Here is a 115,343-nt window from a genome sequence, read left to right as displayed (position 1 = left end):
GGTTTGTCGTGGGAAATGGTCAATATGTTGTGACAAATCATCATGTTGTACCTGAAGTGTTAGATGATAACTTATTACAATCTGTGGTGGTATTCGTTGGCTCAGGGGATCATGCCAGCGTTCGTAAAGCAACATTATTAGATTCGTCAAAAAGATACGATTTAGCTATTTTAAAAATTGAAGGTAAACCTTTGCCTGCAATGCAATTAGCCAGTGAATCTTTAGTTCCAGAAGGTAGTTATGTTGCTTTCACTGGTTTTCCAATTGGCGCAGTTCTGGGATTGTATCCGGTTACGCATCGAGGGATTATTGCTAGCGTTTCACCCACTATCACACCGGTTGATAATGCAGGCAATATTAATATTGCCATGTTAAAGCGGTTACGTGATCCTTATTTAGTTTATCAATTAGATGCTACGGCTTATCCAGGTAATAGTGGTAGTGCGTTATATGAAATTGAAACAGGTAAAGTGATTGGCGTGATCAATAAAGTATTTGTTCAGCAGAGCAAAGAAGGGGTTATTAGCAACCCAAGTGGTATCACTTATGCTATTCCAGTCAACCATGTCATTGAGTTATTAGAGAAAAATAATATCAACTATGAGTAATATTAATTATTAGCAGTAATGGCTGGTATTATGATGATTATACTAGAAATGAAAATATAGATTTAAGCTGAAGTTAATCAGCTTAAATCCACTTATCATTATTTTAAATAATGACTTTAGACGTTGTAAAAGTCTTTATACCAATCTACAAAGTGACTGACACCGTCGGGTACTGAAACAGAAGGTTTATAATTAGCTATTTGATATAAATCTTCAACGTCGGCATACGTTTGATATACATCGCCGGCTTGCATCGGCATAAAATTCTTTTGTGCCTTCATGCCTAAAGACGTTTCAAGTGATTCAACAAAATCGAGCAATTTTACCGGGTTTCCATTGCCGATATTAAACACTTTATAAGGTGCTGAGCTCATCGATGCTGATCCTGTTTCGACACTCCAATCGGCATTTTTTTCTGGAACAATGGCTTGTATTCTTAAAATTCCTTCCACAATATCGTCAATATAAGTAAAGTCTCTTTGCATATCGCCATGATTGTAAATATCGATAGGGTTTCCTTCAACGATAGCCTTGGTAAACTTAAACAGCGCCATATCTGGACGGCCCCAAGGACCATAAACCGTAAAAAATCTCAATCCAGTAGTAGGAATATCGTATAAATGAGAGTATGTATGCGACATTAACTCATTGGATTTTTTCGTTGCGGCATATAATGAAATAGGGTGGTCGATACTGTCTGAGGTTGAAAATGGGGTTTTATTGTTTAAACCATAAACAGAACTTGAAGAGGCATACACCAGATGTTCAACATTGTTATGACGACAACCTTCCAAGATCGTTAAATGACCAATCAAATTTGAATCTGCATAAGCCATTGGGTTATCGATTGAATAGCGAACGCCTGCTTGCGCGGCCAAGTGTATTACTCGATCAAATTTTTCTTGAGCAAATAACGTTGCAATGCCTTCGCGATCTGCAAGGTCTAATTGGATAAAACGGAACGAATCAAAAGGAGCGAGCTCTTTTAAGCGTGCATGCTTAAGAGAGACATCATAATAATCGTTGAGATTATCGATACCGACAACTTGGTGGCCTTGAGCACATAATTTTTGCGTGACATGAAATCCAATAAAACCGGCTGCTCCAGTGACTAAGTATTTCATTTTATGCGTTGACCTTTTTGACACTATCGCCACGTCCTATTGCGTAATAAGCAAAGCCGCGTTCATTTAATAACTGTGGATCATATAAGTTACGGCCATCAACAATCACTTTAGTGGTTAAAGCGTTGCCAATAAGATCAAAATCTGGAGCTCTAAATTGACTCCATTCGGTACAGACCACTAAGGCATCAGCGCCTTTTAAGGCGGACTCTTTGGTGCCCATTAAGGCTAAATTGTCGTTATCATTAAAGATTCGCTGACATTCTTCCATCGCTTCTGGGTCATATGCTTGTACAATTGCTCCAGCTTGCCATAAGGCTTTCATTAATACGATTGAAGAAGCTTCGCGCATATCATCGGTTTGTGGTTTAAATGATAAGCCCCAAATTGCGATAGTTTTTCCGGCAAGGTCGCCCTTAAAATGATTACTCAGGTGAGTAAATAGTTTTTGTTTTTGTGCATAGTTTACTGATTCTACTGCTTCTAAAAGTGCCGGTTTGTAATTAATTTCATTAGCTGTGCGCACGAGTGCCTGGACGTCTTTAGGGAAACAAGAACCACCATAGCCACAACCAGGATAAATAAATTGATAACCAATGCGAGAATCAGAACCAATGCCGTGGCGAACTGCTTCGATATCAGCGCCAAGTAATTCTGCAAGGTTAGACATTTCGTTCATGAACGAAATTTTTGTCGCCAGCATACAATTTGCAGCATATTTGGTTAATTCAGCCGATCTGACATCCATAAATATCATACGATCATGATTGCGATTAAAGGGCGCATAGAGTTCACGCATCGCGACACGAGATTTTTCATTTTCTGTACCAACGACAATACGGTCAGGTTTCATACAATCGCTAACTGCAGCGCCTTCTTTTAAGAATTCAGGATTTGAAACCACATCGTAAGGGATACTCTGTTTTCTTTTCGCTAAAACTTCCGCTATTTTCGCGGCTACTTTATCTGCAGTGCCAACCGGAACGGTTGATTTATCAATGACAATTTTTTCATCTGTCATATAAGTGGCGATGGTTTCGGCAACGGCTAAAACATATTTTAGATCCGCAGAGCCATCTTCGTCAGGCGGAGTACCTACAGCAATAAATTGAATAGTACCGTGTGAGACACCTTTTGCAGCGTCAGTGGTAAAGTTTAATAAGCCATTCTGATAAGTTTCTTCAACCAGTGGTGTTAATCCTGGCTCATAAATTGGAATGATGCCTTTTTTTAGGTTGTCAATTTTCTGCTCATCAATATCCACACACATCACATCATGACCAACTGAGGCTAAAACAGCGGCTTGTACAAGACCGACATAACCTATTCCGAATACGGTAACTTTCATAATTTCCCTAAAAAATTGCTTCTATATGCATTATATTAATTTTAATTGACTTTGCTCTCAATAACAAAGCATTGAAAGGTTTATTGCTTTCCAATAACGCTATAAATAATTTGGTTATTCGGAGATTAATTGCTTATTATCAGCAGAAAATTGAGGCAATAATTTTGATATACCTACTAGTTGAATATCATGTTCGGCAAGTTGGGGAATTAAATATTGTAATGCCGTCATAGTTTCCGGGTGTGGATGCGCAATGGCAACCACTCGTTTGTATTTTTTTGCTTGATTAATTAACTGTGCAAATTGACCACTGATATATGCTTGGCTAAGTTCATTATCAAGAAACAAGTGTCGACTTAAATTTGGTACACCAAAATGACGGGCTAACTTCCTTGCCTTGCTATTCTCAGTTGTCACACTATCAATAAAAATCAACCCATTGTCTTTTAGGAATCTCATTGTCCAAGCCATCGGAGAATATAACTTGGTTAATTTGCTACCCATATGATTATTGATGCCTATCGCAAAAGGAATTTCAGCGAATGAGTCAGCCAAACTACTTCTAATTGATGCTTCATCCATTTCAACCGTTAGTGCTCCCGGTCCTAGGGTTTTACCGTTTTCAGCTTCCATCGGAATATGCAAGATCACATCTTTATGCTTCGCATTGGCTAACTCGGCTAATTTTTTGCCAAATGGAGTATGAGGCAAAATCGCATAAGTGACGGCGCCGGGCAAATTTAAACTAGCATTATCTGTTTTACGATAGCCAATATCGTCAATTATTATGGCAACTTTTGCTTGTTGAGCAAAAGCGACATTCGTGAACAATAATAAAAGTAGGGGGAATATATAACGCACAATTAATATGACAATAGTTTTCTTGTGTTCAGAGTAACAGGTAAGTTTTTTCAAATCGAGCTTTAGCGTTATAAAGCAGTGTAAAAAGATCCGACAGTGGGTGTTTAGCGACAATTTTCAATTAGCGACACCAGAGTTTAGGGTTAACCGCTTGGCCGTTGTGTCGGATTTCAAAATATAGCGCTGATTGTGATTGGCCACCACTTTGTCCCACAAGAGCAATAGGCTCACCCGTTTCAACACGTTCTCCTACTGATTTTAATAAGGCTTGGTTATGACCATATAAACTCATATAGCCTTCGCCATGATCAATGACGGTGACTAAACCATAACCTTTTAACCAATCGGCAAATAACACCGTACCGTTATGAATGGTTTTCACTTGTCTGCCTAATGGCGCAGCCAATAACACACCTTTCCATTTAAGATAATCTTGCTTTCTTGAGCCAAAGCTTCGATTGATTTTACCTTTTACCGGCCAAGATAATTTGCGCTTTAATTTACTTAAGCCGTTTAAATCAATTTCTTGTTTACTTAACTCCGCCATTCTTGCTAAAGCTGATACTAAATCGGCTTCTTCTTGTTCGAGTTTCGCCAGTTTTTGTTTTGAGGTTAATAATGCTTTATTAAGTTGTGCAACGGTTGCTTTGCGTTGCTTTTTGTTTTTCTCTAAAGCAAGCTTTTGTTGATTCTGTGTGCTTTCTAGTGATTGCAGCTGTGCAGCTTGTTGCTGTTGCTGGTTAGTAATTTCAATTAATTGAGCAATGGTTTGCTTGTATTGATCAATTTCATTGATGCGGGCTTTATTTAAATACTGGTAATAAGTCAGATTTCGTTGAACACTGCCCGGATCTTGTTGGTTCAACAACAACTTTAAATAATCATGATGACCAGTTGAGTATGCTGTACGTAATTGTTTTGCCAGTACCGCTTCTTGTTGTTTTTTTGCTTGAATTATTTGGCTCTTTTCTTTAACTAATTCGTTTAACCGTTTTTTTGTTTGTTTGAGTGAAGCATGAGTTTTATTAAGTGCTTTGACGATTTTTGCAATGGCGAGATCATCATTTTTTAGTTGTGTTAAGAGTTTTTGCTTTTTGCTACCCACTTGTTTAATGGTTGTTTTTTGTTTGCTGATGGCGCTTTTAACGTCAGAGAGTTTCTCATTTGTGCTTTGTTGGGCGTAAGCTTTTTGGTTGCTGCTTTCTATGAATAACAGGCATAAAAACAGCACGAGACCGCATGTGACACGTGCTGAAAATTTATAACGGTTATGTAGCATATTCATTTTTATCGAAAGACTTTTATTAAAATTAAGTGAATTCGATATTATTATGAATCAAGCTCCATCAAATTAGTACCAGTCATTTCTTCGGGTTGTTCCATCGCCATTAAATTTAAAATGGTTGGTGAAATATCACTCAGTGCTCCCGTTGATGCTGGCGTGGCTTTTCTGCCTACATAAATTAAAGGTACAGGTTCACAAGTATGCGCCGTGTGTGCTTGGCCAGACGAGTTATCTACCATTTGCTCAGCATTACCATGATCGGCAGTAATTAAACATTCACTCCCGGTTTTTTCAAGCACTTTTAATACCCGACCAATACTGCTATCTACTGCTTCACAGGCTTTTACCGCAGCGTCAAATTTACCGGTATGACCAACCATATCACCATTAGGATAATTACAAACGATAAAATCGTGCTCACCACTTTCTATGGCTTCAACGAGTTTATCTGTCAGTAAAGTCGAATTCATTTCTGGCTGTAAATCATATGTCGCCACTTGTGGAGAAGGAATCAAAATGCGTTCTTCTCCTTTGAAAGTGTCTTCTTTACCACCACTGAAAAAGAAAGTGACATGCGCATATTTTTCAGTTTCAGAAATTCGTAATTGAGTTTTGTTGTGTTTTTCTAACCACTCGCCTAAAACATTATTTAATGGTGCCGGCGGAAAGGCGCAACTCGTGTTAATGTCCGCCGCGTATTGTGTCAACATAACAAAGTCAGCAAGTTTTGGCGTTTTTTGACGAGAAAATCCGTCAAAATCAGTATCAACAAATGAGCGAGTAAACTGACGAGCACGGTCTGCTCTGAAATTCATAAAAATTACGCTGTCGCCGTCGTTAATGCCAATGACTTCCCCTTGTGGATTGGTAATAGCACTCGCTTTAACAAATTCGTCATTTTCATCACGTTGATAAGCAGCTTCTAAAGCTTCAACGGCGTTTGAGAATTGATATTCGCCTTTACCTTGAGTCATTAAATTATAAGAAGTTTCTACGCGATCCCAACGTTGATCTCTATCCATGGCAAAATATCGGCCAATAATAGAAGCAATTTGACCACTGCCTATTTCAGCAAATTTATCTTGGGCTTTTTCTAAGGAGGCTTTGGCACTTCTTGGTGGCGTATCTCGACCATCTAAAAAGGCGTGTAAATATATTTTCTCTGCACCACGTTCTTTAGCTAAGTCGATCATGGCAAGTATATGATCTTCATGACTATGCACTCCACCTGGCGACATTAAGCCGCATATATGCACCGCATTATTATTGGCTACGGCTTTATCGACCGCCTGACAAAGCGCTGGAGTTTGTTGAAATTCATTATCGTCAATGGCTTTTGTGATTCGGGTAAAGTCTTGATAAACAATGCGTCCCGCACCTAAATTCACATGGCCGACTTCAGAGTTACCCATTTGACCGTCAGGCAAACCAACTGCCATGCCTGATGTTTGAATAAGCATGTTAGGGTAATTAGCCATTAAGTTATCAATAACAGGGGTTTTGGCATGAAAAATAGCATTAGACTGTTCATTTTCACGATAGCCCCAGCCATCTAGAATGATAAGTACGGTAGATTTTTTGTTCGACATACTGTTCCCGAAGTTCAAATAAATGAAAATTAGATAATAGATTCCGTTTATTATATCAATGTGAAATGGGAATTTCTCTAACTGCTCTAGACAAAATTGTTCTATTGCATATCGAGAGTTAAACAATAATTAACTGTAAATTGATAAAAATGTCGTTTTTACGCTATAAAAAATGCCAGTAATCTGTATACTGTCGAGAAATTTTTTGTAGATAAATATTAGATCATTTATGGAACAATTCAGTTCATTTTTAGCAAGTCACCCGATGTTAAGTGCTGCTTGGGTGGGTATCTTTATAGCGATTATCGTGACAACTATTCGTATTAAAATGTCACCTATCAAACAATTAAGTCCGCAGGAGGTCACTTTTACTATGAATCGTGACAACGGCATTGTTTTAGATATTCGTGCTGAGAAAGATTTTAAAAACAGTCATATCATCGATTCGAAACATATTAGTGCTGAAAAACTAAAGAATAATGATTTTTCGGCCCTTGAAAAATATAAAGATAAACCCATTATTGTTGTATGCGCAGCTGGGATTACTGCAAGTAAAGCGGCCGATCAACTTTTAAAAGCAGGCTTTACTAAAGCGAGTTTGCTTAAAGGTGGTTTGAACGCATGGACGGGTGCAGGTTTACCGGTTGTTAAAAAGTAAATAACGTAAGGTCTCTTAATTTTAAGGTTTATCATGGCAGTTGAAATTTATACTAAAGTAACTTGTGGTTTTTGTATGAGAGCAAAAATGCTTCTCGATCATAAACAAGTGAACTACACAGAAATAAAAATTGATAATGATGCGCAATTAAGAGAACAAATGATCCAACGCAGTCAAGGCGCATTTACCGTTCCACAAATTTTTATTCACGATCACCATGTGGGTGGTTGTGATGAATTATATGCGTTACACGCTCAAAACAAATTAGATACTTTATTGCAAGGTGAAGTATAAACAACTTAAGCAAAGTAAAAATAACAAGTTTTTTACTTTTTTATTAATTTTTAAACATGCAGATTGCATGAAGCATAGGAAGTACACTCATGGCTGACGAAATCCAAACAAACGAAGGCGCAACAGAGCAAAAACAAGAAGCACCACAATTTGCTATTCAACGTGTTTACACGAAAGATATTTCTTTTGAAACACCAAATTCTCCTGCTATTTTTCAAAAAGAATGGAAGCCTGAATTACAATTAGATTTAGATACGCGTTCTGCAAAGTTATCAGATGACACTTATGAAGTGATTTTAGCGTTAACAGTAACGGCGACAGTTGAAGGACAAACCGCTTTTTTAGCGGAAGTTCAACAAGCGGGTATTTTCACTATTGGTAATTTACCAGAAGCACAATTAGCTCATACTATTGGAGCATTCTGCCCAACTACTTTATTCCCGTATGCACGAGAGTCAGTGGCAAATTTAGTGAATCGTGGTTCTTTCCCACAAATTAATTTAGCACCTGTAAATTTTGACGCTTTATTTGCTTCCTACGTACAAAAAGCGAAAGAGCAAGCTGCTCAAGCACCAGCAAGTGCAGAAACGCACTAATAAGTGCGAGCAATATTTAGCCGTGAAAAGTTCAGCTAAAATTAGTGTAATAGGGGCTGGTTCGTACGGAACAGCCCTAGCTATATGCTTTGCGCGCAATGGTCATGAAACTTTATTGTGGGGGAGAGATCCTCAACATATTAGTAATATGGCTGCTTCACGCAGTAATGAAAAATATTTACCCGGTAGTAAATTTCCTGAATCATTATCTTTATCAAATGATTTAGCAGCGACCATTCAAGCAAGCGACAATGTTTTAGTAGTGGTGCCGAGCCATGTCTTTGGTGACATGCTAAAGCAAATCAAACCTTATCTACGTGCGAGTGCAAAAATTGCTTGGGCAACAAAAGGTTTAGATCCGCAAACAGGTAATTTATTGCAAGACGTTGCGCGAAAAATTCTTGGTGATGAAATTTCACTAGCTGTGCTTTCCGGTCCTACGTTTGCAAAGGAGATGGCCACAGGTTTGCCGACCGCAATTTCCTTATCATCTACCGATGATGCTTTTGTTGCTGAATTATCCGATTTACTGCATTGCGAAAAAACATTTCGCGTATATTCCAATAACGACTTTATTGGCGTGCAATTAGGCGGCGCAGTTAAAAATGTTATAGCTATTGGCGCAGGCATGGCTGATGGCATAGGTTTTGGTGCGAATGCTCGAACCGCCTTGATCACTCGCGGTTTAGTGGAAATGACTCGTTTAGGCGAGGCACTTAATGCGCAACCCACCACTTTTATGGGGATGGCAGGTTTAGGTGACTTAGTATTGACCTGTACCGACAATCAATCTCGTAATCGTCGTTTTGGCTTAGCATTAGGTCAAGGAACCAGTGTTGAACAAGCGATGGAAGATATTGGTCAAGTAGTTGAAGGTTATCGCAATACCAAAGAAGTGTATATGCTTGCTGAGCGCATGAATGTTGAGATGCCAATCGTCGAACAAGTTTACCAAGTATTGTACTGTGGAAAAAATGCAAAATTAGCCGCTTCAGATTTACTTTCGCGAGAACGCACTTACGAATAATATTGCCTCGTAAAATAGTTTATAACCAATTCCAGCTTTTCTCGTTATTGTTTGCTCTTTGCTTATCAAACGGAATTTTCAAAACCCAGTTGTCGCCATGCTTCATAAATAATCACAGACGTGGCGTTTGATAAATTCATACTGCGGCTATCTTTTATCATCGGGATACGAATTTTATCTTGATCAGGAATTTGTTGTCTCACATCTTCAGGAAGTCCTGCCGTTTCAGAGCCGAACAGTAAATAATCACCTGAAGTGAATTTTACATCACCATAATAGTTGGTGGCTTTCGTTGTTATTGCAAGAATACGTTTCGGTTGTTCACTTTCTACAAAGGCGGCAAAATTTTTATGACGTTTGGTTGCAGCAAACTCATGGTAGTCTAAACCCGCTCGACGTAATTTTTTATCATCAAAATCAAAACCTAATGGTTCTATTAAATGAAGCCTAAAACCCGTATTTGCACATAAGCGTATGATATTTCCCGTGTTGGGTGGGATTTGAGGCTGAAATAGCACCACATCTAACATAAGTCTTCTCTATAATGAATTTGCTGTTTAATTATACCCTGAGCTTAGGTTGTGGTAAAAGTCTTGCTATCATTTAAATTAAGATTTAATAAATAAGTATTGTATGACTGCATCGAAACAAAATTATGACTTTTTAGTACGATTGGCGGCGATAAGTGCAACGGTCACCGCACTGATCTTAGTGGTCATAAAGCTTTATGCGTGGTTCGTGACAGATGCCAGTGCTATGTTAGCGTCAGCTACTGATTCAATGTTAGATTTATTTGCTTCCGTGATGAATGTCATTATTTTACGTTTTGCATTAGCTCCGGCCGATCAAGAACATAAGTTTGGTCATGGCAAGGCTGAAAGTTTGGCGGGATTAGTGCAAGCGGCTTTTGTTCTTGGCTCTGCGTCATTACTCATGATAAATGGTGTTGAACGTGTGATTACTCCAAAAGCAATCGTACAAACACAAGTGGGGGTCTGGGTAAGTGTTATCGCCATTGTGTTCACTTTAGTGCTAGTTTTCATCCAAAAATATGTCATTGCTAAAACACAATCTTTAGCGATTAGTGCAGACTCTTTGCACTACCAATCCGATCTGATTTTGAACCTAGGCGTGCTAGCTGCTTTACTGTTGAGTCAAGATTATTGGCCAAGGGCAGATGGGATCTTTACTTTGTTAGTGGGGCTTTACTTATTATATGGTGCTGCAAAAATAATGTGGCTCAGTGTTCAGCACTTAATGGATCATGAATTATCATTCGAGGAAATAAATAAAATTAACGCGATTGTTGCTGCACATCCTAATGCTTTAGGTTTACATGATTTACGAACGCGCCAAGCGGGGCATCAGCGTTTTATTCAATTTCATTTAGAGTTGGATGATACTTTAACTCTGTTAGCAGCTCATAGTATCGGTGAGACAATAGAGCGAGACATTGAACAAGCATTAGCGCCTTGTGAAGTGTTTATCCATCATGATCCAAGTTCAGTGGTAACGAGTCACCCTAAAGGCTGATCGATTTGTTATTCAGTGTTTTCAAAAAGCCAATTTTCAATGAAAGCAAGCGCTTGATTACGGTATTTATCGCTTTCAAACAACAGCTCATGTTTAGCGCCTTCAATGACATATGGCTGTGACTGCTGGCACAAGCTAGGTGTGTACTGATTGAGTTGTTGGCAGAATTTATTTTGGGCACTGTTATCTACAATGGTGTCATTACCTGCTTGCATTATCGTGATGGGAGTGGAAATTTTATCGAGATCAGCAAATATTTTCTGTTGAACTAGCACTGCTTGTTTTAACCAATTAAAAGTGACTCCGCCAAGCTGGAGTTCTGGCTGTGCTTGATATAAGTCGATAAATGTTTGATAACGTATTTGAGAATGCATTAAGTGATTGCTGGCGAAATCTTTTGCTTGGTAATCACCTTGGCCAAGAAAATACCAAGCTTGATCTGAGATTAAAGTATTAAGAATATTACCTGTAGTTATCAAACTTTTCGCTACCCATTCAGGTAGACCTCCTTTATTAATAGCAATCATGGGTGAAGATAATAATACGGCTTTTACCGATTGTGCATATTTCTGTATCAAACGAGTCGCAATAGCACCTCCCATCGAATGGGCAAGTAATAGCGGTGGTTTGTTCGTGGCACAGTGCGGGTTAACCACGGTTTCAATAAAGGTGTGTAAATCGTCTGTATAGTCATCAAATTTATTGACATAACCTTTATGCGGGTTATGTAGTAAACGCTCCGATAGCCCTTGTCCTCTGTGGTCAATGACAAAGATACTCATATTAAGCCTAGCTAAATCAAAAACTAATTCTTGATATTTTAAGTAACTTTCTGAACGACCGGGTGAAATGATTAAACAGTTGATAGGCTGATCAGCAATAAAACTCGCGTAATTAATGCGTTTATTATCAATTCCTTGAAATGAAGAAAAGTGACCCGTGCGCCAAAAATCAGCAATATCAGTTGTTAGTAATTTAGATAACTTATCTTCTTGGGTGAAAGCGAAAGCGTTTGTCATAAATATACTATTGAAACCTATTATTATTAAAGCAAATAGCAGCCACGGTTTAGTTGTCATGCTCTACACATTTTTAGCCTTATTTATCGGTAATTCTAGGGTAATAGTTAAGCCGCCGCTAGCGTTATTTGCTGCAGAAATTGTACCTTGATGAATTGCTACTGCTTGTTTGGCAATAGCGAGTCCTAAGCCGGTACCGCCAGTTTCTCTATCTCGTGCGGTTGAGACTCGATAAAAGGCATTGAACAGTAAGGGGAGTTGTTCTTCTGGAACACCTGTGGCTGTGTCAGCAATGGTAATCAATAAACGGCCTGCTGAAATGGTTGCTTGTACTTCAATATCACTCTGCTCTTCGCTGTGCTTAATCGCATTAATTAAAATATTATTTAACGCACTGAGTAATTGTGTCTCATCAAGTAACATCTGACAGGTGATCTTCGTTTTATTGACAATACGAATGTTTTTATCATTCGCTAAATATTGTGCGTCTTCAATGGCTGTCTTTAGAATTGAAGTGACCTCTAACAAGACAAAATCAGCTTCTTGGAAAGTATTTTCCATACGAGATAATGACAATACATTACTGATCATTTGGTCAAGTTGGCCTATTTCACGTTCACATCGACTGATATGTTTATCGACAGGTTTCCCTTGCTCTGCTGAACTTTCAATTAACCCTATTGCTATTTGCAAACGTGTCATGGGTGATCGTAATTCATGAGAGACATCAGCTAATAGTCGCTGATGTGCGTGAATATTCGTGGTTAATTTTTCAGCCATTTGATTAAAACTTTTTGCCATTTCACCTAATTCATCATTGCGACTTTCCCCATCTATCACCCTTGCTTGATAGTTGCCTTTACCTATTTCAGTGGCAGCATGCTTTATGGCGATAATTGGTCGGGTTAATGTCTTAGCTAATAACCAACAAAAACTTAAGCTGATCAAGAGGGGAATGATGATACGTACCCAGAAAGGTAACTGCATAAACAAGGAACCAAAATGAGGATGTTTGGAGTTTACAACAAGAAATAATTGATAGTCTTGCTGATTAATTTGAATGTGCTCAGGGCCTATTAAACGTGCAAAAGGAAATTGAACGGTCGTTAGGTTGCTATAGCTATTTTTGCTTAGAAAAGATGCTATGGTTTGTGAGTCTCGTTTATGATTATGAAAAACTTCTTGCGTGTTAGTATCTTTGATCAAAATAGACATGCCAGGTGGAAATGGCGCCCGCTGAATGATTGCTAATGGGCTTTTAGGTAATTTTTTATTGATGCGTTTTGCGTACTTTTTTAGTTTATAAATATCTTCTTGAACCGTCGGAATAATTATACTTTGATGTTCTAGTTGGGAAGAAACTAATCGTGTAATGAAAATGGATGCTAGTGTGATCAACCAAAAAGATAAAAATAATTTTACCCCAATGGAAGCAAGTGCTTTTTTCATTTTAACTAACATGTCTTTACCCTTCGCCAGTTAAAAAGATATAGCCGGAACCACGCACTGTTTTAAGTTTATCATTTGGGCTAAAAGGTAATAATTTTCGGCGAATGTTACTGACATGCATATCAATACTTCTGTCGAAAGGGCTAAGTTTCCTTTTTAAGATTTGTTCTGAAATCTCAGCTTTACTAATGATCGTGCTAGCAGATTTCATTAATAAATCTAAAATTTGGTACTCAGTACCGGTTAATTCTACTAAGTGTCCGTGACAATGCACTTCTCGAGTTGCATGATTTAATGAAACAGAATTCACTTCTTGCAAAGATGATGGTTGTTGTTGATTTCTAGTGATGTTAATTCGTCTTAATATTGCTTTTATTCTCGCAAGCAACTCGCGATGTTGAAAAGGTTTAGCTAAATAATCGTCGGCACCTAATTCCAAGCCAAGAACTTTATCAGCTTCATCTCCTTTGGCCGTTAACATTAATATCGGGGTGGTATGTTTGCCCCCTAATGCTTTTAATACTTCAAAACCTGTTAATTTAGGCATCATAACGTCAAGTAAAATTAAGGAATACTCATCACTTCTTGCTTGTTCAAGCCCACTTAAGCCGTCATGACAACAAAATAATTGATAACCCGCTAAGGCTAAGTATTCAGATAAAAGACTGGTTAATTCTTTATCGTCATCGATAATCAATATTTTTACGGGTGTTGTCATGAGTGTGTCACGCCTTATGTTTAGTACTGCCACTTATATATCATAACTGACAAAAATTTACTTCTGAGAAACTTTACAAAACCTTTACACTGCTTTGCGTTTCTTTTCGTTGGATTTTGTATTCTAACCATGAAGTTAATTTTTAAAAATCAATAAGGATTTATTATGAATATCAAACCAATGTTATTAATCGGCACCATTTTAGTAAGCAGTTTAGCAATCCTTCCTGTACAAGAGGTTATTGCTAAAGAAGGTCAAACGGCGCAAACAGAGCATATGAAAAAGGGGAAAAAACACCCGATGATGCGTCAATTTAAAAAAATGGCGAAACATTTAGCGTTAACAGATGAGCAAAAAACTCAAGTAAAAGCGATTTTTGAACAAACTAAACTGAAAGCAAAAGAACAGAAAGAAACGATGAAAGGCTTTAAAGAGCAAGTTAAATCTTTAATGTCTGCTCCGACATTTGATGAAAAAGCGTTTACTGAACTACATAGCCAGTATCAAACAAGCTTTACTGAAATGGCACTACAAAAAGCAAAAAGCAAACACGCAATTATGCAAGTATTAACGACAGAACAGCGTGAAAAGTTTATGAAGTTTAATAGAAAACATAGAAGATAATTGCTTATTCGTTATGAATGGGGCTTGAGTCAGTTTCGGTGTTACGGCAGTGTTTGTGTCGTTAATAACCAAAGGCTACACGCCCCTTTATTTCGCTAAGCTAAATGAGAAAATTTTTGTCATCTTACTTTCTACCGGTCGGCCATTAACTTGAGCAGGTAGAAAGCGCCATTTTGCCATGGCATTTCTAATTGCACTTCTGAAATAACTTACGCGATTTTTTTGTTCGAAAGTAATATCTTGAACAATTCCATCAGTATCAATAACAAAACTAACTGTTACATCCATCTCAATACCTCTTCGCGTAGCAGTAGAAGGGTATTTTGGGTCGGGAGATCTTAAAATTTCAGCACTCTTTCTTTTTGGTCTGCTTGTTGCTGTTTTTGTTTTTTCTACCGTAGTAATAGTATATAGCGGTCGAGGTTGTTCTTGGTTTGGGCGCGCTTGTGACGTCGTAGTTTGTGTATGTTCTAGTCGTGGTTCATCATTTAATGCCGCTACTTGATTAGAGTACGGGTTTTTCATTTTTGATTGGGTATTGTTTGAATCCGTGCGTTCAAAAGCTAACTCAGACATAGATTTTTCTTGATGATTCGCTAATAACGCTTCTGTTTGTGATTCACTATTATTTTGCTGACTCATCGCTGCGTTTGATGTCGCTGTGGTAATATCGTTTTTTGTTTTGTTATTTGCAAGATAAGAGTTTTCTTGAACGGTATGATCATTTGCTAATTCGCGTTCATCCGCAGCTTTATTCAAAGATGGTGATTTTTTTGCTGTTATATTAGTAAATTTCATCGTCGGCACCGTTATTTTAGTGACTCGACTGTTAACCTTTGGGGCGCTAATAGAACTCTCGTTTTCTAGTGCTAGGGCGTTTTTTTGCTCTTGCTGCAACAACATTTGGGCAACCGAAGTTGCAGATAAATTTGCCGCGTTTGTCGGTTGCTGCTTAATGATATCACTGGCTGTTTTAAAGAATGAAATACGGCCCGATGTAAAATCAATGATTGTGTTATTTAAATAAGGTTTTATGGCGACAATTAACACCGAGAAGATAATTAATACCGAGGCTAAAAATTTACCTGAATCATCATTGGACGAACAGTGATGTTGGTTAACTAACCGAACAACTCGTTGCTTTAAGTCGCCACCGGAAGCTGCCATTGCCATTGTAGGGATTGCATGATGACGATGATTTCGACATAAATTAGCGGTGTCTGCTAATGTATGAGCGTATGCAATGGGGTTACCTGCTAGATTAACCGCAATATCGTCACTGCAGTATTCTCTTTCATTCCGCATTTGCTTTGAAATCCAAGCGATCGCTGGATGAAAAAACAATAAAGTTTCAATAATGGTTTGGAAAAAATTGACTAAGTAATCATGGCGGCGAATATGTGCGAGCTCATGCAGAATAAGCATATCTAATTGAGTGGGGGTTAATCCAGTTAACATCGCTGCAGGAATTAATATTACTGGTTTTAACCAACCAATCGCCATAGGAATATCGGTTTTCAGAGAAATTAATAATTGCGGTGATTTACGTAAATTAACTTTTTTAACTAAAGCTTCAAAGCGGCGCTGTAAAGCAGCTTCTGCTCGCATGGTTCCTTGCTTAGGTAATTGATTTACATTGTATAATTCAATGATTAATTTAGTGGCTAAAAAAGTCACTATACTAATCCATACCATTGATACGTAAGGTAGTGCTTCGAACACCTCTTGATACCAATTAATTGCCTCATCATTTGTTAAAATTGCTGTTTCTAACATGAAAGCATTTTGATCTGGTTGCACTATCAATTGTGCGTAACTTGGTTGATATATTGCAATATAAGTGATGATTGGAACAATTAAACAAGCAATCATCGCGATTGCCGAAAAAGTATACCGTGTTTTCGATTGTTGATGTGGTGTGATGATCAACAGAAACTTTAATGCCAGCGCAATCAGACATCCCTGCCATAAAAAATGGATCAGGGTTAATGCTAAATTATATAATAAGGGGCTACTTATTACGCTTTCCATTATGTTCCTTGAGAATTGTGTCTAAGGTTCGATGACTTTATTGGTCTTGTTCTTCTAACTCGTTAAGTAACTGACGAATATCTGCAATTTCTTCTTTACTGGTCGAGTTATTTAATGCTCGCATGACAAGTTTTGAGGTTGAACCACCGAATGCTTTGCTGACTAAATCTTTCAGTAATGAGGATTGAGTAAATGTTTCACTATTTGCTGCAGCATAAACATGGGCTCGGTTACTTTCATCACGAATAACTAATGCTTTTTCATGCATTATTTGTAAAATTTTAAGTACAGTTGTATAACCGGTTTTTTGAGTCTCACTGACGGTTTCATGTACTTGTCGAACTGTTGCAGGTCCTAACTTCCAAAGAATATTAAGTAAAGTAAGTTCTGCTTCAGTTGGCTTGATATCACTATTATCTCGAGCCATTAAAATTCCTTAATGCATGTTCTGATAAATTGCTTTATTACAATTATATTACGAACTTAATCGTATCTCGTGTTGATAAAATGAGCAACTATAAATATTAATTTATTTTATTATTCATTTAATTCAATGAATATCAGATGGTTACAGTGTTTTTCGACGAGCAATGTTTAACTATCGTTACAATTATTTATGTAATCTCTCACTTTTTTTGGAAAATTAGTAAAAATTGCATCAACGTTTATTTGTCGACAAAAATTTATGTCTTCTTCCCTGTCTACGGTATATACCCAAACTTTTAATCCCAGTTGCTGTGCGTTTGTCACAAGTGCTTGTTCTAGGCACTCTATCGCTGGATTAATCGCTAAACACTTTAACTTTTGCGCGAAACTAGCATATTCGATCGGGTTATGAGCAATTAATGCGGCAGTGTCGATATCGGGTAATATTAACTTACTTTGTTTGATGATGTGATGATTAAAGGATGATAATACAAATTGTTGTGATGAAAACCCCAAGTGTTTAATCGCATAATTAATCTGTGATTTCAAGGCGGATAAGTGTAAATTCACTATTGAAATATCACTACAAGCAGACTTTATTTCAATGTTAACTAAAGTTCGTCCTGCAATGGTTGTTAACGCCTGTGAAAGTGTGATTAGTTTCTGTTCTTGACCTAAAGATAACTGTGTTAATTGCTCGAGCGAATATTGATTAATTTGGCCTTTCGCATTGGTTATTTCGTCCAAATATTGGTCGTGTAGCACAATAAATTGTTGGCTTGGGGAGTGAAAATGCACATCGAGTTCAATGCCATCAGCTTCTTGTAAAATAGCTTGTTCAAAGGCAAGTATTGAATTTTCAGGAAATTCACCACTTGCTCCTCGATGCGCAATTATTTTCATGATGCGTTTTTATCAACCACGATGTCTGCGTAATGCTCGCCTAAACGTGTCACTGTTTCAGGGCCTGCAGTTTCATTGAAGTTGATCATATTTGGCGAAAATGTTGCGACCACTGTTGAGCCTAATTTAAAACGACCCATTTCATCACCTTTGTTTAAGTGAATCGCATCAATGCCTTCTGCAGGATAACTCCATTTAAAGATATCTTTTCCAGCCGGAGGGGTAATAGTGCCAGCCCACGTTGTTTCTATACTGGCAACAATGGTGGCACCAACTAATACCATAGCTAATTGGCCATGTTCCGTATCAAAAATGGTTACCACGCGCTCATTTCGAGCAAATAAATCTGGGACATTGTTTGCCGTTAATGGATTCACTGAAAATAATTCTCCTGGCACATATATCATTTCACGCAATGTGCCACTCATCGGCATGTGGATACGATGATAATCTTTTGGGGCCAGATAAATACAAGAGAATTTCCCCCCTTGAAAAGGTGCGGCGGTAGCTGAGTCTCCACCCAATAAACTGGTTAAACTGTAATTAAACCCTTTAGCTTGAATTAGTTGTCCATCAACAATATCGCCTTGTTGGCTAATAGCTCCATCAACGGGGTAGCATAATGCCAAGTTATTATTGTCAATAGTACGCGCACCGTCATCGAGTTCGCGAGTGAAGAAATCATTAAAGGTTTTAAAGTCTTCGGCATTTTTAAGTTTCGCTTCACTCATATTGATATCATAAGCTTTGATGAAAGCGCGAATGGCTTTGGTGGTTAACCAGCCAGCTTCTGCCGCAGCAAACTTGCCTACTAATCGAGAGAGGCCGTGTTTTGGCATGATATATTGTAATGCTATTTTTAACTTATCTAATGACACTGATGTTTCCTTAAATTGATACTTGTATTTATTGTAGGGTTTAATCGTTGAAGCGGGTGGTTAGCGTGTTTTCATTTAAACTCGCTAAAATTCGTTGAAAACTAGCTAACCGTTTAGGATGAATTTTTTTGTCTTCAACAGCGGCAATTAATGCACAACCGGGATCTGTTTGATGTTTACAATCTCTGAATTTACACAGACCGAGAAAGTCTTCAAATTCGATAAAACCATTACACACTTGTTCTGGGGTTAAATGCCATAAACCAAATTCTCGTATTCCGGGAGAATCAATTAAATCGCCACCTTGTTCAAAATGATAAAGTCGAGCAACGGTCGTTGTATGTTGACCTAATCCCGAATTTTCTGAAACTTCCTGAGTGATTACACCTAATTCAGGCATTAAGCTGTTAGTAAGTGTTGACTTACCAACTCCAGATTGACCAACAAAGACACTGGTATTAGCCTTAAGCTGTTGTTTTAATTCATCGATACCGGCTTGTGTTTTGTTACTGACGTAGATGATTTGATATCCAATAGCGCGATAAATATCTAATTGTTGTTCAATTTCATCTTGGTTTTCATCGTCAAATAAATCTGTTTTATTCAGTACGATGACAGGTTTAATGTCAGTCTCTTCGGCCGCAACTAAATAACGATCAATAATGTCAGCATTAAATGCGGGGAGCACTGATGACACTATTAAAATTTGACTTATGTTTGCTGCGATAGGTTTTACACCATCATAAACATCGGGTCTACTTAAAACAGACTCTCTTTCATGAACCGCTTCAATAACTCCTGAGATGCTGTGCTCGGTTGCCTTTCCTTGTCGCCAAAGTACTTTATCACCACAAATTAGCGAGCCGATACTTCGACGCATATTACAACGAAATATTTCTCCATTGTCTGCTTCAACATCGGCATGTTGACCAAATCGACTGATCACGGTACCGAGTTGCGCTTCTCCTAGCTCGTCATCTTGCCAATCAATTTGCTCAACTTTATTGCGCAGTTTTTTTGCTTGATTAGCTTTAATACGTCTGACTTGGCCTTTGGTTAATTTTTTAGCTTTTGCCACAAGAATTTTTCATTATATGTAAAGTTAACTTATAGTAGTGAACGACAAAGTATTTTTATCGGAATTAATTCTCACGTATTATACTGATAAAATCATCATTCATCTAATTACTTGTCATAAAGTCGATTTATGATCAGTAAAGTGTCATTAAGGGAAACTTATGTCTTCGAATAAGACAAATTTAATTTGGTTAGATTTAGAAATGACAGGCCTAGAACCTGAGCATGATGTTATTTTAGAAATTGCCAGTATAGTGACGGATAGCCAACTCAATATTCTTGCTGAAGGGCCTGTATTTGCGATACATCAATCTGATGACGTGTTAGACAATATGAGTGAATGGTGTATTGATACCCATGGTAAATCTGGGCTAACAAAACGTTGTCGTGAAAGTAACATTGATATAGCAACGGCTAGCGCTGAAACCATTAAATTTATTGAGCAATTTGTTCCTAAAGGTCAATCTCCCATGTGTGGTAACAGTATTGGCCAAGATCGTCGTTTTATTAATAAATATATGCCGGAATTTGAAGATTACTTTCATTACCGCAACTTAGATGTCAGCACAGTAAAAGAGTTAGCTCGTCGTTGGAAACCTGAAGTATTAGATAAAGTGGTAAAAAAGGGCGTTCATTTAGCTTTGGATGATATTCGCGAGTCTATTGATGAATTAAAAGTATATCGAGAGCACTTTTTTTCGCTTTAATTTTTACATTTTTATCGGGTAATTCTTCAAGCTACATATAAAAATAAAAGCACTGAGGTGCTTTTTTTATAAATACCACTTGAAGGTCAGACCAGTTCGATCAACAATTTGATCCATCAATCATTAAGTGAGTAAATTATGTCTAATCGTTTTAGCCGTTTTATTAATAAAGTAAATTATGCGCCAAAGAAGTTAAGACCCTTTTTATTAACGAAGTTTTTTTGCTCCACCGTTAAATTTGCTGGCACCACCGGGATCAAAATTAAATTTGTCTCTCATGAACAAGTAGAAATTAGTTTAGCGAATAAGAAAAAAGTACAAAACCACATTGGTGGTATACATGCGGTTGCGGCTGCATTGTTAGCTGAGTCAGCAACTGGCATTGTTTTTGGCATGAATGTGCCCGACGACAGTGTTCCGTTATTAAAGTCGATGAAAATTGAATATCAACGTCGTATGAAAGGGAGCTTAACCGCAGTTGCCAAAATAACTGAAACGCAACGACAAGCTATTTTACAACAAGAAAAAGGCGATATGCTGATTGCGGTAGAGATCACCGATGAATCGAACGAGCAACCTATTGTTTGTTTAATGGATTGGGCGTGGGTTAAAAAGCGTCGATGATCATGCTTAAGGGATAACTGTCGTATTATCAAATAAATCCCTTTGATTCTTGCCGATAAATCCCTAAACTGTTGATAAATTTTTTATTGTCATGCACGTTTAAATACGTCTTATCAGCAGGTAGTTATAGTAAGTATGGACTCTTCGACTCCTTTTTATCAGCAATTAACCGCGCGCTTTTATGCTATTTTTAGCTTGTTTATATTTTCACTGACGTTAGCTTTATTGTTATTTCACTATCGTGATCAACAAGTTAATTTTTTGCTTCAAGAACAGCTACCTGGAGTTGAAAAAAGTTATCGTTCACAAGAAAAAAATATAAAAATCAACAACCTAATTTCTAACGTACGCCAAAGTGATAATGCAAAAAACTTCCTTAAAAATCATCAACATTATCTTGAGCAATTAAAAGAATTAAAAAAGCTTTCGACGAAAAAATCTCGTTTCATTGAGCAGGTGATTCTCAGTGAAACGGCTGAATTAGAAAATATTAAGCGACTCACAAATAATCATCAGCGCAATCAACTCTTAAAACAAAGTAGTGTAATACAATTACAACTAGTATTAGATGAGTTAAATAGTGAAATCGCTGATAATAAAGCTAAACAAGTCAAACTTTTACAGCAAATCAACCAAGATAACGTTGCCGATAAAGTTACGGTGTCTCGCGCCAAAGCTCATGCAAATTTAACCAACATCGTTAATTTATTACAGCAAACTTCTCTTGCGGTTAAAAATGTTGAAGTTTTATTTAGTCGTCTTGATTTACAGTATTCATTAGTAGATTTTAATTTTTATACGGATGAGTTATTACAAAGTCTAGACTTGTGGCAATCACAATTTCAAGCGATGGAGGAGTCAAAAGAATTATCGACACCTTTATTAACTGTGATGTTTAAATTAAATCAATTGCTCTTTGTTGAACAAAATGCCATTGCTAAGTGGCGAGGGCAGCTGAGGTTATCTCAAGAGTATTTTCAGCGATTAACAGAGCAACAAACTCAATGGCAGCAATTTAGTCCTGAGTTGCATTGGCCATCAACGACGATTAAACCTATACCTAGTTTTATTGATAAAGCATTGAACGATAAAATACGCTTAACGGATCAACAGTGGCAATTCGTTATTTTTACGAGTTTTGCTTTGTTAATTTTCCTGTTCGCAATTTTATTACTTCAGTTAAAAAATCGCATTAAACAGCAGGGTTTAGCGAGTATTGACTATATAAAGAATATTGCTACTGGCAACCAATCCGTTGCAAATGAATTGGTGACTAGAGAAGATAAGCAAATTGCTGAAATAGTGTTGAATACTGTGCATCCCCCTCATAGCGAAGCTGATTACCAAGTATTACTTGCTCAATTACGTTCGTTGGAGCAAGTTATTTTTGAGCATGCGCAATTGGCCTTTTATGTTTTAAATGAAGAAAAGAACGCTCATGCTAACGCGTTAGCTAAACAATTAATTTTCTCCGAACAAAGCAAACACAACAAACAAAACAAACAAGGCAAACAAAGCTGGCAACGAGCTTTTGCTTATTCATCATTGAAAATCCTTATAAAAACCGCGCGAATCGCTGAACGAGATAATGTGGTCGGGCAATGTGATGTTTATACTCGATTTAATCAATTACTCACGATAACAATTGTTCACCATAATGGTACGTGGCAAGGCACGGTAAGCAGTAATGCTCAACAGGCAAAACTTGTTGATGAACTTGAGCGATTGAAACAGCAACTTGCTATACAAGATGAGAAATATCAACACGAATTGCGCATTCATACGGATAAACTTGATAACATGTTGATCCGCACCATGCTACAAAGCCAGAGTGTTTCTATAGGATCGGGAGTTACTTCCCTGCAAGTTTATCGTCAATTAACGAGAATTTTACAATGGAATCGTCAATTACGAATAAACATCGAATTGCAACGAGATGAACAAAGAAAAACTTTAGTAGATGTAGATACTCGAAATGAATTAATGGCAATTTGTCAAAATGTCATGATTGAAGCGAATCAACAACGCAATACAGTGCAATTAGCCGTTGATAATCGGGTATTGTCGCGGGCAAAAGTCAACGTAAGTTTATTTCATCAAACCTTGGAAAGCTTGGCGAATTTATGCTTATTAGAGCAATTTAATGCTACCTTGCTATTGAATGCGGAAATCGCCGATAAAAACTCAGGTCAACAAATTATTCGCTTCACTTTTAATGTCCTTGTTCAAAAACCAAAAGCGACATTGCCTGAATTAATTGCCGCTTTGATTGAATATGAGGGACAAGAAAACACCATCCAAAAAGTACAATATTTACACACGTTGTTAACGGCATCGTATAGTAAAAATTTACAGGCGAATCCCACTGAGAAAGGCTTTCAGTTATCCGTTGATATGCCGATGGCTTTTGTTGAAAATGGCGCGAATAAAGATACTCATATTCGTGAAGTTGAGTTAACAGATACCGCATTGATTGTAGTTGGTGAACGGAATGCGTTTACGAAAAGTATCGAAACTCACGTTAAGACAGCGCAAGGACGAGTTGAAAGTATTGAACAAGTAGAACATTTAGTGAAACAATTAAATGTTAAACACCTTACTTCTAATAAAGTTAGTGCCGTTATTGTTACGGGGCAAGTTTTTAAAAATGAAGGCCATGTCATTACCCAGCATTTATCTACTTTGCCCAAACCTTTAACACCTAAGTTAATTGCGTTGCAGTCACCTTTTACTCATGCTTTACATCATGAAGGTTTATATGAAAAGGCTGACGCCCCTTGTGAAGTCAATGCTTTGATTAAATACTTGGCCGAATTTATTCAATCAAAACGTGTCGATAATTTAATCATCCCGGCTGAAATTTTCAATCAATACCGTTTCTGCTCTACACAGGTTGAAGTTTTGCTTGGTGTTGAATCGGTTGATAAATATCAATTTTTGTCGCGATTACTCCATTGGCTAGGTTTCCAAGTCCGGATTGTATGTCATGCAGATACTATGCTTGAACAATGGCAAACAGGTCGCTATCTGGTGTTGTTAACAGAGTTTAAGCATTCACCCTTTGTGCAAATGAAGGTAGGTAAAAATGTCAGTCGTGGTGTTTTTTCATTAGGCGAATCACCCTTGAAAAAAGCTACTAAAAAAGAGTTGCTTGTAACGAAATCTTGGTCTCAAGCACAGGTTAAAAATGTGTTAGATGTTCAGCAGTTAGTGAAATTATTTTTGCCTTGGTTAAAAGAAAAACAATTAGCGCTTTCAACCGAGCAGAAAACCAAAATAAGTAAAAAAGTTACTGCACACGTGACACGTCATAAAGCAACTAACCTACCGACAGCAAAGGATAAAAAAGTTGCTAATGATGCCGATATATCGCGTATCGATAATTTATTATCAGTAAAAGAAGGTGAAGTGGAGCAGGCGTTTGATTTAAATCTTTATGCTTTGAATCAAGGCTCACCAGAATTGGCTGTTTTTATGCTCGATGTGTATATGGCTGATATCAATGAAGCCATTGCCGAAATTTGCAAGGCAATAGATGATAAAGCATTCGAGAGTGCATTATTACATACTGCGGAAATAGAAAAAGTAACCACCATCCTGGCAGCAAAAAATCTCAATGAAAGCGCGAAAGCACTTACTCTAGCGTTAAATAAAAAAGCACTTCCTGAAGTAAATGCTAAACTGAAACTATTAACTCAACAATATCAAACGTTAACTGAGTTCGTGCAAAACATTTAGTGGTTTTTGATTATGAATACTGGTAAAAAAAATATCACGACAAGTCCTTGTGTTCGCAATTGTTGCTTGAATGAAAAAGATGTGTGTTTGGGGTGTTTTCGCCATATAAATGAAATAATAGGTTGGCAATCGTTTACCGAACAAGAAAAACTCACTATTTTGGTAAGCTGTACAAATAGGAAGATAGATCACGAAAGCCGTATGTCGTGATCATCGTGTAAATAATAAGAAATAATGTGGATTCGTTTTAATGGAAGCAGCGGTAAAAAATTTTTTCAATGATTATAGTAATTTAAACGTACTTGTCATTGATGATAATACCTTAGTGCACGACACAATGAAAAGAGCACTTTATGATATTGGTATTCGAGAAGTGCGATGTGCGCAAAATGCTTATTTTGGTATTAAATTATGCGGTGAAATGAAATTTCATGTCATTGTTTGTTCTTTTAATGTTGAAAGCGATAAAGACGGATTTCATCTATTGGAAGAGCTTAAATTTAAAGGCTATGTGACGAAAAGCACTGTGCTAATTTTTTTGAGTACGGAAACCAATGAATCTTTAGTTAATTCTATTATTGAGCTGCAACCTGATGACTTTTGGGTAAAGCCGCTCCAACCTAAAAAAGTACAAGATCGGCTAAAACAAACGCTAAAAATTAAAAATAAGTTGTTCAACTTATATCACTCTATTGATGCGCGTGAATTTTCTAAAGTGATTTATTATGCTGATCGGCATTTATTAAACAAAGAACTTGTTCCATTACATGCCAATATTCTTCGCATGAAAGGTGAAGCGCTGTTAAATTTACTTGAATTTAAAGAAGCCGAAGTATTTTTTAAAGGTTTATTAGCGACTTATAAACACGCATGGGTTTATATCGGCTATGTTAAATCATTACTTAAACAAGGTCGCATTGAAGAAATTCATGATATGTTAACCACTTTATCTAATAAGCCGGAAACACGTTTTGCAACACATGATATGCTTGCGCAATATCATATTGAACATGAAAAATATGATTTAGCTTATGAAGAAATTAGAAAAGCCGCCACCTTATCGCCCCGGAATATTGAGCGGAATAAAAAATCATGGGATTTAGCTCGATTAAACCATGATCATTATGGTCAATACGAAGCAACAAGAAATATTGCAAAAAATGCGAAAAACTCTATTCATGACTCACCTGAAATCATTTTAAATGTTATTCGTTCAGGCATCGATTTAGCTTGTACAATTACTGATGGCAGTGCGGAAGCTTTATTAAAACAGTCAGAAAATTACATTAAACAATTAGAGCGTGATTATGATGATGCTCATTTGTTTAAAGAGCAAATTACCGTGACCCGAGCAAGAATATTAAATGCGCAAGATGAAGCAGAAAAAGCTAAACGGTTAGTTGAGAATCAGGTTTCTATCCGCCCAACGGCTTTAATTGAAGATAACTTAGATAAAGTAAAAGTCTATCATGAGCTCGGCATGCGTGAAGAAGCAATGCTGTTATTAGAATCGATAAAAAATCAAATTTCAGGTGAGTCGCTTACCAGCCAGGTGGTGAATAAATATGTTGAGCAAGAAACACAAGAGCGAGCTGACATTCATTTTACTCCGAAACAGTTACACGATATGGCTGTGGAACATTATCAGAAAAAACGATATAAACCGGCATTAGAAGCCGTTATTCAAGCGATCCAACTTGCTCCTAGCAGTATTAAATTTTCGATTAGCTTACTTAAAATTCTTACTACCATGAAAGAAGAAGATAATCTTGAGGAGCAATATTTAGAATATGCCGATGCGGCGCTTACTTTATTTGACCAGTCAAGATTAGAAGGAAAAACGGCGGAAGCGGTTGAACAAGTTAAAGAAAAGTGGCTAAGTTTTTTTAGAAACTAATGCTATATATACGCTTTTTAGCAGGGTAATAATTTTATGCGTCTCTTGGTAAGCCTTTTTCTATAGAGCGTATTAATCGCCCTGACAGCCTTTCGTTTTCGGTGACAAAAGGGAGGTTTTTTTGCTGTGCTTGCTGCTTATGCTTTTGTTGTCTTAGCGCCCAGTTAATATGCTCAGCGACCATGACGGTAGCTGATGCTAGTTTGGCTTCTAGCGTACGGATAATTTCTGGGTGAAAATCTGCATTTCCAAGACCTACAGCAATATTTCGTTGCCAACATTCAAACCCTATTCGTCTAATCGCGGAGCCTTGGGTTTTCGCTAAAAAGGTTTCTTCATCCCATGAAAACAGGGCTAATAAATCAGTATTATCTAAATTTTGTCTTGGCTGAAAATCATCTTGAGTTGTAAGTTGAGCAAATTTATTCCAAGGGCAGATTAATTGACAATCATCACACCCATAAACTCTATTACCTATGGCTTTTCGGTATTGCTCTGGGATCGATTCACGTAGCTCAATTGTTAAATAAGAAATGCATTTACGCGCGTCAACAACATAAGGCTCGACAATCGCTTGTGTAGGACAAATTTTAATGCAGGAGACACAACTTCCACATTGGTTTTCGCTTTTTGTCGTTACCGGTAAAGGAATATCTACTAACAACTCGCCGAGAAAAAACCAAGACCCTGCTTGTTCATTAATCAGTAAAGAGTGTTTACCTACCCAACCTAATCCAGCTTTTTCAGCTAATGGGCGCTCAAGAATAGGAGCTGAATCGACAAAGGGACGGAAATTAAATTGTTGGCAATACTGTTCAATTTTTTCACCGAGTTGCTTCAAACGTTTTCTCATTAATTTATGATAATCACGTCCTAAGGCATAACGGCTAATATAGGCTTTGTTTTTATTTTTTAAAATTTGCGCAAATTTTGCGTCACTTGGTAAATAATCCATTCGGGCACTGACGACACGAATGGTATTGGGCACTAGCTCATCAGCTCTGGCACGCATTAAACCATGTTTGGCCATATAATCCATATCACCGTGATAATTCTTGGCTAACCAGGTTGTTAATGCTTTTTCATGGGAGGATAAATCGATATCACTAAAGCCCACTTGAGAAAAACCAAGTTCTTTTCCCCAAAGCTTGATTTTTTGCGTTAATTCTTGATAGTTGATAGTGGCAGCCGTCATCAATAGTGAGTGTAAAATGTTAGTGAAAACCTTGGCAGAAAGTTTACCACAAAGAGCGTATACCGCGACACAAGTACTAGAAAATGAAGCTGAAATATCGTTAAGCCAGCAGATTGCTTTGGTTGCTCTCATGGAAAGAGCGGGGCATGCGTGTTTTCGGTTTATGCATGAAAATTATCCGCATGTTAGTAAGATTTTCGTCCTCTGTGGTAAAGGAAATAATGGTGGTGATGGTTTTGTGATTGCTCGACTGGCCCAAGAGATGGGAATTCATGCGACTGTTTACTTAACTACAGATAAAGACAGTTTAGTGGCGGAGTCAAAAGCTGCGTTTGATCTGTTACTCAACACCAATGCGACTATTATTTTTCAAAGCGAACTTCAATTAACCACTCGGTTTTTACAAGAAAATGATTTTGATTTGGTTGTCGATGCTTTATTTGGGATAGGCTTTAAAGGAAAGTTACCTCCCCACTATATCGACATAATTCATGCCGTAAATGCTTATCAAGCAACCGTGATCAGTGTTGATATTCCATCGGGTGTTGATGCCACTACCGGCTATGTAGCAACAACGGCAATGATTGCCGACGTTACTGTCACTCTTATCGTCTGCAAACAAGGGCTATTCACAGGAATGGCTGCTCAATATGTTGGGCAATTATATTTAGCTGATTTAGAGATTGGACCACAGTTTCAACAAGCAGTAGATTCTTCAGTTGAGATACAAGGACAGAATAATATTCCAGAAAAACCACAACGACATGCCTCGTCTCATAAAGGAGATATTGGCTTGTTATTATCGGTGGGCGGTAATAAAGGAATGCCTGGGGCTATCCGACTATCAAGTGAGTCTGCACTTCGCTCAGGCGCGGCATTAGTTGCTGTTTGTTGTCATCAAGAGAATTATTCTATCGTGCTTAATGGCCGTCCTGAATTAATGTTGGCACCTGATGACAGCGATCAATTAATAAAGAGTCAGTTTTATCAAAAAGCCAAGGTGTTGTTATGTGGCCCTGGATTAGGAAAAAATACTTGGTCCGTCGCATTATTCAATCAAGTGATGGCAAGTAAAAAAAACTGTGTTATTGACGCTGACGCTTTGCATTTATTGGCGAAAAACTTTCAATACAAAGATGATTGGGTATTAACGCCGCACCCTGGAGAAGCTGCGGCGTTATTACAGTGCACTGTAGCCGATATTGAAAAAGATCGATTTAAAGCCGTTAGAAACATTTCGCAACAATATGGTGGTATTTGTATTTTAAAAGGGGCTGGTAGCTTAATTTCTGATGGAAAAACTGTTTGGATAAATACCAGTGGCAACTCTGGAATGGCTACTGGTGGCATGGGAGATGTTTTATCAGGTATAATCTCGGCGTTAATCATGCAATCATTAACTCCTGTAGATGCGGCACGCTTGGCAGTATTTATTCATGGTCGTTCTGCAGATATTATTGCAACTAAACAAGGAAAAATAGGTCTACTTGCAAGTGACTTATTTCCTGAGATTCAACTACTTATCAATTAAGGTACTTTTTCATTTTCATGAATAATAATCTAACCACTCACCGTTGTAGTTTTTCACTCGTTGATGAACAGGCAACCGTGGCTATGGGAAAACAAATCGCAAAAATTGTGAAAAGCGAACTTAATCAAGGGATTGTGGTCTATTTAAATGGTGATTTAGGCGCAGGAAAAACCACGATAACTCGTGGCTTTGTTCAAGGTATGGGGCATGTTGGCCATGTAAAAAGCCCTACTTATACCTTAGTTGAGCCCTACGATTTAGTAAACTGGCAAGTTTATCACTTTGATCTTTATCGACTTGCAGATCCTGAAGAACTAGAGTTTATGGGAATTCGTGATTATTTTAATGAAAATTGTTGTTGTTTCATTGAATGGCCAGAAAAAGGCAATGGTCTATTGGCTAATGCGGATATTACCATTAATATGGCCTATCAAGGTGAGCAAAGATTAGTTGAATTTCAATCGCATAATACGCTAGGTAAAAACCTGCTATTAGCGCTTGAACGTTCAAACATTGATTCGATTGAATAAGAGGTTAAACCAAATGACGCGTGGCGTTATAAGTCGATATTTAAGTACGTTAATTTTTCTTTACTTGGTTTTGGGAAAATCGATTTATGCTGCGCAAGCTAATAATAGTATTGATGGTATTCGTGTATGGCCAGCACCAGAAAACACCCGTTTAGTCTTTGATTTAAAGAAAACACCCGATTACAGTTACTTCAGCTTGTCAAACCCCCAACGCCTTGTGATTGACTTTCAAGCCACTCAAAATTTAGTCAATCTTCAAGCGCTTGCTAAAAATGATAAAAGAATTACCACCATTCGTACTTCTAAAGCCAAAAATAAAACCTCGACACGGTTAGTTTTAGAATTGCGGGATAAATATAACCTCAATGTTTTTCCACTCGCACCAGCAGGGCAATATGGTAATCGTTTAGTGATTGATTTATTTGATCAAGATCGTGTAACTCAAAGTGTTCAAACAGCTAAAAAAAATGATAAACGCGACATTGTTGTTGCCATAGTTGCCGGTCATGGTGGTGAAGACCCTGGCTCTATCGGTGCAAAAGGTACCTATGAAAAACATGTCACGTTGAACATTGCGAAAAAATTAGCGGCCTTAATCGATAAACAAAAAGGCTTAAAATCAGCGATGATCAGAACCGGTGATTATTATGTAAACCATAATCGCAAAACTACCTTAGCAAGAAAGCATAAAGCGGATTTATTAATTTCAATACACGCGGATGCTTTTACCTCATCAAAGCCGCATGGGGCATCGGTTTTAGTTCAGTCGACGAGACGGGCAAACTCTGAATTTACCCGTTGGATAGCAAATCGTCAGAAAGAGTCAGAGCTATTAGGCGGTGCAGGCGATACTATCAAAAAGACAAAAGACAAAAATTTAGCAATTACCTTAGCGGATATGAAAAAAGAATATACCATGGCGAGTAGTTACGAATTTGCCGAACATGTTATCTCGCAATTGAAAAAGGTAACTAAGCTTCATAAGAAAAAGCCAGAAGGTTTGAGTTTGGCGGTTTTAAAATCTTCAGATATTCCATCGGTGTTAATTGAAACGGGTTTTATTTCCAATCCTCGAGAAGAGAAAAACTTAAACTCTTCGGCACATCAACAAAAACTAGCCAACGCTATTTTTAATTCAGTCGATAATTATTTTGCTAACAATGCTCCCGACGGTACTTACTACGCGTCAGTTAGCTATAAAAAACATAAAGTTTCGCGCGGCGAGTCGCTTTCGGTAGTAGCGCATCGTTATAATGTGACGGTAGGTAAATTAAAGGCCGTCAATAATTTAAACTCTAATGTCGTTCGAATTGGACAAACATTGAAAATTCCTCGTGCAGACTAAGGTCTTATTAAGCTTGTTATGACCATTGAAATCCTCCCCGCTCAGCTTGCGAACCAAATTGCCGCAGGTGAAGTTGTTGAACGTCCCGCATCTGTTGTTAAAGAACTGGTTGAAAATAGTTTAGATGCTGGTGCAACTTCGATAAAAATTGATATCGAAAAAGGCGGTGCAAAACGTATTCGAATTAGTGATAACGGTAAAGGCATCGTTAAAGACGAATTAATTTTAGCTCTCAGTCGCCATGCAACGAGTAAAATTAAGAACCTTAATGATTTAGAAGGCATTAATTCATTAGGTTTTCGCGGTGAAGCATTAGCGAGTATTAGTTCAGTTGCACGATTAACGTTAACATCAAAACCACATGAGCAAGACAGTGCCTGGCAAGCGTGTGCACAAGGTCGAGATATGGATGTGGCAATTAATCCTGCCGCACATTCAGACGGCACAACCATAGATGTTTTGGATTTGTTTTTTAATACGCCAGCCCGACGAAAGTTTATGCGTACTGAAAAAACCGAATTTTCTCATATTGAAGAAGTGATTAAACGTATTGCGTTAGCACGGTTTGATGTCGCATTTACTTTAACTCATAACCAGAAAGTCGTTCGACAATATCGGTTAGCGACAACGGCAAGTCAGCAAGCAAAACGAGTAGCACAAGTTTGTGGTCAAGCCTTTATCGATAATGCCTTACAGGTTGATTGCCAGCACGATGGGTTAAGCTTAACCGGCTGGATTGCCAATCCACAATTCAATCGCAAGCAAAATGACTTGTGCTATAGCTATGTCAATGATCGTATGATGAGAGATAAACTGATAAATCATGCGATTCGTCAGTCCTATCATGACATGTTACCAGACAACACTTATCCCGCTTTTGTTTTATTTTTAACGCTTGATGTGCGTGATGTGGATGTTAATGTTCATCCGGCAAAGCACGAGGTGAGGTTTCATCAAGGAAGATATGTACATGATTTTATTTATTCTGTTTGTCATCAAGCTTTAATGAATGCACTGCAGCTCCCTCAATATGAACACGAAGGGACTGATGAGGCGGAAAACTGTCATGGATATCCGTTATCACAAAGTGCTGAGCAGCACGTCCCTCCCGTTGAATATTTGCATAATCAGCATAATGCAGCCGTCAATACTGCTAGTGAGCAAGTACAAGAGTATGTAAAACCATTAGCGTATCAAGGCAATGGCAATCGGCCATCATCTAATCAATACTCGTCTCATATAACATCGCCAGCAGCATATAAAGGGAAAGCGCAAAATCTTGAATTGGCCAGCCAAGCCTATCAGCGGTTAATGCAGCCTTTAGCTGAACAAGAGGCAAAAAACAGCGAACATCAAGATAACTCTGTTTTGCCGAAAATAGCTTTACAGTTTGTCGCACCAAGTTTTGCTCTTTATGTTGCAGAAGGAACACCTCGATTACTTTCGCTAGAAAAGCTAGCGGCGAGAATTAATTTACTGAATATTACTAAACAATGGCCTCAAGGATTAACAAGTCAGCCCTTGTTGTTACCCATTAAGTTGAACTTATCAAAAACGGAAATTGATTTTATTGAAAGTCATAACGACATGTTTAATGCCTTTGGTATGGTAATTCATCGACTTGGACAAAACGCTATTCAAATTAGACAATATCCGGCTATGCTTCGTGAAAAAGATGTCAGTCAAAGTTTTTCGTTGTTTATAAAGCATTTATTTATGGTGGATAAACAGGAATTAGCTTCTGTTGAAGTATGGCAGAATAGTTTTATCCAATTATTGACCTGTGAGTCGTTTGACGAAAATAGCCTACAAGCACTTTACCTTCAGCTTACTCATTTGTGCCCACAAACAATTAATCAAGAATTGGCCTTGAATTCAACAACAATCGACCTTACATCATCAATAGAAAAGTTGAAGTGATTAACTATGTCATCTTTAGAGAGTAACAAAGCGACAGAAATGGCCAAGCAACCACCGGTTATTTGTTTAATGGGCCCAACGGCATCTGGCAAAACAGCTTTAGCGTTTGAGCTTTTTGAACAGCTACCTTGCGACATTATTAGTGTTGATTCTGCGCTTGTTTATCGTGATATGGACATAGGTACGGCTAAGCCAACGACTGAGGAATTAGCAAAGTACCCGCATCGTTTAATTAATATTCGAGATGCGAGCGAAAGTTATTCAGCGGCTGACTTTTGTCAAGATGCGTTGAGAGAAATCGCTGAAATTAGAGCCAAAGGTCGTATTCCATTATTGGTTGGCGGCACTATGATGTACTTTAAAAGCTTAATTGAAGGTATATCGCCACTGCCACAAGCAGATAATGAGATCAGGAAAGGGATTGAGGCAGAAGCAAAGGCAGCGAGTTGGCATGCTGTTCATCAAACTTTAGCCGAGGTTGATCCTGAAGCTGGACAAAGAATTCACCCTAATGATCCGCAAAGAATCACTCGGGCGTTAGAAGTTTATCGAATAACTGGTAACACTTTGTCACAATTAACGGCGATAAAAGGTGAGAAACTCTTGGGTGATGTTTTACAATTCGCTATTGCACCAAAAGAGCGAAGTGTTTTACATGACCGCATTGCTTTACGATATGAACAAATGATTGCTCAAGGTTTTGAGCAAGAGGTCGTTAAACTAATAGCAAGGCAAGATTTACATGAAAATCTGCCTTCAATTCGTTGTGTAGGCTATCGTCAAATGTGGCAACATCTTCATGGTGAGTTTGATCATGATGAAATGATATTTAAAGGGATTTGTGCTACCAGACAATTAGCGAAAAGGCAGCTAACTTGGTTAAGAAATTGGCCAAATTTGCAATGGCTTAATATGGAAAGTAAAGATAATTTACAACAAATTTTGACAGCAGTAAGCAAACTTTAAACATTGATGTATAATTAGATTTATTAGATAGTTAATTGAATACAATTATAAAATAAAGCAGCAATGATTTACTTAATATTCACTAACAATAAAAAAGGGGCCAAATAATGGCAAAGGGGCAATCTTTACAAGACCCATTTTTGAATGCTTTACGTCGTGATCGCATTCCAGTAGCAATATACTTAGTTAATGGCATTAAACTACAAGGACAAGTAGAGTCATTTGATCAATTCGTTATTTTGTTAAAAAATACCGTCAGTCAAATGGTTTATAAACATGCTATTTCTACGGTTGTACCTGCACGTGCAGTGAATACAGCTCCACAACCACCTCAAGCAGGTTTTAACCAATCAATGGACTCTCAAGAGTAATGTTCTTAACTGGTATTGTTAGGATTTGCTCATTTGTTTGATAGGTACCAAGCAGGTGAGCAAGCGATACTTGTTCATTTAGATTTTCCAGATGAAAATGCACGCGAAGATTTACAAGAATTTGAAATGCTTGTAGATTCTGCGGGTATTGAATCTTTATCTGTGATCACAGGTAAACGTAACACACCGCACAGTAAATTCTTTGTCGGAAGTGGAAAAGCACAAGAAATCGCTGATGAAGTTAAGTTACTTGATGCGAATGTGATTTTATTCAATCACAGTTTATCTCCTTCACAAGAAAAAAATATTGAAGCACTTTGTGAGTGTCGTGTCGTTGATCGCACGACATTGATATTAGATATTTTTGCGCAGCGTGCGCGTACACATGAAGGTAAATTACAAGTAGAATTAGCGCAATTACGCCATATTAGTACTCGCCTTATTCGCGGCTGGACGCATCTTGAAAGACAAAAAGGTGGTATAGGTCTTAGAGGACCGGGTGAAACACAACTTGAAACCGATAGACGGTTACTGCGTGAGCGAATGGTGAATATTCGTAAACGTTTAGAAAAAGTTGAAAAGCAACGCCAACAAGGCCGAAGAGCGCGTGAAAGAGCAGAGTTACCGACCATTTCGTTAGTCGGTTATACCAATGCGGGAAAATCAACTTTATTTAATTGTATAACCAAAGCAAAAGTTTATGCGGCTGATCAATTGTTTGCGACGCTTGACCCAACATTAAGACGGATTGAAGTTGAAGACGTAGGACGGGCAATTTTAGCCGATACAGTTGGTTTTATCCGTCATTTGCCCCATGACTTAGTAGCGGCTTTTAAAGCAACATTAACTGAAACTCGAGAAGCAGAATTATTATTACATGTTATTGATATTGCTGATGAACGACGTAGTGAAAATATTGAGCAAGTCCAAGAGGTGTTAAAAGAAATTGATGCGGGTGATGTTCCTCAATTACTGATTTGCAATAAAATTGATAAATTAGAGGATATTGAACCACGTATTGACCGTGATGAAACAGGCTTGCCAATTAGGGTGTGGCTGTCAGCACAACAAGGTATTGGAATTGAGTTGTTATTTGTAGCTCTAGCCGAACGTCTAGGCAAACAAATTGTAAAACATCGCTTAAAGATCCCACCTCAATATGGAAAATTTAGAGGGACATTTTATCAATTAAATTGTATTGCTGATGAGCAGTATGATGAACAAGGCAATTGCCTTTTAAAGGTAAAACTTCCCGCGAGAGAGTGGAATCGTTTAGTAAAAAAAGATGAAGCGGTAATTGAAAGCTTTATCGAAAGTTAACAGACTGATATATTAGGCTCAAAATTATTTTTGACTTATTATGTCAATTTCTACATTTTAGATTAGATAGCGGAGAGCAGCATGGCTTGGAATGAACCGGGGAAAGACGATAAAGATCCCTGGAAAAATAAAGGTGGCAAAAATCAAGGTCCACCAGACTTAGATGATTTATTAAAAGATTTAGGCAACAAAGTTGGCGGAATTTTTGGTGGTAAGTCTTCTGGCGGCGGCTCAGGAAAAAGCTTTTCTTCTGTAGGTATTGGCTTAGCGTTAATTGTTGCTGTGCTCGTTTACGCATTCAGTGGTTTTTACACGATAAAAGAAGCTGAGCAAGGCATAGTGTTACGTTTTGGTCAATATTCAGGCACGGTAGAGCCGGGTTTACGTTGGAAATGGACCTTTATCGATCGCATTATCCCTGTTGATATTCAAACCACACGCGATTTACCTGCAGCAGGTTTTATGCTGACACGAGATGAGAATGTTGTGCGCGTTGAAATGCAGATCCAATATCGTGTTGTTGACCCTCGAAATTATGTTTTTAGTGTGACTAATGCTGATGATAGTTTAAGTCAGTCGCTTGATAGTGCGTTACGTTATGTTGTTGGTCACGCAAAAATGGATGATATTTTAACCAGTGGTCGTGAACAAGTTAGACAAGATGTTTGGGCTGAGCTAAACGATATCATCGAGCCTTATAATCTTGGGTTAATAGTTGTTGATGTTAACTTTAAAGATGCTCGTCCTCCTGAAGAAGTTAAAGACGCATTTGATGATGCAATAGCTGCGCAAGAAGATGAAGTACGCTTTTTACGTGAAGCTGAAGCATATGCCAAAGGTATTGAACCTAGAGCGCGTGGCCGTGTTAAGCGTATGGAGCAAGAAGCTATTGCGTATAGAGAGCAAACTGTTTTAGATGCGCAAGGTGAAGTGGCTAAATTTGAAAAGCTTTTACCTGAGTATCAAGCCGCGCCAGAAGTTACTCGTCAACGCTTGTATTTAGCTACCATGGAAAAAGTGTATAGCAACACGAGTAAAGTGATGGTTGATGTCGATGGCGGTAATAATATGATGTATTTACCACTTGATAAAATTATGCAACAACAGAATCAAACTAATAGAATAATTCCTAATGCTTCACAAAGTGTGAACACATCAGGTAATACAGTTAATTCAGCACCTTCAAGCTCAGGTCGTTCAGACCGTTTTAATAACGGGAGAAATTAAGCAATGAAAAACTTTATGATTGCGATAATCGCTGCTTTATTTGTCTTAGTTGTTTCATCAGTGTTTGTTGTTTTTGAAGGTCAACGCGGCATAGTATTTCAATTCTCGAAAATTAAACGAGATGCAGAAACTGGTAACATGATCGTTTTTGAACCAGGATTACAGTTTAAAATACCGTTTATTGAAAATGTTAAAAAAATTGATGCACGTATTCAAACATTAGATGAAGCGCCAGATCGTTTTGTAACTTCTGAGAAAAAAGATTTAATGGTCGACTCTTTTGTTAAATGGCGCATTGTTGATTTTTCTACCTATTATTTACGTACGTCAGGTTCAATTGAAAATGCACGTGCATTATTGAAGCAAAAAGTGAATAACGGTTTAAGAACGGAATTTGGTACTCGAACGATTAAAGAAATTGTTTCTGGTGATCGTGATGATATCATGGCAAAAGCGCTAGAAAGCGCAGCAAGTAGTCGTGAAGATTTAGGTATTGAAGTGATTGATGTGCGTATTAAAGCGATTAATTTACCAACAGAAGTTAGTGCTTCTATTTATGACCGTATGCGTGCTGAACGAACTGCTGTAGCAAAAGAGCACAGATCGAAAGGTCAAGAACAGTCTGAAATTATTCGTGCAACCATTGATGCGAAAGTAACGGTTATGTTAGCAACAGCACAAAAAGAAGCATTTGAAATTCGTGGTGAAGGCGATGCCTTAGCAGCAAAAGTGTATGCTGACACGTATAAGAAAGATGCTGAGTTCTTTAGCTTTTATCGAAGTCTTGAGGCTTATGAAAAAAGCTTTAGCAGCAAAAATGATATTTTGGTTGTTAAACCAGATAACGACTTCTTTCACTATTTAAAAAATAGTGCCAAAGTAAAAGAATAATCGTGATGATTTAAAAACAGAAAACCATGACATTGTCATGGTTTTTTTATGTCAGTAATTCAAGACTAAGGAGCCATAGATGACTATCGAATTATTAGTCACAGCATTAGCGATAGCATTGATTATAGAAGGATTGATTCCGGCATTATTTCCAAATAAATGGCGCGCCTATGTATTAAAATTAGCTGAAGAAACTCCACAATCGATTCGATCAATAGGGATCACAATCATAGTAATTGGATTGATAATTCTTTGGTTACTACATTAACATTTAATGAATGCGATAATTATAATCTAATGCTGTTTAACTAAGTTATTCTCTTTATTTGATATTTTGAAATCGTATTAAAATCCAACAAGAATAGCTTGGACTCATTATTATAATTTGATAGAATCCCCGCCTAATTTTCTTACCAATATGTGAACATGGGTAAAAACGTCGTAGTTCTTGGCACCCAATGGGGTGACGAAGGCAAAGGTAAAGTAGTCGACTTACTGACTGATACAGCTAAGTACGTAGTACGCTATCAAGGTGGCCATAACGCCGGTCATACACTTGTTATTAACGGTGAAAAAACTGTTTTACATCTAATACCGTCAGGAGTGTTACGTGAGAACGTAAAATGCTTAATTGGTAATGGTGTTGTACTTTGTCCAAAAGCATTAATGACTGAAATGAAAATGTTGGAAGAGCGTGGTGTTCCCGTTCGCGAACGTTTGTTGATCAGTGATGCTTGTCCATTAATTCTTCCTTATCATAATGCGCTTGATGCAGCTCGTGAAGCTGCACGTGGTAGCAAGGCTATCGGTACGACCGGTCGTGGTATTGGTCCCGCTTATGAAGATAAAGTTGCTCGTCGTGGTTTACGTGTTGGCGACTTATTTAATGCAGAAACATTTGCGTCAAAACTAAAAGAAATTATGGAATACCATAACTTTGCTTTAGTGAACTATTACAAAGCAGAGCCAGTTAATTATGAACAAGTGCTTGCTGATGTATTAGCGGTACGCGAAGTGATTATTAGTATGGTTGCTGACATTGCGGAATTGCTTGATCAAGCTCGTATTGCTGGCGAAAAAATTATGTTTGAAGGTGCACAAGGTACGTTACTTGATATCGACCACGGTACTTACCCTTACGTAACTTCTTCAAATACTACTGCCGGTGGTGTTTCGACAGGTTGTGGATTTGGACCTTGTAATATTGATTACGTATTAGGTATCACCAAAGCTTACACCACTCGTGTTGGCTCTGGCCCATTCCCAACAGAATTAGATGACGAAATTGGTAATCATTTAGGCACAGTTGGCCATGAGTTTGGTGCAACTACAGGTCGTGAACGTCGTTGTGGTTGGTTTGATGCGGTTGCTATGCATCGTGCTACTCAAGTCAACAGCGTGACAGGTTTTTGTTTAACTAAACTTGATGTTTTAGATGGTTTAGAAGAATTGAAAATTTGTACTGGATATCAAACTAAATCAGGTGAAATCATTACTGTTCCGCCAACCGCAGCGGAAGGTTATGAAGAAATCACTCCGGTTTATGAATCTATGCCTGGTTGGTCTGAAAAAACCTACGGTGCAACTTCAATTGAGCAATTACCTGCTAATGCTATTGCTTATATTAAACGTATTGAAGAAGTAACGGGTGTGCCGATTGACCTAATTTCAACAGGCCCAGACCGTAACGAAACTATCATTTTGGTTAATCCATTTAGCGAATAGAGTCTTACGCGTTGATTGTTTTTAAAGGCCACTTTTAAAGTGGCTTTTTTTATATCTTTTTATCGAGCGATATAGCCAATTTGTTGAAAGCAGTAGCCTTGTTTACCTGCCGTGAAAATCACTTTATATTCTGACGCTTGTTTGATCATCAAAGTATGAATATCGCTAACGTTAATGAAATAGCGCTAATCCGAGCGGATAAAGCAAAAATCCTCGAAGGAGAAAATGAAGATCTAGTGATATGTCTTGAATGTAATAGTGAATATTTATACAAGTAATGTGTAATTTCTTATATTAGTGGTAGTGTTTATCTAGGCTATAGAGGTATTACCACATAAATTTAGCTTGAGTTCAGGGTAAATAATGCAATATTATGTAAAAGAAAATGAACTAAAAAAACAAAAATCTATAATATATTAATATATAACGCACTGGGACTACCAATAATGACTGATTTACGCCAACAGGCACTTGATTATCACCAATTTCCAACGCCTGGAAAAATAAGTGTAGAACTTACAACTGCTGCCGAAACTAGCCTGGACCTCTCTCTTGCTTATAGCCCTGGAGTCGCAGAGCCTGTAAGAGCAATCGCTGATAACCCAGATGATGTTTATAAATATACAGGTAAAGGCAATACTGTTGCTGTTATTACTAATGGTACCGCGATTTTAGGTTTAGGTAATTTAGGTGGCATGGCATCAAAACCTGTGATGGAAGGTAAAGCATTATTGTTTAAACGTTTTGCCAATATCAATTCATTTGATCTAGAAGTAAAACATAAAACCGTCGAAGAGTTTGTCTCAACTGTGGCAAACATTGCCGATAGTTTTGGCGGTATAAACCTTGAAGATATCAAAGCGCCAGAGTGTTTTGAAATTGAAAAGGCGTTAATCGAGCGTTGTAAAATCCCGGTTTTTCATGATGATCAGCATGGTACAGCCATTGTTACTGCGGCAGGAATGATCAATGCGCTTGAGATTCAAGGGAAAAACATTAAACATGCAAATATTATTTGTATGGGCGCGGGTGCGGCTGCGATTGCTTGTATGGAGCTTCTTATTAAATGCGGCGCGCAACGTGAAAAAATTTACATGTTAGATACTAAAGGTGTTATCCATACCCGTCGTGATGATTTAAATGAATATAAACGATTATTTGCTAACAATACCGACAAACGTACTTTAGAAGATGTTATTGATGGTGCTGATGTGTTTGTTGGTGTTTCTGGCCCTAATGTTTTATCGGCAGAACATGTGAAATTAATGGCACCTAAACCCGTAATCTTTGCTTGTTCAAATCCAGATCCTGAAATCAAACCTGAATTAGCCCATGCCACGCGTGATGATATCATTATGGCAACGGGTCGTTCTGATTATCCTAACCAAGTGAATAATGTACTTTGTTTCCCGTTTATTTTTCGTGGCGCTTTAGATGTGAGAGCAAGGACTATTAACGACGAAATGAAAGTGGCCTGTGTACATGCTATTCGTGAATTAGCAAAAGAAGCTGTACCTCAGGATGTTTTAGATGCCAGTTGTGAAAGTACATTAACCTTTGGTAAGGAATACATTATCCCTAAACCGATGGATTCGCGTTTGTGTGGCCGTGTAGCAAAAGCCGTAGCGCAAGCGGCAGTTGATTCTGGGGTTGCAGCGTTAGAATTACCTGAAGATTATATGAATAGCTAACCGTCCTTAAATGAAAAAGCTCAAATAAATAATGTGTTTGAGCTTTTGTTGTTTTATCACGAGTGCTCGTGAGTAATAAATTAGACTAGCGATTAGTCATCTTCTATCTCAAATTGGCTAAAATCTGTGACACCTTGTTCTTCTAGTGCTTTACGAACACTGGCTGGTAGCTTCTCAACATTGTCTTTTGCTAAGTCGATATCATCAGGTAATGGTTGCCCGGTAAAGGCATGTAAAAACGCTTCGCATAATAATTCACTATTGGTTGCATGACGAAGATTATTTACTTGACGTCTTGTACGTTCATCCGTCAATACTTTGAGAACTCTTAAGGGGATAGAAACGGTAATTTTTTTTACTTGTTCACTTTTTTTACCGTGTTCGGCATATGGGTTGATATATTCGCCATTCCACTTTGCCATGAATTACCTCTGGTTACTTTTATTATGAGTTTTATGCTTAATTTACGCTGAAAACAGATAAACTATTCATCTTATAGTTTTAAATAGATTTTACTGGTTGTTACCGTCGAGTCAATAACGAATGTGTAGAAGTTTAGATGTCTAAAGTTCTTGACCCGCCAATTTAAAAGATTTAGACTTTTGGACGTCCAAAAGTCTATTTGGTTTTATTGCAGCAAATATTTCACTGAGAGTCATATGAACGATAAAAAAATTGCAACGATTGCAGTACGAGCAGGTATTAACTCTGACGAGCATCATGGTGCTGTTATTCCTGCTATTCATTTGTCGAGTACCTATGCCCTGAAAGGTTTTAATGAGAAGCGACAGTTTGATTATTCTCGTACGGGTAATCCGACAAGAGCAACATTTGCGCAAGCGATTGCTGAATTAGAACAAGGCAGTGTTGGCATAGTCACCTGTACAGGCATGGCAAGTGTGCATTTGATTTGTCAGCTTTTATCTACAGATGACACTGTGGTGATCCCTCATGATTGTTATGGCGGTAGTTATCGACTATTTACCCATTTAGCTAAACGTGGACAATTTAATTTAATTGTTGTTGATCAAAATGATGAGCAAGCATTACACGAAGCGTTACTACAAAAACCTAAATTAGTGCTATTAGAAAGTCCTAGTAATCCTTTATTGCGTTTAGTGGATATTGAAAAAATCACCAAAGCTTGTCATCAAGTTGGCGCATTGGTTGCCGTTGATAACACCTTTTTATCACCGGCATTACAGCAACCATTGTTGTTAGGCGCTGATATCGTTTTCCACTCAACCACCAAATATATCAATGGCCATAGTGACGTCGTTGGTGGCGTGTTAGTCACGAAAGATAAAGCGTTAGGAGAAGAGCTTGCATGGTGGGCTAATTGTATTGGCATTACCGGCTCACCTTTCGATAGTTACTTGGCGTTACGTGGTCTTAAAACTTTGCCTATTCGTATGAGGCAGCATCAAGAAAATGCCAACGCAGTAGCTCAATTTTTAAAAGCCCACGAGGCGGTTAAAGCAGTCTATTATCCAGGTTTTTCCGATCATCCAGGTCATGAAATTGCCAAAAGACAACAATATGATTTTGGTGCCATGATGAGCTTTGAAGTGCAGGGTGGCGAAGAAGCAGTGAAAAAACTGTTTGCTAATTTAACCTTATTTACTTTAGCTCAATCACTTGGCGGCGTTGAAAGTTTAATTAGCCACCCATCAACGATGACACATGCCGGGATGGAACTCGCTGCGCAACTTGAAGCAGGTATTACCCAATCATTAGTCCGTATTTCGGTTGGTATCGAAGACAGTGATGACATTATTGAAGATTTAGCAGCAGGTCTTGCCGCTAGTCAATTGTAGAGCAAAAGTGAAAAGAACATGAAACAGTCTAATGCAGCAGAAAAGTTAACGGCCGATCAAAACCAATTGGCAAAACATGCGATTCAAGTGCATAAATTTGGTGGTAGTTCGTTAGCATCAGCTCAATGTATTGTGCGTGTTGTAGATATTATTCGTCAGCATTGTCAATTAAATGATATTGTCGTGGTTTCAGCCAATGGTGGAACAACCGACGCTTTATTTGCGTTATATCATCAAGCTATCTTACAGACTGAAACACTCGAAATTTCGCTGCATGATATCAAGTCAATGCAAGCTCAACTTATCAGCGAACTATTATCGTCAAGTAATGAAAAGCGATTATTAACGCAATTAGACGCAGATTGTGCGCAATTAAAAAAATGGTTAGAAAATTCACCACAGCAACATCAAGCTGATATTTTAGCCTTTGGTGAATTGTGGTCTGCGCGTTTACTGTCCGAAGTATTAAGTGAAAAAGTTTGCCCAAGCTTTATGGTAGATTCCCGCGATTTTCTCGTGATTGATAATGACAAGGCTTGTCAGGTAAATACTCAAGTTAGTAAAACGCAATTATATCAATTAAAACAACGTCATAAATTAGCCGTTATTACGGGTTATATCGCGAAAAATAGTCAAAATGAAACTTGTACTTTAGGCAGAAATGGCAGTGATTATTCTGCTACTATCATGGCATCACTAGTTGGGGCATTAAATGTCACGTTATGGACTGATGTAGATGGTATTTATAGTGCCGATCCTCGGGTGGTTCCATCTGCAAGAAAATTACACCGTTTGCCTAATGGTGTCGCTAAAGAATTAGGTAGATTGGGTAATCCGGTATTACACGCAAAAACCCTACAACCCTTGACAGATCATAGTACACATTTACATGTTGCGAGTAGTTTTGACCCATCCATTAGTGGCACTGAAATTGGTAAATTTGGTCAAATTGCTAAGCAAGAATTGTCTGTCACATTTTTAAATGATTTATTGTTGGCACAATCGGATAGTTTTACAGGAAACTTAGGTGAACAAGCCCAACAAGAGTTTTCAGCGGTTTGTGGTGATGATAAAGCCGGCTTTATTGTTATTCATCAAGAACAACAAAAGGCGGTGAGCCAGTGGCTTGCTAGCCACGACACGGAAGTGAAATTTACACCCGCCAGTATTTTAGCGACTGTCGGTCATAAAGTGATTCATCATGGTGACGTGCAAGCGCGGTTTAAACGTTCATTAAGACACAGTAAAACTTTTGCTAGAGTTAACTCTCCTAATGAACATAGTATCATGGCTGTACTTACGCAAGCTTGTACTACTGAGTTATTAAATAATGTTCATCACGACATGACCAAAGATGCTCGCCATATCGGCCTTGTTGTTGCCGGTTTAGGCAATATAGGAGAACGATTCCTTGAGATGTTGCCGGCACAATTAAGTCGAGTGCCAGCGCTTGAAAATGTGCATTTAGTTGGTTTAGTCTCATCTAAAAAAGCCTTGTTCAATAATGACGGTATTGAGGTTAATCAGGCATTGTCCTTATATCAAAAAGATGCACAACCGATTGATAAATCAGAGCTAATGTCCTGGTTAGCTAATCATCCATATGATGAATTAGTAGTGGTTGATGTTACACCGAGCGAACAATTTAGTTTGTTATATGAAGACTTTTTTAAGCAAGGTATTCATGTCATCGGGGCAAATAAATGGGCCGCTTCTTCTAGTACGGATAATTATAAGTCTCTGCTGGCAAGCGCGGCTAAAAGTAAAAGTTTGTGGTTTGGAAATACGACAGTAGGTGCTGGGTTACCAATAAATTATGCGATTAATGATTTATTAAATAGTGGCGATAATATTACTGAAATATCAGGGATTTTTTCAGGGACGCTCTCTTGGATTTTCGAAACCTATGATGGCACGTTACCGTTTTCTAAGTTAATGCTGGATGCACTTTCACAAGGTATTACGGAACCTGATCCTCGTGAAGATTTATCAGGCCGTGATGTACAAAGAAAGTTACTGATTTTGGCACGAGCCGCGGGTTTTGAACTTTCATTAGCAGATATTAAATGCCAAAACTTAGTACCGGATGCATTGCAAACGTTATCCATTCCGGATTTTCTAGCGGCAGCGGATCAATTAGATTCGTTTTTTTCAGAGCAGCTAAATCAAGCGAAAGAACAACAATGTTGTATTCGCTACATCGCTCGTTTTTCTGTGTCTGAATCAGGCAAGTTAACGGCGAAAGTAGGTTTAGAAGTATTAAGTAACAATGATGCTTTTGCGAACTTAACACCGTGCGATAATATCTTTCAAATTAAAAGTGGCTGGTATCAAGAGAATCCGTTAATTATCCGCGGGCCAGGAGCCGGTAGAGATGTTACGGCAAGCGGCATACACTCGGATCTTGTCAATATCTGTCAGCGATTAAATACCCGTCAAAGCCAAGTGAAACTTAAAGGGATTGATTAATATTAGTTCTCTTAATGTGCTTGGCGATTTGAATGAGACAAATAATTTCTTGTGACTTAGGGTAATTTTAACTAGCATGAATGTTATCTGATCCCAGTTTAGGTAACTGACTGTTATAAACTAAAATTATGCCGAACAACGCTAAAATAGATACTCGTTTTACTACTCAAGTAAAAGTTTTACTCGATAAAATATATGGCCGAAGTATATTAAAAGATTCTCTCCTTGAGCGAGCCATCAGCTTTTTTGAATATCAGCCATATAATGAGAGTAAGCTAGAAAAACTAAAACAGCGCATATATGAGCTTAATACGCAAAAAGATGATGAAAAAGTCAAACTTGAAATAGAGAAGACTGAACGTCAATACCGTGAATTTAAACAAGACCTTAAAGATGAAAATAATGAAAGGCATAAATATCTTTTAACTATTTGTCAGGAAATCATCACGTTAAGCGAGGGAAATAATCAAGCTGAGAGCAATAAAAAGTCTGCTCAACTTTTGGGTACCATTCAGCTGTTAAGTCCTACCGAAGGCAAGAAAGTCGCCAAGGTAAATGAATGTAACAAGCCTTTATATAAGGCTGTTTTATGCTTACGATTGCTTGATAAACTTTGCATAGATAAATCGCCCATTGTTAATGAAGAACAAATTAAATCCTATCTAAGTGATGAAAATATCGCGCAATTTAGTCAATGGCCAGAAACTGATAGTAAAAGTTATCAAGCATTTGTTGATAACGTAAAAATTTCAATTGTAATGGCGGCGCTTTTACAAGATATCGGTCATTTTCATCAAGATGCTCAACATATCGTGAAAGGAGAGGATGGTACACTTGATCCTCATCGAACGTTACTCGTAGAAGATCGAAAAGCCTTGTTGCAAATTAATTATCGTGAAACGATTCGCTTTTTAGTAGAGGGGCTTGGTACACCAACTTATATCGGCAATTCTAAAGCTGATAGAGATAAATTTTACTTCGCTGAACATAAAAAGTTAGTGTTCATCAAGCATTTATTAAAGAGCGCCATTACGCCTAAACAAGGTATTGGAAATATCCTAAAAGTCCCACAAATTTACACTTCGATAATCTTGTCGACTAAATCAAGTTATAACTACAAATTGTTACCAAAGGTCTATCAAGCGCTTAACGCCAATGCTGAAAACGGTATTTGTAGCCAAGATGCTGTTGATGCTTTGCGTACCATTACCGGAGATTATCCCCAAGGCTTCGGCATCACCTATATTCCCATTGGTTTGGAAGGTAAACCGGGTGATCATTATGAATACGCTATCGTTAATAATCTTTATCCGGAAAGCCCCGAAACACCTAGTTGTCGTACAGCAACGAGAAATTTAACTTTTCTTGTCCATGGCCAAGATATAGTTATTACCCTTGATATGAACCTTTATCACACCGAAACCGCGCAAAATTTTGCCAATATTAGTAAAGATAGGTTAAACGAAATATTAGAGTTGCTTGCTTCTAATTATAAAGAGCGACAAAACCTCGATTTATTGCCAAGGTGTTGGCATGCAGGTGAATTTTTCTCGATTAAAAATCATCAGAAATTATGGAATAAGAATACTTAAGTGATGTTGACTTAAAGCGTACTCATGCTTAAAAGTGTATAAATAATGCACTGCCTATTTTATAGACAATTTTTCTTGAAAGGCATATGCTGTAGCTTCTCGTAGATAATTGGATGAATCTATATGGGCTCACAGTTTGAAATTGCGTTATCAGTGATAATTGTTTCGATAGTCATGTTTATTGCGTCACTTCTTTTTAAAGATAAAGAAGGCGACAAACCTGCCCGTATTGCCTTTCGCTCGTTTTATTTTTTTACTGTGATATTTTTTGTCGTAATGTCAGCCAATATCCAATCTTCTACGTTATTACTCGATTTTTTTAGTGACGTCTTTTTTGCCTTGTCCGGATTGTGTTTAACTATCGGTATATTGTGGCGCTGTCAAAGTAAAATCCCCATTTCATTGGTGTGTAGTTTTGCTGTTATTTATGTCATTACTGATAAATTTGTCATTGAGTCAAGTGTTCAAGTGGCTTATTTATATAACGTTATCCTTTCACTTGTCTGTGTTTACGCACTGTTAAATAGAACGCAAGGAAGTAATGTCGGCGATAAAGGAATGGCACTTGTTATCGCGTTGAACACTTTGTTACTCATCGCAAATTTAGCTAGTTTTACTGGCATCATAAACCATGAATTTTCAACCCAATTCATGGTAACACTTTTCATTTTTGCTCCCGCATATTTAGCAGGATTAACCATTTTTTTATTTTCAAGCTATATGTTAGATGCACATAAGGCCTTAGAAATAGAAGCGACAACCGATCCATTAACCGAGCTCTATAATCGACGGTTTTTTCTATCTGAATCAAAGCGTATGTTAAAAGCGGCAGAAAGACACAGAGAACCGTTATGTGTGATGATGTGTGATATCGACTATTTTAAACAGGTTAATGATAATTATGGTCATAAAGTGGGCGATAAAGTGTTAAAAGCATTTGCACATGTCCTGAGTGATTATCTTCGAGGTGGTGATATATTAGCGCGTTATGGTGGGGAAGAGTTTGTCGCTATACTCACTCAAACAGACAAAGTGAAAGCGTTAACCGTTGTTGAGCGGATGCGCGAACAAGTAGAGAAACTATCGTTCGAGACAAATAAAGGCACAATTAATTTAACCGCTAGTTTTGGGATCTGTGAAGTACAAGATTACCATGATATAGAAATGTCGATAAATCATGCTGATAATGCCATGTATGATGCAAAATCGGCGGGGCGAAATGTGGTTAAGCATTATGAAAGTGTGCTGGCTTAACCATCATTTATCATCACTTAAATGGCGACATTAAAAACAATATTGATTGATCATGGCTGCTAGCAGCAAGTTAGTTTTATCTATCTCAGAATAGGCCAAAAATTCATTCGGTTGATGTGCCTGATTTATTGAACCTGGACCTAGGACAATTGTTTGACAACCTAATTGTTGAATATAAGGTGCTTCAGTTGCGTAGTTAACGGCGCAACATTGATGACCACTTATTTCTTCAGCCAGACTGACGAAGTCACTGGGTTGTTTTTGTTCAAAACTCGGCGAGCTTGGATGTAATTCATCAAAAGAAATTCGATTTGGATATTTTTCTGCTAAAGGCGCTAAAGCCCCTGCAAGTAAATTAATTAATTCAGCATCAGTCATGCCTGGTAGGGATCTCATATCTAAATCAAGTTCACAATGACCACAAATTCTATTCGCGTTATCACCACCCTTAATGGCTCCTAAATTAAGAGTTGGCGCCGTAACATCGAAAGCTTGATTATGATAGTTACTGATGAGCTTTTCTTTTAATGAGATAAGTTCTCCAATGACTAAATACATTATTTCAATGGCATTTACCCCTAAACTAGGTTTACTCGAATGTCCAGATTGGCCTTGAATAGTTATGCGATGAGACATATGCCCTTTATGCATGACTACCGGTACTAAATTTGTTGGTTCACCAATAATAGCGACATCTGGTTTCATTAATTGTTGTTGGGCGAAAAAACGAGCTCCTGCCATTGTGGTTTCTTCATCAGCAGTGGCAAGAATATATAATGGTTTTTTTAATTTTGACGCGTTCAGGTTTTTACATGCTTGTAAAATAAAGGCAAAGAAGCCTTTCATATCACATGTACCTAAGCCATAAAATTTGTCATCTTTATCGACAACTTTTAATGGGTCTGACTGCCATCTATTTTCATCAAATGGAACCGTATCGCTGTGTCCTGCTAATAAAAGTCCGCCTTCGCCGCTTCCTAACTTCGCTAATAAATTATATTTATTTCGAGTATCGGGTACTTTTTGAATATCAATCGAAAAACCAATTTGTTCAAACCATGTTGCAAGTATTTGAATAATATCTAAATTTCCTTGGTCCCAACTGGCTTGAGTGGAACTGATGGAAGGGCTTGCAATCAGCTGTTTTAGGGCGTCTGAAAAGTGTGGTAATTGATGCATAAGGGTTCACATTCATAAAAAATAAAATCAGTAGATAGTTATGTTAATTTATTGCATAACTACCCATTAGGTGTTAAATTCTCATTCTAGTGTAGATAACCTAATTTGATAACGCTATGGAAAAATGTTTAATTGATTATTTATTATCGAATAATTTAGAACATAACTATTATATAGACTCATGTTATTAGGTTTAATAAATCACATTTTTTACTTGGTTAATCATTTCACATAGAAAAAATTAACATGAAAAATTATCATTTTAGCTGATTGAATATAGAACAATTAGCTGAATAAAATTGCAAATAGAGGTTATATGAAAGTCGCGGTTATAGGAGCAAGTGGTTATGTAGGTGCTGAGCTAATCGGTTTATTATCTGCACACGATAAAATATCGCTTGAATATTTAGTTGTTTCTGAAAACAGTAGCTCTGCTGATATGACTTTTTCACAATTGCACCCTCGCTATCTTGGGGTGTGTGATTTACCTCTAGTGTGCTTTTCTCAAGCTTGGTTTGATTCAGCGATTCAAAACATCGATGCGGTATTTTTTGCAACGCCGCATGAATTCAGTGCTGATTGGGCTCAAAGCTTTGTTGATGCTGGTATTAAAGTATTTGATTTATCTGGTGGTTTTCGTTTAAAGGATAGTCAAGATTACCCGACTTATTATGGCTTTGAACATAAGCACTTAACCGCATTATCGCAAGCAAAGTACGGTTTAGCTGAGTGGGAAAGCGAAAACATTGCCACTACTCAATTAGTCGCGGTTCCTGGTTGTTACCCTACCGCAAGTTTATTATCACTGAAGCCGTTAACAGCAAATCAATTACACCTTGAAAATTCATTGATCGTGGTAAATGGTATAAGTGGTGTTAGTGGTGCGGGTAGAAAAGCTTCATTAGCTACCAGTTTTTATGAGGTTAGTTTAACGCCGTATAATATTTTACAGCACAGACATCAGCCAGAAATTAGCCAAGAAGCCAAAGCACAAGTGATATTTAATCCACATCTTGCACCTTATAAAAGAGGTTTAATGGCAACGGTAACCTTGCAATTAAAATCATCAGTTACAAAAGAGCAAGTTGATCAAGCATTTGAACAAGCATATAAAAATCACCCGTTAGTGCGTTTAACAGGATCTTGGCCGAAAATTGATAATGTAGCGCATACGCCTTTTGCCGATCTCCATTGGCAAGTAGATGCAGAAAAACAGGTAGCTGTGGTGAGTTGTGCCATTGATAACTTATTAAAAGGCGCAGCTTCTCAAGCCGTACAATGTGCCAATATCTCTCTTGGTTTGCCGAGTGAATACAGTTTACTGATACAACAAAATAAAGGCATAAACTAATGGCACTTTCAAAGAAGTTAAATAACAAGCCGTTAGTGATCAAGATTGGCGGTGCTATCTTAGAGAAGGCATCAGCTTTGCAATCGTTATTGACCGTTATTGCTTCGTTGCAGAATCAAGCCGTAGTCTTAGTACATGGTGGCGGTTGTGTGGTTGATGAAATGTTAAGCCAAGCGGGCTTTACCACTGAAAAAAAGCACGGTTTACGTGTCACTCCACAGGAACAAATGCAAATTATCTCGGGCGCTTTAGCGGGGAGTGTTAATAAGTCAATTGTTGCTGCTGCGTCTAGTTTAAATATGCATGCTGTTGGATTGTCATTATCTGATGGCAATATGGTGTCATGCACGTTAAGCGAAAAAGATTTAGGCATGGTTGGTGAGCCAAGTGCACAATGCAGTAAATTACTGGATAGCTTAATTAATGCGAATTTTTTACCGATTATTTCCTCCATTGGCTCGTTAAAAAGTGGCGAATTGGTCAATGTTAATGCCGATGATGCTGCGGTTGCTATTTGTAAATTACTCAATGCTGAACTGTTATTACTTACCGATGTTAATGGCGTAAAAGATGGCAGTGGGCAATACATACCGTCCTTAAATAATGAACAAGCATCGTCTTTAATTGATCAAGGAGTGATCGCAGGCGGTATGACCGCCAAAGTAAATGCCGCGTTAAATGCGGCTAACCAGTTGCGACGAAGTATCGCGGTGGCCAGTTGGCAATCTCCCGAGCAAATTATTCATTTGCTTAATGGTGAGAATATCGGCACCCGCATTCAACCAAGCAGCTAACTAGCTTCAACCACAATGAAAAAGTTAGTAAGCGTTCATAATTGAAAGATACGTACTCGAAACAGGAAAAGAAAATGACACATCATACTCCAGCATTGGCTAATTTTTTAGCGGATGATCAGTTAACCAAATCAGAAATAATCGCGTTAATAACACTGGCAATTGAAATTAAAAAAAATCCCGCTAACTTTAATCAAGTATTAGCAGGAAAATCAGTAGCAATGATTTTTGAAAAGCCATCATTGAGAACGCATGTCAGTTTCGACATGGGTATTGCAAAACTTGGTGGTCATGCACTTTATTTAGGTCAACAAAACGGTAAGTTAGGTGAACGTGAAAGAGTAAGTGATTACGCGAAAAACCTGTCATGTTACGCTGACGCCATTGTTGCTCGTGTCTTCGAAAATAGTGCTATTGAAGGGTTGGCTCAGCATGCAAGTGTGCCAGTGGTAAATGCGCTATGTGATTTATATCATCCGTGCCAGTCACTTGCAGATTTTGTTACCTTAGCGGAAATTTTTGCTAAAGATAACATAGCAGATTTAGCAAAGGTCAAACTTGCTTATATTGGAGACGGTAATAATGTTTCTAATTCATTAATGTTGATGGCTGCATTAGTGGGCGTTGACTTTACACTTGTTTGTCCTGAAGGTTACGGGCCTTCACAAGCAATGCTTGAAAAAACACAAGCCCTTGCACAAGTAAGTGGCGCAAAATTTACGTTTACCACCGATATTAATCAACTGGGTCAACAAGATGCCATCTATACTGATACTTGGGTATCAATGGGTGATGAAGACCCAAGCAAGAAAGCAACAATATTGAAGGTTTTTGCTCCTTATCAGGTGAATCATGCCTTAATGGAGAAAGCCAACGCGAGTGTGGTAATGCATTGCCAACCCGCACATTTAGAAGAAGAAATTACCACTGCACTTTTTGATGATGAAGAAAAATCTGTCGTGTTCCAAGAAGCGGAAAATAGAATGTGGGCACAGTGTGCTGTATTAACGTCGTTATTTAGTGATTACAGTAATTAAAAGTGAGAGAAAATAACTAACATAAAACCTGAGCATTCAGGTTCTTAAACAAATTTAAAAATTTATAGGTAGATTGAAATGGCTTTAGCAGCAAAGAAAAAAATCAAAAAAGTAGTATTAGCATATTCAGGTGGATTAGATACTTCAGCGATCATTCCATGGTTAAAAGAAAATTATGAAGGTTGTGAAGTTGTCGCTTTTTGTGCTGATGTTGGACAGGGCGAAGAAGAGTTAGTTGGTATTCAGGAAAAAGCGATTGCTTCTGGTGCTTCAGAATGTCATGTGGTTGATTTAAAAGAAGAATATGTAAAAGATTATATTTACCCTATTTTAAAAACGGGTGCGGTTTATGAAGGGCAATATTTATTAGGAACCTCGATGGCGCGTCCGGTAATAGCGAAGGCTCATGTTGAAGTAGCGCTTAAAGTTGGTGCCGACGCTGTATGCCATGGTTGTACTGGTAAAGGTAATGACCAAGTGCGTTTTGAGTCTTGTTTTGCCGCACTTGCTCCACAACTAACTGTTATTGCGCCATGGCGTGAATGGGACATGGTTTCTCGTGAAGATTTATTAGATTATTTAGCAGAATGTGATATTCCCTGCTCTGCGTCATTAACGAAAATTTACAGCCGTGATGCAAACTCTTGGCACATTTCTCACGAAGGCGGTGAATTAGAAGACCCTTGGTGTGAACCTTCAAAAGAAGTGTGGACCATGACCGTTGATCCAATGGATGCACCTGATGAAGCAGAACGTGTTCAACTTAGCTTTGTAGAAGGTGAGTTGGTTGCTGTTGATGGGCAAGATTTTAAAGACACAGGTTCTCCTGCCCATGAAGCCTTGATGTACTTAAATGCCAAGGGGGCTGCTCACGGTGTTGGTCGTATCGATATCGTAGAAAACCGTTTGGTTGGTATGAAGTCCAGAGGTTGTTATGAAACTCCAGGCGGTACCATTTTAATGGCGGCATATAAAGGCTTAGAAACCTTAATTTTAGATAAAGAATCATTAAAATATCGAGAGTCAATTGCACTGGAATTTTCTCATGTGATTTACGATGGTCGCTGGTTTACGCCATTAGCGAAATCTCAATTGGCTGGTGCGGCGTCTTTAGCGGAAAAATTAACCGGTGACGTTGTTGTTAAACTATATAAAGGTATGGCGCAAGTTACCCAACGTCGTTCTCCTAATTCATTGTATTCAGAAGAGTTTGCGACTTTTGGTGCTGACGATGTTTATGACCAAAAACATGCAGAAGGCTTTATCCGCTTATTCAGCTTATCAAGCAGAATTACTGCACTCTCTCAATCAGATAAGAAGTAAAGGATAAGTACCATGGCATTATGGGGCGGAAGATTTAAAGAAAAAGCGAGTTTACAATTTAAAAAGTTTAATGACTCGCTACCCGTTGACTATCGCATGGCGGTACAAGACATTGTCGGTTCAATAGCATGGGCTCAAGCTATTCATGAAGTTGGCGTGATCAATGATGACGAATTAACACGTTTAACGGCAGCATTAGAAGAACTCAAAGCATCGGTTGAAGAAAATCCTAAACAAATTTTAGCATCCGATGCAGAAGACATTCATAGCTGGGTTGAAATTCAATTAATCGAGAAAACGGGTGATCTAGGTAAAAAGCTTCACACCGGGCGTAGTCGTAATGACCAAGTGGCAACGGACTTAAAACTTTGGTGTAAAGAAACGGGTGGCGATTTATTATTTGCCTTAGTTAATTTACAGCAATCTATGATGAACCTTGCTGAACGTGAAAAAGACACTGTTTTACCGGGTTATACACATCTACAACGTGCGCAACCAGTTACTTTTGGGCATTGGTGTTTAGCCTATGTTGAAATGTTTAATCGTGATATTGGTCGATTAAAAGATGCCCTTTATCGGTTAGATGTTTCACCACTTGGTTCAGGTGCGCTTGCGGGAACCGCTTACCCGATTGATCGTAAAGCACTGGCAAACCGTTTAGGGTTTAGAACAGCGACGATGAATAGTTTAGATGCTGTCTCAGATAGGGATCACGTCATTGAATTATTAGCTTCCGCGAGTATTTCAATGATGCATCTATCACGTTTTGCTGAAGATCTAATTTTTTACAACTCAGGCGAAGCTGGCTTTGTGGAAATGAGTGATCTCGTCAGCTCAGGCTCTTCGTTAATGCCGCAAAAGAAAAATCCCGATGCCTGTGAATTAATTCGGGGTAAAGCTGGTCGAGTGTTTGGGTCTTTAACTGGCATGTTAACGACAATGAAAGCACTGGCGCTCGCTTATAATAAAGATATGCAAGAAGACAAAGAAGGTCTTTTTGATGCGATGGATACATGGCAAGAATGCATGGAAATGGCGGTGCTTGTCGCTGATGGCTTAAAAGTGAATCGCTCACGTACGCTTGCCGCTGCACAGCAAGGTTACGCAAACGCTACTGAGCTTGCTGATTACTTAGTCGGTAAAGATATTCCGTTCCGCGAAGCGCATCATATTGTGGGTGAAGTAGTGCTGGCGGCAATTGATAAAGGCGTGCCGTTAGAAGACCTAACGATTACTCAGTTACAAGAATATTCTGAAAAGATTGAACAAGATGTTTATCAACATTTATCAATTGAATCTACGCTTGATAAACGTGAAGCGCTTGGTGGTACTTCTCGTTCTCAAGTTGAAAAAGCATTAGCAACAGGCAATGAAGAAATTCTCAATGAGCAAGTAGTTGGTGCACCAGGAAAACAACAAACTGAAGTGGCATTAAAGCAAGTGAAGCAACGGCTAAATGCACAGAAAGCTGCAGCAATGTCAGTGCGCCGCGCAAGAATGTCTGACGTGGATAACATATATCAACAAGTTAATTTTTGGGCGGACAAAGGTGAAATATTACCTCGTTCTCGTGACAATATTATTCACGATATCCAAAATTTCGTGGTTGCTGAATTAGCTGGCAATGTGGTTGGTTGTGCCTCGCTTTACATTTATCAAACTGGCTTGGCAGAAATACGTTCCGTTGTTGTTGCAGATAATGCGCAAAAACAAGGTCAGGGCGAAGCATTAGTTCAATACTTGCTTGAGTTTGCCCATCAAATAGAATTAGAGCAAATTATCGTGCTGACTTATATTCCTGAATATTTTAGTCAACTTGGTTTTACCACGATTGATAAATCGACATTGGCTGACAATATTATCGAAGACAGTGAACCAAGCCCGCATAAAGACCCTGCTGATGAAGTCGCAATGCAATATATTGTTGGTCAAAGTAAGTAATAAAAGTAGATGTTAAATAATGGATGATATGAATACTGGCGATCAAAATTACGTTAAATGGTTTAGAAACGCTGCTCCCTATATTAATGCACACCGTGGTAAAACTGTGGTGTTGATGTTCGGAGGTGAGGCGGTGTCTCACCCAAATTTTGCCAATATTATTCATGATATTTCATTATTAAGAAGTTTAGGGGTGAAACTTGTGGTGGTGCATGGCGCAAGACCACAAATTGAAAACAGTATTAAGCAACGTGGCATTAAACGTAATATTGAAAATAATGTTCGCGTAACTGACGCCGAAACACTCGTAGCGGTAAAAGATGCCACCGGCTCTTTACGATTACATATCGAAGCGCTGTTAAGTACCGGGTTAGCTAACTCTCCCATGCACGGCTCTCAAATTAGGGTGAGTACAGGCAATTTTGTTATTGCTAAACCTATGGGGGTTCGTGAAGGGATAGATTATAAGTATACTGGCTCAGTTCGAAGAATTGATTCTGATGGCATAAATATGCAGCTAGATTATGGCTCCATTGTGCTCCTTTCTCCAATTGGTTATTCGCCAACTGGCGAAGTGTTTAACTTGGCGTTAGAAGATGTTGCCACGCAAACAGCCATTGCTCTAAAGGCTGACAAATTAATTGCCTTAACAGATGATGAGGGATTAATTGATCAATCTGGCAAACTTATCCGTAGTTGTAGCGTTCGTACGGTTAAAACCTTATTGGATGAAAAAGATTGTCATGTTCGCCAATTATTACTGCGCTCTATTATTCAATGTGGTGAAAATGGTGTTGAACGTTGTCATTGTGTTAGTTATCAAAGTGATACTGCATTATTACAAGAATTATTTACTCGTGATGGTGCCGGAACCTTAATAGCCAAAGATCATAAAGAAGAACTCTCAACAGCCACAATCGATGATGTTGCCGGAATCTTAGAGCTGATTCAGCCTCTTGAAGAAGAAGGGGTGTTAGTGAAACGGTCGAGAGAATTACTGGAAGTCGAAATTGATCGCTTTACTGTGCTCAAAAAAGAAGATGTGATCATTGCTTGTGTTGCACTGTACCCATATGCCGAAGCAAATACTGGAGAAATAGCTTGTGTGGTGATTCATCCTGATTATCGAAAAGGTAACCGAGGTGAAAGATTAATGGCGGCAGTAGAAGAAAATGCCAAGAAACAAGGCTTTGATTCTGTTTTTGTCTTAACTACCGTGAGCGGTCATTGGTTTCTAGAACAAGGCTTCACTGAGCAGCCAATTGAGAAACTTCCAGAAGGTAAAAAGCAAATGTATAACTTTCAGCGAAAGTCGAAAATATATGTTAAAAACCTCAGGTAATTAATACATCAAATTAAAAACCCGAATAACTTTCGTTACTCGGGTTTTTTTTAAACGCTTGCCGTTAAATTTGCGCTGACACAGAGTGAAAGCGCAGGCTAAAATTAAAGCTCAGGCCCTGCTTTTACTAATGCCTTACCGTTGTCGGTATCGGTGAATTTGTCAAAATTATTAACAAAACGAGTAGCTAAATCTTGCGCTTTTGTTTGCCATTCTGCCGCATTTGAATATGTATCACGAGGATCAAGGATCTCGGTATTTACACCCGGTAATGCGGTAGGAACACTTAAATTAAACAGCGGTAATGTGCGGGTTTCTGCACTATCGATAGAACCATCTAATATTGAGTCTATTATCGCACGAGTATCTTTAATAGAGATACGTTTACCTGTGCCATTCCAACCAGTATTGACTAAATAAGCTTCAGCACCAACTGCTTGCATACGCTTACGTAAAACTTCAGCATATTGAGTTGGATGTAAACTTAAAAAAGCAGCACCAAAACAACTTGAAAATGTAGGTGTTGGTTCAGTGATCCCGCGTTCGGTTCCCGCTAACTTTGCGGTAAAACCAGATAAAAAGTAATACTCAGTTTGTGCCGGAGTCAATTTAGAAACGGGTGGTAGAACGCCAAAAGCATCTGCTGTTAAGAAAATGACCTTTTTAGCATGTCCAGCACGTGAAACGGGTTTAACAATATTATCGATATGATGAATTGGGTAAGAAACACGAGTGTTTTCTGTTTTTGAGTTATCATCGAAATCAACTTTACCATTGGCATCAACCGTTACATTTTCTAATAACGCATCACGACGAATGGCGTTATAGATGTCAGGTTCATTTTCTTTACTTAAATTGATGGTTTTAGCATAACAACCACCTTCAAAGTTAAACACACCGTTGTCATCCCAACCGTGCTCATCATCACCAATTAACTCACGTTTAGGATCTGTAGAAAGTGTTGTTTTACCGGTGCCCGATAAACCAAAAAATATAGCAACATCACCTTTTTTACCGACATTGGCACTACAGTGCATTGAAGCAATACCTTTTAAAGGTAATAAGTAGTTCATCATTGAGAACATACCTTTTTTCATTTCACCGCCGTACCAAGTACCACCGATTAATTGAATTTTTTCGGTTAAATTGAAAGCGACAAAATTTTCTGAATTCAAGCCTTGCTCTTGCCATTTGTCATTGGTGGTTTTTGCGCCATTCATTACTACGAAATCGGGTTCGTAATCTTTTAACTCTTCATCCGAAGGTCGAATGAACATGTTTTTTACAAAATGTGCTTGCCAAGCGACTTGAGTAATAAAACGTACTTTCAAACGCGTATCTTCATTGGCGCCACAATACGTATCAACTACAAATAAACGTTGGTCTGAAAGTTGTGTAGTAACTAATGATTTTAAATGATCCCAAGTTTCTTGAGTCATAGGTTTGTTATCATTTTTACCTTGATCTGACCACCATACTGTATCTCGTGAAGTATCGTCACGCACGATATATTTATCTTTAGGAGAACGGCCAGTAAAAATACCAGTATCAACATTCACGGCTCCAAGCTCAGTGACTACGCCTTTTTCATAGCCCTCAAGATCAGATTTAGTTTCTTCTGCAAACAACAAATCATAAGACGGGTTATAAACAACCTCTGTCGCATTATTAATGCCGTATTGAGATAAATCGATAGTTTTTGGCAAAGCAGTCATAACAAATAAGCTCCTAAAGTATGACGATATTGTGAATTTTTAAGTTCAAGGTAATGTTGAGAGCGCAATTTTAGGTGATTTTTAATCAAAACGAAAGAAATATTTCTTTCGATCTGAAAGTTTTCATAATAACTTTCATTTATGGCGAGAATTTTTAGGTGAATAAGCGACACAATTTGGTCACTATTAAAGGAAGGCTAGAAAAAATGGCATGAAAAACATTTCGGTATTTTATTAAAAATGTAGGAATATACACAAAAAAGCGGAATTTTAGTGAAAAATCCCGCTTAAAATCTGAAAAATTCATTCGAAACGAAAGAAGTTTTCAACAAATAAAACTTGACCAAATAGTTAGAAAATTTCTTCAGTCTGAGTTTTATTATCAAAGATATCGTGGCTGTTATCTTTGGTGACATATTCGGTCGGAGCAGTCCCTAATTTAAAATATTCAAAGATACTGGTTCTATCTGTACGTTTGGTTAATTTTCCTGTTTGCTTATCTATTCGCACAGAAACGATGTTTTCTGGTTGCATAAATGGCTCAACTGGAAGGTCTGCTAATGCCGTACGCATAAATGAAATCCAGGCGGGTTGTGCCGACTTCGCGCCAAATTCTTTACCGGTAATTTGGTTTTTATCAAGATTTTTATTATAAGAAGAGCTACCCAAATTTCGAGACGGATCGTCAAAACCTATCCATGACGTGGTGACGATTCTTCGACTATAACCTGAAAACCAAGCATCTTTTGCTTCGTTTGTTGTGCCCGTTTTACCGGCAATATCTCTTCGTTTTAGTGTTCTTCCTCTAAAGCCGGTGCCTTGCCATCCTGGATTTATAGACCAATCAGCTCCCCAAATTGCTTCATTTAAGGCTTGCGTGATCAAAAAAGCATTTTGTGGACTTATGACACGTTCCGCTTTAATTAACGGGTGCTCTTTGGAACTTGATTGCTGTGAAGTAAGCGTGTTAACTATATTCTCTGGAATAGGATCTAAGTCTGCCGTTAATTGTGAATTATTATCAAAATGACTACAGTCATCGCAGGCGATAGCAGGGTTGGCTTGATATACAATATTACCGAAAGAGTCTTCAATTCTTTCAATGATATAAGGCTCGATTAAAAAACCATTATTGGCGAATGTAGCAAAACCTGTTGCAACTTCCATTGGCGTGAGTGATGCAGAACCTAGAGAAAGTGATTCATCACGGGGTAGTTCATCGGGAGCGAAACCAAAAGATGCTAAATGCGGTATAATTTTATTTAAACCGACCTCTCTAAATAATCGTACTGCTACTACGTTTTTTGATTGAGCTAATGCTCTTTTAACTCTAATTTCACCGGAATAAATTGCTGGTGAATTTTTTGGTCGCCATACTACCCCTGTGATGTCATTTGATTGATTTATAGGGGCGTCATTGACGATTGATGCAAGGGTAAAACCATTTTCTAAAGCGGCTGAATATACAAAAGGTTTTATATTTGAACCCACTTGTCGTTTCGCTTGAGTAACTCGGTTAAATTGAGAATGTTTATAACTAAATCCGCCCACTACTGCTTTAATAGCACCGTTATCTGGAGATAAAGAAACAAGCGCAGAACTTGCCGAAGGAAACTGACTTAAAGCATATTGTTGACCTTGTTGTCTTACGTATACTACATCGGCATATTTTACGATCTCATTGGCAAACTGTGGTGCGGGTCCTTGTTTATCATCATTGATATATTCTCTGGCCCAAGATAAGCCCTGCCAATTAATCCTTTCGACTTGATTGTTTGGCAAAGTCACTTCGATTGATTGTTCTTCGACTTTAGTTACCACAGCTGGAAATAGAGGCGGATAACTTTCTATATCGCTTAATGCATCCTCTATTTCGTTGATATTTAATGGATCTATTTCTACAATTTCAATTTCTTCATGCTGATCACCTTGCGGGCGAAGAGACATAATTGGACCTCTATAGCCATGACGTAAGTCATAATTAAGGAGATTAGAAATAACCGCATGCTCTGCAGATTTTTGTAGTTTAGAAGTGACCGTTGTAAAAACTTTATAACCTCCAGTGTAAGCCTGTTCTTTCCCGTATCGGTCAATCATTTCCTGATGTGCCATTTCAGCCGCGTAAGGAGCACTTAATTCAATGATAGCCCCATGCTTTTTAGCAGTGATAGGCGCATTTATCGCTTGTTCAAATTCTTCTCTAGTAATGTAATCAGTCACTAACATACGTTGTAAAACAACGGCTCGTCTTGATAAAGCGCGATCAGGTCTACTTATTGGGTTTAACGTAGAAGGTGCTTTTGGCAAACCTGCCAATACCGCAATTTGAGCAAGCGTTAAATCTTTAACATCTTTATTGTAGTAAACTTGTGCCGCTGCCCCGAAACCAAAAGATCGATGACCTAAAGGTATTTTATTCATATATAACGCGAGTATTTCATCTTTTGATAATAAGTATTCGATATGGAATGCGGTAAATATTTCACGAATTTTTCGGATATAGGTTTGCTCTCTTGTTAAAAAGAAATTACGAGCAACTTGCATTGTGATCGTACTTGCTCCCCCCTTATTTTGACCAATAAGTTGACCAATAACTGCGCGCGTCATACCTATAGGATCAACACCAAAATGTAAGTAAAAACGGTCATCTTCAGTCGCTAAAATGGCATTAATTAGCTGTTTAGGCATCTCATCAAGTGTTAATGGGATCCTTTTTTTCTCACCAAACTGGTTCATTAGTTGGCCATCGGCACTATATATTTTCATCGGTGTTTGCCATTGAAGATTTTTTAATGACTCAACACTCGGTAATTCACTTCGAAGCAAAAAGTAAGTAATTACAAGGGCTGCAAGTCCAAAAAGCGTTAAAAATAATCCAACTTTTAGTAGGTTTTTGAAAGAAAACAAAATAAAGCGCTCAATAAAATTTAAAAAAATTGCCGATTACTACTAGTATATCCTTTAAAAGCATGTAATAAATGTATTTATCTGGAAAATATATCTATATTATTATAATAAAATGATTTAGTAGGAAGTTATGCTGAAAAATCTTTGGAAAAAGAAAACTTCTTTGGTTGTAGGGATAGATATTGGATCTCATTCTGCGAAAGCGGTATTAATCAATCAAGGCACCGAGGGATATGTGTTGGAGGCGATAGCAACGGAGCTTATGCCTCGAGGTGCTATTATCGACAGAGAAATTCAAGATATTGAAGCCGTCGGTAAAGTTATTGCCAAGTTACGGAATAAAATTACAGCTTCTGCTACTCAAGCAGCTGCAGCAGTTTCAGGTCAAACAGTTATCACGAAAGTCATTTATATGGATGTTTCACTCAATGAGCAAGAACTCGCGAGTCAAATTGAAATTGAAGCTGACAGTCTAATTCCTTATCCTCTTGATGAAGTCAGTTTAGATTTTGAACCTTTAGATGTGAATGAATCTGATCCAACAAAAATTAATGTTTTATTGAGTGCTGCACGTACTGAATCTGTAGAAGCAAGAGTTTCGGCGTTGGAAGCAGGTGGTTTTACCACGAAAGTAGTCGACGTTGAATCTTATGCGGTAAGTCGTTCGTATGATTTAGTTTTACCCTTATTACCCGATGACGCTGTAGATAAAACAGTGGCAATCGTTGATATTGGTGCGATGATGACGTTATTTTCAGTGACTCATGCGGGCGAGCATTTATATAGTCGCGATCAAATGTTTGGCGGCGAACAATACACTCGTTCTATCGTCTCTTATTACAATAAATCTTTTGAAGAAGCTGAAGCGGCAAAAGTCAGTCGTGATTTACCACCCAATTATACTTTTGAAGTGCTTGCTCCTTTTCATACCGTATTAGTGCAACAAATAAGACGCGCAATTCAAATGTTTTTAACCTCAAGTGGTAAAGATAAAATTGATTATCTTGTGATATCTGGAGGTTGTGCACAAGTTGAAGGCATTCATGAATTATTAAATGAAGAGTTAGGAATTCATACGGTTATTGCAAATCCGTTTTCTCATATGGCGGTGTCTTCATCGATTAATGAACAAGAATTAAATCAAACCGCATCACAATATATGGTTGCCGCTGGTTTAGCTTTAAGGAGTTTTTCTACATGGCACATATAAATTTACTTCCATGGCGCGAAGAAGCTGAAAAAGCCAAACAACGAGAGTTTTTTACGACGTTAACTGCTATTGCTTTAGGTGCATTTGCGGTTGTTTTTTTGGTCAGCCAAGTTTATCAATTACGGATTGATGGACAAAATAACCGTAATCAGTATTTAAAAAATGAAATTGCTGTTTTAGATGCACGTATTAGTCAAATAAAAACGTTGAATGAAAAGAAAAACGAGCTGCAAAAACGTACCGCGGTTGTTGAGCAACTTCAACGAAGCAGAAATGTCGGTACGCAGGTGTTAGATGAAATTGCAAAAGTAGTGCCCACAGGCATCTATTTGGTTAAAATGGAAAAACAAGGCAGTAGCTTACAATTAATTGGTAAGAGTGAATCGAATAACCATTTAGCTAATATGATCAGAAAAATTGAAAGTTCAGACTTATTCACGGACGCAGTTTTAGAGTCGATCACTGCAAATGATGCGCAAAGTAAATTGTTAAGCGATTTTAAAATGAGAGTTAGAATCAAAGGGTTAACAGACGCAGCGATAACTCAAGGAGCAAGCAAGTGAATATAGATTTTTCACAATTCGATAACCTTGAATTAGACAATATTGCGCAATGGCCGCCTTTGGCTAAAGGTGTCTTTTCAGTATTTATTGCTATTGTAGTGTTAGGACTAGGTTATGTGTTGTTAGTTAGCGATAAAATAGACACGTTAGATTCAGTCGTTGCAGAAGAAACGACGTTAAAACAGCAATATCAGGCAAAATATCATATTTCAGCCAATTTAGAGCTTTTTCAACAGCAAATGATAGAAGCGGAGGAGCTTTTTGCCACACAATTGAAAAGCTTACCTGAAAGTCATGAAACGCCAGGTTTACTCGATGATATTACTTTTGTTGGTACTACAAGTGGTTTGAATTTTGTTAAGCTTAATTGGCAACCTGAAATTACCCAAGAAATATATATTGAATTGCCGATAGATATTGAAGTGATAGGTACTTATCATGAGTTTGGTAATTTTGTAAGTAAAATTGCGGGCTTACCTAGAATTGTAACTTTGCATGATTTTGATATAGATATTAACAAAGAAGCAAACGGACAATTGAACTTAAAATTACAAGCCAAAACGTACCGTTATTCGGAGGCTACAGTAGAATGAAAAAGTTAGCCATTTTGATCCCTCTATTTTTTATTGCTGGTTGTTTTGATGACACAAGTGATTTAAAAGCCCATATTGCTGAGGTGCAAGCGAATACGCCTAAACAAATTGATCCTATGCCGTCAGTACCGGTGTTTAATCATTTCGACTATTCCGTGAGTTCACTACGTAGTCCATTTGATATTCCACGACCTGAAGCTATTCAAGAAAAAATTCAACAAATGTCAGGATGCTTAAGTCCTGATCCTCGTCGAAGAAAACAACCATTAGAAAAGTTTTCTTTAAGTGATTTGACGATGCGTGGAACCTTAGGTGAATTAGGAATAACCTGGGCATTAGTTGAAGCATCAGATGCAACTTTGCATCGTGTTGCGGTAGGTAATTATCTTGGTTTATATCATGGTAGAATTACCGAAGTCAGTCAAAATAATGTTAAAGTAATCGAATTAATTCCAGATGGTGCAGGGTGTTGGGTTGAACGCGAAACTGTTGTCGCTATGGTTGAGTCAGGTTCAGAGGGGCAAAGGAAGTGATGGTGCAATTTATTAGAATAATTAAAAAATTGAAGATAACTATGTTTAAAAAAATTGCCACTATGCTGGCACTTACTCTTTTTTCATATACCGCGATAGCTGCAGAAATTACTGGTGTCAGTTATAACACCATGCAAAACGATGAAATAGAATTAGTGTTTATTTTATCTGAAAATATCGTTACGCAGCCTACCATTAAAACGTCAGTGAATCCTGCTCGTATTGATATTACTTTTGATGCAGAAAGCTTTGACGAACAAATAGCAAAAACTATTGTCGCTCATGCCGGTGTTAAAGAAATTTCAATTCAGAAACTTGCCGGGAAAGTCGTTGCTTCTGTCCATTTAGATCAATTATCTATTTTTGATGTCAGTCAAAGTGAAAACCAATTTAATTTATTATTAAATAAAGGCAATGTTGCTTCATTAGGTAACTTAACGCCGGTAGCATCAGAATTTATCAATAATATCGCTTCCATTGATTTTAAACGTGGTCAAGGAAATGAAGGTCAATTACTTGTTTATTTAGACGACAGTATGGTCGCTGTTGATGTAAGTGATCGGTTAGGCAAAGTATATGTTGAGTTTCATAACACACAAATTTTAGACGACTTACTTTATACGTTAGATGTGACAGATTTTGGTACTTTAGTGAAAGGTATCGAAACCTTTAGAGAAGGTAAGAATGCTCGTTTAGTTGTTGACATTGCAGATAATTTTACGTTTAAACATCAGCAATTAAATAATGTATTCTCTTTAACTGTTACTGAAAAAGTGAAAGTGCCAGGTTATTTAGGCGACTCTGAAGATTTTTCTGGCCGTGCAATTTCGCTAAATTTCCAAGACATCCCTGTTCGTACAGTACTGCAAATTATTGCAGATTATAATGGCTTTAATTTAGTTACCAGTGACACCGTTAATGGCAATATTACCTTGAGATTAGACGGTGTACCTTGGGATCAAGCGTTAGATATTATCCTTAAAGTTAAAGGGTTAGATAAACGTATGCAGGGTAATATCTTAATGGTTGCCCCTAGTGACGAATTGGCTGCGCGAGAAGCTAGAGAATTACAAGCGAAACAGCAAGTGGCTGAATTAGCGCCATTGTACTCTGAATATGTGCAAGTAAATTATGCGAAAGCGATTGAATTTGCTGCCTTGATAAAGAGTGAAGATAATTCAATTTTATCACCTCGTGGTAGTGTCAGTGTTGACGAAAGAACCAATACTTTACTGATTCGTGATACGGCTAAAAGTATCGAAGATATTAAACGTATGGTTAGCGTGTTAGATATACCGGTTCGCCAAGTGATTATTGAATCAAGAATGGTGACAGTTAAAGATAACATCAATGAGGAATTAGGTATTCGTTGGGGTGTTACCGATACTGATGGCGAGTTTGCTTCTTCCGGAGGATTAGGTGGTGCGGATTCTGCAAATGGTGGTGTTGTACCTGCCCTTGCTGATCGATTAAATGTTAACTTACCGGTTGCAAGCCCTGCCGGTAGTATTGCTTTTCAAGTTGCGCGACTTGCTGATGGCACTATCTTAGATCTTGAATTAAGCGCTATGGAAAAAGAAAACAAAGGGGAAATCATCGCTAGCCCACGCATTACTACAGCTAACCAAAAAGAAGCGTACATTGAACAAGGGGTAGAAATTCCTTATCAAGAAGCCGCCTCTAGTGGTGCAACCGCGACGCAATTTAAGAAAGCCGTACTTAGTTTAACTGTTACGCCACATATCACACCGGATGATAGAATTATTCTAGATTTGGTTGTCACACAAGATACGGTTTCAGATGTGCAAAGTGGCTCAGCACCAGCGATAGATACCCAAAGAATAGGTACGCAAGTTTTAGTGAACAATGGTGAAACGATTGTGTTAGGTGGTATTTACCAACAATCCATTATCAGCAGTGTTTCCAAAGTACCCGTATTAGGTGATATTCCATATTTCGGCTGGATGTTCAGAAATAGTAATAACTTTAACGAGAAAAAAGAATTACTTATTTTTGTTACACCACGCATAGTTACTGAAAGATTTTAAATTATTTGCAAGTAAGCTGTACTTTTGTACATTGCTTACTTGCAATTCATACCCAACAATTGCGATAATTACGCCCTTAAAATTTTCGAGGGAGGTTCCCTCTTACCTGTAAACGCAATTTAACGAGTATTAAGTTAGTCTCATGGCAGAAAAACGTAACATTTTCCTAGTAGGACCTATGGGTGCAGGCAAAAGCACAATAGGTAGAGAATTAGCTGATAAGCTTCATTTAGAATTTTTTGACTCTGATCAGGAAATCGAGCGCCGTACTGGCGCAGACATCGCTTGGGTATTTGACCTTGAAGGCGAAGAAGGTTTCCGTAAAAGAGAAGAAACCGTCATTGATGACTTATCAGAAATGCAAGGCATTGTCTTGGCTACGGGTGGTGGTTCAGTGATCAGCGATATCGTTCGTAATCGCTTATCAGCTCGTGGTATTGTGGTTTATCTTGAAACCACTATTGATAAGCAAGTGGCTAGAACTCAGCGTGACCGTCGACGTCCTTTATTACAAACGTCAGAAGATCCTCGTACAGTATTAGAAAACTTAGCGGTTGAACGCAATCCTCTTTATGAAGAAATTGCTGATGTCATCGTACAAACTGATGATCAAAGTGCCAAAGTTGTTGCTAATAAAATCGTTGAACGATTAGATTTCTAAAGCATGGTAACTCTCAAGCTTGACCTAGGTGAGCGTAGTTATCCAATATATATAGAGAGTAATTTATTTAATCAAAATAATTTGCTCTCTCAACATATTCGGGCAAAGCGAGTATGTATTGTCACGAATACTGTCGTTGCTCCTTTATACCTTGAAAAAATCAAATCCCAGTTACATCAATATCAAGTTGATGAAGTGATCCTTGCCGATGGCGAAGCAGAGAAGAACTTAAGCAATTTCGACAAGATTATGTCGCACTTATTAGCGAATACACACGGTAGAGATTCTACTTTAATCGCATTAGGTGGCGGTGTTATTGGTGATATTACTGGCTTTGCTGCTGCGTGTTATCAACGCGGAATTGATTTTATTCAAATTCCGACGACATTACTCTCACAAGTCGACTCCTCAGTTGGCGGAAAAACTGCCGTAAATCACCCTTTAGGGAAAAATATGATCGGCGCTTTTTATCAACCTAAAGCCGTGATTATTGATATTGATAGCCTAACTACCTTACCGAAAAGAGAATTTTCTGCAGGGATGGCTGAAGTGATCAAATATGGCATCTTAGGCGATGGTGATTTTTTTGCTTGGTTAGAAGCTAATACCAAGGCGATTAAAGCTGGCGAGCAACAAGTGTTAATTCAAATGATTGAAAAATGCTGTCAGTGTAAAGCCGATATCGTTTCCGCTGATGAAACTGAAGCAGGGGTTCGCGCATTACTGAATTTAGGGCATACTTTTGGTCATGCGATTGAAGCTGAACAAGGCTACGGTAATTGGTTACATGGCGAAGCTGTAGCCACTGGCATGGTACTTGCTGCTAAGCTTGCAGTAGCAATGAATTTGCTAGAAGTGTCAGAACTTCGTCGTATTGAACAACTATTAACTGATTTTGAATTGCCATTAATTGCACCACAAACGATGGGCTTTAATGAGTTTATTAAACATATGCGCCGTGATAAGAAAAATATTGGCGGTAAATTACGTTTAATTATTCCTACCGCAATTGGTAAATCTGTCATGCGTGACGATATTAACGAGGATATGCTTCAGCAAATTCTGTAGAAATTTACAGATAGGTGAAATATGTCTTCGTTAGCGCAAGCTCTTGAAACTCCAACACAATCAGAAAGTGTCACAACCATAAGTGCGATCGCACGTGTTGATTATATTTTACGATTTTCAAAACAAGCCGTTATGGTGGTTGATGAGCAAATAGCACTGTGTTCAAGTGTGGGTAGCCAATTTCTCAGTAACTTATCACCTGATCATAATGCTGCATATATCACGATGTCAGCAAAGTTAAATGACTTACAAGTGCGCTGCCGTATTATTGAACAGTTATTTGGTAATACACTTTTTGACCCAGAACAGTCTGTGGCAGTGAGTTTAATAAATCTGGTTAAAAAGCATCAGCAACCAGTCACTATCGTTATTGATAACGCACACCTACTTTCATTACAACTAACACATGAGTTATGTCAATTAGCTGAAGTTGCAAAAAGATCAGATCATCAAGTTAGTATATTAATGTTATCAACGCCACAAGGCGGACTAAAGATTTGTCAGAATCCGACGTTATTTCATAAAAAATTAGCGATTATTTCGGCTCAAACAGGGCAGTTGATTTCACATAATGCTAAACAATTTAAACCCCCTAAAAATTATTTAGCAATAACGCCAATGAAAAAATGGCTAGCATTCTTTATTATGCTAGCTTTGCTTGCTGCTGGTAGCGTTTATTTCTTATTTAAACGAGATGTTTTTGGTTTTAGCACCGCAATGCATGATCATTTAGTTAATCAAACAGAATTGTCTGATAAGCCCGTCACCTTGCCTGACACTTTTATTCAAATAGATAAAGACACAAACGTAGTTGCAACAAAGAATAAGCAAGCAACTGCTAATGACATCTTAACCTCATTATTAGGTCGTCCAATAGATGATATCAAGCTTGAAGTGACTACTCCTCAAGCCGCTCAACCTGTTGATATTATCAATGCGATTGAAGCTTACAATCAAAATGCTGATGTAAAAGCAACAACTGAGAGTGAGTTAACTAGCGAACAGAAGCGTGCAATGGAGCCCGTATTTGTTACACCGGTTAACGATGTTGTTGTAGCCGAAAAAAAGACCGAAAGCATCGACAAAGCTAGCGATATGAATATTGAATCTGTTGAAGTAATTCCAGCGAATAATGCCATCGACGACAATCAACAGGTTACAAAATCAGAACCGGCGATAATCAAAGGTCAATATCAAGGTCAAGAGCAAGGTTTTGTGATTCAAATTGCGGGATTTACTCAACAAAATATTTTGGATGAGTTTATGGCGGAGTACCAAAGCTTGCCACTTTTTCAATACAAACGTGTCGTGAATGATGAAATTATGACAATAGTGACTAGTGAATACTTTCAAGATCGACAACAAGCAGAACAAGCAATTGGCCAACTTCCACAAACGATCCAAGAAAGATCGCCTTGGATCAAAGCTATCACAACGATTAATGATGAAATCAATCGCTTTCAACGCTCCCAATCAGTAGAAAATCAAGTTACAATTCCCGTTTCTTAGTCTTTGAAGGCTAATCTGTCGTATTAGGGTTTTGAGCTAAATGGTAAAAAAACATCGAGCGTTTTTAAAGTGGGCTGGCGGAAAATACAGTCTTAGCGATGTTATTAATAAAATGCTGCCATCGGGGGATAGGCTGATTGAGCCTTTTGTTGGTGCTGGCTCTGTCTTTTTAAATAGCGATCATGAAAGTTATATCTTAAATGATATCAATAAAGATTTGATTAATTTATATCAGATCATTCAAAGTAAACCTCAATGTTTTATTGATGACGCTAAAGCGATTTTCTGTCCAGAAAACAATCAAGCAGAAGCTTATTATCATTTACGTACCGAATTTAATGCCACCGTTGATAAATATTACCGTTCGCTACTGTTCTTATATATGAATCGGCATGGTTATAACGGCTTGTGTCGATATAATAAGTCTGGGGGTTACAATGTACCTTTTGGAAAATATAAAAAGCCATACTTTCCAGAAGAAGAACTGTGGTTTTTTGCTGAAAAGGCTCAGAAAGCGATATTTATTTGTGAGAGTTATCGACAAACGTTTGCTAGAGCTGAAAATGGTGATGTGATTTATTGTGATCCACCGTATGTGCCGCTTAGTAAAACGGCAAGCTTTACGAGTTATGCTGGCAATGGTTTTGGTTTAGATGAACAAGCAGACTTAGCAAACGCAGCAGAAGAAATTGTTGAAAATAAAGAAGTTAGCGTGTTAATTAGTAATCATGACACAATATGGACACGTAAAATTTATCAAGGTGCTAATAAAAAGAAATCGATTCAAGTGGCGCGAACAATAAGTCAAAAGGGAGGAGGGCGAAAAAAAGTGGCCGAGTTAATGGTACTTTATAACGCCAAGTTATAACTTTAGGATGAAAGCGGGCTAATTTAGTACGAGAGAAACTATGCTAATTAAAGCGCCGATAAAAAGAATAACGCCAAGTAAGCCAATGATAACGAAGTGGCTGAATTTTCCTTCGGTAAAATCTTTCTCCCTGTTTTTATTACTCTGTACGCCTAAAAATGCTGAAGCAACACTTTTAACGGTGTTTCGTATCTTCTGACTCATTTTTTTCCTTAATACTTATTTGTATTGCTCTAATAGTAAACTAAAGACCAAGTCTAAAAGCAAGTATTCAATGCATCTTGGGTGTTTAATGCATATTACGTTATATTCATTATTCAAATAAAGACCGATATATCATATAGTTAAAAATCAGGGAAGTTTAAATGCCAACATCAAATATAACTAACATTAGCCAACAAGCGCTTTGGCGAATATCCTATACTTTATCAATCACTTTTCTGGTCATCATTGTTTTGACTTGGTTACATGTAGATAACCATTATAAGCCGAATATCGATCAGCTTAGCACCACAGAACTTGCTCAAGAAAACCTCATTAAGAAGTTACAAAATACCGCTCATCCTTCTGAGCAAGAGTTTACTTTTATTCCGACTGGCGTTTTTATTCAAGCCTTGGCTTTTAGTAGTTCAAATGACGTGAGTGTCAGTGGTTATATTTGGCAGAAGTTTCCTGATTCTATTGATCAACCTCAAGAAGTGAAACCCAGTTTTATATTTCCTGAACAAGTAGAAGGTTCAGAAATGGAATTGCAATACCAGCAAATGGTGGAAGATGGTACGGTTTATGGCTGGAGTTTCAATGTTGTATTAAGACAGAAATTTAATTATTTAGACTACCCATTAGATCATAAAACGGTTTGGATCAGAATTTCGCCGTCTATTTCAGAGAGAAATTTGGTTTTTACGCCAGCGTTAGAAAATTATAAATCTACCGAAAATGGTCAATCTTTTGGAATAGAAGATAATTTGGTGTTGGGAGATTGGCAAGTAGATGAGACGTTTTTCGATTATAAATCGATACACTATGATACAAATTTCGGGACAAGTTTTAAGTCGCAACAATATGAATACCCAGAACTTTATTTTAATATTGTGCTGAAAAGAAAATTCTTAAATGCTTTTATCATTAACTTAGTACCTTTGTTAACGGTAGCAACATTATTATTCGCTGTGTTGATGACGATCACCGCAGAGCCTAAAAAACGTGAGACATTAGGGTTTAATTTTACCGGCGTTATTTCCATCGTTTCAGCATTGTTTTTTGTCGTGTTAATTGCACATATTCAACTTCGTGAACAGTTTTCTGAGGACGGCATCGTTTATATCGAATATTTCTTTTTATTGATGTACTTCACAATGGTGATGTTAATTATGAATACCTATTTCTTTTCGCGAGGAAAAGACGTTACTCTAAAATGGATAATGGCTGAAGATAATTTATTACCTAAACTATGCTTTTGGCCATTTACTTTAGGTGTGATGACATTGATCACTTTGATAAAATTTGTGTTTTGACGAATATAAACTAAAAAACGCATAGATAAACTATGCGTTTTAATAATTGTTAAGGGTAGAGATACTTTAATAATCTCGACTTAAAAAGAAGCGCCGATGCTTAATACTAATGATTCTTCGCCTTTACCTGATTCAACATCTAATTCTTCTGAATTAGAAATTAATGCCACACCAATATCAAAGCCAGAAATAGATGTGCCGTATCCAAGTTCAACGTATTCACCTTCAAAATCTTTACCCCAAGAACCAAGAGTCGCATAAAGTCCAGAATCGCCTTCTAAGGTTAATGAAATAAAATCATAATCAGACTCGTCAATACCTAAGTCTTTATCTTCTTCGTGAGTACCAACATTGTATGAAAGTGAGAAAATACCATAAGCAGCGCTTAAGTTAATTTCATTATATGCCGAATCAAAATCACCTGTGTATTGATAAGTTGTGAAGCCAGCACTTAAACTAAGACCGCTGTCTGTTTCTACTCCGTAACCCGCGTAGAAATCAACTTCGATACCATCTTGTACATCCGCAGCCCAAGTACCTGCGTAAAAACCACCTTTTTCAAGGTCTAAGCCACCGCTTGCAGAAGCAGTCGTCGTTTGTGCTATACCACGGAAAAAGTATTGTGATACAACGCCTACGTTGCCACTTAATCCTTCAATACCTGCAAGGCCTTCTTCGGCACTAGCATTAAATGAAGCGATAGAAGCAGTTAAAAGAGTTGAAGAGAGTGCGATATTTAATAGTGTTTTTTTCATGTGATTCTCATTTAGTTTATTTTTGTTACTTTGAGATTGCAAAGAGAGTGCCTGAATAACAAAAAAAATATTTATATTTAAAATCAATTGATTAGAGGTTTTTAATTAAGAAAATCAATTTTCCTGTGATCAATAATAGTGCGAGTGTTTCAACAATGATCAAAAAAGGTGCATAGTTTATTATGGTTAATAGTAGGATAAATATTTGTTAATCGTTAATTTACTTTACCTTTCAAAAATAGTGGATGAGCTCTATTTTCAATAAAAAGTAACAGAGACATCTTTATAAAAAACGTTCAAAATAGGACGTTTAGTCTTGCAGCAAGATGCTTTTTTATCCTGAGATAAAAATAATTAATCTTAAAAAATAAAATAGCCAAATTTGTCTTTATGCTTCATTTTTAGTCGTGTTTTAGGTAAAGTAGCGCTGTTTTTTAAAGGGGAAAATAATGTCATCATATTTAATTGCGCCTTCCATTCTTTCAGCTGATTTCGCTCGTTTAGGTGAAGATGTTGCTAATGTCCTCAAAGCGGGAGCTGATGTCATTCATTTTGATGTCATGGATAATCACTTTGTCCCTAATTTAACGTTTGGTCCGATGATTTGTCAGTCATTACGCGATTATGGTATTACGGCTCCCATTGATGTGCATTTGATGGTAAAACCAGTCGATAGTCTTATCCCTAGTTTTGCCAAAGCCGGCGCTGATATTATTACTTTTCATCCTGAAGGCAGTGATCATATCGATAGAACGTTGCAATTGATTAAAGATCATGGCTGTAAGGCTGGCCTAGTGTTAAATCCAGCCACCCCTTTGCATTGTTTAGATTTTGTCATGGATAAGCTTGATGTAATTTTACTAATGTCTGTAAATCCAGGTTTTGGCGGACAATCATTTATCCCGACAACTTTAGATAAAATTAAGTTGGTACGTGAGAAAATTGTAGCTAGTGGTCGAGATATTCGATTAGAAGTAGATGGTGGCGTTAAGGCCGATAATATTGCCGAAATAGCGGCGGCGGGTGCAGATATGTTTGTTGCAGGTTCGGCTATTTTTTCAAAAGATGATTATCAGCAAGCAATAGATGAAATGCGAGCACAACTCGCAACAGTGAAACAATAAGCTAAAATTGGTTAAGTTGATCAATTTTTTTAAATAAATCGTATTTAGGTAAAGAGAACTCATGAGTAAACCTGTTGTATTAAGTGGCTGTCAGCCATCGGGTGAATTAACCATTGGTAATTATTTAGGCGCGCTTAAGCAGTGGGTAAATATGCAAGATTCACATAACTGCTATTACATGTTAGTGAATCAACATGCTATTACTGTTCGACCTGATCCTGCTGCGTTACGTAAAGCTACACTTGATGGTTTAGCTTTATACTTAGCTTGTGGCGTTGATCCTGAGAAAAGTACGATATTTATTCAGTCTCATGTGCCAGAGCATGCCCAATTGAGTTGGGTTTTAAGTTGCTACACGCAAATGGGTGAGTTAAATAGAATGACTCAATACAAAGATAAGTCACAAAAATCTGAAGCGAATATGAATTCAGGATTGTTTACTTATCCGGTGTTAATGGCGGCAGATATTTTACTATATCGTGCAGACCGTGTGCCTGTTGGTGATGATCAAAAGCAGCATCTTGAGTTAGCACGTGATATTGCTACGCGTTTTAATAATTTACATGGTGATGTTTTTGTTGTTCCTGATCCCTATATTCCAGAACATGGCGCTCGAGTAATGAGTTTGCTTGAGCCGACTAAGAAAATGTCAAAGTCTGATACGAATCCAGGTAATTTTATTGGCTTGTTAGAAGAGCCGAAAAAAATTGCTAAAAAGATAAAACGTGCTGTGACGGATTCCGATGAGCAAGCCCGTATCTATTTTAATATTGAAGAAAAGCCAGGTGTGTCTAATTTGTTATCGCTCTTGTCTTGTGCAACAGGGCAAACAGTTGAACAATTAGTGCCTCAATACGAAGATAAAATGTACGGTCATTTAAAAGGTGATGTAGCGGATGCTGTTGTTGCCATGCTAGAGCCGATCCAAGAAAAGTATCATCAGTATCGTAATGATCAAGCTCTAATGGAGCAAGTCATGCGAAATGGTGCAGAAAAAGCTTCAGAGCGTGCCAGTAAAATTTTGACTTCAGTTTACGATGCCGTTGGTTTTATTGCTAAACCATAACGTTTGCGATAAACAGCTATATTTATTCGGTTTTAAGACACTTAACAAATAAAAGGATAAAGTATTGAAAGCGCTAAACAGTTATATATTAACGTTTGTTTTCTTTATTTTATCTTTATCGATTGCGGCTTTTGTTAATGCTCAAACAGTTGTACTGCCAGTGCAAAAGGACGTCAAAAAATCGCTTGTTTGGTTAGTGGAAGACAAAAAAGAAAACCTTAATCTATTGACGATGACAGCGCCAACGACGTCAGTTGCTACTTATATTGAAAGTCGTGTCATCGCGCAATTAACGCAGTATGACATTGAAGTTCAACGCATGTCGATTAAACGTATCGAACAAGTGCTGAAAACAACACCAAATGCTTGTGCCGCAAATCGTGCAAAACTTGAGTCGCGTCAAAAATATTCTTTATTCTCAACACCGCAAGCTTTTTACTTAACCCATAAACTTTTTCGTTATAATCAAAGTACTAGGTTAGCTAAACACTTATTTGATGAAAATGGTGAAATAACCAGTTTAAAAGCGGTATTTGAGCACACTCCTGAAAAAATTATCGGACTTGCCAAAGGGGTTTCTTTTGGTCCTTTTTTGGATGTTGAAATCGATAAATTAGCAGAAAAAAATATCTATTTTAGAGGCGGCGTAAATAGAGTCACCGCGCTTGAAGCTATGCTTTACGCAAATAGAGTAGACTATTTATTAGCACTACCCATTGATATTAATCCTAATCCAGCTCAAAAAGCTTTATTAGAACAACATGCTATCGCGGGTGCTCCTCCTTATTTGATTGCTCACATTAGTTGTTCAAAAAGTGAAGAAGGCGCAAAGGCGATTAAAGCAATTAATGATATTTTAGCCACTATGTATCACAGTAAAGATTACTATTTAGCGCATAAAAAATGGTTTCCTGAGAAAGATTTACTTAAATTACAGCAATACCTCAAAGAAAAATTTGTTGATAAGTCTTTTTTAAATAAACAAGTAAATTAAGCGTAGAGCGTCGCTGTAAATAAAATCACGTTAGCTCATTGATTAAAGCGTTACTGGTTACTCACTGTTTGGGTTATACGCTGAAAGAAAAAAGCTCAAATATCTATAAGATACTTGAGCTTTTTTACGGCGGTATAACTTATAAAGACATGTTAATCATCTTTATTTTTTGAAGTTTGCACGTTTTTAAATAGTTCATTACTGTTTTCAATAAATTCGTCAACATTGTTACTTGGCGCTAACATAAAGTTTGGTGTGAGCAACGTAGAGTTAAATTGCGGTCTCACACTAAAATCAGGCTTTTTACTAAGCTGGATCAGGAAAGTACCGCCAAATAATAACGTTGTTAAAGAAGCCGCAACAACTATTCTTCTTACTTTACCCATATGGAAACCTATATGGCAATTTAGCCAAAATAAACAAAACGCTAAGGCTATTGGCAAGACAATGATCATATGTGGAAGAAGTGATTGGCTTGACGTGTTGAAATTTACCAATGCTTCAAGAAAGTCTATTACCCAACTTAAATTGTAAAAAACAAAACAAATACCTAATTGTGTAAAAATTCGCGCGTCATGTTTGGTTAAGTGTGACACTAAAGCAACGGCAGCTGGCCAAATGGCAAACATTAAGGTTATACCGACCGCAGGCACAAATAATTGAGTAAAGTTTACTTCTTTCGGGTTATTTAAAAAGAACATCCAACCGGTTAAAAGAGCAAAAACAACGACATTAATGGTTAATACCAGTGGTTGCTTAGTTAAGTTGATCAAATTTTCAAATGGACTCAGAGTGATACTGTCAACGACTGGGTGATGTGGAAATACAATACGGATCTGGCTTTTACCTATGGTGATAACATCGCCAGAGTGAATAATATGACCGTTTGCAGGTTTTTTACCTTCTCCCAAAAAACAGCCATTTATACTATCTAAATCAACCACTCGCCAATTATCACCATCGAATTCTATCGATAAGTGTTCAGCACAGACATGTGGGTCAGATAAAATAATATCACTATGATAACCACGACCAATACTAATGCTATTTTTATTGAATTTATGACGGCCGAGCAATTTTTGCCCTCGACTGATCTCTTCGACAATTATTTCCATGAGACAGACTCCATAAATTTCTTAGTAAACGCTTGGGCACTTTTTTGTGAAACACCGGCAAAAGTAAAATGACTAAGTAACGCTTGATCATGTCTGTCTATTGATACGCCCAGATACAATACATCGTACAAATCAGCAAAATCTTTATAAGCTCTTGTACAGAAAACGGCTTTATTATTAATATTTTGGTGCTCAGGCATAATAATGTCGTGCTGGCATTCAAACTCAGACACATCGTCTTTACCGGCTTTATTTCCTGGCATGACTCGAGCTATCTGACGTTGGAATAATTGATAAAATTTTGTATCAGATAACTTTTTCGCTTGCATGAAACGGTATTCCATTTCTAATGAACCTGTGAAAAAATTGCCTGCTATGTAGGTATTTTCATCTAAAGAACAATTAGCAACGGCAAGCATAATGAGCGCGTCGTCTTTATCCGCATTTGACTCCCCCCAACAGCGGATAAAAGGCACATCAATTGTTGGTATTAATCCTTCACCAAGTTTTTTTAATTGCCAGTCACTGCTTAACAAAGTCGCTACTAATTCTTTTTGATTGGCTTGCAGTTGATTTTCCATTTGTTCTTCGATGGTGAGCAAGGCGCCTTTTTGGTATTGGGAGATCAATGCTAATAGTTTATCGTGAGGAACAAGAAAGCCAATTTGATTGCCAGAAGTGGCGACATTTATGCCCACTACTTGTGTCTCTTTGTTAACGACAGGGCCGCCACTCATCCCTGAATTGACTGAGCCAGTAAAATGAATACGGTCGTTAAATGATTCTTTTTTAAGTCCGTTATAGGTACCGGGTACGACTATCATGCCAAGATCATGCGGATTCCCTAACGAATAAAGCTCTTCGCCTTTCGTTGGAATATTTTGAGAAATCTCAAAAAATGGCATTTCGGCATCAGTTTCTCGTTTAACTAAAGCCAAATCATTAATTACATCGATACTTTTTAAGGTTAATAACGCTTTATTCCCTTTGTTATCTAAATATTCAATTCGGTACTTTTCAGGGTGGCGAGCAAAACTCGAAATGACATGATAATTCGTTGCAATTAATCCATCACTACTGATTTGAAAACCTGAGCCAATGGATGATTTTTCCCCACTTGCTTTGTCGATTAATCTAATTTGGTAAAGCGATGGTGCAAGTTGTTTGAAAATGGTTTCTGCTTGTTCAACAGCAATACTGACCTGACTGATCAATATTAGAAACAAACCTATTAAGCCCTTCATTTACTATCCTTTTTGTTTTCCACAAGACTATTGTGCCATCGTTGCAGTAATTGTCATTAATTATCGACACATAATTGGCTGATGAAATAGTATAACAAAGTACATTAGTACAAAAATGATTACTATTTAAAAGTTTTTGCTTGTTGGTCAGTGTGGTTAGTTGCTTACTGATTTTATCGAGTAAATTTTAACTTTTATTCTTTTTAAATGAAGCGTTTTAATAGTGATTAATCGCTTAAAAATCAGCGAGTTTGATGTGCGTCAAGTTTAGCGTTGATTTTCTGCGACATAATGTCGCACTTTCTCATGTTCCCTTTGTTTTCAGATTTATTTACTTACAAAATAGCCCCAATTAAAACAGCTAAGTGATTTATCGATGAAATATCCCAGACAATTTTTCCGTATTAAAGCAAGCGTATGTGCAGTCAAAGCGGTATTGCTTTCCTCTACAATTATTTCTAGCCAAGCTTGGGCTGATGCGCCTAATGTTATCGAAAAAGAAAAGCTAAAAAATATCGAAGTGATCACCATTACCAATCAACGTCATCATATTGGGTTAGAGAATAATGAAAGTTATGCTCAAGGTAAAACTACAGAGCCTGATTTAGCGAATTGGTTAACATCTGTACCGGGAGCCAATGTAAATACCAATGGACCGGTTACGGGAATTGCTCAATATCGAGGGCTTTATGGAGATAGATTATCCGCCACTTTAAATGGTCATACGATAATTGGTGCAGGTCCAAATGCCATGGATACTCCCTTAAGTTATTCAACGCCATTAATTGTCGATGCTATGACAATCTATCGCGGGATCGCACCGGTTTCCGCGGGGATCAATACATTAGGTGGTGCAATCGACATTAAAATGCGCAAGGCAGAAAGTAATAATAGTGACGATTGGCAATCAACTGGTGATATTCAATCCGGTATTCGAAGTAATAATAACGCGGGTACTTTATCGTCTGTCGTCAATCTCGCTAAAGGAGATTTAGCTGGTTTGTTTTATGGAAATTGGCAAGCGGGCGATAGTATGGAAAGTGGAGGTGGAGATACAATTTCACCTAGCGATTTTGAAAAGCGTCAATTTGGTACAGATCTTCGTTATTTTGGTCACGCAAGTGAAACGGGTTTTAGTTATCACTATACCGACACGCAAGATTCTGGCACGCCGGCATTGCCTATGGATATTGAATATATTTTTAGTCATCGCGTTAATTTCGATGGCCACTTTATGCTAGGTAATTGGCAAGCGAATTGGTTATTAGGTTACCTAGATGCGGATCATGGTATGACAAACTTTTTGATGCGAACCAATGATGACCCCACAAAATATCGACGTAATAACGCCAGTGCCACAACAACCGATTTTAAATTATCGCTGGAGCAATCGTTTTCTTATGGTGATTTACGTATCGGTGTAGATGGATACTTAGCTGAGCATGATTCTGTGATCACTAACCCAAATAATATGATGTTTGAAGTGGTTAACTTTAACGGTGTTGAAGACAATCGTTTTGGCGCTTTTGTTGAATGGCAACAACAGTTTGATAATACACAAGTTCAATTAGGCTTACGTTATAAACGAGCACAAGCAAATGCTGACAAAGTATCAACGTCTATGGCAATGATGCAGATGCCAAGCGACATGGATATGGGCATGGATGAAAACATGGACATGAATAGCTCCATGGATATGGATGACACTATGCCAATGCCGACAATGTCAGAACTTGCGATTGATTTACGCGATGGATTTAATCAAGCCGATAGGAGTGTTACTGACAATAATTTCGACATTGCTTTAAGCATCGATACCCAATTAAATGAGCTGTTGTCGATGTACATTGGCTTAGGGTTAAAAAATAGGGCACCTTCTTATCAAGAACGATACTTATGGACACCCATGGAAGCGACGGGCGGATTAGCCGATGGAAATACCTATATTGGTAATATCAACCTTAAATCGGAAACAGCGCAACAATTAGATTTGGGGTTAACCTATCAATCAAATAATGTTCGCTTTGCCCCGCATATTTTCTATCAAAAAATTGATGATTATATTCAAGGTACGCCCTTAGGGATGGATGAAATGTCGGCAAGTATGATGGCGAACATGATGTCTGGTGATGATAACCCATTACAGTTTAATAATGTCGATGCGAAATTATACGGTGTAGATCTAGACGGATACGTTCAAGTGAATGAACATTTGCGTTTATCGACTATTGTTAGCTTTGTCAGAGGCGAGCGCCGTGATATTCATGATAACTTATATCGCATTGCGCCGTTAAATGGCCAAGTTAATGCGAGTTACTCAAGTGATGAATGGTCAACGAATCTTGCCATTGTATTTGCAGCTTCCACTGATAAGGTTGCTGTGACTAATAATGAACAAGAGAGCGCAGGCTATGGCGTGATCAATGTTGATTTTCAATATTATCTAAACAATCAAGTGACCTTACGCGCAGGTGTCGATAATATTTTTGATAATGAATATCGAAACCATTTAGGCGGATACAACCGTGTCAAAGGTAGTGATATTACTGTAATGAATCGTTTACCTGCCGAAGGCATGAGTGCTTGGGCTGAAGTAAGCTATAACTTTTAAACACTCCACTCTTTGTGTTTTAATGCTTGTAGCTTAGCTGTTACAAGCATTTTTTTATTTCTACTTTTGAAATGATTCACTAACAACCCTGATATACATCAAGGTAAATACCTTCTTTTATTGCTCAAAATTTCATATTAGAGTAACATTAATGATAATCATTGTTATTAACATATAAGGCTGTCATGACGCTTTCACAGTTAGCGCGGACTCAACGTGCTGTCATTCGTAAACTTCCTGAAAATTTCGACTTAACGACTAAGTTGATTGAACAAGGCTTTGCGCTTAAAACGGAAGTGACACTTGCTCATAAAGCTCCTTTTAATGGCCCAATTGCCTTCAACCTTCACGGTACCAAAATTTGTATTGCCCCTAGTGTTGCACAACAAATAGGAATCGAAATCGTCTAATGTCTGATCATTTACATATTGCGTTAGTCGGCTTTGCGAATTCTGGTAAAAGTACGTTTTTTAATGCCTTAAGTGGTGCAAAACAAAAAACAGGCAATTGGTCGGGAGTAACCGTTGCTATCAAACAACAGACCTTTTTATTTAATAATCAAGCAACCTTGTTAACTGATTTACCGGGTATTAGTTCCTTATCAGCACGTACTCATCAAGGAAAAGATTTATCTATCACGCAAGATTTTCTCAAAGCAGAAAAAATTGACTGTTTAATTAATATTGTTGATGCGACGCAATTGAAGCGACAGTTGTACCTGACAACTCAATTGTTGGAGTTAGGTTTACCTGTCTTAGTGGTGCTAAATAAAACCGATAGAAAAGAAGCGGAGAATGTTGATACAAAGTTAATGTCAAAAGAGCTTGGTTGTCCGGTGATTATTGGTAATAGCTTAAAACGTAACATGACTGAAAAAGTTGCCGACGCTTTGCAATCTATGCCAGCTAAAACCACGCAAATACAGGCACTGAACTTACCCGAAAACGTTATTTCTTCTCAAAAAGCAGACGATGTTCATTTACACCAGTTAGAACAAGGTGATTGTAATTCTGAAGGCTGTAAGGCAAAAAATGATAACGCGATCGCCATTATGCAAGCACGTTATGAATTTATTCAACAGCTGTTATCACACGTACAAATCGATGAGATGAATAAAACACAATTAAGCGATAAACTCGATCATATTATTTTGCACCCTTGGCTAGGTGTGCCCGTATTTCTTGGCATGATGTACTTACTGTTTATGTTTGCCATTAATGTCGGTAGTGCCTTTATCGACTTTTTTGATATTTTAGCCGGCGCAATATTTGTTGATTATCCACAACAATTTTTAACGGGACTTGGTACTCCGCAGTGGTTACTTACGCTTATTGAAGGCGCAGGATTAGGCTTGCAAACTGTGGCTACTTTTATTCCTGTTATTGCCTGTTTATTTATTGGCTTATCGATATTAGAGAGTAGTGGTTATTTAGCGCGTGCTGCGTTTGTTGTTGACTCTGCCATGCAACGTATAGGTTTGCCTGGTAAAGCGTTTGTACCATTGATTGTCGGGTTTGGTTGTACAGTGCCTGCGGTTATGTCGGCGCGTATTCTCGATAGCGAACGAGAACGCATTACTACCATTATGATGTCTCCTTTTATGTCATGTGGTGCAAGGCTGCCAGTATATGCGCTTTTTGCCGCCGCTTTTTTTCCTGACTCTGGCCAAAACTTAGTCTTTCTACTTTATTTAATTGGCATTGCAGCGGCTTTATTTACCGGACTTTTATTAAAACATACGGTATTAATGGGGGCCAATTCCGTAAATATTATGGAACTACCTTTATATGAAATGCCTAAGCTTTCTTATTTAATTCAACGAGTAACACAACGTACACGTTCTTTTATCCTTGGCGCGGGTAAAACAATCGTCATTGTTGTTTGTGTTTTAAACTTTTTTAACTCGTTGGGCACCGATGGAGAATTTGGTCATCATGATTCTCAAGACTCCTTGCTAAGTCAAAGTGCGCAAGTTGTGACGCCACTTTTAGCTCCGATGGGGATTAAAGAAGACAACTGGCAAGCGAGTGTGGGTATAATCACCGGCATTTTTGCAAAAGAGGCGTTGGTAGCAACATTTAATAGTTTATATGCAGTTCCGTCACAGGAAGAGGAAGCTGTTGCTTCATTTAAAGACTTATGGACAGAAGCGATAGATTCCATCAAAGAAAACTTGTTAGGAATTGAAGCTGATGATCCACTAGGTACCGATATTGGCGATGTTTCAACGATTGAAATAGCCGCAGAAGAACAGGGTGTAGATGAAACGACTTTTACTGTCATGCAAGCAGCATTTGTTGGCAAAATTGGTGCGTTTAGTTACTTGCTGTTTATTCTTCTTTATACGCCATGTGCCGCGGCGATGGGCGCGATCAAAAGTGAAGTGGGCACCCGCTGGGCTAGTTTTGCTGCATTATGGAGTTTCACCTTAGCTTATTTAGTGGCGACTTTTGTGTATCAGCTTGCTACTTTTACTGAATCTCCTTTTGCTGCAGGTATTATATTACTTATCGTTATCAGTGTCTTTGTTGCGATTTATCTATGGCTAAAACGCTTCGGAAAAAATATTTTAACGATACCGACACAAGTGTCATATCACTAACGATAGATAAAGCGTATTTAATTTTTACCGACATTAAGCAGGATATATTCCTGCTTTTTTGTAGTTGAATTTTTACTTGTGTGCACGATAAATAATCATTATTTTAGCGATAGTGAAAAATTTATTTATGTGGAGTGTTTATGGAAGAGCAACTAGCAGAAAAATATTTATTATCTAAACCTGAAGCATCGCTCTATTACCCTTTTGGTGATGACGTAAAAGTATTTCGTGTAAAAACTAAGATGTTTGCGACATTAGCACTTGGAAAAGGATCGGAAAAAGATACTGATGGCAAAATGGCAGGGCATTATTGTATTAACTTAAAATGCGATCCTGAAGAAGCCGAAATGCTTCGTGATATTTTTCCTTCGGTTATCCCCGGTTATCATATGAATAAAGCGCAATGGAATACGGTGATTCTAGATGGTTCTATTCCTCAAGGCGAAATAGAGCGGATGATTGATAATTCTTATATGTTAGTGGTCAGTAAAATGACCAAGAAAGATCAGCAGTCAATTTTGTTACATTTGTGATGTTTTAATACACTCAAAAAAGGCATTTGCGATGTAAGGAAAACGTCGGCTAGGAGCCAAAAGCAGAAGTAGAGAAATCATCAATCCCGTTTAGATCATGTCTGAGCTACTACAGGTAACGCCCTCAGAAGGCGCGCTGTCTTTTGGCGTCGCCCTTGCTGATATAATCATATAACTTAAAGTTTAGGTCTTAAATTCTCAATCACTTGAGTATCCACCCAATATCTTTTTCCTATATATTTGCGGGTTCCATCTTCTTTTACTTTCCATTCTCCTCTAGTAAAAAATAGATATTTTCCATCATGTGTCAGTTGTGGAGCGCCTTCAGACATTTCAGTGTTTATTTTTGAGCCCATATTGATTGCGGGTAACCAAGAGCCATCTTCCTGTTTAAAGCTGATATACATGTCTGAATCCCCATACCCATCCTCTCGATTCATATACCAGATTAAATAGGATTCATCTGGGGAAATAAGAGAGCCACCTACATATTTTGCTGAATTAATTCCAACATTGATTTTTACTGAAGGGGTGTATTTTCCATTTATAAGGCGAGAATAATGGATAGTGCCATTTTCAATATGTTCTCCCTTTTTATAAACCGTAATATAATAAGTTCCGTTGGACGAAACCGACATCCCATGCGCCATTTTATTTATGAACTCTCCTGGGCTTTTGGGTTCCGACCAACCAGCATCAGTTCGTTCCCTATACTTCTTTCCGATATACATAACATTACCGTCAGTGGAGAATTGTGGCCACCTTATATCGGTCTCAGATTCCTGTCCCCAAGTATTGTTTTCGTATCGAATAACAAAAAATGCGCGCTTTTTATATTTGCCATGTTTCCTAGTGAAGTAGAATTCCTTCATATCTGGCGTAAACGAACCATGGTCAAACCTTCCATCTGGAGAGACTATTTTTGGATCAAAAAGCTTAGGTATTAAGCCGGGTGGTTTTTCGCCAAAATAGCGACTTTCTAATGCAGGAGTTTTGTCTTTACTATAACTTTTGCAGCTTATAATCAAAAATAAAAGAAACAAAGGGATTGAAGACTGGACAAATTTCATAATTGATTCCTTATTTAGCAAAAACAGGTAAAACAACATTTGAAATCTGAGCCATAAGCTTTTCTTCTCTGGTATGTCCTGTGAGCACAATAGTTAGCTCAAGCTCATCAATCACAATAACGCGTTGATCACCACCGCCCCAGGCAAAGGTGGCATTGTAGGATTGGTCACCCGACGTAAGCGTGGATTGATACCAAAAATAGCCGTAGCGATAGTTTTCAGGCATCCAATCTTGAGTCGGTTTAACAATACCTGTGGTGGCCTTAGCAAGATAGGTTTTTGATATAAGCTGTTCGCCGTTCCATTTGCCATCGTTGAGAACCACACTACCCAGCTTGAGCATATCCCTAGATGTCATGCTCACCATCCAACCAGCTTGTGGCAGACCACTAACATGTGTGTACCAGCTATAATTAGTAATGCCTAATTTATCGAGGATTTCTTTTTCTATGAAATCCTTAGCAGTTCCCGGCACAACCGCGTCAATAACTGTCATCACCAACATTGGATTGTGGTTACCATAATTATATATCTGAGACTCTTCAGTAATTGGCGCTGTGTTCTCAAGAAGTGTCTGAACCAGGCCTTGACCTTGGAGTGGTTCAGGATTTTTCTTTAGTTCTTCCCACTTGTCATTATTGACGCGAAGACCACCATGCATGGTGAGTGCTTTATGAAGAGTGATTTTTTCTGCGCCTGCCACAAGCTTTGTGCTATCGATACCTTTTAAGAAACTAATGAGCGGCTTGTCAAGATCGGCCATAGTCAGATAACCCATCTGAATAGCACGCCCCAATGCTAAGCTGGTATAGGCTTTAACGGCTGAAGCTTGTGGGTGCGCTAAGTTGATACGGCCGCGCAGATAATAAGATTCAAATAAGAGCTTCCCCTTGTGGGCGATTAGTAGACTGTCGTACTTACCGTATTTACTTTCGGCTATTTCTTGAGCTAGCTTAACAATCTTAACTATATTACGACCATTATCGCCTAATTTGCCCACGAGGATACCGTCTTTCCTGTCAGTTGGTGCTGTATCGATATAAGCTTCTTTGAGTGGAGAAATATCTCTGAATGAAAGCGTGGTTTCGGCGGTTGTAGCTTCCGGCGCTATGCGCTCAATTTCTTTCGCGTCATATTTATTTTGTGCGGTTACTAAGCTGCAAAAACCGCTTAATAACACAACGATAAATAAATTTTTAAATTTTAACTTGATCATTGCTATCCCTTTTACTCATAAAATGGTTATCTTTGATAATCAAAGTAATGTTTATTAAAGAATTAATGGTAATAACTCACTTTGTTTTTACCGCTTAATTACCTAGTATGGATAGTTTATGAATCGATTTAACAATAAAACAGACAAGCTATGTAAAAATATAAGGCAAGAAGTTTTACAAAAGTTTACATTCAGTATTATGTAAACTCTTGTATATTTGAAAAAAACTACACATCGCTGTTAACTGTCATTTCAAATAAATGGGCATAAATTTGAGTACTAAACCTAGACTTCTTATCGTAGAGGACGAACCTATTATTTTAATGGGACTCACCGATTTATTTGTATTTCATGGCTATGAAGTTGAAAGTGAAAGTGATGGAAAAAAAGGGTTAGCTAAAGGGTTAGATGGACAATATGCCTGCATTATTTTGGATGTTATGTTGCCTTCTATGAATGGTTTTGAGATCTGTAATGTACTGAGACAACATTCACGTAGTCAGCCCATTATCATGTTGACTGCAAAAAATACTGAACAAGACATCATTAACGGCCTAACACTTGGCGCTGACGATTATGTAGCAAAACCATTTTCAACATCAGAACTAGTATTACGCGTGAATTCTTTAGTTAGACGTTCAGGTTGGACGGGAACAAATAAAACGTTGCAATTAAGTAATGATGTTTCTATTTGCACGCAATCGTTAACAGGGTCTTCTTACAACCTTGAAACAAAATACACTCGCCGCGAAGTGGAAATTTTAATTTATCTGCTTAGTCAGAGTAAGCCCGTTTCTCGTAAAGAGTTGCTCAAGAAGGTATGGGACTATAAAAACACCAGCGATTTAGATACAAGAACAGTGGATATACATATCGCAAAAATTCGCAAAAAAATTGAAATTGATCCTAAATCCCCAAAACACTTAGTCACTCACCGTGGCGAAGGCTATCAGCTTTTTGTGATTTAGTGAGTTGTTCCATATGATGAGTATTTAACATGCGAACTTCAGAAAAACCTTTACTCAATTACTCTCAGCGTTTGCGTCGATTTCGCTATTTGGCCATAGCTTTTTTGTTATTTTTATTGATCCCGCTAGGAACGATTTTATACTTTGGGTTTCAACAGATCGAAAATAACCTACTGCTTGAATATAAGCGTAAAGCGAATAAATTAGAGCTAATAGTAGATGGAAGTTTGACTGAAAGAAGATTGATATCCAATACGCTACCAGTGGATGCATTTGATTACTATCGACAAGTATATAACCCATATACAACAAAGTCACAACAGGTAATATCGCCACTCTCGCGATTAGAATACGAACAACCAAGCGATAAATGGTTAGTTGGCTATTTTCAATATTGTAACAAAGGACATTTTAACAGTCCTATTTGGCTCGATTCTTTACATACTAATAGTTTATCTAAAATAGAGGCCGATAATGCCAATCTACTCGCGTCAGATAAAACGTTAAACCCTGAATTGCAGCTACGTAAAAACACAGCAACTAAAATCGAACAGCTTTTGTTGCAGTCAAGTTCAATACAGCAAACCATCACGAAATTAAGCCAACAAGACTTCTCTGCAAAAGACGAGTTCTTTAGTGTTTTCTTTGATGTACCTGACTATTTTATTTTCTATCGTGTTGTAACCGTAGCCGAACAATACTGGTTGCAAGGATATATAGTAAAGCGCAACCCTTACCTGTCGCAATTAGTGATAGATACCCTTAAAAAAATGCACTTCGATAGTTCGATATTAGTTGAGTTAAAAGATGAAAAAAATACTGCCCCTTCAGAATATTTTTTTTATGAAAACGTAGCTGACGGCCAAGTTAAGGTGAGCATACTGCCAAAATTAGATAAACGATTTCAACAACAATCGATTTACAAGTATAACCATTTCCCGCCCTTTAATAGTTATTCATTAACTCTCTCAACCAACGCTTTACCAATGACATCAGCTATGATGTATAGCAGCATTTTTATTATTGTTTTAATTATTGCGATATTATCCGCATGTTATGGATTTTATCGTCTTGGAATTAAGCAACTGGCACTAGGGGAGCAACGGCTTAATTTTGTTTCTTCAGTTAGCCACGAGCTAAAAACACCATTAACGTCAATTCGTATGTATTCTCAAATGCTCAAAGAGGGTACCGTAATCTCTGAAGATCATCAGAAAAATTATTTTGATTTTATTTATGGCGAAAGTGAGCGCCTTACACGATTGATAAATAATATATTGCAGTTGTCTACGCTTAGCCAACAGCAGCAAAACGTACAGCCAGAATATACGTCACTGATGCTTCTCGTGGATATTATTCGCTCTAAAACCTCATCGATTATCGAAAAACATGGTTTTCAACAAAATATTCTATTGGATATAGCTAATGCCGAGCGTGTGTTGGTTTTCGTAGAACAGGACGCTTTTTCTCAGGTCGTTATTAATATTACTGACAATGCCATTAAGTATTTCAATCGAAAAAAGATCGATGATTCGGCTAGGCAAAAAATTGATTTTATATTTCGTAATCACCCAAGAAATAAGCATCGGATTTTGCTAGAGATACGAGATTATGGTGAGGGCATAACTCAAAAGCAGGAAAAGAAAATTTTTGAGCTTTTCTACCGTGGTGGCAATGAATTAACTCGGTCTACACAAGGAACAGGAATAGGGTTGGCCTTAGTTAAAGATCTCGTATCAGCCCAGCAAGGACAAATTAAAGTAGCAAGAAAAAAAACTGGTTTAGCAATGCTACTTTCATTTCAATGTAAATTAATGGATTCACACATCAAAAAATAAAAGAAAACAGCTTATTATGGAGGTTTATCAGCAATACGAGAAAATAAATTCATTAGAAAATATATTGCAAAAATTTAAAAGCTAACGTCTTCAATGCGAACACTGTGATCGATAGGGTCACAAACCAGCAGGTCTCCTTCGTCGGAAAATTTGTCGTTAAAGAAGCAATTCTAAAGTGAGCAAAGAATATAACTTTTCATTCCAGTGATTTCAGTAGCGCTAATGCTAAAAGCACAATGGAATACCGTGATTCTAGATGGTTCTATTCCTCAAGGTGAAATAGAGCGGATGATTGATAATTCTTATAAGTTGGTGGTCAGTAAAATGACCAAGAAAGAACAGCAGTCAATTTTGGTACATTTGTAAATTTTCATAGGCCGTAAATACAACTTAACATTTACGAAAAGTATTTAACTAAAAGCTATTTTGTTGAAAATAGCCTTAAGTTTATGTGCTGGGCGAAGGTTCGACTATTGCTAAGGGTAAGCCCAGCGTCTTGCTATTCTCACTGACTACTTCGAGTAATGTGTTTTGCAGATGGATTAAAAAATTATGGGTTCGTTCCCATTGATAAAAGAGCTTTTTAAATGACAAATCTTTACAGACCTCTGCAAGCGGAGCAACGACCATAGCGTTACGGACATCAACACCATTGAGTGATTTTGCGGGGTCATTGAGCCAATAGAATCCAACAAGCGGATGTTTGTCTACATCAAGGATACCTGTTTTCGAGAGAATAAAGCTCGACGTTTCTGTAATATTTTCTATCGTTACCGCATATTCACGTATTATTGATCTTTGCATTGATGTTTGACGCGCCAATAGTCGCTCATCTGAAACCAGTGATTTCAACGCTGTTGATATGGGGGTAATTGCATATGCTGATCTTATTGCGTTTAAGCCTAGTTCAAGTTTAGCTTTCGCATTTTCATCTGTACTGCAAGTTTCAAGTATAGATATTGCCGCTTGTACAGTAGATAAACGCTGATGTACCTCAACTGCTTGTTCTTCAGAGATTCGAATCATCTCACGACTCTCTTCCGCGAGTCGATGCATAGTTTCTTGATAATAGACGGTATCGTTTCTAACAGTATTCCAGTTACTTACCTGAATACCAATCACGACACCCACGACAACAATACAAAAATCGATGCCAACGGCAAACCAGTTTTGATCTTTAACGTGCGTAAGAACGCGTCTGAATAACAAGGTAACTCCCTCCTTAGAGAATCGATGTGTGAGGACTAGTAAAATGGCAGGTGCAATCGCAATGGAGTTAACTTTCCACCTGCATGAGTTCAGTCTAACAAATATAGTTGATCACTACTTAACTGCAAAGGAAAAGTTAAGTGCTTCATAGGCTTAATTAAATACAGCACAATAAACACGATCATTTCGAGGGTTTAATTTCTTTTGGCACATTCTGTTAAAGAGATATTGAGCGAGCGGTCAATACCTCATTTAATTTAGTGGTCAGTAAAATAATCAGACTGATATAAATCTAGCTGAGTGAGTTTTATGTATTCAGCACTATGGCTTAATTTTGTTGCTTAGACATATCTTTACCCAGTAAAATATCTATCGTTTTATATGAACTCCCTTCATAAAATCCTAATTCGTATTCAAAATCTTTTGGATTTTTAAACGTACCAAAAATTATATCGAATATAGGTAAATCTGAATAATTGAAAGCATGCACGCCTTTTTTATGGTGTATAGAATGACTTTCTGGGCGCTGAATTATGTAACCAAGCCATTGAGGTGTTTTAATATTTGAATGTTGAAAAATGACTAAAAACATATTTATATATAAAAACCAAGTGACTGCTTCAGGTGATAAGCCGACAAAAACACTGAGTGTTAAACTACCAATAAAAGTAAAACCTATCATGTCTAAAGGACTAAAGTAGAAAGTCCCAAAGGTATCTAATCTTTCGGCACTGTGGTGCATTTGATGAAAGGTTCGCCATAAAAAGTTGTTACGATGCATTGTTCGGTGCCAACAATAAATGAGTAATTCAAACACTATTAATGCTACAAAAGTACTGACTATTGAGTTTACCGTAGTTAAGTCAACTAATTGATAAGGGAGTAAATATTTGTCCCACATTAATGGTAAATAGCTCGATAGATAAAAATAGACGATGAAGAAGAAGGTGCATTTAATAAACCAACCTTCTATTTTTTTAAGGGGAGTACTCGGCTGAATAAATTCAATAACAATAAATGTAGCGTAAATTGCTAATAAAATAAGCGATATGGGATCCAATAAAATTTCAAGTGGCGTTGGCATATCAATTTCCTTAATCAGGTTTAAATCAGTCATTAAAGTATGCCAAGCGCTTATGTTTGCAACATGATAACTAGGTAACGATTAGCTAACGAATCAGTAATATTTATTGACTAATAAAGTGCTTTGTTCATTATTAATGTACAAAAACAAGGAATTAATAGTGCTCTACCAAATAAATAACAGAGAAGTTGATATTGATCTCTACCAGATCAGATATGACGAGAAGGTGGTAGCGGTTGAACCCAAAGTATTTGATCTAATCGTGTACTTTATAAACCATCGTGACCGTGTTATTTCACGTGCAGAATTATTTGAGCAAGTATGGGAAGGGAGAACAGTATCAGATACATCTCTCAGTAATCATATAAAAAGTGCGCGTAAGGTGTTAGGTGATAATGGTGAATTGCAGTGTGTCATTAAAACAGTCAGGTCGCGCGGCTATCAATTCATTGCTGAAGTTCAGTGTGTGACGTCAAATGAAAAATTTTTAGAACACTCCGAAAAAAATCTCAGTGATGGTGATCACAATCTTCATTCACAACCATTAGATAGTTCACAAGAAAATACGCTTGGGCAACCTATTCAAGGCAGAGGAAAAGCATTTTTTTTCGTCGTCTTTATTTTTTTATTATTTGTAACCTATAAATGGACAAATACTTCAAATGAAGAAAAGGGTGAAAAAGGATATTTATTAGTTGTTCCATTTTCTATCGCGAGTAATCATTCAGAAAACTGGCGAGCACTTTCAGATCAAATGACCCGAGAAATCATACAGAATTTACGTAAAATATCTGAATTAAATGTTGTTCCTCCACCCTCATCTTTTACCTTTAAGTCCAATAAAGTTAGATCGCATATTAAAACGCAACTTCCTAATGTTGACTATGTTTTAGATGGTGTATTAAGTGAAAGTAAAAGTGGTGAGTTAAGACTTACTTTAGAGTTAGAAAACATCAAGTCAGGCGAATTGCTATGGGATGGCGATTTCGATATCCAAAAGAACAATCATAACTTATTTGATATTCAAAATAATATTGCTTCTTCTGTATCAGAATCACTCAAAGTGATCATGCTTGATAAAGAAAAATTTGTGCTGACTAAAGCGCCCACCTCAAATTTAAAAGCGTATGATTCATATGTTCAAGGACAATATCAATTATCCTTGATGACACATGACTCGGTATTACACGCGATAAAACTATTCAACCAAGCGATTGAGCTTGACGCTAAATTTGAAGCGGCATATATCGCTAAATCAGATGCGTATAGAGTGATTATGGTTTTGTTTGATAAGCCCAAAAACATTCTCCCTAAGGTTATTTCAGCAGCGCTTGACGTTTTAGCAATAAACCCAGACTCTGCTCAGGTGATGTCTCATCTTGGCATAGCTTATGTTCATTCGTGGCAATGGGAAAAAGCCTGGCAAATGTTGTCAATGGCAAAAAATAGAGATCCTTCTATTGCCCTGACTGAACTTGGCTTTACTTTATATTACGCGGCGATGGGCAATGTAGCAGGGGTTAAGCGTTCATTGAATAAGGCCAGTGACTTAGATCCACTTAATCAAGAAATAGCGGAATGGGGGATGTGGGCATTAATGATGAATAATGAAATCGATGCAGCAATAAAATGGGGAGAAGAGAAACAGCAACAACATCCAAACAACCCATACCCATTATTAAGTTTGTCTGTCGCTAAATACATAAAAGGCAATTTTACCGAAAGTATAAATTTAGCTGAACAAGGTGTTGCGTTGAGTCAAAGAGAGGCGTTTCCACTTATCTTGTTAGCTCAGTCTTATGCACGGGCAGGTCAAAAAAATAAGGCGAGAGCATTAATGACAGAAGCTCAAACAAAAGCACAATATGTCTGTCCCTACGAAACGGCAATTACCAATATATTACTTGATGATACTGACGATATATTTCCATTGTTAGAAAAGGCCATTGATTATCAATCTAATTGTTTGATTTTTAGTAAAAATGATCCAAGACTGCATTTGATACGAAGGGATATCAGGTTTACCGAGATACTGAAAACAATTGGATTAGATGATGAGGCAATGGCTGAATATTCTCGATAAAATGATTTAGCAATACAGGCTAGCCTAAAAGCGATTAAATTTTGACGCGTAACCTAATCACTAAGGTTTAGATTTACATAAAAAATGAATGCGTTTTAATGGCTTAGCTTATCAGGCGATATGGTACTAGGTGAAGTTGAAACAATTCCATTGCAAGTATCATTAAAAAACGATTCATTTAATGGTCGGTATTCAAACTAACATATCCGCAAACGAGAACAGGTCATTTGTCAGTTATTCACAGTGAAGCTTTTAAGGTTAAGCCTTAAGCAAAGTATATGATTATGATTAATTTTTTCGATTAAACCACATATTTTCAAGATAGAAATACTGCTACAGAGGTGTCTTCTTCGCTTGTCTTGTATACAATTATTGATATTCATTATTTGAGTGTGAGATAACTCAAATTCACTTTTTAAAGGTTTACTATGTATTTATTATCCCGTTTTATATTGCTTATCGCTTTATTAAGCTCATCGATTGCGGTTTACGCAAATGAGCTATTTACAGCTGAAGATATCTTTTCATTGGAGTATGCAAGTGATCCACAAATATCACCAGATGGTAGTCAAATTGTCTATATTCGAAACTCTAATGACATCATGACCGACGGTAAAAATACCAACTTATGGTTAATTGATGTGAAATCACAACAGCAGATCCCGCTGTTTTCTGATGATAAAAAATACTCACAACCACGTTGGTCTGCTGATGGAAAAAAAATTGCTTTTATCAGCAATAGAACAGGTAGTCACCAGATCCATGTTCATTATCTAGAAGAAAATAAAACCGCTTTGGTGAGCCAATTACAAACAAAAGTTTCAAATTTGACGTGGTCGCCAAATGGTCAATGGTTAGCATTTACTCAGAAAGTAAAAGCAGCGCCTACAGTTATCGCTAAAATGCCGAAAAAACCTAAGGGTGCAAAGTGGAATAAACCTGTTGTCGTGATTGATAAAGCATATTATCAAGCCGATGGTAGTGGCTTAATTAAGCCAGGTTATCAGCAAATATTTGTTCTTCCAAGTGAAGGAGGCACACCACGTCAAATTACTCATGATAGTTTTAATCATCGAGGCACATTAGCGTGGAGTAAAGATAATCGGTCTATTGTTTTTTCGGCGAATAGATTGGCAGACTGGGAATATAAACGATTAGAAGGGAACTTATATCAAGTAGACGTGGCTAGTGGTGAGTTAGTTGAACTTACTTCGTCTCCAGGCAAAGAGTACAACCCTGTTTTTTCTGAAAATGGTAAAAAATTAGCGTTTTTATCTGGTTCAAATGCGTTAAATCCTTATCGTAATGCCAAACTGAAAATTATGGATTGGAAGTCGAAAAAGGTTTCTGCCATCACTCAAGATTTTGACCGCTCAGTACGTGATCAACAGTGGTTGTCTAATTCTCGTTTAGCCTTTAGTTATGATGATTTTGGTAAACGTAAGCTAGCGACTATTAATCTCAAAGGTAAAATTGAAGATTTAACTGACACGCTTTCTGGTACGACAATGGGGCGTCCATACATTAGCGGTAGTTTTACTGCTTCGACAAGTGGGAAAATGGCCTATACCTACGGAAACACCACCAGCCCTGCTGATGTTGCTGTGATCACAACGTCAAAAAAATCATCCGTTTTAACGTCATTAAATGCTGATCTACTCGCACACAAAACCTTAGGTCAAGTACATGAAATAAACTATAAATCATCATTTGATGGTGAAAGCATTCAAGGTTGGTACATTACACCACCAAACTTTGATCCAAAGAAAAAGTATCCACTAATTCTAGAAATTCATGGTGGTCCACATTTAGCGTATGGCCCTAACTTTACCGCAGAATTACAGCGTTTTGCTGCGCAAGGATATGTCGTCTTTTATAATAACCATCGTGGTAGTAGTTCTTACGGTGAACGTTTTGCGATGCTATTAAAATATAAATACAGCTCGACAGAAGACTTTGCCGATCATGATTCTGGTGTGAATGCGATGATTGATTTAGGTTTTATTGATGAAAACAATTTATTTATCGCCGGTGGCTCTGCTGGCGGAATAGCCACCGCTTATGCCATTGGCTTAACGGATCGTTTCTCCGCGGCAGTTGTTGCCAAACCGGTAATTAATTGGCTAAGTAAAGTCTTAACCGCAGATAGCGGTTTAGGGCAAATACCCACTCAATTTCCTGGTATGCCTTGGGATCACGTAGAGCATTATTGGAAACGTTCACCTATGTCATTAGTAGGAAATGTAACAACACCTACCATGTTAATTACAGGTGAAAAAGATCTGCGTACGCCAATGGCGCAAACAGAACAATTTTATCAAGCGTTAAAGTTAAGAAAAATTGATACTGTTTTAGTTAAAGTGCCTGAGTCTTATCATGGTATTGCAGCAAGGCCATCACGGATGATCACTAAAATAGAGCACACATTGGCATGGTTTGAAAAATATCGAACAAGTGAAGAGTAAAATTATCACGCTTTAACGTAAATAAGCCATATTCTGCGAATATGGCTTATTTTTTTAAGACAAAAATTTTATCAATTATTAGTAAGTTAGCGTAAATTTAATTGGGCTAAAGTTATATATTTCTTGAGTCATAACTCCAGTGCAATAAAGCTTGTCGTTGCTTTTTTCGGCAACTAAAGTCAAAACGTTCACAAAATTTAGCTACTGCACTATAGTGTCTTTTAAAAGCCCGCCATCGTTTAATTTGTCTAAGATCTTCTTCATCGGTTCTGCGACCTAAATAATATCGACAATACCATTGAAACCAACCGCGAGGATCTTGAGGGTGTATCCAGCCATTTGCTTGCCATTGCGACAAACTTTGTGACGCATCAACAGAAAAATAATTTAAACTGATGTCTTTTTTAAACGGGCTTAATTTTGCGTCAATAAACCAATCGGCAGGAAACTCCTCTTGGCAATCAGTTAAGTATTTTCCGCCAAAAATACCTAGGCTTAGCATTTCTTTCGGTGTGAGTTGTGGCACAAACAAAGGATGAAAATTTTCACCTTGATTTTCTGCAAGCTCATACGAATAATTTTGCTGCATTGTATCGTTTACATGAATAAGGGTCATAAGCTATTGAGTAACATAAGTTCGCCCGGATGTGGGCTTAAGTAGAATGAATCCCCAATATATTCATTAGGGTACTTTCTAAAATGGTGGCGTAATAAGGTAATCGGCACAATAAGAGGAAGAAATCCTTTGCGATATTGGCCAATGGTTTCATTGAGCTCTTGTTTATCATCAGCGCTAATATAGTTTTTCAAGTAGCCCTGAATGTGTTGCAAAGTATTAGAATGACTTTGTTTAGTGGCTTTATTTTTTAATAGCTGCATAACTTGAGTGAGGTATTCCTCGGCTAATAATTTAATATCACTAGCTGGCTCGGCCAGTAATCTACCTAATGCTTTTAGGCCCAGCTGATCATGGCTCATATAAATGTATTTGTGTTGTGCATGAAACTTTTGAATATCAGACATGCTAAAGGTGGATGCAGTTAATTGCTGCCAGCGATGATAAATATAGACCCTTTGAATAAAGTTCTCTCTGATAATTAAATCATTTAAGCGACCTTCTTCTTCAACCGGTAAATGAGGAAAGTTAGTCATTAGTTGCCGTGCATAAATACCGATCCCGTTTCTTTCAGGCATCGAAGACTTATACACTTTTACTCTTTCCATACCGCAACTAGGGGAGTCTTTTTTTAAGATATATCCCGATAACTCTTGTTGCCAATTTTGTTGCTCGTTAGCGACATTGACCAATTGTTCGGTTACATCAATCTCGGCATTTTTGGTACCAACACACTTGATCACATCGTTGTCATTGACCAGTCGAATAGGCTCTCTTGGAATGCCTAAACCTATGGCAACTTCTGGGCAAAAAGGTGAAAATTCAAAATAATGACTCAACACATTTACTAAATAATTATTTTTTTTATGTCCGGAGTCAAAGCGAACATTTTCTCCTAATAAGCAACTACTAACCCCAATTTTTATTTTGATAAGTTCGTCATTCATGGTTTTTATAATAGCCAAGGCTAGTCTCTTTTGAGTGATTACAATCAATAATACTAAACAACTATTTTTATATTGCTAATTATTTATCAACAAACTCTAAGTCATTCTATTTATAGCGAAGAAAGTTACCAAGACAGTTAATAATCAGTCTTGGTAACGTTTCAATAGATTTAAAAGTTTTTCACTCTATTTTTAATGATTTCACTCGTGATTTTATCCCAAGCAATGGTGTTATAGCTTTGTACCATATCATGGGATGTTTCCAGCCAAAGTGAAGAGGTTACTTCATCAAGTTTAAACATCTTAATGTAATCGCTTTTAACTATAAGATATTGGTTTTTATAGGGAAGCAACCATTTCGATTGTTCATTTTCAATCAATATACTTTTCGCTTGCTGGTAATTAGTAAACCATTCATTAATAAATGCATAACAACTTTTAGGGTAAAAAAAACTGCCCATTTTAAAAGGGGTAGATGTTTTGTTTCCTGAAAGCACTTCGTGAGCGTGTTGCCAATTATCAAAACCAAGCTGTTGCGATACGATAAATAAACAGTGCTTTAGCTTGAGTTGCGAAATTGAAGAAGCAGAACTTCGTTTTAATGGTTGGTTCATTAAATTAACTAAGTCCGGATTTTCATTTAACGCTTTTAACAATTTTTTCGCTTGGGTTTTTACTTCGTTGATTGCCAATTCCATCATTTCACCCTACTTCATTTCAAGGGTAGCTTGAAAGTTCATATTACTACCAAGTGACAATTGATAATGTGCTCTTATGTTAGGCGAGAATGAGAAAATATTATTCAATAATATTAATATACAAGCCAAGATGAGTAATCGTTTGAAGTACGAAAGTTTATTAATTTTGGCGTCGTTAACCGTTGCGTTTGTGTTTACGAGCCTTGGGTTTTTTATGCGGTTTTTAAGAATCATCACAATTCAATTCCTCTAAGTTTAATTGGCACTCCGCTTAGCCTACTTAGTTCGTATTGAACTGATTGATTTTTTGAGATCAGAGTGAATTCATCTTTGGCGGAAAAGGCGTCTCTGCAACCTGCAAGCGATCATAATGCTAAAATATTGGCAAGTCAATGGCGTCGTAAAGTCGATTAAATTCACGAGGAACTCCCTGGATTTTACTCTTGTTGGCTAACGTAAAAAGTTGATGATCTCAGACTTAATAAAAGTGCTACGTTTAGTAGGTAATGAGTACCTATTACTACAAAAATATAAGGTTTCACTGACTGGAGTAGGCAAAGCATGAACGTGTATATTTTTTTGTTGATGAAATGCGTTCACTGCATGTAAAGGTAAAACGCTAAAGCCTAATCCTCGACTAACAGGCTCTAAAATATGACTAATTTGGTTAGAAAATCCTTTATGTTTAAATTGCTCAATATGTTCAAATTCGTGAAAATTTTGACTGAGTAATTGTTGTGCATGATGCTCAGCGTCAGGGTGACTAATAAACCCTAGCTCCAGTAATGATTGCCAATTAACTGATGTAAATTTATTTGACGTTATTAAGACCAATGATTCGGTCGCAATCTGTTGATAAGCGATATTTTTCAATTTACTAGGAGAGGTTACTAACCCAATATCAATTTCTCTTTTCGATACTTTTTCGGCAATGTCACCATTGGGAGCAAAACTATAATCGAATACTAAATTTGGATTGTGCTGTTGAATCGTTAGCAAATGTGGATATAACTTAAGTCCAACACTGCCTGGAGATGCTATTTTTAGACGACCTGAAAAAGTTTCATCTTGTTTAATAGAGTTGGCTAATTCAACCACGTTATCGAGTAATACTTTCCCTTGTTGATGAAGTTTAATCCCCGCATCTGTTAATGAAAATGACTTTCCTTCTCTTATTAATAAAGGCGTATCAAGTTGTTGTTCAAGCTTTTTTATTTGCTGGCTAACGCCTGATTGCGTCATAAACAATGCTTGTGCGGTTTGGGTAAAATGGCCAATATCAGCAAGGGTACAAAAAGTTTTCAGCCAAATAGGATTAATCATTACAAAATGTACTTATATTTATAATAAATGATAATTTTTTATACTTTATCATGAGGCTTATACTTTGCCCATTGAAATTGACTAAGGGATCAACAATGAGTAAAGCTTATCCAAGAACATTCTCTCATATCGGTATATCAGTACCCAATGTAGAAAAAGCCGTAAAATTTTATACTGAAGTGTTAGGTTGGTATTTGATCATGGAGCCAACAGAAATCGTTGAAGATGAAAGTCCGATAGGCGAAATGTGCACAGATGTATTCGGTGCTAATTGGGAAAAATTCAAAATCGCACATATGTCGACAGGCGATCGTATTGGCGTTGAATTATTTGAATTCAACAATCAAGAAAACCCAGAAAATAACTTTGAATATTGGAAAACCGGCGTATTTCATTTCTGTGTTCAAGACCCTAACTTAGAAGAGCTGGTAGAAAAAATTGTTGCCGCAGGTGGTAAAAAGCGTATGGCCGCTCCGAGATATTATTACCCAGGCGAAAAGCCGTTTCGAATGATTTATATGGAAGACCCATTTGGTAATATTCTTGAGATATACAGTCACAGTTATGAACTCACATACTCGGCAGGCGCATATTAAGGGAGTGGTTTTAAGCTAAGGTCATATAACGGGATGACCTTAGTGTTAACTTTGCAAAGTGAATGTTATCAGCTTATTGCGTTACTTTTTTGCTTGTGTTTTGACTTGATTAATAAAGGTTTGCCAAGTTTCATCCGGTTGCCAAATTTCTAACATATCTGCTTTTGCAAGGGCTTCCTCTTCTTTTAAGTGAGTTACACGATACAAGTAGGTAAAAACTGCGCCACGCCAGTTTAACCGGCAATGTGTTAGTATTTTTCCTTCTGCTTGACTAAATTCATTCATTTTTGCAGCATATTCATTGAAATTTTCAACGGTGGGATTTTTCCATGCCACTTGAATATTATGATAATTTAATGCCAGCGCTTTCGTTAGGTTAGCTTCGTCACTTCTATCGCCAGGTATTAAGTCAATGACGTGCGCTACACCCATTTCTTTTAATGTTTCAAAGTGCTTGGTTGTTGGTAAACCTGAGCTAATCATTTTGGGGGTATTTACTTGATAATTTTTTAAATCTACTAATGAAGCCTCATTCGCAGAAACAAAGTTTGTCCAAACTGTAGAGATGAGAAAAACAAAGTGAGCCAATTTCATAATTATTTGATTGCCAATTAAAATACACGCGAATACATTAACGAAAAATCAACGCTTTTAATAGGATTACAAATGCTTATTAGAAACAAAATATGCATGTATTACGGCAAATAAATTCTTCAATGATGCAAGATGGTAATCTTGCGTAATCTAATTTTGAAAACGATAAACTGAGCCTAAAGATAAAAGTTGCGTTAATTCATCTAAGGCTGTTCGTGATTCAATTAATAATTGCGGGTCGCTTAAATCTTTGAGGGTTAAAGTATCGCGATAATGCTTATTTACCCATGTAACTAACTTCAAATATAACGAATCGGTTAATAAACAATTAGGGTTAACAGCAGTTAGTTCTTGCTCAGTTAATGCAACTCTTAATCGTAAACATGCGGGACCACCGCCATTTTTCATACTTTCATTCACATCAAAAAACTCAACGTGATTGATTGGATTATTGGCAGCAATTAATGATTGTAAATAATCAAATACCTGAGTATTTTCACGACAATGCATGGGCGCAATTATCGCCATAGAATTATCGGCAAGCGTAATAATTTGAGTATTAAATAAATAAGTATTTACCGCATCTTCAATAGATACTTGCTCTGATGACACTTCGATAAAATGTAAATTGTTTCCTGAGAACTTTTGACTGACTTCAGCTTTGAACGAATCAGTGTTTAAGTAAGCTTGCTCATGGTAGAACAAGACATTTTGATTGCCGACAGCAATGACATCGTTATGAAAAACGCCTTGATCGATCACATCGGGGTTTTGCTGTACAAACACAGCGTTTTCAGCAGATACCCCGTGTAATCTTGCTATTGCTTGACTGGCTTCTAAAGTTTGTCGAGCCGGATATTTTACAGGTTTTGGTGTATTTCGGTTAAAAGCGACTCGACCATAAGTAAATATTTCGAGCCCTTTGTCGCCATAGCTTTCGCACAAGCGAGTATGATTGGCGGCACCTTCATCGCCAAAATGTTCGTTATCATTTAAATGCTGATGATGTTGAAAGTAATCGTCGTTATTGAAAATTGCGCTTAGGATGTTGCTTGTCGTTTCAGGCTCTAAAGAGCGATGAAATTTATTCGCTAAATTTGCCGCAGTAAAGTGTACTTTTTGATTTTGAGTATCGGCTGATGGTGAAACGGTTGCTGCATTGGCTGTCCACATTGTTGAAGCAGAACAACAAGATGCGAGTAAAGTAGGTGACGTTTTATAAGCGGCAGCTAATATTTGAGCGTCAGAGCCTTGAAAGCCTAAGCGTTTCAATGTGTAAATATCAGGTCGTTCTTGCGGAGCAAATATCCCTTGAGTTAATCCCATATCATGCAAAGCTTTCATTTTTTTCAAGCCTTGCAGTGCTGCGCTTTTAGGATTTGAGCTCTCATTGGCATTGGATAATGAAGCAACATTTCCTTCAGATAAACCCGCATAATTATGGGTTGGCCCAACTAAACCATCAAAATTTACTTCAACACTTTTCATTCTTTTTCTCATAAAATACGCGGTAGTTGACACTAAGCAAGATGCGAACCACTTAAAAACTATATTAATAACAGCTAGTTAACTATAACCATATACGTAAAAATGAAATATAGTGCACCATTTTGGTTCAATAAATCGAATCGTTAGTAATAATAAACAGTGATGAACTCATGAATACATAACCTCTGCAGAGAAATAATCATGCTCTTACCTCAGAAAATGACTTGAGAGCATGATTATTTGTTTATAAAAACTAATTTTCGAACCTCATGATGTGATGATGTATTAAATACAATCAATAATGATGATTTCACAGTCAGTTAATGCGCGAAGCCTTACTGAGCTTTCCTGAGTTATCTCGGCGCCATCACCTTTATTCATCGTTAAGTTACTTGTATTGTCTTCCACCTTAAACATACCTTCAGACGCTAGAATATAAGCTTGATGTTGTATGTCATGCTCAATTATCGCACCTTTTGCTAATTTTCCGCCGTAAATACGTGCGTGTTGATTGATGAAAAGCGCATCGTTTTTATCTTCTTGATAACCCGATGCCAATAACGTTAGTTCTGTAGCCGGTTGCGATGGAAACTTTTTAGTTTCCCAACGTGGTTTAACATCTAACGTATTGGTTTCAATCCAAATCTGAAATAAGGTTAATGGCTGTTTGGTCAAGTTATATTCAGAATGTGAAATACCTGAACCTGCGCTCATCACTTGAACCTCTCCAGCTTTCGTGACACCTTTATTGCCAACATTATCTTGATGGGTAATTGCACCCGTTCTAAGAATGCTGATAATTTCCATGTTTTTATGCGGGTGTAAAGGAAACCCAGTTTTTGGCGCAATCCAATCGTCATTAATAACACGCAATTTTCCGAACCCCATACGAGCAGGGTTATAATAATTAGCAAAACTAAAATGAAACTTAGATTTAAGCCAACCATGGTTAGCACTACCTAATTGGCTATAGGGATAATGTTTGATCATAATTTTTCCTTACCTTAGCTTGTTGTTTTGGCCGATTCTTGATTGAATAACTGATTATCCAATGAATATTTACCGCCACCTTGAATCAATAAAGCCAATGATATTGCAAGTAGTGTTAAGCCAAATTCGTAACCATTATTGCTCATAAATAAACCATTACTAAAATGAACGCTAAAAATAGCAACAATCATAGTGAATGCGAGCGCTAAGCTTGTAGGTCGGGTGAGTAAACCAATAATGAGTAGTAAGCCTCCAAAAAATTCTACACCGCCAGCCATTAACGCCATTAAGTAACCAGGAGTTAGACCAATAGATTCCATCCATTGTCCTGTACCATCTAAGCCATAACCTCCAAACCAAGCAAATAATTTTTGTGCACCATGTGCCGTAAAAACAATTCCCGCTATTAATCGTAAAGGTAATGCTGCTAAAGTTTGTTCAGTTTTTGTGATGTTTTTAAAAGTCGTTGAAATTGTCATGTTTAATTCCTTAATTTATTTAAATGTTTAAGATGGAGCTATTCTATATTTTGATTAAGCAATGAATAAGTACTAAAATTTGTTTAGTTTATTCAAAAATATTGAACATTTAGGCGGCAACCAACGATGAATTCACCTGCGATCACCATTGAAGCGTTATTAGTATTAGATGCGATAGAGCACCGAGGGAGTTATGCCGCTGCTGCTGAGCAGTTAGGTAAGGTTCCGTCGGCATTGTCATATATTGTCCAAAAATTAGAAGAACAGTTAAATGTAACTGTATTTCAACGACAAGGAAGGCGTGCGGTGCTCACGCCAGCAGGTAAACATTTATTAACGGAAGGCCGAAAAATGTTATATGCAATGAATAGCTTATCAGAGCAAACACAAACAATCGCTAATGGTTGGGAGCCCAAAATACGCATAGCGTGCGATTCAATCATTGATATCAAAGCTATTTTTAATGGCATTCAAAGGTTTCTAGTTGAATATCAGAATATTGAAATTGATGTACAAGAAGAAGTCATGAATGGAACATGGGAAGCACTTGTTGATGACAGGGTTGATTTAGTGATTGGGGCGCCTTCACCTGTTCCTAATCAAAAAGGCATCAGAGCAATAAAAATGGCGGAAATATCCAACGTATTAGTGGCGAGCGCTAACCATGAAGTGGCTGAAAAAATACTCAGTGAACACCAAGCAATGCCACAAAGTGAACTGATGAACTTTCGCAATGTGGTTGTACATGATTCATCACAACATGAAATACCTTGGTCAATTAATATGATCGAAGGCAGTCAGCATTTCTATGTGAGCACGGTTGCGCAAAAAATTGCAGCGATTATTGCTGGCATTGGCATTGGTTATTTACCAAAAAATTTGGTTCAGCAATACCTTGATAAAGGACAGCTGATTGTTATTGAGACGCTAGAAAAAACCGCTAAACAAGATTTATTTATGGCGTGGAAAATCACCAATAAAGGCAAAGGGCTAAAAAAGCTAATCGATTTTTTGTCGCATAAAGTGAATTAGTTTAAACCTGACTTTGCAAATTCAAAGCGAGTGCTTCACTTAAACCAACAACTTAATGCTATCGACTGACGTTAACTACCGGTTTGTCTTTAGTTCTATTAACAGCCATAAGCCAAAACTAGCTTTTAATTATAAACGTTAGTTCACAGACCCTAAAGTTGTCCTTTTGAGTGATTTGTTATATGGAAACGCCACTTTCTTTAATCCACTTTGTTAGTGCATCAACAGTATTATGATTTACATTGCCGATAAGAACATTAATTGGTGTTCCATTTTTATTTAGTAAAACGAAAGCAGGATATGCAGGTATACCAATTTTATTAACAAGCTTTTCAGCCTCAATCATCGAATCCCATTCGAAATTATATTTTTTTGAAAAATCTAATACCACATCCAAATCTTCATAGGTTACGGCTATAAAGTTAACCTGTTTACTCAAAGCACGTTTAAGTTTGTTTAATACTGGGACTTCTTGAATACAAGGTATACATGTTGAGTAATAAAAGCTTAAAAATGTTGGTTTACCTTGAAAGTTTTTAAGTGTTAGTTTTTTTCCTGATGTTGAAGCTAAGTTGAAGTCAGGAAAGCTTTTAGTTGAAACCGCCACATTTTCTTCTTGTTCATTTTTCGGTGTAGGCTCATTAGATTTCATCGGGTTAATGACCAAAGTTATCTCGCCAGAAATTTTAACTATGTCAAAACTACGATTGTTACCTACTAATAAATTGAACTCTTTGGCTGTAATTTCATTTTTTGCATCATCTTGAAATTGGAGTGATTTAACATCAACCCCAATCATATCAGCGAGACTTTTTAAACTCTCTAACTCAGGATTGTTCTCAGCAAACGTGGAACTCGAATAAAAAATTACCACGAGTATTAATTGAGTAATGAACTTCATTGATCTTCCTATTTCCATATAACGCCCTAATATGGGCAAAAAATTGTTGGCTAAAATGTTGAGGAACAAAATCAGCCAACTGTTTCTAGTCCTGATTAATTGACTTGTTATAAGCCACTGACACAATATTATTTTTAGGCTTTAAACCAAACAAAAACCTTAAAAAATTAGATGGTTTAATAATAAACCAACAAATTGCGCTAGTAACTAAAAATGATGAAACGAAAAGAAAAATAATTTTTAACAATATTGGTCCTTGCCATGCAATGACATAGTAGCCTATCACCACAATTACAGTTTGATGAAAAATGTAAAAAGGATAAATTAACTCGTTACTAAGGCTTACCCATTTTGGTGTTTTTGTAAAATAGAATTGCGCATAACCTAGAATAGTTAAAAATGCAGACCATGCCACTAAACAACAAACCAACCACCAAATAGACCAACGCATATCCAGTGATAAGTATTCGCTCAAGTCAGGGGAATAGTAATATGAATAAAAAAGTGTCGTACTCAATACTAACAACAGTAAATTATAAAATCGTTGCTCATATATTGCTTGCCAGATAACCTTGCTGCGAACAAAAAGCATACCTGTAATAAAAAAGAAAAAATAGAAAGCTGAAGAAGATAGATTTTCTATCTTCTTATCGTCACTTGGAAACGTTAACGAAAAGTATATTTTTATTATTATTAATAATATAACAAGTAGATACAGACCAATTTTGTGTTTTGACAATTTTTGTACAAAGTTAATTATTGATGTACCTAAAGATGAGTTAAATAATTTATTTAACGGGATAGCAAGTAAGAAAAACACCAAGAGATACTCTATGAACCAAAGGTGATTCGTTTCGAATTTTAATGCCAGAGCCGGATACTCTCGCCAATATGATTGCATTTCAGCAATATTTTCCATGTAAATTTGCGGAGGAATCACTAGCACAGAGCCGATCAAAAGAGGAATAAATAACCTTAGAAATTTATCTTTGAAAAATTTCACTACCGTTACCTTTGATAGCAAGATAACAGAGCCAACACCTGAAATGAAAAATAAGATTGGCAATCTAAATTGTTCAAAATACACCATAATATCATCGAGCACCTTGCTCGAATCGTTATTCATAATATGCCAATTATCTCCATTAAAAGGCATGCACACATGATGAAGAAATACGGCAAAAATCAATATCACTCGTAACCAATCTAACTCGGAAAATCTTACAGTGCTTTTCAATTCCATTTGACAACCTTAATTTAATAGATACCACAATCTGTGTGGTTTATATCGCCCTAATACAGAGCAAAAAATTGTTGACTAAAATGTTGAACGCAGTGAAAACAGCCAGCTGTCTTTTGTCCTTTTGAATGACTTGTTATCTTTTTTGTACCATAATATCTTACATATAGGTACTTTTGAGGTTTTACATCATGGCTAAAAATACAAGCGTTACACTAGGCGATCATTTTGATCAGTTTATAAACCAACAACTTAACACTGGTCGTTATGGCTCAGCAAGTGAAATCATTAGAGCAGGATTAAGAGCCTTAGAAGATCAAGAAGCTAAGCTTTTAAATTTACGTAATATGTTAATCCAAGGCGAACAAAGCGGTGTTGCTGAGTATAGCTATGAAAGCTTATTGACGGAATTAGATAAAGATAACCATTAATGAATAGGTTTGTATTATCGTCGAAAGCCAAAACAGATTTAATTAAAATAGCTAGATATACCCAAATTACTTGGGGAGTTCTTCAACGGAATGATTACTTAAAAGTATTAGATAACACCTTCCATTTATTAGCTGATGATCCCGAGTTAGGTATTAACTGTGATTATATAAGAGAAGGTTACAGAAAATACCCACAAGTTAGCCATGTAATCTATTACAAAGAGTATAAAAACAGTCAAATATTTATCGTGAGAATATTACATAAAAGTATGGATGTTAACTCCGCACTCTAGGAAAAATTACGCCTCATTCAGAGGCAATAAAATAGTTGGTTAAAATTAGCGAGGCACGAGCTAAAACCAGTTGTTTTTTGTCTTGCTGAAGTGACTTGTTATCCGTCACAGTTTTGCGACCCAGTTGCTATTAAATGGTGCTGATATAAGAACAGTACAAGAGTTATTGGGGCATAATGATTTAAGAATAACTCAAATATACACACGTCATAGTGCAGTATTCATCAGGAACAATGAGCCCAATTGATAAAAATTGAATTTCTTAACCTTTGAGAACGCCCGACTAATGACATTTATCTTAACGCATTGCTCAAAAGTCTATGGCGCTTTTTGCCTCAAGGTGAGATAGAAAGTTAATTTTTAACGCCTTTAACTCCTAACGTTCTTACATCATATTTCGTGTCTTCGTTGACCTAAATTTTTATTCGATTAGATCAAATCCAAAATTTAAAGTATCAAATAAATTACGAGTTACTACACATTAAGATAAATAACTGGTTTTCTTTTGTTCGCATGATAGATTCAATAAACAGAAATCATATACAGGGAATTACTATGCAGAAAATAACCACACTTATTTTTCTACTGCTCTGCTTTTTTTATGTCAATAAAGTTCACGCTCAATCCGCCGTTGCCATGCCTGATAGTTATAGTGCTCAAGTGGCTAAAGACGTTTTAATAAGTGGTGGTAATGCTATCGATGCCGCTATTGCCGCGCAGTTTGTTTTGGCTGTTACTTTACCGGAAGCGGGTAATGTTGGTGGCGGTGGCTTTATGACGATTTTTAAAGACGGTAAAACTGATTTTTTAGATTATCGAGAAGTTGCACCTAAGGCTGCTCATCGAGATATGTATCTAGATAGCGATAAAAACGTTATTCCTCATCTCTCTACTTTTAGCATTTTGTCATCAGGAGTTCCTGGCACGGTAGAAGGCATGTGGCAGGCGCATAAAAAATACGGCTCTAAACCATGGCAAGCATTGTTGGCGCCAGCAATTAACTTAGCTTCAAATGGTTTTATTGTTCATTCTACTTTAGCAAAAGCAATTGATTGGCGAGTGAAGAGTTTTAAAAACAAAAATATTGAAGTGAATTTTTCGTCATATTTTGGTGGTTTAAAAGCCGGAGATACCTTCAAGCAACCTGAGCTGGCACAAACTCTGAAAAGAATTGCAAAAGCAGGGAGAGATGGCTTTTACCTTGGAAAAACCGCAAAAATTATCAGTGATTTTATGGCAAAAAATGGCGGTATTATTACTGAAAAAGATTTAGCGAGTTATCAATCAAAGTGGCGAGAACCACTACAAATGAAATGGCGTGACTACGATGTTATAACGGCTCCACCTCCAAGTTCCGGCGGGATCGCTATTTTACAATGGTTAAGTATGTTCGATTTGCTCAGCGCAGAAAAACAGATTGAACATAACTCTAAAAATTACATGCATTTGCTTTCTGAAATTGGCAAACGTGTTTTTGCAGATAGAGCAGAATATTTAGGCGATCCTGATTTTTATCAAGTACCTGTTCAGCAACTATTAGCAAGTGATTATATAAAGAGTCGTACAAGCGATATTTCTATGAACAGCATATCGACGACTGAAGATATAGCACCAGGCTTGATTGAAAGCCGAGATACCACGCATTTTTCTATTGTTGACCAATGGGGCAATGCGATTTCTAACACAACCACCATTAATTATACCTTTGGCAGTGGTGTGGTGGTTGAAGGCGCGGGTTTTATTTTAAACGATGAAATGGATGACTTTAGTGCGAAACCCGGAGCGGCAAATATTTTTGGAGCTGTTGGTGGTGTGGCTAATGAGATTCAACCAAATAAGCGCATGCTATCTTCTATGTCTCCTACCATTTTACTGAAAAATAACGGAGTTGAATTAGTCACGGGATCGCCAGGTGGCACCACGATAATATCGTCGGTTTATCAATCAATATTAAATGTGGTTGAATATGATATGTCTGCAGAAGAGGCTGTAAATGCGCCGAGATTTCATCATCAATTGCTGCCTAAAAATGAGATTTGGTACTACCCCGGCATTGAAAATAATGTATTAAAGTCATTGCAAAACATGGGCTATATAACCAAAGAAGATGTGTTTGGTGATGTGCAAATGATCATCAAGAAAAAGGGGCAGCTTAGTGCAGCTTCAGAAAAAGGTGAATTCAGCAGAGGCGTTTCACTTACGTTCGATAGTCAATAATTATTGATTAAGTTAATAATATAACTGCAGTTAGTTTTTACGCTAATTGCAGTTATTGCAGCAATTTTAATCATCGGACTATTGACGAAGGGGCTGACGCAATCATTATGGGCCAATGTTGAAGATTTTATTCAAGCTTAAAACGAGTAACAGAGTTACTTAATGCTGTTGCCAGCTGCATGGTTGTTTCTGAAGCGTAACTGTTTTTACCCGCAACCTCATGGTTCACTTTGGTTTGATCAGACATCACCGTTAAGTTTTTACTGACATCATCAGAAACTTGGCTTTGTTCTTCAGTTGCGGTAGCTGTTTGTGCCGCGACATCAGAAACTCTATTTGAAGCCTCTGATATTTTTTCTAACGCTTCCAAGGTTTTTTGTGATAATTCTACACTGGTTTTTGTCGCTGCATTACCTTTACCAATTGCGGTGACCGCATTATCAACTCCTGTTTTTAACGCTTCAATCATCACTTGAATATCTTCTGTTGATTGCTGTGTTCTACTCGCTAGCGTACGCACTTCATCGGCTACAACGGCAAATCCTCGGCCTTGTTCTCCGGCTCTTGCCGCTTCAATAGCCGCATTGAGTGCTAACAAATTGGTTTGTTCAGCGATTCCCCTAATTACATCTAATACTGAAGCAATATTTTGTGAATTTTCCGATAATTTTACAATGACCGCTGTTGCTTCCTCAACGGTAACTGATAGACCTTGAATTTCACTAACCGCTTCAGAGGTGATGTCTGTACCTTCATGAGCTAAGTTATTCACCATCATGATTTCTGTTGAGGTTAACTGAGCATTTTTAGCGACTTCAGCAATGGCGTATGACATTTCGTTTACCGCGGTGACGATCATTTCGACCGATAATAATTGCTGCTCACTCGTTTCTTTTATTTCTGTTGCACCAGCATCTAATTCACTGACCCCTGAGATCACTTGAGAGGATTGGTCAACGATAGATTTAATTAAGTTAGCTAAACTGTCGATAAATTCATCCAAATTATTGGCCACTTGGCCTATTTCATCTTTTCTTTTCGAACAAATACGTTTTGTTAAGTCCCCATCGCCAGTATTAATCGCTTTTAATTTTTCTGATAAATCGTGTAAAGCATCAGCCATCGCTTTAGGTGCGGCAATGCCGATCACGAAGGTTAAAATGATGATAATACCGCTAATCACGGATAAAATAACAATGCTGCTATCCACTGTTGAAATAGTTTCTTTGCTGACTGAAGTACTTTTTTTATCGGCTAACTCACCCGCTAAATTATAGAACTCACGTAATTCATCAAAGGTTTTCTGTGAAGTTGTATTTGCGTGTGCTTTGGCTGCCGAAAGTTGATTGTTTTTCACTAAGCTAAAGACTTGATTCGATTCTGTAAGCCAAAGATTATAACTTGCATCGAAGCCTTTTAGCTGAATGTTCACATCCGGATAATCAGACATTAATTGCTTATATTTGTTAAAACGATCCAATGCTTGTTTCGCATTTTCTTGATAATCGGCATAATTTTGCTCAATATTTCCTGAGGAAATACCTTCATTTAACACTTTTAATTCAGCGACTTTGGCTTGGTATAAATCTCTATCAGCATTGATCACGGCAGAAATAGCAGGATTAAAATTACTACCAAAGCGCACGAGACTGTCTTCAGTTGTCGAAACTAAGCTGTTATTCATTAGAACTAAAATAGTTAAACAAATGCCCAAACTGCAAAATAATGCAGTATATCGGAATCGAATAGTATGCATATTCATCAATATATTCCTCTACGTATTATTATTTAAAAGGTTAGCAGTTGATTTGATATTTTGCTTTTTATCTTAAAATCATCCTTTAGTTTTTTTTGCCAATGCGTTGATATTTTTTTTAGCTGACCATTTTGCTTTATTTTGTTAAACGCTCGCTGCCAGATGTTAAATGTCTTTAAAGGTGTTTTTTTAGAGATGGCTATGTATACAGGGGCTTCCTTGATCGTGAAAATTGACTCCACTTCCGTCTCATCAAGTTGCAATGCTTTGAATAATTGGCTCATTCCTGATTTTTCAAAGACAATGGCTGAAACTCTACCGATTAATAGTCGTTGAATATTTTGTTGGTGGTGAGTGACTGAATGTAAATTCGTTAGTTTTTTATTTATTAACCATTCTTCTCTGACATCACCTCTGACTAAACCTATGATGGGAAGTGTTTTGAGATCATCAAAGTTGTTTATGATGAAATTTGATTTTTTTAATGCATACACTTCCCACTTCTTTGTGAAAATGGGCCCTATCCAACGGTAATCACTCTCTCTAAAATCGGTCCTTGAAATGCTGAACAGTAAAATATTTGCTTGAGTTCTGGCCAAGTTAATCGCTCTGGCTTCTGGGGTAAATTCTATTTCACTGTTTGAACCAACCTGCTTTTTTAATGCGTTAATGATATCAACGGCATAACCTTCTGGTTTATTGTTTTCATTCAGGTAATTGGCGGGAGGTTCATCAACCGATAAAATTCTAACGTCTTTTGCAAAATTTATTGGTGAGTATAAACAGAAACAGAATAAGCATATCCATCGCGTCATGACGTTCTCCTAAAATATAAATATTCAATTCATATTTTGTACAATTTGATATGGGTGAAAAAATTTAATCTATAGTCAATAGAGTAGTCTAAGGTAAGGAGATTCGCGAAATTTCCGCTCAGTTAAAAAAGTTGAAAGTAAAGCTATAAAGGGGAATCATTTCAAACTTATACGTCGCTAAAGCTTAGCTGCTATGACATGTGGTTTTACGTGTTGTTGAGCAATTTGTTCATGCTGTTTAAAGTTAACCGCATTTTAGGTAATACTCTTGGTGTACCGAAAATTTCGCTGTGAACTTCGCCAATGTTTTTTGCGCCACAAAGTTTATAAAAATTCTCTGCATTTGGGTCTGCGACCAGCTCTATTGTTGAGTAGCCGCGGTTAAGGGCTGCTTTGCAGGACTCTACTAATAATAGTTTACCGAACCCATTGCCTATATGAAGCGGCTCTACCCACAAATGGCTTAGGTAGGCAAAGTTGTCTTTGAGTTCAAGGCCAAAAAAGCCAATCGCCTTTTTCTCAGCTTCTAGAATTACAACGATGTTTGCAGCTATGTAACTTGGAGAGAGGGTTAATTCCTTTTTCCATTCATCCAGCCATTCTTGTGGATAACCCCAATGGGCTTTGGCTCTTCTCATTAAAGCGGTGAGTAAATCAGACTCGTCAATTGTTGCTGCTTTATAGGTGTGCATATTAGGCCATATTGAGTGGGCTGTTATCTCTTTTTTATTTTTCTGCAGGAAAATAATAAACGCGAGCTATCAGCCCAGCAGAAAATTCATATACAGAGATAGCACGTTGTGATTTTTGACCGTTTTTTCCTTGCCAACTAGCAATCTCAACCGCACTTACTCTGCTTTTGGTAGATACAATGTCAGAAAGCTCAGACTTACATGTTGAACAAGACTTAAAATAATCGTTCATGCTCTCCATTAAATTATTCTTACCTTTAGCTTCTACGATAACCTCGTTGCCTACGATACTTAACCATTCAATATCATCAACAACCAAACTTGCCATAGCGCCACTATCTTGTGCATTAAAAAAAGCAACGAACTGCTCAACGGTTTTTACGTTATCAGGCATTTGTTCTTTGGCTTGACCATCGAGTGTTAATATCAGTAAAAGTACTAATACGAAAGCGCTAAATTTATTCATGCATTATCCTCTGGTATTTTAGCCTCCTCAATGTGATGAGGAGGTGTCGACTAAAACGGGGGGATTTCATTTTTACGTTTGATTAACTTGTTAGCTGTTTTGATTTGAAAAGTGCAATAGTATTTACAGTCAGATTTAATAATAATGTGGCTAAAATTCCCCAAATAGCAAGATTAATAGGGAATTCTTCAGATTTGACTTCAGCATTTTTGACAGCCTCAAGTTCTTTTTGCTTTTGTAAGGCTTCTAACTCTTTTTGCTGTTTTTTGTATATTTTAGAGTATGGAACTTTTTGATTACTACTAAGACCTACCATTTTTTTATAAAATTTCTCGCAACCACGACAAGTAGCCCTAGCTGTAGGTAAAACCCTAGTTTCATATATCTCTAGAGCTTTTTCTTTTTGACCATGTATGTAGTATGCCTGCGCCGCAGTATCCAAGTAACCTGCGTCGTTTGATTTCTCTAAAGCTTCAGCTAAAAACTCATATCCATCTAATTTTTTATTTCTTTCAACATACCACCATAAATAACTATTTATTTCCTTCAAGTCACTTTGGCTATATGATTGTTGACCAGAATTCATTGCCGAAGAAATACTTGACACGTCACCTAGAAAACTAAGAATTCCAGCCTGAGCTAATGCAGGTACTGTCAGTAAAATACATAAAATTATTTTTTTCATTTTTTTCCCTTTAAGTTTAAATTAATACTAATATCTATAAACAGCTAATGCCCTAATAACAGCCAACTGTAATTTGTCCCGCTTGAACAG

103 protein-coding genes and 1 pseudogene (1 of these 104 running past the window's edge) are annotated in these 115,343 nt (G+C 37.4%); 62 read left to right on the top strand and 42 right to left on the bottom strand.

What is annotated here, in order from left to right; all coding sequences use genetic code 11:
* Positions 1–608 carry the 3' portion of a S1 family peptidase gene (locus RM573_RS09305; RefSeq protein WP_311580674.1) on the top strand. It extends 157 nt beyond the left edge of the window, so 608 of the gene's 765 nt are visible here — the last part of the coding sequence; the start codon falls outside the window, past its left edge; the stop codon is at positions 606–608.
* 116 nt (positions 609–724) lie between these two features.
* Here RM573_RS09305 and RM573_RS09300 read toward each other — a convergent pair whose 3' ends face one another.
* The 5 genes from RM573_RS09300 to gpmM all read right to left on the bottom strand — a co-directional run bounded on the left by RM573_RS09300 (position 725) and on the right by gpmM (position 6,815).
* The gene (locus RM573_RS09300) at positions 725–1,732 is read right to left on the bottom strand and encodes an NAD-dependent epimerase (RefSeq protein ID WP_311580671.1); all 1,008 of its coding nucleotides are present in this window, start codon (positions 1,730–1,732) and stop codon (positions 725–727) included.
* A gap of 1 nt (position 1,733) precedes the next feature.
* Entirely contained in the window at positions 1,734–3,080 is a 1,347-nt protein-coding gene (locus RM573_RS09295) for a UDP-glucose dehydrogenase family protein (RefSeq protein ID WP_311580668.1), read from the bottom strand.
* Between the two features lie 114 nt (positions 3,081–3,194).
* The gene (locus RM573_RS09290; RefSeq protein ID WP_311580664.1) at positions 3,195–3,995 is read right to left on the bottom strand and encodes a divergent polysaccharide deacetylase family protein; all 801 of its coding nucleotides are present in this window, start codon (positions 3,993–3,995) and stop codon (positions 3,195–3,197) included.
* Positions 3,996–4,062: 67 nt separating this feature from the next.
* Positions 4,063–5,226, bottom strand: a complete 1,164-nt coding sequence (locus RM573_RS09285) for a murein hydrolase activator EnvC family protein (protein ID WP_311580661.1) — start codon at positions 5,224–5,226, stop codon at positions 4,063–4,065.
* A gap of 44 nt (positions 5,227–5,270) precedes the next feature.
* On the bottom strand, positions 5,271–6,815 hold the full coding sequence (gene gpmM, locus RM573_RS09280) for a 2,3-bisphosphoglycerate-independent phosphoglycerate mutase (RefSeq protein WP_311580658.1): 1,545 nt from the start codon (positions 6,813–6,815) through the stop codon (positions 5,271–5,273).
* A gap of 229 nt (positions 6,816–7,044) precedes the next feature.
* On the opposite strand from gpmM, the gene RM573_RS09275 reads away from it, so the two are divergent.
* The 4 genes from RM573_RS09275 to gpsA all read left to right on the top strand — a co-directional run bounded on the left by RM573_RS09275 (position 7,045) and on the right by gpsA (position 9,390).
* Positions 7,045–7,473 carry a rhodanese-like domain-containing protein gene (locus RM573_RS09275; RefSeq protein ID WP_311580655.1) on the top strand — a complete coding sequence of 143 codons (429 nt, stop codon included), beginning with the start codon at positions 7,045–7,047 and terminating at the stop codon, positions 7,471–7,473.
* Positions 7,474–7,506: 33 nt separating this feature from the next.
* Positions 7,507–7,767: a glutaredoxin 3 gene (gene grxC, locus RM573_RS09270; protein WP_432280231.1), complete on the top strand. Its 261-nt coding sequence runs from the start codon at positions 7,507–7,509 to the stop codon at positions 7,765–7,767.
* Positions 7,768–7,856: 89 nt separating this feature from the next.
* A complete protein-coding gene (secB, locus tag RM573_RS09265) occupies positions 7,857–8,363 on the top strand; it encodes a protein-export chaperone SecB (protein ID WP_311580652.1) in 507 nt (168 codons plus the stop codon).
* 22 nt (positions 8,364–8,385) lie between these two features.
* On the top strand, positions 8,386–9,390 hold the full coding sequence (gene gpsA, locus RM573_RS09260; protein WP_311581185.1) for an NAD(P)H-dependent glycerol-3-phosphate dehydrogenase: 1,005 nt from the start codon (positions 8,386–8,388) through the stop codon (positions 9,388–9,390).
* A gap of 65 nt (positions 9,391–9,455) precedes the next feature.
* On the opposite strand, the gene trmL is transcribed toward gpsA, so the two are convergent.
* A complete protein-coding gene (trmL, locus tag RM573_RS09255) occupies positions 9,456–9,920 on the bottom strand; it encodes a tRNA (uridine(34)/cytosine(34)/5-carboxymethylaminomethyluridine(34)-2'-O)-methyltransferase TrmL (protein ID WP_311580649.1) in 465 nt (154 codons plus the stop codon).
* A gap of 103 nt (positions 9,921–10,023) precedes the next feature.
* Here trmL and RM573_RS09250 point away from each other — a divergent pair, with 103 nt between their 5' ends.
* On the top strand, positions 10,024–10,923 hold the full coding sequence (locus RM573_RS09250) for a cation diffusion facilitator family transporter (protein ID WP_311580645.1): 900 nt from the start codon (positions 10,024–10,026) through the stop codon (positions 10,921–10,923).
* 8 nt (positions 10,924–10,931) lie between these two features.
* Here RM573_RS09250 and RM573_RS09245 read toward each other — a convergent pair whose 3' ends face one another.
* The 3 genes from RM573_RS09245 to RM573_RS09235 form a co-directional block, all read right to left on the bottom strand.
* Complete coding sequence (locus RM573_RS09245) at positions 10,932–11,942, bottom strand: alpha/beta fold hydrolase (protein ID WP_311580642.1); 1,011 nt, start codon at positions 11,940–11,942, stop codon at positions 10,932–10,934.
* A 63-nt stretch (positions 11,943–12,005) separates the two neighbouring features.
* Complete coding sequence (locus RM573_RS09240; protein WP_311580639.1) at positions 12,006–13,403, bottom strand: ATP-binding protein; 1,398 nt, start codon at positions 13,401–13,403, stop codon at positions 12,006–12,008.
* A gap of 4 nt (positions 13,404–13,407) precedes the next feature.
* Positions 13,408–14,109 carry a response regulator gene (locus RM573_RS09235; protein WP_311580636.1) on the bottom strand — a complete coding sequence of 234 codons (702 nt, stop codon included), beginning with the start codon at positions 14,107–14,109 and terminating at the stop codon, positions 13,408–13,410.
* A gap of 165 nt (positions 14,110–14,274) precedes the next feature.
* Here RM573_RS09235 and RM573_RS09230 point away from each other — a divergent pair, with 165 nt between their 5' ends.
* Positions 14,275–14,733: a Spy/CpxP family protein refolding chaperone gene (locus RM573_RS09230; protein WP_311580632.1), complete on the top strand. Its 459-nt coding sequence runs from the start codon at positions 14,275–14,277 to the stop codon at positions 14,731–14,733.
* An 87-nt stretch (positions 14,734–14,820) separates the two neighbouring features.
* Here RM573_RS09230 and RM573_RS09225 read toward each other — a convergent pair whose 3' ends face one another.
* The 5 genes from RM573_RS09225 to rsgA all read right to left on the bottom strand — a co-directional run bounded on the left by RM573_RS09225 (position 14,821) and on the right by rsgA (position 20,049).
* On the bottom strand, positions 14,821–16,764 hold the full coding sequence (locus RM573_RS09225) for a M56 family metallopeptidase (protein ID WP_311580629.1): 1,944 nt from the start codon (positions 16,762–16,764) through the stop codon (positions 14,821–14,823).
* A 37-nt stretch (positions 16,765–16,801) separates the two neighbouring features.
* On the bottom strand, positions 16,802–17,191 hold the full coding sequence (locus tag RM573_RS09220; RefSeq protein WP_311580626.1) for a BlaI/MecI/CopY family transcriptional regulator: 390 nt from the start codon (positions 17,189–17,191) through the stop codon (positions 16,802–16,804).
* 167 nt (positions 17,192–17,358) lie between these two features.
* Positions 17,359–18,093, bottom strand: coding sequence for a glycerophosphodiester phosphodiesterase (locus tag RM573_RS09215; protein WP_311580623.1), 735 nt, complete (start codon positions 18,091–18,093; stop codon positions 17,359–17,361).
* Positions 18,090–18,971 (bottom strand): archaetidylserine decarboxylase, encoded by an 882-nt coding sequence (gene asd / locus RM573_RS09210; RefSeq protein ID WP_489753980.1) that lies wholly within the window; start codon positions 18,969–18,971, stop codon positions 18,090–18,092. The genes RM573_RS09215 and asd overlap by 4 nt, the downstream gene beginning before the upstream one ends.
* A gap of 40 nt (positions 18,972–19,011) precedes the next feature.
* Entirely contained in the window at positions 19,012–20,049 is a 1,038-nt protein-coding gene (gene rsgA, locus RM573_RS09205; RefSeq protein WP_311580619.1) for a small ribosomal subunit biogenesis GTPase RsgA, read from the bottom strand.
* Positions 20,050–20,209: 160 nt separating this feature from the next.
* Between rsgA and orn the strand changes: the two genes are divergently transcribed.
* The 5 genes from orn to RM573_RS09180 all read left to right on the top strand — a co-directional run bounded on the left by orn (position 20,210) and on the right by RM573_RS09180 (position 27,014).
* Positions 20,210–20,755, top strand: a complete 546-nt coding sequence (orn, locus tag RM573_RS09200; RefSeq protein ID WP_311580616.1) for an oligoribonuclease — start codon at positions 20,210–20,212, stop codon at positions 20,753–20,755.
* A gap of 138 nt (positions 20,756–20,893) precedes the next feature.
* Complete coding sequence (locus tag RM573_RS09195) at positions 20,894–21,379, top strand: DUF4442 domain-containing protein (RefSeq protein ID WP_311580613.1); 486 nt, start codon at positions 20,894–20,896, stop codon at positions 21,377–21,379.
* 135 nt (positions 21,380–21,514) lie between these two features.
* Positions 21,515–25,117: a hypothetical protein gene (locus RM573_RS09190; protein WP_311580610.1), complete on the top strand. Its 3,603-nt coding sequence runs from the start codon at positions 21,515–21,517 to the stop codon at positions 25,115–25,117.
* Between the two features lie 12 nt (positions 25,118–25,129).
* Positions 25,130–25,327, top strand: coding sequence for a DUF1289 domain-containing protein (locus tag RM573_RS09185; protein WP_311580607.1), 198 nt, complete (start codon positions 25,130–25,132; stop codon positions 25,325–25,327).
* Between the two features lie 40 nt (positions 25,328–25,367).
* A complete protein-coding gene (locus RM573_RS09180; RefSeq protein ID WP_311580604.1) occupies positions 25,368–27,014 on the top strand; it encodes a response regulator in 1,647 nt (548 codons plus the stop codon).
* Positions 27,015–27,048: 34 nt separating this feature from the next.
* Here RM573_RS09180 and queG read toward each other — a convergent pair whose 3' ends face one another.
* Positions 27,049–28,209 carry a tRNA epoxyqueuosine(34) reductase QueG gene (queG, locus tag RM573_RS09175; protein WP_311580601.1) on the bottom strand — a complete coding sequence of 387 codons (1,161 nt, stop codon included), beginning with the start codon at positions 28,207–28,209 and terminating at the stop codon, positions 27,049–27,051.
* Between the two features lie 16 nt (positions 28,210–28,225).
* Between queG and RM573_RS09170 the strand changes: the two genes are divergently transcribed.
* The 12 genes from RM573_RS09170 to RM573_RS09115 all read left to right on the top strand — a co-directional run bounded on the left by RM573_RS09170 (position 28,226) and on the right by RM573_RS09115 (position 41,726).
* Entirely contained in the window at positions 28,226–29,740 is a 1,515-nt protein-coding gene (locus RM573_RS09170) for an NAD(P)H-hydrate dehydratase (protein WP_311580598.1), read from the top strand.
* Positions 29,741–29,757: 17 nt separating this feature from the next.
* Complete coding sequence (gene tsaE / locus RM573_RS09165; RefSeq protein WP_311580595.1) at positions 29,758–30,270, top strand: tRNA (adenosine(37)-N6)-threonylcarbamoyltransferase complex ATPase subunit type 1 TsaE; 513 nt, start codon at positions 29,758–29,760, stop codon at positions 30,268–30,270.
* Positions 30,271–30,283: 13 nt separating this feature from the next.
* Positions 30,284–31,615 carry an N-acetylmuramoyl-L-alanine amidase gene (locus tag RM573_RS09160; protein WP_311580592.1) on the top strand — a complete coding sequence of 444 codons (1,332 nt, stop codon included), beginning with the start codon at positions 30,284–30,286 and terminating at the stop codon, positions 31,613–31,615.
* 18 nt (positions 31,616–31,633) lie between these two features.
* Positions 31,634–33,535 (top strand): DNA mismatch repair endonuclease MutL, encoded by a 1,902-nt coding sequence (gene mutL / locus RM573_RS09155; RefSeq protein ID WP_311580589.1) that lies wholly within the window; start codon positions 31,634–31,636, stop codon positions 33,533–33,535.
* 39 nt (positions 33,536–33,574) lie between these two features.
* Positions 33,575–34,501 (top strand): tRNA (adenosine(37)-N6)-dimethylallyltransferase MiaA, encoded by a 927-nt coding sequence (miaA, locus tag RM573_RS09150; protein WP_311581179.1) that lies wholly within the window; start codon positions 33,575–33,577, stop codon positions 34,499–34,501.
* Between the two features lie 107 nt (positions 34,502–34,608).
* Positions 34,609–34,872: an RNA chaperone Hfq gene (gene hfq / locus RM573_RS09145; RefSeq protein WP_311580586.1), complete on the top strand. Its 264-nt coding sequence runs from the start codon at positions 34,609–34,611 to the stop codon at positions 34,870–34,872.
* Positions 34,873–34,905: 33 nt separating this feature from the next.
* The gene (gene hflX / locus RM573_RS09140; protein WP_311580583.1) at positions 34,906–36,192 is read left to right on the top strand and encodes a ribosome rescue GTPase HflX; all 1,287 of its coding nucleotides are present in this window, start codon (positions 34,906–34,908) and stop codon (positions 36,190–36,192) included.
* A gap of 81 nt (positions 36,193–36,273) precedes the next feature.
* A complete protein-coding gene (hflK, locus tag RM573_RS09135; RefSeq protein ID WP_311580580.1) occupies positions 36,274–37,419 on the top strand; it encodes an FtsH protease activity modulator HflK in 1,146 nt (381 codons plus the stop codon).
* Between the two features lie 3 nt (positions 37,420–37,422).
* Positions 37,423–38,310: a protease modulator HflC gene (gene hflC / locus RM573_RS09130; protein ID WP_311580577.1), complete on the top strand. Its 888-nt coding sequence runs from the start codon at positions 37,423–37,425 to the stop codon at positions 38,308–38,310.
* A gap of 79 nt (positions 38,311–38,389) precedes the next feature.
* Positions 38,390–38,578 (top strand): DUF2065 domain-containing protein, encoded by a 189-nt coding sequence (locus RM573_RS09125; RefSeq protein ID WP_311580575.1) that lies wholly within the window; start codon positions 38,390–38,392, stop codon positions 38,576–38,578.
* Positions 38,579–38,736: 158 nt separating this feature from the next.
* Positions 38,737–40,035, top strand: coding sequence for an adenylosuccinate synthase (locus RM573_RS09120; protein WP_311580572.1), 1,299 nt, complete (start codon positions 38,737–38,739; stop codon positions 40,033–40,035).
* A gap of 446 nt (positions 40,036–40,481) precedes the next feature.
* Positions 40,482–41,726 (top strand): malic enzyme-like NAD(P)-binding protein, encoded by a 1,245-nt coding sequence (locus RM573_RS09115; protein ID WP_311580569.1) that lies wholly within the window; start codon positions 40,482–40,484, stop codon positions 41,724–41,726.
* Positions 41,727–41,818: 92 nt separating this feature from the next.
* Here the strand turns inward: RM573_RS09115 and metJ are convergent, their stop codons facing one another.
* The gene (gene metJ, locus RM573_RS09110; RefSeq protein ID WP_311580566.1) at positions 41,819–42,148 is read right to left on the bottom strand and encodes a met regulon transcriptional regulator MetJ; all 330 of its coding nucleotides are present in this window, start codon (positions 42,146–42,148) and stop codon (positions 41,819–41,821) included.
* A 237-nt stretch (positions 42,149–42,385) separates the two neighbouring features.
* On the opposite strand from metJ, the gene metB reads away from it, so the two are divergent.
* The 4 genes from metB to RM573_RS09090 all read left to right on the top strand — a co-directional run bounded on the left by metB (position 42,386) and on the right by RM573_RS09090 (position 48,858).
* Positions 42,386–43,543, top strand: coding sequence for a cystathionine gamma-synthase (metB, locus tag RM573_RS09105; RefSeq protein ID WP_311580563.1), 1,158 nt, complete (start codon positions 42,386–42,388; stop codon positions 43,541–43,543).
* Positions 43,544–43,561: 18 nt separating this feature from the next.
* Complete coding sequence (gene metL, locus RM573_RS09100) at positions 43,562–46,012, top strand: bifunctional aspartate kinase/homoserine dehydrogenase II (RefSeq protein WP_311580560.1); 2,451 nt, start codon at positions 43,562–43,564, stop codon at positions 46,010–46,012.
* 128 nt (positions 46,013–46,140) lie between these two features.
* Positions 46,141–47,604, top strand: coding sequence for a hypothetical protein (locus RM573_RS09095; protein WP_311580557.1), 1,464 nt, complete (start codon positions 46,141–46,143; stop codon positions 47,602–47,604).
* 123 nt (positions 47,605–47,727) lie between these two features.
* Complete coding sequence (locus tag RM573_RS09090) at positions 47,728–48,858, top strand: GGDEF domain-containing protein (RefSeq protein ID WP_311580553.1); 1,131 nt, start codon at positions 47,728–47,730, stop codon at positions 48,856–48,858.
* A 30-nt stretch (positions 48,859–48,888) separates the two neighbouring features.
* On the opposite strand, the gene argE is transcribed toward RM573_RS09090, so the two are convergent.
* Complete coding sequence (argE, locus tag RM573_RS09085; RefSeq protein WP_311580550.1) at positions 48,889–50,037, bottom strand: acetylornithine deacetylase; 1,149 nt, start codon at positions 50,035–50,037, stop codon at positions 48,889–48,891.
* 316 nt (positions 50,038–50,353) lie between these two features.
* Between argE and argC the strand changes: the two genes are divergently transcribed.
* From argC to argA, 6 genes are all read left to right on the top strand, one after another.
* Positions 50,354–51,388: an N-acetyl-gamma-glutamyl-phosphate reductase gene (argC, locus tag RM573_RS09080; protein WP_311580547.1), complete on the top strand. Its 1,035-nt coding sequence runs from the start codon at positions 50,354–50,356 to the stop codon at positions 51,386–51,388.
* Positions 51,388–52,182: an acetylglutamate kinase gene (gene argB / locus RM573_RS09075; protein WP_311580544.1), complete on the top strand. Its 795-nt coding sequence runs from the start codon at positions 51,388–51,390 to the stop codon at positions 52,180–52,182. Before argC ends, argB begins: the two co-directional genes overlap by 1 nt.
* Before the next feature lie 95 nt (positions 52,183–52,277).
* Entirely contained in the window at positions 52,278–53,219 is a 942-nt protein-coding gene (locus tag RM573_RS09070; RefSeq protein ID WP_311581176.1) for an ornithine carbamoyltransferase, read from the top strand.
* A gap of 78 nt (positions 53,220–53,297) precedes the next feature.
* Entirely contained in the window at positions 53,298–54,542 is a 1,245-nt protein-coding gene (locus RM573_RS09065) for an argininosuccinate synthase (protein WP_311580541.1), read from the top strand.
* Positions 54,543–54,554: 12 nt separating this feature from the next.
* Entirely contained in the window at positions 54,555–56,483 is a 1,929-nt protein-coding gene (argH, locus tag RM573_RS09060; RefSeq protein ID WP_311580538.1) for an argininosuccinate lyase, read from the top strand.
* Positions 56,484–56,511: 28 nt separating this feature from the next.
* Positions 56,512–57,825 carry an amino-acid N-acetyltransferase gene (gene argA / locus RM573_RS09055; RefSeq protein ID WP_311581172.1) on the top strand — a complete coding sequence of 438 codons (1,314 nt, stop codon included), beginning with the start codon at positions 56,512–56,514 and terminating at the stop codon, positions 57,823–57,825.
* Between the two features lie 104 nt (positions 57,826–57,929).
* Here the strand turns inward: argA and pckA are convergent, their stop codons facing one another.
* On the bottom strand, positions 57,930–59,540 hold the full coding sequence (pckA, locus tag RM573_RS09050) for a phosphoenolpyruvate carboxykinase (ATP) (protein WP_432280230.1): 1,611 nt from the start codon (positions 59,538–59,540) through the stop codon (positions 57,930–57,932).
* A gap of 351 nt (positions 59,541–59,891) precedes the next feature.
* Entirely contained in the window at positions 59,892–62,447 is a 2,556-nt protein-coding gene (locus tag RM573_RS09045) for a penicillin-binding protein 1A (protein WP_311580535.1), read from the bottom strand.
* A 130-nt stretch (positions 62,448–62,577) separates the two neighbouring features.
* On the opposite strand from RM573_RS09045, the gene RM573_RS09040 reads away from it, so the two are divergent.
* From RM573_RS09040 to RM573_RS09000, 9 genes are all read left to right on the top strand, one after another.
* Positions 62,578–63,657, top strand: coding sequence for a pilus assembly protein PilM (locus RM573_RS09040; RefSeq protein WP_311580533.1), 1,080 nt, complete (start codon positions 62,578–62,580; stop codon positions 63,655–63,657).
* Positions 63,645–64,220: a PilN domain-containing protein gene (locus tag RM573_RS09035; protein ID WP_311580529.1), complete on the top strand. Its 576-nt coding sequence runs from the start codon at positions 63,645–63,647 to the stop codon at positions 64,218–64,220. Before RM573_RS09040 ends, RM573_RS09035 begins: the two co-directional genes overlap by 13 nt.
* Positions 64,217–64,813, top strand: coding sequence for a type IV pilus inner membrane component PilO (locus RM573_RS09030; protein WP_311580526.1), 597 nt, complete (start codon positions 64,217–64,219; stop codon positions 64,811–64,813). The genes RM573_RS09035 and RM573_RS09030 overlap by 4 nt, the downstream gene beginning before the upstream one ends.
* Positions 64,810–65,346 carry a pilus assembly protein PilP gene (locus RM573_RS09025; protein ID WP_311580523.1) on the top strand — a complete coding sequence of 179 codons (537 nt, stop codon included), beginning with the start codon at positions 64,810–64,812 and terminating at the stop codon, positions 65,344–65,346. Before RM573_RS09030 ends, RM573_RS09025 begins: the two co-directional genes overlap by 4 nt.
* 41 nt (positions 65,347–65,387) lie before the next feature.
* Positions 65,388–67,394: a type IV pilus secretin PilQ gene (locus RM573_RS09020; protein ID WP_311580520.1), complete on the top strand. Its 2,007-nt coding sequence runs from the start codon at positions 65,388–65,390 to the stop codon at positions 67,392–67,394.
* 142 nt (positions 67,395–67,536) lie between these two features.
* Positions 67,537–68,055 (top strand): shikimate kinase AroK, encoded by a 519-nt coding sequence (gene aroK, locus RM573_RS09015; RefSeq protein WP_303449742.1) that lies wholly within the window; start codon positions 67,537–67,539, stop codon positions 68,053–68,055.
* 3 nt (positions 68,056–68,058) lie between these two features.
* Entirely contained in the window at positions 68,059–69,123 is a 1,065-nt protein-coding gene (aroB, locus tag RM573_RS09010) for a 3-dehydroquinate synthase (RefSeq protein ID WP_311580512.1), read from the top strand.
* 21 nt (positions 69,124–69,144) lie between these two features.
* Entirely contained in the window at positions 69,145–70,632 is a 1,488-nt protein-coding gene (locus RM573_RS09005; RefSeq protein ID WP_311580510.1) for an SPOR domain-containing protein, read from the top strand.
* 40 nt (positions 70,633–70,672) lie between these two features.
* Positions 70,673–71,500, top strand: coding sequence for a Dam family site-specific DNA-(adenine-N6)-methyltransferase (locus RM573_RS09000; protein ID WP_311580507.1), 828 nt, complete (start codon positions 70,673–70,675; stop codon positions 71,498–71,500).
* Between the two features lie 18 nt (positions 71,501–71,518).
* Here RM573_RS09000 and RM573_RS08995 read toward each other — a convergent pair whose 3' ends face one another.
* Positions 71,519–71,704 carry a DUF2970 domain-containing protein gene (locus RM573_RS08995; RefSeq protein ID WP_311580505.1) on the bottom strand — a complete coding sequence of 62 codons (186 nt, stop codon included), beginning with the start codon at positions 71,702–71,704 and terminating at the stop codon, positions 71,519–71,521.
* Positions 71,705–71,865: 161 nt separating this feature from the next.
* On the opposite strand from RM573_RS08995, the gene RM573_RS08990 reads away from it, so the two are divergent.
* A complete protein-coding gene (locus RM573_RS08990) occupies positions 71,866–73,017 on the top strand; it encodes a hypothetical protein (protein WP_311580501.1) in 1,152 nt (383 codons plus the stop codon).
* Positions 73,018–73,097: 80 nt separating this feature from the next.
* On the opposite strand, the gene RM573_RS08985 is transcribed toward RM573_RS08990, so the two are convergent.
* Positions 73,098–73,772 carry a TorF family putative porin gene (locus RM573_RS08985; RefSeq protein WP_311580497.1) on the bottom strand — a complete coding sequence of 225 codons (675 nt, stop codon included), beginning with the start codon at positions 73,770–73,772 and terminating at the stop codon, positions 73,098–73,100.
* 449 nt (positions 73,773–74,221) lie between these two features.
* Here RM573_RS08985 and rpe point away from each other — a divergent pair, with 449 nt between their 5' ends.
* From rpe to RM573_RS08970, 3 genes are all read left to right on the top strand, one after another.
* Positions 74,222–74,896, top strand: coding sequence for a ribulose-phosphate 3-epimerase (gene rpe, locus RM573_RS08980; RefSeq protein ID WP_311580494.1), 675 nt, complete (start codon positions 74,222–74,224; stop codon positions 74,894–74,896).
* A 61-nt stretch (positions 74,897–74,957) separates the two neighbouring features.
* Positions 74,958–75,962 (top strand): tryptophan--tRNA ligase, encoded by a 1,005-nt coding sequence (gene trpS / locus RM573_RS08975; protein ID WP_311580491.1) that lies wholly within the window; start codon positions 74,958–74,960, stop codon positions 75,960–75,962.
* A 64-nt stretch (positions 75,963–76,026) separates the two neighbouring features.
* The gene (locus tag RM573_RS08970; RefSeq protein ID WP_311580488.1) at positions 76,027–76,956 is read left to right on the top strand and encodes a hypothetical protein; all 930 of its coding nucleotides are present in this window, start codon (positions 76,027–76,029) and stop codon (positions 76,954–76,956) included.
* A gap of 152 nt (positions 76,957–77,108) precedes the next feature.
* On the opposite strand, the gene RM573_RS08965 is transcribed toward RM573_RS08970, so the two are convergent.
* Together RM573_RS08965 and RM573_RS08960 are read right to left on the bottom strand one after the other, a co-directional pair.
* Entirely contained in the window at positions 77,109–78,071 is a 963-nt protein-coding gene (locus tag RM573_RS08965) for an FHA domain-containing protein (RefSeq protein WP_311580485.1), read from the bottom strand.
* On the bottom strand, positions 78,062–79,315 hold the full coding sequence (locus RM573_RS08960; RefSeq protein WP_311580481.1) for a S1 family peptidase: 1,254 nt from the start codon (positions 79,313–79,315) through the stop codon (positions 78,062–78,064). Before RM573_RS08960 ends, RM573_RS08965 begins: the two co-directional genes overlap by 10 nt.
* Positions 79,316–79,691: 376 nt before the next feature.
* Here RM573_RS08960 and RM573_RS08955 point away from each other — a divergent pair, with 376 nt between their 5' ends.
* The 4 genes from RM573_RS08955 to RM573_RS08940 all read left to right on the top strand — a co-directional run bounded on the left by RM573_RS08955 (position 79,692) and on the right by RM573_RS08940 (position 85,061).
* Positions 79,692–81,926 (top strand): TonB-dependent receptor, encoded by a 2,235-nt coding sequence (locus RM573_RS08955; protein ID WP_311580477.1) that lies wholly within the window; start codon positions 79,692–79,694, stop codon positions 81,924–81,926.
* Positions 81,927–82,111: 185 nt separating this feature from the next.
* Positions 82,112–82,336 (top strand): FeoA family protein, encoded by a 225-nt coding sequence (locus RM573_RS08950; RefSeq protein WP_311580473.1) that lies wholly within the window; start codon positions 82,112–82,114, stop codon positions 82,334–82,336.
* Positions 82,336–84,528 (top strand): ferrous iron transport protein B, encoded by a 2,193-nt coding sequence (gene feoB / locus RM573_RS08945; protein ID WP_311580470.1) that lies wholly within the window; start codon positions 82,336–82,338, stop codon positions 84,526–84,528. The genes RM573_RS08950 and feoB overlap by 1 nt, the downstream gene beginning before the upstream one ends.
* 140 nt (positions 84,529–84,668) lie before the next feature.
* On the top strand, positions 84,669–85,061 hold the full coding sequence (locus RM573_RS08940; RefSeq protein ID WP_311580467.1) for an MmcQ/YjbR family DNA-binding protein: 393 nt from the start codon (positions 84,669–84,671) through the stop codon (positions 85,059–85,061).
* Between the two features lie 176 nt (positions 85,062–85,237).
* Here the strand turns inward: RM573_RS08940 and RM573_RS08935 are convergent, their stop codons facing one another.
* Positions 85,238–86,131 (bottom strand): hypothetical protein, encoded by an 894-nt coding sequence (locus RM573_RS08935; protein WP_311580464.1) that lies wholly within the window; start codon positions 86,129–86,131, stop codon positions 85,238–85,240.
* Between the two features lie 10 nt (positions 86,132–86,141).
* Positions 86,142–87,347 carry a serine hydrolase domain-containing protein gene (locus RM573_RS08930; RefSeq protein WP_311580461.1) on the bottom strand — a complete coding sequence of 402 codons (1,206 nt, stop codon included), beginning with the start codon at positions 87,345–87,347 and terminating at the stop codon, positions 86,142–86,144.
* Between the two features lie 272 nt (positions 87,348–87,619).
* Between RM573_RS08930 and RM573_RS08925 the strand changes: the two genes are divergently transcribed.
* The 3 genes and pseudogenes from RM573_RS08925 to RM573_RS08915 form a co-directional block, all read left to right on the top strand.
* On the top strand, positions 87,620–88,315 hold the full coding sequence (locus tag RM573_RS08925; RefSeq protein ID WP_311580458.1) for a response regulator transcription factor: 696 nt from the start codon (positions 87,620–87,622) through the stop codon (positions 88,313–88,315).
* Positions 88,316–88,344: 29 nt separating this feature from the next.
* Positions 88,345–90,153, top strand: a complete 1,809-nt coding sequence (locus RM573_RS08920) for a sensor histidine kinase (RefSeq protein WP_311580455.1) — start codon at positions 88,345–88,347, stop codon at positions 90,151–90,153.
* A 228-nt stretch (positions 90,154–90,381) separates the two neighbouring features.
* Positions 90,382–90,519, top strand: a pseudogene (locus RM573_RS08915) (MmcQ/YjbR family DNA-binding protein); the annotation flags it as partial.
* An 81-nt stretch (positions 90,520–90,600) separates the two neighbouring features.
* On the opposite strand, the gene RM573_RS08910 reads toward RM573_RS08915, so the two are convergent.
* A complete protein-coding gene (locus tag RM573_RS08910) occupies positions 90,601–91,362 on the bottom strand; it encodes a hypothetical protein (RefSeq protein ID WP_311580453.1) in 762 nt (253 codons plus the stop codon).
* Positions 91,363–91,690: 328 nt separating this feature from the next.
* The gene (locus RM573_RS08905) at positions 91,691–92,479 is read right to left on the bottom strand and encodes a sterol desaturase family protein (RefSeq protein WP_311580450.1); all 789 of its coding nucleotides are present in this window, start codon (positions 92,477–92,479) and stop codon (positions 91,691–91,693) included.
* Between the two features lie 127 nt (positions 92,480–92,606).
* Here RM573_RS08905 and RM573_RS08900 point away from each other — a divergent pair, with 127 nt between their 5' ends.
* Together RM573_RS08900 and RM573_RS08895 are read left to right on the top strand one after the other, a co-directional pair.
* Entirely contained in the window at positions 92,607–94,529 is a 1,923-nt protein-coding gene (locus RM573_RS08900) for a winged helix-turn-helix domain-containing protein (protein WP_311580447.1), read from the top strand.
* Between the two features lie 428 nt (positions 94,530–94,957).
* A complete protein-coding gene (locus RM573_RS08895) occupies positions 94,958–96,994 on the top strand; it encodes an alpha/beta hydrolase family protein (RefSeq protein WP_311580444.1) in 2,037 nt (678 codons plus the stop codon).
* Positions 96,995–97,106: 112 nt separating this feature from the next.
* Here RM573_RS08895 and RM573_RS08890 read toward each other — a convergent pair whose 3' ends face one another.
* From RM573_RS08890 to RM573_RS08875, 4 genes are all read right to left on the bottom strand, one after another.
* Entirely contained in the window at positions 97,107–97,583 is a 477-nt protein-coding gene (locus RM573_RS08890) for a hypothetical protein (RefSeq protein WP_311580441.1), read from the bottom strand.
* A 23-nt stretch (positions 97,584–97,606) separates the two neighbouring features.
* Positions 97,607–98,575 carry a YbgA family protein gene (locus RM573_RS08885; RefSeq protein ID WP_311580438.1) on the bottom strand — a complete coding sequence of 323 codons (969 nt, stop codon included), beginning with the start codon at positions 98,573–98,575 and terminating at the stop codon, positions 97,607–97,609.
* 152 nt (positions 98,576–98,727) lie between these two features.
* Positions 98,728–99,258 carry a hypothetical protein gene (locus RM573_RS08880; RefSeq protein WP_311580436.1) on the bottom strand — a complete coding sequence of 177 codons (531 nt, stop codon included), beginning with the start codon at positions 99,256–99,258 and terminating at the stop codon, positions 98,728–98,730.
* A 447-nt stretch (positions 99,259–99,705) separates the two neighbouring features.
* On the bottom strand, positions 99,706–100,578 hold the full coding sequence (locus RM573_RS08875) for a LysR family transcriptional regulator (protein WP_311580433.1): 873 nt from the start codon (positions 100,576–100,578) through the stop codon (positions 99,706–99,708).
* Between the two features lie 95 nt (positions 100,579–100,673).
* Here RM573_RS08875 and RM573_RS08870 point away from each other — a divergent pair, with 95 nt between their 5' ends.
* Positions 100,674–101,174 (top strand): lactoylglutathione lyase family protein, encoded by a 501-nt coding sequence (locus RM573_RS08870; protein ID WP_311580430.1) that lies wholly within the window; start codon positions 100,674–100,676, stop codon positions 101,172–101,174.
* 81 nt (positions 101,175–101,255) lie between these two features.
* On the opposite strand, the gene RM573_RS08865 is transcribed toward RM573_RS08870, so the two are convergent.
* The 4 genes from RM573_RS08865 to RM573_RS08850 form a co-directional block, all read right to left on the bottom strand.
* The gene (locus RM573_RS08865; RefSeq protein WP_311580427.1) at positions 101,256–101,768 is read right to left on the bottom strand and encodes a protein tyrosine phosphatase family protein; all 513 of its coding nucleotides are present in this window, start codon (positions 101,766–101,768) and stop codon (positions 101,256–101,258) included.
* Positions 101,769–101,918: 150 nt separating this feature from the next.
* The gene (astB, locus tag RM573_RS08860) at positions 101,919–103,256 is read right to left on the bottom strand and encodes an N-succinylarginine dihydrolase (RefSeq protein WP_311580425.1); all 1,338 of its coding nucleotides are present in this window, start codon (positions 103,254–103,256) and stop codon (positions 101,919–101,921) included.
* A gap of 285 nt (positions 103,257–103,541) precedes the next feature.
* Entirely contained in the window at positions 103,542–104,246 is a 705-nt protein-coding gene (locus RM573_RS08855) for a pirin family protein (protein WP_311580422.1), read from the bottom strand.
* Between the two features lie 14 nt (positions 104,247–104,260).
* On the bottom strand, positions 104,261–104,725 hold the full coding sequence (locus RM573_RS08850) for a DoxX family protein (RefSeq protein WP_311580419.1): 465 nt from the start codon (positions 104,723–104,725) through the stop codon (positions 104,261–104,263).
* Between the two features lie 126 nt (positions 104,726–104,851).
* Between RM573_RS08850 and RM573_RS08845 the strand changes: the two genes are divergently transcribed.
* A complete protein-coding gene (locus RM573_RS08845; protein ID WP_311580416.1) occupies positions 104,852–105,757 on the top strand; it encodes a LysR substrate-binding domain-containing protein in 906 nt (301 codons plus the stop codon).
* A 178-nt stretch (positions 105,758–105,935) separates the two neighbouring features.
* Here RM573_RS08845 and RM573_RS08840 read toward each other — a convergent pair whose 3' ends face one another.
* On the bottom strand, positions 105,936–106,676 hold the full coding sequence (locus RM573_RS08840) for a TlpA family protein disulfide reductase (protein ID WP_311580413.1): 741 nt from the start codon (positions 106,674–106,676) through the stop codon (positions 105,936–105,938).
* 67 nt (positions 106,677–106,743) lie between these two features.
* Entirely contained in the window at positions 106,744–107,901 is a 1,158-nt protein-coding gene (locus RM573_RS08835; protein WP_311580410.1) for an acyltransferase family protein, read from the bottom strand.
* Positions 107,902–108,089: 188 nt separating this feature from the next.
* On the opposite strand from RM573_RS08835, the gene RM573_RS08830 reads away from it, so the two are divergent.
* From RM573_RS08830 to ggt, 4 genes are all read left to right on the top strand, one after another.
* Complete coding sequence (locus RM573_RS08830; RefSeq protein ID WP_311580407.1) at positions 108,090–108,329, top strand: type II toxin-antitoxin system ParD family antitoxin; 240 nt, start codon at positions 108,090–108,092, stop codon at positions 108,327–108,329.
* Positions 108,329–108,622: a type II toxin-antitoxin system RelE/ParE family toxin gene (locus RM573_RS08825; RefSeq protein ID WP_311580404.1), complete on the top strand. Its 294-nt coding sequence runs from the start codon at positions 108,329–108,331 to the stop codon at positions 108,620–108,622. The genes RM573_RS08830 and RM573_RS08825 overlap by 1 nt, the downstream gene beginning before the upstream one ends.
* A gap of 124 nt (positions 108,623–108,746) precedes the next feature.
* On the top strand, positions 108,747–108,869 hold the full coding sequence (locus RM573_RS08820) for a tyrosine-type recombinase/integrase (RefSeq protein ID WP_349254883.1): 123 nt from the start codon (positions 108,747–108,749) through the stop codon (positions 108,867–108,869).
* Positions 108,870–109,177: 308 nt separating this feature from the next.
* Positions 109,178–110,839: a gamma-glutamyltransferase gene (ggt, locus tag RM573_RS08815; protein ID WP_311580402.1), complete on the top strand. Its 1,662-nt coding sequence runs from the start codon at positions 109,178–109,180 to the stop codon at positions 110,837–110,839.
* Between the two features lie 127 nt (positions 110,840–110,966).
* Here the strand turns inward: ggt and RM573_RS08810 are convergent, their stop codons facing one another.
* From RM573_RS08810 to RM573_RS08790, 5 genes are all read right to left on the bottom strand, one after another.
* A complete protein-coding gene (locus RM573_RS08810) occupies positions 110,967–112,601 on the bottom strand; it encodes a methyl-accepting chemotaxis protein (protein ID WP_311580399.1) in 1,635 nt (544 codons plus the stop codon).
* Between the two features lie 26 nt (positions 112,602–112,627).
* Positions 112,628–113,410, bottom strand: a complete 783-nt coding sequence (locus RM573_RS08805; protein WP_311580396.1) for a substrate-binding periplasmic protein — start codon at positions 113,408–113,410, stop codon at positions 112,628–112,630.
* A gap of 206 nt (positions 113,411–113,616) precedes the next feature.
* On the bottom strand, positions 113,617–114,102 hold the full coding sequence (locus tag RM573_RS08800) for a GNAT family N-acetyltransferase (RefSeq protein WP_311580393.1): 486 nt from the start codon (positions 114,100–114,102) through the stop codon (positions 113,617–113,619).
* A 34-nt stretch (positions 114,103–114,136) separates the two neighbouring features.
* Positions 114,137–114,568, bottom strand: a complete 432-nt coding sequence (locus RM573_RS08795; protein ID WP_311580389.1) for a nuclear transport factor 2 family protein — start codon at positions 114,566–114,568, stop codon at positions 114,137–114,139.
* A gap of 82 nt (positions 114,569–114,650) precedes the next feature.
* Positions 114,651–115,253: a hypothetical protein gene (locus RM573_RS08790; protein ID WP_311580386.1), complete on the bottom strand. Its 603-nt coding sequence runs from the start codon at positions 115,251–115,253 to the stop codon at positions 114,651–114,653.
* Between the last annotated feature and the right edge of the window lie 90 nt (positions 115,254–115,343).

The organism is Thalassotalea castellviae, assembly GCF_031846185.1.
Lineage (GTDB): Bacteria > Pseudomonadota > Gammaproteobacteria > Enterobacterales > Alteromonadaceae > Thalassotalea_H > Thalassotalea_H castellviae.
Note: the sequence above shows the minus strand (reverse complement) of the source record. Positions and strands in the feature narration are given on the sequence as shown.

Bases quoted from the DNA above. Each gene is read 5' to 3' on its own strand.
- RM573_RS09020 (WP_311580520.1), top strand. From the start codon at position 65,388: ATGTTTAAAAAAATTGCCACTATGCTGGCACTTACTCTTTTTTCATAT.
- RM573_RS09190 (WP_311580610.1), top strand. From the start codon at position 21,515: ATGGACTCTTCGACTCCTTTTTATCAGCAATTAACCGCGCGCTTTTAT.
- trpS (WP_311580491.1), top strand. From the start codon at position 74,958: ATGAGTAAACCTGTTGTATTAAGTGGCTGTCAGCCATCGGGTGAATTA.
- RM573_RS09090 (WP_311580553.1), top strand. From the start codon at position 47,728: ATGGGCTCACAGTTTGAAATTGCGTTATCAGTGATAATTGTTTCGATA.
- RM573_RS09115 (WP_311580569.1), top strand. From the start codon at position 40,482: ATGACTGATTTACGCCAACAGGCACTTGATTATCACCAATTTCCAACG.
- RM573_RS09285 (WP_311580661.1), bottom strand. From the start codon at position 5,226: ATGAATATGCTACATAACCGTTATAAATTTTCAGCACGTGTCACATGC.
- mutL (WP_311580589.1), top strand. From the start codon at position 31,634: ATGACCATTGAAATCCTCCCCGCTCAGCTTGCGAACCAAATTGCCGCA.
- RM573_RS08920 (WP_311580455.1), top strand. From the start codon at position 88,345: ATGCGAACTTCAGAAAAACCTTTACTCAATTACTCTCAGCGTTTGCGT.
- hflC (WP_311580577.1), top strand. From the start codon at position 37,423: ATGAAAAACTTTATGATTGCGATAATCGCTGCTTTATTTGTCTTAGTT.
- RM573_RS09125 (WP_311580575.1), top strand. From the start codon at position 38,390: ATGACTATCGAATTATTAGTCACAGCATTAGCGATAGCATTGATTATA.
- RM573_RS08830 (WP_311580407.1), top strand. From the start codon at position 108,090: ATGGCTAAAAATACAAGCGTTACACTAGGCGATCATTTTGATCAGTTT.
- RM573_RS08880 (WP_311580436.1), bottom strand. From the start codon at position 99,258: ATGATGGAATTGGCAATCAACGAAGTAAAAACCCAAGCGAAAAAATTG.
- miaA (WP_311581179.1), top strand. From the start codon at position 33,575: ATGGCCAAGCAACCACCGGTTATTTGTTTAATGGGCCCAACGGCATCT.
- RM573_RS08940 (WP_311580467.1), top strand. From the start codon at position 84,669: ATGGAAGAGCAACTAGCAGAAAAATATTTATTATCTAAACCTGAAGCA.
- RM573_RS08835 (WP_311580410.1), bottom strand. From the start codon at position 107,901: ATGGAATTGAAAAGCACTGTAAGATTTTCCGAGTTAGATTGGTTACGA.
- RM573_RS09275 (WP_311580655.1), top strand. From the start codon at position 7,045: ATGGAACAATTCAGTTCATTTTTAGCAAGTCACCCGATGTTAAGTGCT.
- RM573_RS09185 (WP_311580607.1), top strand. From the start codon at position 25,130: ATGAATACTGGTAAAAAAAATATCACGACAAGTCCTTGTGTTCGCAAT.
- RM573_RS08800 (WP_311580393.1), bottom strand. From the start codon at position 114,102: ATGCACACCTATAAAGCAGCAACAATTGACGAGTCTGATTTACTCACC.
- RM573_RS08960 (WP_311580481.1), bottom strand. From the start codon at position 79,315: ATGAAGGGCTTAATAGGTTTGTTTCTAATATTGATCAGTCAGGTCAGT.
- RM573_RS09300 (WP_311580671.1), bottom strand. From the start codon at position 1,732: ATGAAATACTTAGTCACTGGAGCAGCCGGTTTTATTGGATTTCATGTC.
- RM573_RS08990 (WP_311580501.1), top strand. From the start codon at position 71,866: ATGCCAACATCAAATATAACTAACATTAGCCAACAAGCGCTTTGGCGA.
- queG (WP_311580601.1), bottom strand. From the start codon at position 28,209: ATGACGGCTGCCACTATCAACTATCAAGAATTAACGCAAAAAATCAAG.
- hflK (WP_311580580.1), top strand. From the start codon at position 36,274: ATGGCTTGGAATGAACCGGGGAAAGACGATAAAGATCCCTGGAAAAAT.
- trmL (WP_311580649.1), bottom strand. From the start codon at position 9,920: ATGTTAGATGTGGTGCTATTTCAGCCTCAAATCCCACCCAACACGGGA.
- RM573_RS09220 (WP_311580626.1), bottom strand. From the start codon at position 17,191: ATGGCTCGAGATAATAGTGATATCAAGCCAACTGAAGCAGAACTTACT.
- RM573_RS09005 (WP_311580510.1), top strand. From the start codon at position 69,145: ATGTCTTCGTTAGCGCAAGCTCTTGAAACTCCAACACAATCAGAAAGT.
- RM573_RS09170 (WP_311580598.1), top strand. From the start codon at position 28,226: ATGTTAGTGAAAACCTTGGCAGAAAGTTTACCACAAAGAGCGTATACC.
- RM573_RS08955 (WP_311580477.1), top strand. From the start codon at position 79,692: ATGAAATATCCCAGACAATTTTTCCGTATTAAAGCAAGCGTATGTGCA.
- RM573_RS09180 (WP_311580604.1), top strand. From the start codon at position 25,368: ATGGAAGCAGCGGTAAAAAATTTTTTCAATGATTATAGTAATTTAAAC.
- RM573_RS09250 (WP_311580645.1), top strand. From the start codon at position 10,024: ATGACTGCATCGAAACAAAATTATGACTTTTTAGTACGATTGGCGGCG.
- argC (WP_311580547.1), top strand. From the start codon at position 50,354: ATGAAAGTCGCGGTTATAGGAGCAAGTGGTTATGTAGGTGCTGAGCTA.
- argA (WP_311581172.1), top strand. From the start codon at position 56,512: ATGAATACTGGCGATCAAAATTACGTTAAATGGTTTAGAAACGCTGCT.
- RM573_RS09095 (WP_311580557.1), top strand. From the start codon at position 46,141: ATGCCGAACAACGCTAAAATAGATACTCGTTTTACTACTCAAGTAAAA.
- RM573_RS09225 (WP_311580629.1), bottom strand. From the start codon at position 16,764: ATGGAAAGCGTAATAAGTAGCCCCTTATTATATAATTTAGCATTAACC.
- RM573_RS09025 (WP_311580523.1), top strand. From the start codon at position 64,810: ATGAAAAAGTTAGCCATTTTGATCCCTCTATTTTTTATTGCTGGTTGT.
- RM573_RS08845 (WP_311580416.1), top strand. From the start codon at position 104,852: ATGAATTCACCTGCGATCACCATTGAAGCGTTATTAGTATTAGATGCG.
- argE (WP_311580550.1), bottom strand. From the start codon at position 50,037: ATGCATCAATTACCACACTTTTCAGACGCCCTAAAACAGCTGATTGCA.
- RM573_RS08810 (WP_311580399.1), bottom strand. From the start codon at position 112,601: ATGAATATGCATACTATTCGATTCCGATATACTGCATTATTTTGCAGT.
- gpmM (WP_311580658.1), bottom strand. From the start codon at position 6,815: ATGTCGAACAAAAAATCTACCGTACTTATCATTCTAGATGGCTGGGGC.
- RM573_RS08790 (WP_311580386.1), bottom strand. From the start codon at position 115,253: ATGAAAAAAATAATTTTATGTATTTTACTGACAGTACCTGCATTAGCT.
- metL (WP_311580560.1), top strand. From the start codon at position 43,562: ATGAAACAGTCTAATGCAGCAGAAAAGTTAACGGCCGATCAAAACCAA.
- RM573_RS08855 (WP_311580422.1), bottom strand. From the start codon at position 104,246: ATGATCAAACATTATCCCTATAGCCAATTAGGTAGTGCTAACCATGGT.
- astB (WP_311580425.1), bottom strand. From the start codon at position 103,256: ATGAAAAGTGTTGAAGTAAATTTTGATGGTTTAGTTGGGCCAACCCAT.
- secB (WP_311580652.1), top strand. From the start codon at position 7,857: ATGGCTGACGAAATCCAAACAAACGAAGGCGCAACAGAGCAAAAACAA.
- RM573_RS08850 (WP_311580419.1), bottom strand. From the start codon at position 104,725: ATGACAATTTCAACGACTTTTAAAAACATCACAAAAACTGAACAAACT.
- RM573_RS08965 (WP_311580485.1), bottom strand. From the start codon at position 78,071: ATGGAAATAATTGTCGAAGAGATCAGTCGAGGGCAAAAATTGCTCGGC.
- argH (WP_311580538.1), top strand. From the start codon at position 54,555: ATGGCATTATGGGGCGGAAGATTTAAAGAAAAAGCGAGTTTACAATTT.
- RM573_RS09195 (WP_311580613.1), top strand. From the start codon at position 20,894: ATGTCTAATCGTTTTAGCCGTTTTATTAATAAAGTAAATTATGCGCCA.
- RM573_RS08805 (WP_311580396.1), bottom strand. From the start codon at position 113,410: ATGACGCGATGGATATGCTTATTCTGTTTCTGTTTATACTCACCAATA.
- aroB (WP_311580512.1), top strand. From the start codon at position 68,059: ATGGTAACTCTCAAGCTTGACCTAGGTGAGCGTAGTTATCCAATATAT.
- RM573_RS09000 (WP_311580507.1), top strand. From the start codon at position 70,673: ATGGTAAAAAAACATCGAGCGTTTTTAAAGTGGGCTGGCGGAAAATAC.
- RM573_RS08840 (WP_311580413.1), bottom strand. From the start codon at position 106,676: ATGGAAATAGGAAGATCAATGAAGTTCATTACTCAATTAATACTCGTG.
- aroK (WP_303449742.1), top strand. From the start codon at position 67,537: ATGGCAGAAAAACGTAACATTTTCCTAGTAGGACCTATGGGTGCAGGC.
- grxC (WP_432280231.1), top strand. From the start codon at position 7,507: ATGGCAGTTGAAATTTATACTAAAGTAACTTGTGGTTTTTGTATGAGA.
- RM573_RS09215 (WP_311580623.1), bottom strand. From the start codon at position 18,093: ATGAAAATAATTGCGCATCGAGGAGCAAGTGGTGAATTTCCTGAAAAT.
- RM573_RS09240 (WP_311580639.1), bottom strand. From the start codon at position 13,403: ATGTTAGTTAAAATGAAAAAAGCACTTGCTTCCATTGGGGTAAAATTA.
- RM573_RS08890 (WP_311580441.1), bottom strand. From the start codon at position 97,583: ATGCAGCAAAATTATTCGTATGAGCTTGCAGAAAATCAAGGTGAAAAT.
- metJ (WP_311580566.1), bottom strand. From the start codon at position 42,148: ATGGCAAAGTGGAATGGCGAATATATCAACCCATATGCCGAACACGGT.
- RM573_RS08895 (WP_311580444.1), top strand. From the start codon at position 94,958: ATGTATTTATTATCCCGTTTTATATTGCTTATCGCTTTATTAAGCTCA.
- hfq (WP_311580586.1), top strand. From the start codon at position 34,609: ATGGCAAAGGGGCAATCTTTACAAGACCCATTTTTGAATGCTTTACGT.
- RM573_RS08930 (WP_311580461.1), bottom strand. From the start codon at position 87,347: ATGATCAAGTTAAAATTTAAAAATTTATTTATCGTTGTGTTATTAAGC.
- orn (WP_311580616.1), top strand. From the start codon at position 20,210: ATGTCTTCGAATAAGACAAATTTAATTTGGTTAGATTTAGAAATGACA.
- metB (WP_311580563.1), top strand. From the start codon at position 42,386: ATGAACGATAAAAAAATTGCAACGATTGCAGTACGAGCAGGTATTAAC.
- RM573_RS08795 (WP_311580389.1), bottom strand. From the start codon at position 114,568: ATGAATAAATTTAGCGCTTTCGTATTAGTACTTTTACTGATATTAACA.
- RM573_RS09035 (WP_311580529.1), top strand. From the start codon at position 63,645: ATGGCACATATAAATTTACTTCCATGGCGCGAAGAAGCTGAAAAAGCC.
- RM573_RS08995 (WP_311580505.1), bottom strand. From the start codon at position 71,704: ATGAGTCAGAAGATACGAAACACCGTTAAAAGTGTTGCTTCAGCATTT.
- RM573_RS09160 (WP_311580592.1), top strand. From the start codon at position 30,284: ATGACGCGTGGCGTTATAAGTCGATATTTAAGTACGTTAATTTTTCTT.
- ggt (WP_311580402.1), top strand. From the start codon at position 109,178: ATGCAGAAAATAACCACACTTATTTTTCTACTGCTCTGCTTTTTTTAT.
- RM573_RS08950 (WP_311580473.1), top strand. From the start codon at position 82,112: ATGACGCTTTCACAGTTAGCGCGGACTCAACGTGCTGTCATTCGTAAA.
- RM573_RS09295 (WP_311580668.1), bottom strand. From the start codon at position 3,080: ATGAAAGTTACCGTATTCGGAATAGGTTATGTCGGTCTTGTACAAGCC.
- RM573_RS08985 (WP_311580497.1), bottom strand. From the start codon at position 73,772: ATGAAAAAAACACTATTAAATATCGCACTCTCTTCAACTCTTTTAACT.
- rpe (WP_311580494.1), top strand. From the start codon at position 74,222: ATGTCATCATATTTAATTGCGCCTTCCATTCTTTCAGCTGATTTCGCT.
- tsaE (WP_311580595.1), top strand. From the start codon at position 29,758: ATGAATAATAATCTAACCACTCACCGTTGTAGTTTTTCACTCGTTGAT.
- RM573_RS08825 (WP_311580404.1), top strand. From the start codon at position 108,329: ATGAATAGGTTTGTATTATCGTCGAAAGCCAAAACAGATTTAATTAAA.
- RM573_RS09230 (WP_311580632.1), top strand. From the start codon at position 14,275: ATGAATATCAAACCAATGTTATTAATCGGCACCATTTTAGTAAGCAGT.
- RM573_RS08905 (WP_311580450.1), bottom strand. From the start codon at position 92,479: ATGACTGATTTAAACCTGATTAAGGAAATTGATATGCCAACGCCACTT.
- RM573_RS09120 (WP_311580572.1), top strand. From the start codon at position 38,737: ATGGGTAAAAACGTCGTAGTTCTTGGCACCCAATGGGGTGACGAAGGC.
- RM573_RS09235 (WP_311580636.1), bottom strand. From the start codon at position 14,109: ATGACAACACCCGTAAAAATATTGATTATCGATGACGATAAAGAATTA.
- feoB (WP_311580470.1), top strand. From the start codon at position 82,336: ATGTCTGATCATTTACATATTGCGTTAGTCGGCTTTGCGAATTCTGGT.
- RM573_RS09065 (WP_311580541.1), top strand. From the start codon at position 53,298: ATGGCTTTAGCAGCAAAGAAAAAAATCAAAAAAGTAGTATTAGCATAT.
- pckA (WP_432280230.1), bottom strand. From the start codon at position 59,540: ATGACTGCTTTGCCAAAAACTATCGATTTATCTCAATACGGCATTAAT.
- RM573_RS09040 (WP_311580533.1), top strand. From the start codon at position 62,578: ATGCTGAAAAATCTTTGGAAAAAGAAAACTTCTTTGGTTGTAGGGATA.
- RM573_RS08935 (WP_311580464.1), bottom strand. From the start codon at position 86,131: ATGAAATTTGTCCAGTCTTCAATCCCTTTGTTTCTTTTATTTTTGATT.
- RM573_RS09245 (WP_311580642.1), bottom strand. From the start codon at position 11,942: ATGACAAACGCTTTCGCTTTCACCCAAGAAGATAAGTTATCTAAATTA.
- RM573_RS08865 (WP_311580427.1), bottom strand. From the start codon at position 101,768: ATGAAATTGGCTCACTTTGTTTTTCTCATCTCTACAGTTTGGACAAAC.
- argB (WP_311580544.1), top strand. From the start codon at position 51,388: ATGGCACTTTCAAAGAAGTTAAATAACAAGCCGTTAGTGATCAAGATT.
- RM573_RS08870 (WP_311580430.1), top strand. From the start codon at position 100,674: ATGAGTAAAGCTTATCCAAGAACATTCTCTCATATCGGTATATCAGTA.
- RM573_RS08875 (WP_311580433.1), bottom strand. From the start codon at position 100,578: ATGATTAATCCTATTTGGCTGAAAACTTTTTGTACCCTTGCTGATATT.